Below are 115,024 nucleotides of genomic sequence, written 5' to 3'. Positions count from 1 at the left end.
CCTTGTTTATCAGGGCCGCACGCGCGGCGGGCGTTCTGGTTGAAACCGCGCACTGGCGCGCCTGAGGGAGCGATGCGGTCATCGCCTTATGACAATGCAGGGCAACCGCGCGCAAGCGTAATGCCGCGGGAAGCGCATCAAGGACGGATAGCGGCCGCAAAAGCCCTCACCAGCGCCGGCAGCGCAGGCTTTTGACTTTTGAACAAAGGAAAAATTCCATGATTCAGAACAAGCCCGTGCAGAGCACGGCCATAGCAGCCATTGTGGCAGCCGTGCTGGTTGCAGCCATAATCGTCACGGCTATGTTTCTTCTGCTCAGCAATACCCCGTACTGACCGCCGCACAACGGCACGGTCAAGTCAGATCGCTGCCATCGAGCCGCGCGATGCGCGGACCGTTTTTCATTGGCAGCGGTCGCCGCAATCAAGCCCCGTGCCTGCATCTTCCGCGGCTGATCCGCGCCGCGCAGCCCAATCGTCGTCCTCACCCATCACGGCTTGTCCCCTTCGCTAGAAATCTGAACCCGCCCGGCAACAATGCAAGGCCACGTTTGTGCCAGGGCACCCCGTGTTTTTCCCCGCCGGTTCGGCTCCTCGCGCGCGCTGCGCTCCAAAAACCCGTTCAAACGAACCTTGCATCGCTGCCTGTGAGCGGGTTCGGCCGATCTCTCACGAAGGGAATTCGCCCTTTGGTTGAGGAGAATGCAAATGCCTGCAATCGGAACAATCAGCGCCGCCCCCAACGGCTGCTATCAGGGCTATCTGCGGACACTGATGCTTGATGCGCCGATCCGATTGGAGCCGATATCCAAATCATGCGAGACGGCCGCGGATTTCCGGATCCTGTCACAGGGCACACAAATCGGAACAGCCTTTATCCATGTCAATCCCGCAACCGCCAGCCAGGAGATCCTCCTGCGGATTGAAGCACCTGAACTGTCCCGGCCCATTCATGCTTTTATCTGTCTCACCCAGCAAACTGCGCAGTCGGTCCCGTTTGATATCATCTGGCAGCCGCACGGTCCACGGCGCTAGAGCCCAACACTGTTTGGGAACGTTATACGAAGATCTTCGTTGATGAACCACCAGCAGGGAAGGTCACAGATGGATCAGTTTTATGCGGCGCTGCATGAAGCGCTTAATTCCGATAATTTCAATGTCTGGCCACATATCATCACGCTGGCCGCCGCCTATGTTCTGGCGCTGCCGATCGGCTTTCATCGCGAGCGTGAGGAACGCAGCGCAGGCTTACGCACCTTTCCACTTGTCGCCGTCGCCAGTTGCGGCTTTGTGCAGGCGACCGAAGGGGTGACCACCGACAATCCGGAGGCACTCGCCCGGATTATCGAAGGGGTGATTACTGGCATGGGTTTTATCGGCGGTGGCGCCATTCTGCGCCTGAGCACTTCTGTCAAGGGAACCGCAACCGCCGCAAGCCTCTGGTCAACCGGTGCAATCGGTATCGCCTGTGCGGTCAATGCATTTGATGTCGCCATCATCATCATGATCTTCGCCTTGATCACGCTTGTCCTGTTCTCCAATGGCAAGGTGATCAAATCCGAGCCGTCAGACCAGCAACCGCCGCCTGATCCGGACAAGATTCTCTGAGATCGCATCAGCGACCAATGCCGCAAGAAGGATCGCAGTCGATCCAGCCATCGCGGCCCGCCTCGGATCTGGCGCTGCCTCATCCTCAACGCGAACTGCTCGCTGGCCCGGCAGGCCCAGCTGATATGGTCATCGGTGGATTTGACAGCTTCGCCGACAGCTACCGCGCCCGCATCAGTATGCGCGGTTGTGCACGGCCATCAATCGTCTCCGAAGACAAATTCTCCGCTGTGATCTGGTCTCCCGCAGCATATAGCATACAGGTCGGCGCCTTTGTGCTCTTTGCATCTTCACAGGACGTGATCGCCTGTGTTGCGGCCTCAGCCTGTGTCCTTGCCCATTTTGCGGTTCCCCACGCTCCTTCGCCGTTGGTAGCAAAGGCCTTCTCATAGGTTCTTTCGTGCTGGTATTCGACAAACGCGCTTTTTCCCTGATCCGTCAGGCCCCGCGGGAACGGCAGCCTTACGTCGTTCAAGGCCATGATTGCAACGCTGGGCAACGCATGCTTGTGCAAGAACTCTGCGACGCGCGGCCACCAGAATTCCTCGGGAGCTGACGCGAAAAATGCATGGCCGTCTTCATTGAACGGCGGTCCTTGGAAGAATTCAGCATGCCCGTCTTCATCCCGATAGCGATCAAACATCTCTCTGGCAAATTTAAGAGGGAACGACCTGTCGTTTTGTGCATAAATCCACAATGTGGGCGTCCGGGCTGAATGACCATAAGATTGCAAGGCAGCAAGCAATTCAGCTTTCCCGCAAATCGATCCATCCGCTTCGCCGGTTGCTCCCCTCCCGCCATCAAAGCTGATGACCGCCTGAACGCCAACTGGATTCGTCGCGCCGGCGGCAAGCACCGCGAAGCCACCAGCCGACAAACCCACAAGCACCGCTTTATCCGCAGACGCCCAGGGCTGGCCTGTGATTGCTTTGAGAGCAATGAGGACATCATCACGCGCCACTTTGCCGGCTCGCTGATGGCGTGGGATTGCACAGGAATTGCCCTCATAATCGGTGATGCCGCTTGAGCGGCCATATCCCTGTCGTAATACCACAACCGCCGCATAGCCATGCCTCGCAAATGTGATCGCCGCTGCCGAGAGGCGGTTCGGGTTCAATTCAAGCTTGTCTTGTTGAACCGACCCGTCGGCGCCGGGGGTGAGAAGTGCGACCGGCCATCTGCCCCGAGCGGAAGGACGCGTCACAAATGCATCAAGTGTCACGGGTCGACCGTCCGCGCCGTCGACCTGCAGTTGCATGGGTTCGCGGATGAGTCCCTCAAGCTGCAGATTGGTGGCAAGCGACAAGGTCGGCTTTGCGATGGCGACCGCGGGGACGCTCAGAACAACAGCCAGACGAATGATGATGTAAATGACGTTCATGGTCGTTCGTTCTACCATTTTCGAAATGCTCCCACCGGCGCGAAAGTTTGTTGGCATTCCGCTGCTTTGCGCTAGCCTAGCCAGTTACCTATGGGGCATCTATCCCAGTTTATTGGAGACCATCGGATCTGCAATTGCCTTCTGATCGCTGTGGTTCAACGCCTGATCTTTGTCCCGCAAAACTCTTCGTCTCAAATGCTGCGCGCCGGATATCCCCGTCCAACACGATAAGAACCGACCAACATGTGACCCAGTTAATTCGGTGATCTCTTGCTATGCGCGCCCGACATGGATCACAACCCGATCCGAGCGAGAGGCGTCATAGAGATCGAAATCGGCACGGTAAGCGCGGTCAATTGCCGACTGCCAAATCTGCTGCCATTGGGCAATCAACGCCTGCGGCTGTTCTCCGATCACTTCGAACTGCGCAACGGTCTGCGCCGGAATCGTGACCACCGAAAAATCGCTCTCCTCGGAAAAATCAGCAGGCACCTTGTATCCGATGGTCATGCAGAACGGCGCAAGATGATCGCCTTCGTAGGAGTGATAAACGCAATAAATGTCATTTCCCGCTTTTGAGGAGATAAAATTCCCGATATCTGCTTTGAAGAATTGTTCCCACAACGCTTCAATGCGCTCAGGCTGAGCATTGCTGAGCCGCGCCGATAGACCGGCAATCTTGAATTGTGTTAGTTTCGCGCGCTGCATTCCCTTGGCCTTAAATCAGATTATTGGATTACCATAAATTATTGCGGGAATATTGATCGCCGCCAGGTGCCGTTAATATCAGGCTTTCTTCACCTCCAGCATCTGTTCGACACCCTTCAACCATGCTCGCACTCTCCATGCTCCCACTTTGTCAAAGCAGCCCTTGGCCAAGCGCTTTGCTGCTGGCTTCGCGCGTCCTTGTTTGCAGCCATGCGTTTGACGATGCGCGGTGCAAAGCCTGCCGGGCGACATCCGTCTTCGCAGCAAAGGAACAGGGCAGGGCCATGCTCTTTGTCTGTTCAGTGGCAATCCCGCGGGATATTTCACCTTGGCGAGCGATGCTGGTTCTCACACTCAATGCTTTGCAAATTCGCGTTGGCAGCGAACCGGGCGAGTTTCTCTCACCCGCTTATGTTGCCGCACCAATCGAACAGATCACAATGCGCAGCCGACAACGATCAGTCGAATGGCTTGTTGATAATGAGTTCGACATTGAGATCTTCCGGTGTCCCCAGTCTGAACGCACGATCCAGTGCCGGATCATTCATCGCCAGTTCAAGGCTCAAGGCAGCGAGCGATGCCTGGGTTTGAGGGCCGTCGCGAATGATTGCGTCTGGCGACGAATGGTCGATCACAATCGCAAAGATCGAAAGGGTGCCATCCGCATTGTCGACAATTTCTACTGTCCGTGATTGCTGCGGATAATCAATATGCGCTGCGGTATTGATTTCCCAAATGCCGTGTCCTTCATTGCGCGGATCAAAATGTCCCCAGATCCGGTTGCAATGGGTATGCCCGTTCACCCACAATATGACATTGGGGTATCGTGCCAGAAGCGCCAGAAAGGCATCGGACCCCAAACGCGTCACGCCGTGTTCTGCGGGAGGTATTCCCTTGAAATTATCAAAGGTGATGGAATTATGATGAGAGAAGATTGTGACCAGCTCATCTTTGTTTCGGGTGGAAACCTGTGTGCCATCCGCTGTGCGATAACGCGAGGAGACGGAGCGCAACTGCGCCTCCAGCCATTGCGCTTGCCTGATATCCAGCGAGCCATCTGGTCCTCCCTGCGGATTGGTGGTATCAAGCATGATACCCGTCATCCCTTCCGCCATCCTGAAGCGATAATAGGCGTTTTGAGTGGTCAGATTGTCGTCTGAGAAGCCATGCCCGTGTGGGCCTTGGGGGCCGGCACTGTCGATATGTAGTTTGATGAACTCGGATTTTGTGAACGGTCGGCGTGCCGGGGCGGCTTTCACGATTCTGGCCGGGAGCGACGCAATCATCTGCTCGACAATGTCGCCATCGCCCTGAACCAATTCACCAATGAAGTCGCTTGCGCTCATCCCGCGTGGCAATGAAACCGGGGCTCGGCTCCCAACGCCTATTGCCGCAGTGAATGCATTGACATTGCCACTGGAAAACACCCCGAAATCCAGCTCGTCGTGGTTGCCGAACCCGGTATACCAGGGCATGTTCAGCCCCTGTGTCACAACCGGCCTGTTTATTGCGCTCAGGAAACCCTCAACAACGGGGTAGCCATAGGCTCTTTTCCAGAGATCATCAGCTTGGCCGCCCGGGCTTGGTTCAGGATGCCAGTAAGCATCATAGGTTTCTTGCGAAACCACGGCATTGTCTTGAATCCCCACATAGGGGGCATCTGCGGCTGACATCGCTGTTATGCCGCCGTTTAAGGTCGTTATCACGGCCTGCAATTCATGGGTGGCTCTGGTATCGGCATTGTCTCCGGTGGATATTGCAAAGTCAAATGTCCTGCCCGAAACCGGCCCCTTCTGCACAATGTTGATGCGCCGCACCATGGCGTCCAGCACTTGCAAGGTGAGTGTGTCATGGGGCCGCCAGGCATTCGACAAGGGCGCGCCATCGATAACCCCGTTGAGGCCGCCAAACTGCCGCATGAAGGCGGCATGACTTGGCGAGGCGGCATCGATGATGTGCAAATCGGTCAGGTGCACAAAGGCCGCCAGCGCCGTTCGGCGTGTGTCGCGCTGCGGCTTTGCTCCAGCCAGATCCTCCCTGACAATAATCGGAAGCGGATTGTCGGTGGTCAGTTTGCGATAACGCTTGCCCTTGGTTAAATATTCGCCTGGAACAACAGCGTGATCAAGGGTTGTCACCGGCGTAGAGATATAGCCTTGCGCATGGGCACGTCCAAGACCGCAGTTGCAGAACCCCGACAGCAGCGGAGACACAGTGGAGGCCGCCAGGCCAGCTTTCAGCAAAGAACGCCTTGAAACAATTGGCTCATCTGTCATGTCCACACCTCAAACCTAACTTCCCGCAGGCAAATCTCTGCTTGGTTAAATTGTAATATAGTGGAGAATAGAGATAAAAGTTATCTGCATTAAATAGTGTAGTATTATGAAGATGAGTAAAATATAGAATGCCCTGTCAGAAGAATGTGATCAAATAGTTCATTGCTTTGCGCAGGACATAGCAGTCAGGCCATGGGGGCAGTCAGGCCATGGGGGCAGTCAGGCCATGGGGGCATGGGGGCATGCGGGCATGGGGCCGGCGTGTCCCCCGGCATTGGTGCGCTTCTAACCCATTGTCTTGATGGTGCTGGCGGAGAGCCCTTGCTTGTCTGCCGATGCGCCAAAGCTGAATGGAGGCCTTTGCTCTGTCTTCGCGTCCCTTAACCGATATGACCTGCAAACAAGGAGGCTGGTTGATCGGGGGGGATGACACCGAATTCCACGCGGGACGCGATCGCGACCAAGCCGCGCCAGCGCTGCAATTCCGATCGGCTCTGCCATTTTTGTCGATTGATAAAACGGCGAGAGCCCAAGGCAAGCAAAATCCTCTGCCACGGGCATTCTGGGGCTGATCTCGTCGGGTTGCGCGGTGGCCTTAACAGGATTGTGTCGGCCGGTCACATTCGGGCGCTCGATCAAGGCCTTGCAGCCAGCCCATCGGCACGGCGCGATATCTGCGCTTGTGAAGGGGCATGGCTGTCGTCGATCGAAGCTGTAGCGAAGACGAATAGTGCACACCGGCCGCAGCGTCCGCTGTGCAATCTTGTCAATCAATTTCCGACATAGATATCGATCGCACTATTGCCGCGCTGTGCAACAGGCGTATCCAAACAGCCAACACCATCGCATTTTGCCGCGAACATAACCGGGCGGGGCGATTGACTGGGATTGGGCGCACTCTCGTCGACCGGACCGCCGTAATATTCCTTGATCATGGTGGTCCATCCAAGGACAGGATCATCCTGGTGGCTGAACTGCGCGTTTACAAACCGCGAATGGTTGTTTGCATTACTGATGCGCCAGCTGTTGTATTTAACGGCATCGCCGCAGGAGCCGGTGTTTTTATCGGTGACATTTTTGACCGTGTAATCGGATCCAGCGGCGATTGTCACGGGTGCGCTGGGCGGCGGGGTCAGCCAATTATCACCCATGCAATGGGAATAGGTGTCTGGATCCCCCGCCTTGGTGAGCTGATTGATTGCCTCCACCGTCACCGGGTCTCCCCCATCGTTGTGGAATGTAAATGTGTATTCTGCGCCAGCAAGACTTGGGCAGCTTGAAAGAAGCAAAAGGCAAAAGGCCGTAAAGTACAGTTTATTTTTCATGATGAATCCTGAGGCAAGCTGGTGCTCGACTTCACATTGAACGGGGCGCTGGCACGACCGCCTCACGGACCTCGCAGAGGCCGGGCTCGTGGGGCCGCTCTGAGCGCAGCGCAGCGCATGAGACGGGTTGAGGAAAATCAGGCGCCGCTGCACTGAAACATGTTGGCTCATATTGTCCAATCGCAACAGGGTGGGAGACATATCAGCAGTCGCTGCCACTTCCAAAAGCAGACGCAATATGCAAGGCCAGATAAAGGCGTCTCTCAATGCAAGCATCGCAGCATGGCAACAGGGCAGTTTGGAGAGGGGCACTCTGAACGGAGCGAGGGGGAACTCTATCAATTCAGAGTGCTACGCTTGTGCAGGTGTGGGCAACACAATGCGCGGTTACACTAGATCAGTCTGGCTGAAAAATGCCAACGCCAAGTCGGTGGGAGCAACATCATCAGGTGCGATCGCCCACGGCATCCTGTCGCAATGCCTCCGCAACAATCCACCGGCAGAACCGTGCCGTCTCGGTTCGGACGAGCGGCGTTTTCCTGCGCCTTTCAGATCACATGCGATGGGCTTGCAAGGCCGCGCAAAAACTCTGCTTTTTGAGACCCCTGCCGGGTCGCGGAATTTGAACGAAAATCGCGACATGATTTTCAGAAGGATTGCCATCACAATGATGGCGGAACACAAAGCGCATTGCATCAGGAGGAGATCAGATGAATAGTCTTCATTAGACTGCGCTAATCTTTATTTGAACTATATATAAATTAAAGCAACTATTATTATTCTGTTTAACTTTGCTCGAATTTATTGTTAATAACACGCGTTGCAGACGAAGCAAATGCCCTTGATGAGGTAAATGAAGGTACGCGCATCCTGACCGGCACCCATTGTTATATCGACAAAACCAACAGCGCGGGTGGCGCCTTTCGGCGGCAGGGGCGGGTTCTGGCTGTCCATGTCTGGCAGGAACGTAACGGCAATTGCATCCAGGCTGATACGGATGACAGTCGAAAGCGTCGGGTGGGCATAAAAGAGGGTTGCCGAAATGGCTTGAGCGGCGGGCAGGCTGCCCGGATCGCGCTCGACGCTCTGGCAAATCTGATCCAACCATCCCAGCGTGAGCCTTCGCGCCGGCTGCAGCGCGATCAAGGCCACCAGCAAGAACTGGGCGTGTTGCCACACCAGCAACGCATCCCGGATCATGTGGCGAACAGCGAAACCTTGAGACGCCAGCTGCTTTCAAAACGAACCGATAATTTTATTTTAGGAGTAATGTCATGAGTGATGTCGAGCATTTACATCAGCTCATCCTCAATCTCGCCGCTCGCCTTCAGGCCACTGAGGCTGTTGCAAATGCGGCGATAGCACTGGCTGTCACCCGCACCGCCAGCACGACAGAAACTGTCGAGCCGTCGCTTGAAACAATCTTTGCGCGGTTGCTGGAGAGTGCAGCCGCAGCGCCAGATCAGGCAACAAAGAAAGAGCTGGATATCTGGATGCGTTCACGCGAGCAGGATTTCCTCAATGCCAGTCTGCAAAAGATCAAGCTGCAGCGTGACGCGCTTTCCCCGACCCAAGAACAGATCGTCAATTGAACTTCAAAGGCACGATTATATCATGAAGACTACGCTTTTTATCGCCGCCCTCAGTCTGGCCTTGCCTGCCGCCACTGCCGTTCTCGCCGCGCCATTGCCCAATGGTGCAAGCACGCTCACGGAAACCTATCAGGACTGGTCGGTCTCCTGTCAGTCCGTTAAAGACCGGACAAACTGCGTGATGAGCCAGATGCAGAGCAGCCCTGAAACACGCCAGCGCGTGCTGACTGTCGAACTGCGCAATGTGCAGGGTAAAGCCGACGGTGTCGTTGTGATGCCATTCGGGCTTGACCTGCCGAAGGGGGCCACGGCCAAGATTGCAGGAACCCCGCTATCCCCCCTTAAGTTCTCAACATGCCTCCCACAGGGCTGCCTCGCGCCGGTGACATGGGACAGCAAAATGTTCAAGTCAGCTGAGGCTCTCGACTTGACTGCGACGGCGCTCAGCCCGTCCCAGCCGGTGGCCTTCAAAATATCGCTGAAAGGCTTTTCGGCCGCGTTTGATCGCATTGTCGCGCTCGGCAAAGAGTGACGGCTGGCAAGGCGGTTCAGTTCCTGAGCCGCCTCTCGCTCAGCAAGCACCAATACACGCAGGTCCACGGCATTTCGGGACGCTGTTGACGCTCATCAGCCCAGGCGGGACAAAGCGTCATGCGTCCCGAAAAAACACAGCAATATCGCCCGCACCACTTCGCGTGACCGGATAGCCGTTATCAGTAAACTTGATGCGCTCGGCCTTGATTGCCATAGCCTCGCTGGGGTGGGTTTTGTTGTCAAACAAAGCCAGTCCGGACCAAAATGATCAACCCGCCGGATGGAAGCGGAAGTTTTCCGGCCCGCCATGTCCCGCTGTTTAGAAGGACGACCCTGTGCTCCAACAACATCATCTCGATGCCGCGCTCCGGGCGGCAAAAAAATGCTTTACCGATCGGTTCAAAGGCGCGTCACACCTGTTTGTGGCGGGATCGATCATGCGCGGTGAGGGCAATCCACTGTCGGACATCGATCTGGTCGTGGTCTACCCGAAGCTTGAAAGAGCGCGGCGGGAGTCTTTCATCACAGACGGATTGCCTGTCGAAGCTTTCGTGCATGATCGAGAGACTTTGGCCTATTTTGTGAAAAGTGATGTCGACAGTGGCGTGCCAAGCATCCTTCATATGATCGGCGATGGCGTGATCATAAGCGAAGCGCCAGATGAGGCCGAAAGCCTGCAGCAACAGATGCGCACAATATTGGCGCGCGGCCCCAATCCGCTTTCTGGTGAACGCTACGATGCCATGCGCTACTTCTTGAGTGATCTGGTTGACGACCTTGCCGCAGAACGGCCTTTGGATGAAACTGCAGCCGTGTCGGCCATGATTTACCCTCGGCTTATTGATCTTGTCCTCCTGGGCCGCAGCCAATGGACCGGAAAGGGAAAGTGGGGACCCCGCCTTTTGCGCCGGACTGATCCCGCGCTCGCGGACCGAATGACCAAGGCCTTTCAAAAGGCAGTGCAAGGTGATGCTGCAGAACTGCTCGCGCTCGCCAGGCAAGTTCTGGATCAACACGGGGGGAGATATTTTGACGGCTATCATGTCGAAGCGCCCACGCAGGCGAGGCTTGCCGCAGCCAGCAGCCGTCGCCCGTCGAAAAGCAAGGCGCAGATTGATTGACCACCGCGCGCGGTTCTGCGCTTGAAAACGGGTTGGATGAGCAGCGCATCCATAAACATCTGCAAAAAATGCGCCGGAGGCCAGTATGCGCTAGCCGCCTCTCTCTTCGGAACTCCGTGACCTCCCGCCTACTCGTCGTTCAACACACGCTTCGCGGTTGGGTTGCCTCAGCTCCCGTCGTCATCTCGCCATTCCGGATTGCTTGCGGCGTCTTCCGACGTATCAAATGACCAGCAGACCACCATCGCACCCGACGCGGTCCCCAGCAGCAAGGAGCCCCAATCCACATCGGTGATGTAGCAATAGATACACCATGTGAAAAAAACCGCTGTCCCGCCGATCCACCATGGTAGGTCGGGAAGAAACTGGCGTGATCTGTCATTTTTGGGCGGCGGGGGATGCATCACCAATTTTATGCAGGATAAGATAAAATTAGCTAGTGTTTTTTTAGCGCTTTACGTTGACAACTTCGCGATTTTTTAGCGATCGGCAGCCCAATTGCCTCACGAAGCGGGATTGCGAAGATCTTGGCACGGCTGAAAAATCCCCAATCTGCCCTGAACAAAGCGTCCTTGCGGGCGTGAAACCTGCAAATGGCTAAGCTGGCAGATCCTTGCGTAGGGTCTTTCGCGTGCAACTACGGCGTTTCCGCTCGTTTGAGAACCCATGAGTTTCAAACAGTTGCTTGCCTTTCTCTCCCCGTACCCTATCCTAACGATGCATGTCACAGACTGAAACAATTCCAACGTCGACGGCGCCTTTTTTGCCCTCCCTCTTTTCATCTCCCGCCTTTCATCGTGTTCGACCACTCGAAGCGCACCGCTGGGCAAGCGTGTCCAGCCTCGAAGAACTGGCCTTCTTCCTCGATCTTGACGGAACTTTGCTGGATCTCGCGGCAACGCCTGATGGTGTGAGCGCGGAGCCGGACTTGCAGCAAAATCTGCAGCGCCTCTCTGAGCGAAACCATGGCGCGCTGGCGATCGTCACAGGGCGCTCGCTGGCCTTTGTGGAGGCATTGTTCCCTCACCACGAATTTGCCGTTGCCGGCCTCCATGGCGCAGAACTGAAACTACATGGACAGGCTGAGGCACTCAACGGTGCGGACATGTCTTGCGACAGCGGAAATCAGGCGAGTTATCTGGCGGCGCGAGCGGACGCGAAGGCTGCTGCATTGCGCCTTTCGGGGGTGATTTTCGAAGACAAGGGCCGGGCATTCGCGCTGCATTACCGTCGTGCACTGCAGCATGCGGGTCTCGTCCTTCAAATTATGAAACAGGCCGTCATGACGGCCGGCGCCGCCTATAGTTTGCAGGCCGGAAAGTTCGTATATGAAGTCAAGCCGGGTGGAAGTAGCAAGGCTACAGCGGTTAACTTCTTCATGCAAACACCTGCCTTCAAGGGTCGATTGGCCATTGCTGCGGGCGATGATCTGACCGACGAAGCGATGTTTGCGGAAATCAACGCCCGGGGAGGGGCCACAATACGCGTCGGTCATCTGACGAACGGAAACAAAACCTGTGCCGCAATGGTTATCGGATCCCCAGCATTATTCAGGAATTGGATCAGGAGCATTGGTTGTGAAGCAGATGAATGAGCGTTTGCGTGGGTTTTCGCGAATGGCGTTGAAAGTGCGGGAGACATTGTGGTGAGCAGGCTGGTTGTTGTTTCCAATCGGGTCCCCGACCCGGACCGTCCGCCGCAGGGAGGACTGGCCGTAGCGGTCCAGGCTGCCTTAAACGAACGCGGTGGCATCTGGATGGGATGGTCGGGGCGCAGCAGCGGCGCAAAGGAACCCGGCCCCCTGACGATCCGCGAGGAAGGCGCTATCACTTACGCCCTTTCTGATTTGTCCGACCAGGATCTTGCCGAATATTATGCAGGTCTTGCCAATAGTGTGCTCTGGCCACTCTGTCATTATCGCCTAGATCTGACCGATTATGCACGTCGCGATATGGCGGGCTATCTGAGGGTAAACCGGCTGTTTGCCGAACGTTTGCGGCCGTTGATCCGTCCCGATGATGTCATATGGATCCATGACTATCATCTTTTACCATTGGCGGCAGAGCTTCGACAGATGGGCGTCCTCAACCGGATCGGCTTTTTCATGCACATCCCATGGCCGTCACCGGATGTGTTCTTCACTTTGCCAGTCCAGGCTGCTCTTTTGACGGCGATGACCGCCTTTGATCTTATCGGTTTCCAGACCGAGGATGATGCCGAGAATTTTGCGCTGTGTTTGCGTCGAAGCGGGATCGCAAATCCGGTCGACGGAAAGCCCGGTTTGTTCGATAATCCGATGCGGCGCTTTCGCGTCGGGGCCTTTCCGATTGGTATCGACGTCAGTTCTTTTTCCGGTTCTCTGCCCTCAAACGGCACCACCTCGACGATAAAGCGGTTTCAGCAGTCCTTGGAGGGGCGCGATCTGATTGTAGGCGTGGATCGGCTTGACTACACCAAGGGAATACCGGAACGGCTGCGCGGCTTTCGCCGTTTCCTGGAGGTCAATCCGGCCTGGCATGGCCGCATAACCATGCTGCAAATCACTCCGAAAAGTCGCTCTGATGTCGCCGAATATGACGCGCTGCAACACGAAGTCGCCGAGATTGCCGGACATATCAACGGTGCAATGGGCCGGCTCGATTGGACGCCGGTGCGCTATGTCAATCGGGCCTTCGGTCAACAATTGCTCTCTGCAATCTATCGCATGGCGAAAGTTGGGCTGGTGACCCCGCTCCGCGACGGTATGAATCTGGTTGCAAAGGAATATGTCGCAGCGCAGGATCCTGAAAATCCGGGGGTTCTGGTTCTTTCGCGCTTTGCTGGAGCCGCCCACGAACTGGGCGAGGGCGCGCTTCTGGTCAATCCATATGATGTTGAGACGATTGCCGATGCGCTGGCGCGCGCAGCTTCCATGCCGCTTGAACAGCGGCTACAGCGCTATCAATCCATGATGAAGGCTGTGACAACCAATGATGTATTTCATTGGTGCCGCAATTATCTTGATCAGCTTTCCGGATCGCAGCAGGACCGGTAGCCGTCACGCAAAAGCCGACCATGCGAGACGGTCGGCTTTTCGATTTCTCAACGCAGATGATCAGGCAGCGAGCGCCTCATCGGTTGCGGTTGGCACTTCCGATATGGTCTTAAGCACCTGCGAAGCGATCTGATATGGGCAACCCTGTGAATTGGGTCGACGATCTTCAAGATAGCCCTTGTAGTTGTTCTGGATGAAGGAATGCGGAACGCGGATCGATGCGCCACGGTCAGCCACACCATAGGAGAACTTGTTCCATGGCGCCGTCTCGTGCTTGCCGGTCAGTCGCATGTGATTATCGGGGCCATAAACGTCGATATGGGCCTGGAGGTTCTTGTCAAACTGCGCCATCAATGCTTCAAAATAGGCTTTGCCACCGACTTCGCGCATGAATTTTGTCGAGAAATTGCAATGCATGCCCGAACCGTTCCAGTCGGTGTCACCGAGTGGCTTGCAATGGAACTCAATATCGATGCCGTACTGTTCGCACAGGCGCAGCAGTAGATAGCGGGCGATCCAGATCTGGTCAGCGGCGTTGCGCGAGCCTTTACCGAAGACCTGGAACTCCCACTGGCCCTTGGCGACTTCCGCATTGATGCCTTCATGATTGATGCCGGCTTCAAGGCAAAGATCGAGGTGTTCCTCGACGATCTTGCGGGCAATCGAACCAATATTCTTATAGCCAACGCCGGTGTAATAAGGACCCTGCGGTGCCGGAAAACCCTGTTCTGGAAAGCCGAGTGGCCGACCGTTTTCGTAGAAGAAATATTCCTGCTCGAAGCCGAACCATGCGTCTTCATCGTCAAGGACAGTCGCGCGACTGTTGGAAGGATGCGGGGTGACGCCATCTGGCATCATGACTTCGCACATGACAAGCGCGCCATTGCGGCGGGCCGGATCCGGATAGATCGCGACAGGCTTCAACACGCAATCCGAGCTGCGGCCCTCTGCCTGCATGGTCGAGGATCCATCGAAACCCCAGAACGGAAGCTGATCAAGGCTTGGGAACGCATCATATTCCTTGATCTGGGTTTTACCGCGCAGGTTCGGTGTCGGGGTGTATCCATCCAACCAGATATATTCGAGCTTAAATTTTGTCATCGCCTAGTCTCTTTTGTTCTGCGTCTGAAACCAAATCCTTGCGGTGCCGCCGGCCTGTTGCCGACCGCATCGCGCTTGTTCACTAACAAGCAAGTGTCGTGCCAGTTTGAAGCCGAGCTGATTTTGGGCGGTTTTGCTCGTCGATTGCCCGATGACAGTGTCCGGTGATGGTGTTGATGCCCCCTGACGCGAATTGCCTGCACGCATAACGGCTCAATGCTGAATAAAAAATAGGCATTTGGCAAAAAAAACGTCATTGCTGCTTCCGCGCCGCGTTTCTTAGCGCGCCGCGGCCGCAGCCTTGGATGGCGGCCGATCGGCAGTATCATCGGGCGCCCGACGGGGATCTGAGACGAACGCAGTGTGAAGATTGAAAACCGCGCGGTCGCTATCGTCACGCGCTACGGCATGTGGCGGTTGTTCGATCTGCAGCTCCCACGCTGCTCGCTTAATGATCGGGCTTGAAGCAGGACCTCTCTTGTGCCAGCATCGGCTGGAGGAGGAGGATTATGGTGTCGGCACTGTCGCACATCAAGGAGATTGAGCGCGTCGCCATGGGTGGCGCCTCGGATCGTGATCGTCCGGTGATCCAATCCTGGCTTCGTTGCCTCAACGATTATCAGCTTAACCCCGCTCAGACGCAGGAAGCCTACATCGTACCCGATACATTGCTGCGGGAGCATCGCGAGCAGTCGGAGCAACTCATCCGCATCGGGCGCAGTGGTCTGGAAGCGCTGTTCAGGCAAGTCGCCGATCAAAACTACGTGTTGCTGCTTTCGGATGCGCGCGGCGTCACCGTGGAATTCATGGGTGATCCCACATTCGACAATCAGCTTCGCAAGGCTGGTCTCTATCTTGGATCGGAATGGTCGGAAGATCGTGCAGGGACATGTGCAGTCGGTGCCTGCATGGTTTCAGGCAAACCCGTCATCATTCATCAGGATGATCATTTTGATGCTTGCCACATCGGCTTGAGCTGCACGGCAGCGCCTATTTTCGATACGGTCGGTGATCTGTCGGCGGTACTCGATATTTCGCAGCTGCGCTCCCCAACTGCAAAAGCCAGCCAGCAACTGGCGTTGCATCTGGTTGCTTCGACGGCGCGGCGGATCGAGCTCGCCCATCTGATGAGCCGAGCGGGCGAGGATTGGCTTCTGCGGCTGGCAAAGTTGCCGCATTTTCTTGATGTTGATCCGGATGCTGCACTCACCGTTAACGGCAATGGCCTGATCACGGGAATGACGCATGGCGGCTTTGGTGCAGTCGCCAGAGCAATGGGTCATACGGATGTCGTGACCAAACAATTCATCGGCAAGCCGATTTCCGAGGTCTTCGATATCCAGATTGATCAGCTTCCGGCGTTGATGGCCGGACGACCCAATGGCGAGCGTCTGCTTGAGGCGCGCAACGGTCTGACTTTGTTTGCAAGCGCAATTGCTCCCGTCAGCAGTTTTCGCACGCCTGCGCCCAGCCCGTCACCCCGTTTGCCTGCGGCCCTTCGCCAGTTGAGTTTCGGTGACCCGGTCATGGAAACGGTGCAGGCCCGCGCCGCGCGGTTGGCGGACCGTCATATCCCCATTCTCATCAAGGGGGAAACCGGCAGCGGCAAAGAATATCTGGCGCGCGCCATTCACGACAGCAGCACCAAACCCGGTCCGTTCATTGCAGTCAATTGCGCGGCAATACCTGAACAGCTGATTGAATCCGAACTGTTCGGCTACGTGGCAGGGGCTTTCACTGGCGCGATGCAGAAGGGAAAGATCGGGCTTATTGAGGCAGCCAATGGCGGCACCTTGTTTCTCGATGAGATTGGCGACATGCCACTTGCCTTGCAGAGCCGACTGCTACGGGTTCTTTCTGAAAGCGAAATCCAGCCGGTGGGTGCGCTGAAACCGAAGCCGGTCAAGTTCCGGCTTTTGTCGGCGTCCCATCATGATCTGACAGCGCTTGCCAGCCAAGGTCGTTTTCGCGAAGATCTGCTTTATCGTCTCAATGCGGCGACACTGACCCTGCCTTCACTGCGCAACCGGCAAGACTTCGATAGTCTCGTTGATCATCTTCTGCGCCGCATTGGCGAAGAAGAGGGCGAAATGATCACGATCGAGCCCACTGCGAAGGCGAAACTCGCCACCTATCTCTGGCCGGGAAATCTGCGGGAACTGGACAATACGTTACGGGTGGCGGCGGCAATCGCAACCGATGAAAAAATCACCACCGACTGTCTGCCCGATCATTTCCAGCCGGCTATCCTGGAGGGAAATGATCCGCTCGACCTGCGCAGTCAGCTTGACGCCTGCGGCAACAATATCTCGGCGCTCGCACGCAAACTGGGCGTCAATCGCTCGACGATCCATCGTCGCCTGAAACAGGCGCACTGATGATGCAACGCCTGCAACAGCTGTTGCATCAAACCTGTTGCATTGGTTCAAGCCATGCCTCTTCCCTTTAATAAAATACATAGGAAACAATAACTTATTTCGTTGTCTGCAATTGGCATGCCGCTTGCTATTTCTTCTCATGACGCCAATGGAGGAGAAATTCATGCGTGCATTGCGCTTTTATGCCGCCAAGGATCTGCGCGTTGAAGACGTGCCAGCACCGGGTGATCCTGGCCCGGATCAGGTCCTGATCGAAAATCGCTTCTGCGGTATCTGCGGGACCGATCTGCACGAATATGCCTCTGGTCCGATTTTCATTCCGACCAAACCGCATCCCTATACAAAAGCAAGCGCTCCTCAGATTCTGGGCCATGAGTTTGGCGGCGTCGTCAAAGCCGTCGGCGCCAATGTCAATCACGTGAAGCTTGGCGACCGGGTGTCCGTACAACCCTTGATCATGCCGCGGGCCGGCGACTATTTTGCCGAACGCGGTCTTTACCATTTGAGCAGCAGTCTGGCACTTGCCGGGCTGTCCTGGCATTCGGGGGGCATGGCTGAACAGGCTTTGCTCAACAGTTACAATGTCCTGCCTATTCCCGATGACCTTAGTGTTGAAGAGGCGGCTTTGATCGAACCTGCGGCGGTAGCGGTGTATGCCTGCGACCGTGGCGGTGTCACGGCGGGCAACAGTGTGCTTGTGACGGGGGCTGGCCCCATCGGTATTCTGGCTGCAATGGCAGCACGCGCCGCAGGCGCTTCCCAGATTTTCCTGTCTGATCTCAATGAGACACGATTGCAGCTCGCCCGGGAGAAACTCGGTGACGTGCGCACCATCAATCCGAGAGTGGAAGACGTCGGCGAGGTGGTCCGTGCGGAAACTGAAGGCAATGTCGGCTGCGATGTGGCAATCGAATGCGTCGGCAATGAACACGCTTTGAAAAACTGTACCGATGCCGTGCGCAAGCAGGGCGTGGTGGTGCAAACCGGTCTTCACCCGCACGAAAACCCGCTCAACTGGTTCGATGTTACTTTCAAGGATATCGATATTCGCGGTTCCTGGGCCTATCCCACCCATGACTGGCCACGTGTCGCCCGGCTGATTGCGAGCGGGCAAATCCCGGCTTTGAGCATCGTTACCAAGACAATCGCGCTGCAGGACGCGGTTAGAGAAGGCTTCGAGCCCCTGCTCGACCCGGCGGGCACCCAGCTCAAGATACTGATCGATCTGAAACGCTGACATATGCCATGCCGCGCTTGGGAGAGCTCGGCACCAACATCCATGGGAGGAAATTTAATGCTTGAGAAAACACCAACAGTCCGCGTACAGGCCTTTCTCGATAGGTTTGGCGCAGCCCTTGAAGCGGGTCGGATCGACGAAGCGGTTTCGATGTTTGCAGATGATTGCTATTGGCGCGATCTCATTGCCTTCACCTGGAACATCAAAACGGTGGAAGGACACGATCAACTGCGTGACATGCTGCAATCGCAATTGCAGCTGATAAAGCCGAGACAATGGCGGGTTGCGCCGGGCGAGGCTGCAACGGATGCTGACGGTATAACTGAAAGCTGGATCTGTTTTGAAACCGAAGTCGCTCGCGGCTACGGACTTATTCGTCTGAAGGCTGGAAAAATTTGGACGCTTCTCACCGTCATGTCAGAATTGAAAGGACACGAGGAAAAATCCGGATTTACCCGTCCGCTTGGGGCAAAACACGGTCAGGACCTTGGCGCGAAGACGTGGAAGGAAGAGCGCGAAGAGGAAGAACGGTCCCTTGGTTATCAGACACAGCCCTATGTGCTGGTGATCGGTGGCGGGCAGGGCGGCATAGCGCTGGGGGCACGCCTGCGTCAGCTGGGCGTGCCAACGATCATTGTTGAGCGTAATGAGCGTCCTGGCGATTCATGGCGTAAGCGCTACAAGTCGCTCTGTCTGCATGATCCTGTCTGGTACGATCATCTCCCCTATATCGACTTCCCGAAAAACTGGCCGGTTTTTGCGCCCAAAGACAAGATTGGCGACTGGCTGGAGTTCTATACCAAGGTGATGGAGCTCAATTATTGGAGGCATTCCACGGTCAGGTCGGCAAAATGGAACGAGGCCAACGCGGAATGGTCGGTCGTCATCGACCGCGATGGCGAAGAAGTCACGCTGCGCCCCAAGCAACTGGTTTTTGCAACCGGGATGTCGGGCAAGGCGAATATTCCAAGCATCAAAGGTCAGGACCGCTTCAAGGGCGAGCAGCAGCATTCCTCCCGTCATGAGGGACCGGACGGATATCAGGGCAAGAAGGTCGTGGTCATCGGGTCGAACAACTCAGCGCATGATATCTGTGCGGCCCTTTGCGAAGCTGGCGTCGATGTGACCATGGTGCAGCGCTCATCGACGCATATTGTCCGCTCGGAGTCATTGATGAAACATGGATTGGGCGCACTCTACTCAGAGGAGGCCCTGCAAAACGGCATCACCACCGCCAAGGCCGACCTGATCTTCGCCTCGCTGCCCTATCGTATCATGCATGAGTTCCAGAAGCCGGTCTATGATAAGATCCGCGAGATCGATGCGGATTTCTATGCGGCACTTGAAAAAGCTGGTTTCCAACTCGATTTTGGTTCCGATGGATCGGGGCTGTTTCTCAAATATCTGCGGCGCGGCTCTGGCTATTATATCGATATTGGTGCTTCACAGCTCATCATTGACGGCAAGATCAAACTCGCTTCGGGGCAGATTGACGAGATCACAGAGAGCGGTGTCAGGCTTGTCGACGGCACGGAATTACCCGCTGATCTGATCGTTTATGCGACCGGCTACGGTTCGATGAACGGTTGGGTTGAGGACATTATCGACAAGCAAACGGCAGACAAGGTCGGCAAGGTCTGGGGCCTGGGTTCGAATACGCCCAAGGATCCGGGACCGTGGGAAGGAGAGCAGCGCAATATGTGGAAGCCGACGCAGCAGCAAGCTCTGTGGTTTCATGGTGGCAATCTGCACCAATCGCGCCATTACTCGCAATATTTGTCGCTTCAGCTGAAGGCGCGGATGGAAGGAATAGCCACCCCGGTCTACGCATTGCAGTCCGTCCATCATAAAAGCTAGGCCAAAATGGCGCGCTTAACGCGCGCCACCTTTACCCTGCATCCTGCTGTTGCGAACTGACCAGCAATTTGTCAATGCGTCGGCCATCCAGGTCGACGATCTCGAATGTCCATCCGTTCCGGCTAAAGGTTTCGCCGACGTCTGGCAGATGTTTGAGTTCCTCCAGCACGTAGCCGGCAATCGTATTGTATTCGACATCGTCCTCCATCGGAAAGCGCATGAACTCGGAAAATTCGTCAATCGGCATCCAGCCGGAAACAAGATAGGAGCCATCGGCGCGACGCACGATTGCCTGTTCTGCGACATGGTCTTCCTGCATCACACCAATAATGGCTTCCATCACGTCACCCGCAGTGACTACCCCTTCAAAATGACCGTACTCGTCATAGACAAGCACCATATGGGTCGGGGTGCCGCGGATCGCCTCGACGACATCAAGCGCATCGGAAAAGTCGGAGACAACCGGAACATCCTTGACGATGTCGCGAATGCGCACATCGCCGTTCGCTGAAAGCTGATGAAAGAAGTCGCGTGCCTGCAGCACACCGATAATTTCCTCCGAATCCTCACCGCGAACCGGAAGCCGGGAACGACTGCTGTTTTTGAGCTGGTCACGAATAGTCTCGATATCGTCGGAAATATCCACCATCTCCACGTCAAGCCGTGGCGTCATTAATCCACGCGCAGTGCGGTCAGCCAACCGCATCACCCCGGCGATCATCCGCGACTCTTCTGTCTCAATCACCCCGGCGTGGTGTGCTTCGGCAAGCACCGACTTGATTTCTTCATCTGTGACACTGTCTCCAGATTGCCCGGATTGCCCGAGCAGTTTCAACACAACCCGACCGGATGTGTCGAGCAACCATACCAATGGTGCCGCAAGTTTTGACAGAAGAACCATGGCGGGAGCAACCCGGCTCGCAACGGCCTCCGGTTCACGCAAGGCGATCTGCTTGGGGACGAGCTCACCGACAATCAGCGAGAGATAGGTGATACAGACCACCACCGACCCCACGCCCAATGCGTCAGCAATCGAAGCAGACAAGCCCTGACCAACCAACCAGCCAGTGAGTCGCGCACCCAGCGTGGCGCCTGAAAATGCGCCGGACAAAATGCCGACCAGGGTAATGCCGATTTGCACGGTCGAGAGAAAACGTCCCGGCGTTTCCGCCAAGGAAATGGCAATCTGGGCGCCCCGGCTTCCTTTGTCCGCCATCACGCGCAGGCGCGCCGGCCGTGACGACACAACGGCAAGTTCCGACATGGCCAGAACACCGTTGAGAAGCGTAAGAAGAATAACGATGATGATTTCAAGATACAAAACGGGGTCCCCGAACTTGATTTGGCGGCGCGTATGAAAGGGAAATTATCAGGGAATGTTGCAAAAAGCGACATTGCCAAAACAGTGTTGTAAGGCAAGCTGATAATTTTCGCAGCATTTCTGGCATGACAGAGCAATCCATAGCGACCATCCGATGGTCGGCCTTTCACCAGCGTGACATGCGTGTTCTTTGGTCTCGTTGTCCATGCCCGGTTTTCCGCCGTTTTTTAGCGGTCCCCTCAATAAATAATTGGGATTTTTTTGGGTAGCCGAAAGGAATAGAATAACCGCACGCGGATTTCCGGCGCAGTTCTAGCCTTCCTGAAGGCGCCATCCTTTCGAGCCACAAATAAGGTTCAGGGATGGAGCAATCAAAGTTGGCCGGACACAGGGATCGGATGGTCTGGTGGGCGTACTCCTCCCGATGAATGGCAGAGGCCATCGTCTGGGTTCGGAAAGTGGAGGCGTCCGGGAATGCTTACGCAACGCATCCATTGTCGGCTCTATCCACGCCGGTCTCAATCCTTGTTGCATCTGTAGCATCAGCGTTGGTGAGCCGGGCCGACAGGATAGCGTTTATGTGCAACCATTTCTGGCCCCGTCGATCTGGTCGATGAACGAAGATCCTTGTGGGCTGAATTCAGTTATAACGGGTTATCGATGGAACGTTTTCCTCAGTCAGAAAAACTCGAGCAGAAGTTTGATGCTGCAGCCGCATTTTTTCGTGTCATTGGATATCGCAAGCGTTTGCTGGTGTTGTATTTTCTTCTGGAGGAAGAGAAGTCAGTCGGCGAAATCGCACGCGCCATGCGGACCGGACATTCCGCCATTTCGCAGCATTTGGCAGCACTGCGGCGGCTCAACCTTCTGGAACGTCGCAGGGTGCAGCAGACCGTGTATTACAGGGTTGCGTCGGCCCATGTTTACTGGATCGTAGAATTCTGCCGCACAAATGATCTTGCACCCCAGCCAACGATGGCAGCAACGCTGCTGTCCGATGCGCCTTGTGAGTGAAGCACAAAGGTCCAGAATGCTGTAAGTCGCGCAATTCATCGGCAATATGGCAGTACTGGCTTGGTGCAGGAGCGACCTGCCGCACATGCGCCAGGCGGCAGGGTCCGTCTGATGATCTGAGGGTTTGCTTCTGCATCTTGCGCAAAATTAAATGCCGGTATTGCCAGGCGGGGAAGGTGCAAGATGCGCCAGGCGCCACCCACCCTGCGTCGCTGAATTGTCCTTGTTCAAAAGATGAGGGTGCTTCAGTAAATCGCTGATTTGCTATTCATAAGGCGGTTCAAAAGGAGGGATCTGAACACGCAGCGAGGCATAGCCTGTTTGGGATCCACAAAAAATGGGCGTTGAGCGGTTTTTAAAAGATTTAACCATTCATTATTCCAATGATTGAGCTTCCGGATACGGGCTTCAACAATGCCCATCGGAACCCTGTCCGATCCGATGCGTTCTAACACACAGCGGCCGAAGCGACGCGCGCGACGGCTAGCCTCTCAAACAGAACCGGAGATGGACCCACACGGCCCCATACAAGAATAGGCGCTTCCGGCCAATCAACAAAGATGCCACCGGGTAGGGGGAGACATGAGGAAAGACGATATGATAGAGAACGGCTATAAGCTCCGAAAAGATGATGACGGAACATGGTCGGTCATTGAGGCCTATAAAAACGAGCCGGCTGAATTTGAGGGAAAACTCCAGACCGGTTTGACCGAGGAGAAAGCCCATGAATGTCTCGTGCAACTGACCCGCAAGTTCATGGAGCGTCAGCACGAAGGCGGCAGCGGTCGTCTCCCCTAGCCAGCGGCAGGCCCGGCCGGTAGTGATCCTTAAAACTCACCGCGACGTCCAACAGCAGCGCTGTTACGCTTCGTTGCTGCTGCGCGTTGTTCTGACTGTCCTTTGCATTATCAACAGGACGCAGCCTTGCGGGACAGGTTTCAAGGTCAATTCAAGCTGTTGATCAAGGCTCGACGTGAAATGCCCGGATGGGCCTTAAAATCGATAATCAGCCCTGTGCTTGAACGGACTTGCCTCTCGCTCACGTTTTCCAAGAGCAAATTCAACATCAATGATTTTGCAGGTTTTGACGTAACAGCGAGAACCTTTCGACACCGCGCGCCTCCTCCCGGGCATGGTCACGAACTGTTGCCTCACGCATCACCGGATCATTCCAGCGAGCGATCTTAGCTGCGCGCGGACGGCAGAGACATTCCGCTCGGCCGCCACCCTTGCATTGCCTGTCCACAGGCATCCCTATATCTGGGGAATTGCACTCACGGAAATGCTACGGCAATTCATTCAGCGACCAGAGCAGACTCTATGGGTATTGATTGACCAACTTGCTGATGATTTTTTATGCCTTGCTGACCTTTCCCTCGCCCGTCGATCCAACAATGTTGTGGTGATTGGAAAACGCGGCGTGCCTTTCAAAGCCCGCACAAAGGGCTTTTTTGCGATGCGCTCCTTGCTGAAACCAGGATTGATCTGTGCGGAAGACGCACATCATCTTTTTCTACAACAAAAAACCTTAGCTCTCTGAAGAACAACATCTTTTGCCTTCAGCAGCGGCCCGTCGAACAGAGGGTGTGAAGTGTCTGCAGCAGGCAAGCTGGGTGATCAACCCGCGGGAAGCCTTCAGGACATTGAGGAGGAAAAATGGTTCATCGTGAGTTGACAGATCATCCAGCGAAGAAAGCCGACTGGCGTGCGGCTTTCTGGTCGCTGCAAAGCATCCGGATCGGGGTTGTGCCGCTTCCAATTTATTTGCTTTTAACGCTGCTGATCATTGGCTTCGTATCAATCGACAAAGTTCCTTCTGATCTGACGATGGCGATTGGGATTCTGTCGGTTGGCGGGTTCTTCTTCATGGAGTTGGGCAGGCGGATTCCTATTCTTGGCTTGATGGGCGGTGCCGCCATCATGACTTTTGTCGTTCCTTCCGCCGCAGTATTTTATGGCCTTATTCCACCGTCCGTTGCGGGCGCTGTCACAACATTCTGCAAGCAGTCAAATTTTCTCTATCTTTATATTTCGGCTATTATTGTCGGCAGTATCATCAGCATGGACCGCCAGGTTCTGGTGGAAGGTTTTCTGAAGATCTTTGTGCCGCTTTCAGCCGGTTCGATTGTGGCTTCAATCGTCGGTACCCTTGTGGGAATGGTGATGGGATTGACCGCCTCGCACAGTTTGTTTTTCATCGTTGCCCCCATCATGGCAGGCGGTCTGGGTGAGGGGGCGATACCGCTTTCGGTCGGATATTCTCTCATTCTGCACCAACCGCAGGACACATTGTTCGCACAGATCATCCCGGTGGTGATGCTCGCGAGTTTTACGGCTGTACTTCTGTGCGGCTTGCTCAATCTGTTGGGGAAGTACCGTCCGCAACTGACCGGCGAGGGGCAATTGCAGCCCGGTGCAGCAAACGTGAATTCAGAAGTGAAGACACCGTCGAAACCCCTTGAAATTAAGGATATTGCTGCCGCGGGCGTGACCATTGTCAGCCTTTATCTTTTCGGTGTATATATCCAGAAATTGACTGCTTTTCCGGCGCCGATCACCATGCTGTTTCTCGTCGTTGCGGCAAAAATTGGTCGGCTGTTTGATCCAGCTATCGAAAATGGAAGCCGGCAAGTTTACCGGTTCTTTTCCACAATCGTGACCTGGCCTCTTCTGTTTGCGATGGGCGTTGCACTGACACCTTGGGATACTTTCATAGCCGTCTTTACGCTTCCAACAGTGGTGACGGTATTCGCCACGGTGTCCTCCCTCATTGCCACAGGCTTCATCGCGGCGCGATTGGTTCGGCTCTATCCGATCGATACCGCTATCGTAGCAGGCTGCCACAGCGGACAGGGGGGGACGGGTGATATCGCGATCTTGACGGCCGCCAACAGGATGGAACTCATGCCGTTTGCACAGATCGCCACACGCATAGGGGGAGCAATCACCGTCTCACTTGCGATCATGATGTTGCGATATCTGATGTGAACCTGGCAGCCGCGAGTTGGCTTCTCAGCAAGGCCTGATCATTGCGCAGTCGACGACGCCAATGCCGGGACAGGACAGTCTGAATTGAAACCGGGTTGCAGTTGAGCTGAAGCCGTTTGCGGTTCCGGAGAATGCCGACCCGGCACTCCCGAAACCTGTATCAACGCTAAAAGTGATGGACTCTGATGCCGGTCTCGGCGATCCCGAGGCGGTGTGACCCCATCCCTCCACTCTACATCCCGGTTTCGCGGTTGTCGCCCATGTCTGGCTTGCTGCCAGTGACAGACGCATAGAGCATTTTTGCTGTCGCTGAGATACGGCCTGGTCCGTCCCAGAACTCTGCATGGTTTGGGGAAACCACGATCAGGCGGATGTCCGGATCATCCTCAGAATCCCAGAACGCCTTCGCAAAAGGGGTCCATAACGCCTTGATCTTCGCCCGGTCATTTGACACCTGAGCTTCCGCGGTAATGAACAGATAGTCATTGGCGGATTCGTTGGAGAATGTGAGCTGTACGGGTGACTTTCCCTGAATATCAGTCACTTTTTCACTCCCGGCATTCGCAAGAAAATAGATCGTTCCTTCGTCTTTACGAACAATCGGCGACATGGGGACTTGCTTCCCATTCCACCCGTAGAAGCACACACGGTTATCTGCCGCAATCTTCCATGCACGTTGTGGGTCTGTTTCAGTCATACTGTCTCTCCAGGGTACGAAATTCAATAAGGCCCAGCATGTTAAACCCTAACAATTTGGGGGGGTGACTAGGCTTGTGTCGCAATGCGTTGACGCCAGTATCTGTTTCGCAAACGCGGTGCGATCCACCAGGCGATAGGCGGAGCAATGATGAGGCTGGTCGCCACGCACAGGGGAAGAAGCATCTTCGCCTCGACCGCGAGAGATGGCACCGAAAGAACCGTTATCGCGCCGACGCCAAAAATAACCGCATTAACGACGATACTGAGCAGTGCTGCTATTTGAAATCGTATCGACATGTTCATTCCTCCTGATAGGAGCAACGCAGTCGAACGCAGTGAGTTCCATTCGGTATTTCATAAGCAGGAGGGAGACGCGTCGATCGAGCAGGGCAACGCTGCGGACGCATCCTCTCATGATCGGCAGAACACCTGTTACCATGGGAGGGCGATAACATGTGAGCAGGCTGGCAAACCTTGCGCGGATTGATATGCTTTGCACGAGCCTGCAAGGAAAGTCTCGACGTCTGCTTTGTTATCCGCGCAGAAACGACACCTTAGCCGTTATTCCTGGAAGCAAAGGCTGAGATGTAGTAATCAAACATCACTCCCCTTGCTCGTGCCTCGGACTGCAATTCTTTGATGGATGAACGCGCGTGAATTCCGGTACCCACAAGACAGGTCTTGTAGCCCGCAGTAAAGCCGCCTGCAATGTCGTGTTCTATGCTGTCTCCGATGCAAAGCACGCGGGGATCTCTCAGGTCTAATCTTCGCGCCGCTTCCTGGTAGATTGCGGGGTATGGCTTGCCAATGAGTGTAACGGCTCCCCCCATTGCGGCATATTCCTGTGCTATCCGCCCAGCGCCTGGCTTTGGTCCCTGAGGCGTCAGCATGACGATATCGGGGTTGGTGCACCAGCATGGAATGTTGCGGTCAGCCGCGGATTGCAACAATTGCGCATATTCTCCAAGCTCGATCCTATCTGAATTGCTGGCTGAAAGAAGAAGCAGATCAGCACGCTCTGGCGTTTCAACCAAGTCGACCGGAAGCTCTTCAACTGCGGAAACGTCGCCGTCGCGTGAATGAAGCCAGATTTTTGGCTTTGCGGGTAGATGGGTGCCGATCGCCGCTTTCAGTCGTGCATGAGCGACTTCGCCGGAACTGAGAACTTCCTGAAATGAGCTCCGAGCAAACCCAAGTTGAACCAGGCGACCGGCATTGGCTTCGCCTCGCTTTCCGGAGTTGGACAGAAGCAGGATCGGTTTTCTCAGATTGCTGAGCGCCGTTAATGCTTCCGGCGCACCTGGATAAGGCTTTGCACCATCCAGCAGAACCCCAAACTGGTCGATGAAAAAGGCGTCGAATTGTGGCGCTATTGCCAAGAGGCTCACTATTTCAGGCATGTTTTGCTCCAATAAGAGCCAATCGAGCGGCTCCATAAGCGGCTTCATCGGACGCAGCAGGGATCAGTGGCACGCCAAGGCTTTTGGCACGAATAGCCGTCCATGGCATATTCCGGGCGCCGCCCCCCATGGAACGAACGGATTTCAAAGTGGGTGCACCCAATTTTTCAAGCAGAGCGTAACCCTGCGTCTCGATACGGGCTATTCCCTCAAACATTCCCTGAAGCCAAGTGACAGCTTCGTCGGGACGCGGCGTCAATCTCGGTTGCAATTGCGGATCATTGACTGGAAATCGTTCGCCCTTCTTGGGCAATGGATAATAGTTGAGACCCGTTGGTTTGCCTGGATCGACCTGTGCGCTCAGCGCGGTTATTTCAGCAGCCGTGAAGTGCGCCAGCAGGGCTCCGCCGCCGGTGTTCGAGGCACCCCCGGCCAACCAGTTCCCCAGTATCCGGTGGCTGTAGATGCCGAATTCCGGCGCATGGATAGGCTTGTCGGAAAGCAGTTTCAAAGTCAGTGTCGTACCCAGAACGGAAACTGCCTCGCCGGGTTCGCGTGCACCGGAGGCGATGAATGATGCGCAGCCATCTGTCGTGCCTGCAACCACCAGGGTTTCAGCTGACAGCCCGAAGCGTTGAGCCGCGATCTGGGTCATCGTACCCAGGATGGTACCGGGTTCAACGACCTCCGGGAGCACCGCATACAATGTGTGCTCGGCCATCCATTCGGGCCAGCTTCGTGTGAGAGAGCAATATCCTGTTTTAAGCGCGTTGTTGTCATCCGAAACAAAGCGCCCAGAAAATTGGAAGGCAAGCCAATCGGCTTGATGCAGGATATGTGCTGGACCAAGCGGGAGGAATGACTGCGCGCGAAGCAGCGCTGGAAAGCCTGCAACGCTTGCAGGCTCCGATGCAGCTTGCAAGGCGGCCGCCGCCTGCATGTCGGACGGCGGATCGTTATACATCAGCGCATCGGCAAGCGGCGTGCCGGCGTTGTCGACAGGCACGACGGTACCGGATGTGCCGTCGACAGCCACCGCATGAATTTTCTTTCGCTCCACGCTCGAAAGGGCTTCATCAAGTGCGACTTCCATTGCCCGACGCCACTCAAAAGGGCTGCGATAATTGCCTTCAATCGCTGCTTTGCCTGATGATACCTGCCTTTCCTGATCGTCGACCACCACAGCACGCGCCCCTGATGTGCCGAGATCGATTCCGAGATAAAGTCTTTCAGACATTCAAACGCTGCCTGTATTTTTCTGCGTCCCAGTTCAGCAGGGAAGCAACATCCTCGATGGTGAGATAACTGACCTCCGCATCGTCCGGAAGCCGCAAAAGAACATTGCCAAGACAACCGGCGAGTGCCTCGGCACCCGCATTCGCGTCGGTTTTGATAAATACCCGCCCTTCGGGATCGACGAGCAGAGTTTCGCCCGAAGGCTTCTCGGCTTTGCCGATGGTTGGTCCGCAAAAGATGATGTGATCGGGATACATGTTGCCGCGAAACGCAATTTCGCGAAGGCGTGGCACCGTCATCGCCTTGGCCAGAACGTGATCCGGCGCCAGCGCTTGATACCCCTCCGGTGCGGGACCGGGGGGCATTCCCGCACCGGAGGCTGCTACAAGCCTGAGCTTGTAGCAAACCTCTTCAAGCAAGCTTTCGGCAGCGGCCACACTGTCGGCCGCCACCAGCAGGCCGTGATTGCCAAGGATCGCGACATTCTCGCCCCGCCTTTGTTCAAGGAGCATCCGCCCCAGTTCCGCGCCCGGCCTGCGATAGGGTACCCAGGTCCATTCAATGTCTTGCAGACCCTCTTTGATGCGCTGTTCCCCATCACGCAACACGGCCAATGCGATGGTCGAAACACAGTGCACGTGGACGACAACCGCGGCGTCGAAAATCGCATGAAGACAGGTTTCGATTGAAGGCCGCAAAATTCCGTCACCAAGCAGAAAGGCCGCCGGTTGATCGGCCTCGGGTAATCCGTGTCTGAGCGAACGAGCAATGTCGCGCCAAGCGGTGGGTACAAAAATATCTCGTTCAAGCGCGTCGCCCAGATTGGTGCCGGACGCCTTGATCCACATCACTTCACCAATTTTCAATGAGGTGTTCCCGCCAGCTGCCTGCACCAGCAATGGATCCTGCCCCACCTTTGCCGAAAGCCGGACAAGCGCCTCGAATTCCGACAGCAGTTGAGGGGGTATTTCTGGGTTGGAACGGTTAGCTTTATCCACCACTAGTGGCTCCTCTCGATCAGGCAGCGTCGGGCTTGCGATCCTGAACGCCGTAGCTTGCAAAGCCCCGTGCGGTGCGCTCGATCTCTTCATCCGAAAGGATGTGGGCTCCGCCAATGAGTTCTGCGTGGTAATATTGGTCAGCCAGCGCTTCGAGTTCATGGGCGAGCCATAAGGCGCGCGTCAGCGTATCGGCGCAGACGACCATGCCATGATTGGCCATCAGACAACCTTGACGCTCGTCGAGCGCTGTAAGGATGTTGCGCGACAATTCCGCAGTGCCATAGGTGGCGTAGTCCGCAAGGCGAATGGTTGGACCACCAAAGGCGGCGATCATGTAATGCACAGCCGGAATCTGCTTGCGTGCCACCGAAAGGATCGTGGAAAAGCGGGCATGGGTGTGAACCACCGCATTCATTTCCGGGCGCGCACGCAGGATATCCCTGTGAAATGGCCATTCGACCGATGGCTTCCTCAGGCCTTCAAAAGCGCCGCTATCATCATCGATCCGCATTTTTGCGATCATGTCCGGCGCCATCTGCTCATAGGGGATCGCCGATGGCGTGATCAGCATGTGATCGCCGGCTCGTAGCGAAATATTGCCTGATGAGCCGCGATTAAGCCCCGAACGGGACATGGCAAGGCAGCCATCGATAATGGATTGGCGCAGTCGGTTCTCGTTCATAGCATTCTCCTCAGCACAGGTGCCAGGCGGGTTCACCTGCAATATACCGGCGCACTTCCTCAGCCGCCTGTTCAGCCGCAAAAGTAACGGTGCGCAGCGACGCACCCGCGATATGCGGTGTCAGCGTCACATTATCAAGTTTAAGCAAAGGCCAGTCCGTTGGTACTGGCTCAATACCAAATGTTTCAAGCATTGCTCCTCCAAGATGGCCAGAAAGCAGCGCATCGGTCAGAGCATCGTAATCGCAGAGGGGACCGCGTGCGGTATTGACGAAAATCGCTCCGGGTCTCATCTTGGCAAATGATTTTGCGTTCATCATGCCGGTGGTTTCTTCCGTGACACGCGGATGCATCGTAACCAGATCGGCATCAGAGAGCAGGCGATCAAAACTGACCAGTTCCACACCGTCTGCGGCATCTGCCGGGTTGAGTTGAACATAGGGGTCATGCACGATCACCTTTGCTCCGAATGCGCGCAACAAGCGCACCACGCGACTGCCGATCTGGCCGTATCCCACAACGCCGACAGTCATTTCCGAGAGCTCACGCCCCGTTGTATCGGCCCGATAGAGATCACCGCGCCACACACCTTGTCGCAGAGCTTCATGACCGACCCGGATTTTGCGGGTTTCAGCCAGGATGGCGCCCAGCGTGAATTCAGCCACTGCCGACGCATTGCGTCCTGGGGCATTCACCACCCGCAAGCCATTGTCGCGCGCGGCCTTCATGTCGATATTAACCGGGCCACCGCGCGTGACGGCAATCATTTTAAGCCCTGGCAAGCGGGTGAGCATTGTCCGTGACATTGGAGCGAGTTGGGTGACAAGAATTTCTGCGTCGCCGATCATCTCTACGATTTCATCAGCCGAACCCATATATTCTTTCAGGCCATCCATGCCGGAAACGGCATAACCATGCTCCATCGGGCGATCTGGCCAATCCTGTTTGAAACTGCGGATTTCCAGCACGTCGCCGCAGGCTTCTCGGAGCTTATCCTCAAATATTTCGGGTAGCATGAAATGGTCCCCGATGACCACGAGTTTGCGGCTCATGCACGCATCTCCTTCATTTACAATTGCTTCCAAATCGGGGCCAGGGCGGCAACCGATGCGGTATAGCTGGGGAAAATCTGGTTATATTTTTGAACAAGTGCGGCGTCTGGCGCTTCCGCTTTGGAAAGGGTAGGGCTGACCCATTCCTTGATAATTGCTCTCATGTCCGGCGCAAGGCCGACGCCGACCGCGGCGATCATCGCAGCACCGGTAGCACCCGCTTCTTCGCGGGTCGCACGCCGCAGGTCCGCCCCGAGACAGGCTCCGAGAACACGGCGCAGCTCGTCGGCGCGCGCTGCGCCGCCTGTGACGACAATTTCGCGCGGAATTTCCCCCATCGCAGAATAACAATGGCGGGCGGAAAGGCCGAGGCCTTCCACCACCGACCTGACAATATCCGGGAAGCGATGGGTGGAATTGAGACCGATCAGGCTTGCCCGCGCGCTCACATCAATGAACGGGCCGCGTTCACCGGCCTCTGAGATATAGGGGTGATAAAGCAGCTGCCCAGGTCGTGCCTGGGTGAGCCATCCGTTCAGGCGGGCGATCAGCTCGGCCCGGTCGGCCTGGTGTCCGAAATCGCGTGCCATTTCACCGGCCAGCGCAAAGACCCAGTCAAGATTGAGCGTGGCCGCCATATTGCTCTGAATTTGCGCGACCCAGCCGGGTATAGGCAAAGGCATGACATAACCTGAGCGCGCATCGACGGGCACAAAATCTTCTGCCGGTTTTGCCACCATATGCATTCCGGTCGAACCGATGACGGTGCAGGCATGGATATCGTCCTGTGCGAAAAGACCGCCGCCGATTGCTGTGCAGGTGACGTCAACATAAGCGAGAGCGACCGGAGTACCGGCACGCAAGCCTGTCTGCCTTGCCGCAGCCTCCGTAAGCCGATGCGTCTGCTGCGTGCCGTCGATGACCGGCGGCAGAAGATATTTGAGGTCGTTGAGTTCAAGAGCGTCAATGACATCGGGAGAGTAATTTCGGGTGCGGAAATCGCCAAAAGTAAAACTTGCTTCCGATGGATCGACAACCCTTTCACCTGTCATACGGAAATAGAGCCAGTCCTTGCAGTGAAGTGCTGTTGTGGCCTTGTTGAAGACCGCAGGCATGATCTGTCGCATCAGCCCAAGTTGCGTTCCCATCTGGCAGGAATTCAGCCCCGCACCTGTGGATATATAGCGTGCCTGGTCACCCGGCTTCTGCTTGAGCTTTTCTGCACGATCGGCTGCACGGGCATCCAGCCAAAGCCATGCCTCGGTTATCGGTTCACCATTCTTGTCGATCAACCATGTACCGTCACCCTGGCCGGTGACGCCGATCGCTGCCACACGCTCGGCAATCCCCGGCACCACATCGACAAGCTGCCGCAACGCGCGAGCGGTGTCTTGCCAGGTTTCGTTCATATCCTGAACTGCGGCGCCGTCCGGGCGCGTCACATATCGATTGGGAACTGCTGCGACCGCTATCTGCTGGCCAGACAGATCGAACGCCACTGTTTTGATGACAGAGGTTCCCGCATCGATGCCAATGACTATATCCGGTTGGGCCATCATGCGATCTCCTGACCATGGGTGATCGCCTGCCCGCTATTGGCATCAAATACATGCAGATCATTGGCAGGAAAATGCACACCTATGTTCTCGCCGACCTGCACTGCACTGCGCTCATGCTCGACCAGAACCAGCGGCCTGTTGCTCAGTGTTGCGCCAATATGGCTTTGGTCGCCGAGCCATTGATTGACATTGACCCTTGCGGCCACACCTTGAGCTGTACGCTGAACAGCATAGGGCCTGATCCCAACCACGACATTGCCGAGCGACGCCACCAGATCGCGTGTCTCTGCTTTGAAAGAGTTGCTCTTATAGACGAGTGTCTGGCCGTGTCCAAGGTCGAAGCTCAAGCCGCCATCGCTGTCTGCCAGGGCCTTTGCAGGAAAGGTATTCATCGGTGGTTCGCCGACGAAAGTACCGGTGAACAGATTGGCTGGTTTGAACTTGATTTCCTGCGGGCTTGCAAATTGTTGCAGTACACCCCCTTCCATCACGGCGATCCGGTCAGCCAAAGCGTTGGCTTCCGTCTGATCGTGGGTCACGAGAATGGCGGTCAGTCCGTGCTCTTTGATGTAATGCTTGATACGGCCACGCAGCAATGTGCGCAGTTGTGGTTCAAGCTGGCCCATTGGCTCATCAAGCAGATAGAGATCGGCCTCGCGTACCAGTGCGCGTGCGAGCGATGCACGCTGCTGCTGTCCCCCGGAAATCGTGCCGGGCATACGATGCAGAATGTCCGTAATTTCCAACATCCCCGCCACTTCATTGACGCGACGCGTGACTTCGGTTTCGGCAAGCTTTGCGGCCTTGAGCGCGAAGGCGATATTGTCGCGAACATTGACCGTCGGATAAAGAGAATATCCCTCGAAGGCCATGGCAACGTGTCTGCGGACTGGTGGCAACTGATGCACTTCGCGTCCAGCCATGATGATTGTGCCGCGAGAGACAGGCTCAAACCCTGCGATCATGCGCAAAGTCGATGTCTTGCCACAGCCCGATGAGCCGAGCAGTGCTATGATTTCGCCCGCATTGATTTCCATGTTGAGGTTCTTGACCGCGTGAAAACCTTTGCCAACCGGGCCATAGAACTTGTCGATGTTGGTCAGTTTGAGCATTGTCTTGGTCATTGTCCGCCCTCCAGTTCAACACGGCGTCCGGTTTGAGGATCAAACAGCAAAATGGCATTTGCATCGACAGCGACATGCGCCGGACCGCGATCCGGTGCATCTGTTCCGGCCGGTCTGGAAAGCATGATTTCGCGACCGCGTTCGGTGATAGCAAGCGACACGGTCTTTTCATTCAGCGGCGTTTCGGCCTCGATGGTGATGGGGATTGCGCCTTGTGTATCGGACGCGACGAACCGTATGGATTCAGGACGCAGACCCAGAAGCAATGACTGGCCCACATGCGCTGCAAGGCTTTGCGGCAGCACGAGACGGCCGCCCGACAGCCGTGTTTCGATAGCGCCTGTCGGCATTTTCTCGGGCGTTATTTCGAGAAGATTGATAACCGGATCGCCGAACAGCCGCGCAATTTCAACGGTTGCCGGGCGACAATAAATATCCTCCGGTGTTCCAATCTGGGTGATGCCATTGGTATTCAGAACGGCAATTCTGTCGCCCAGAGCCATTGCTTCCTTATAGTCCTGCGTCACGTAAATGACGGTTGCATTGCGCTCACGCAGCAGGCGCGGCAGTTCAAGCCGCATTTCAAAACGCAGCTTTGCATCGACATTGCGCAGCGGATCGTCGAGCAACAGGATGGATGGGTCGCCCGCCAGCGCACGGGCCAGGGCGGTACGCTGCTTCTGGCCGTTTGACAGCTCTTTCGGCTTGTGGCTTGTGACGTGATCAATCTTGAGGAGCCGTGCAAGACTGCCGACGGCCTCCCGGATCTTGTCTTTGCCATGCCGCTGTGCAGTCAGTGGGGCGGCTATGTTTGCAGCTGCGTCCATATGCGGAAACAGTGCAAAATTCTGAAATGCCATTCCAAGGCCGCGGTCTTCCGGCTCGACACCTGTCATGTCTGCGCCATTGAGAAAAATGCTGCCTTCGTCTGGGTCGACCACGCCAGCAATCAGGCGGAGAAGAACGGTCTTGCCAGCACCGGATGGGCCAAAAAGAACCACGGTTTCGCCGGTTGCGACGTCAAAGGAGACATTCTCGAGGACTTTGTGGGTCTTAAAGGATTTATGGATGTTTTTCAGTGCTATGGACATGTCTTACCCTTTCACCGCGCCGAGCGACAAGCCCTCGACGAGATAACGTTGGGCATAAAGCGCGATGGCGAACGTAGGGGCGATCGAGAGCACGATGGCTGCTGCGACCTGTCCGTACTGGATGCCCGAGGCGGTGACGAAGGCAAGCGCACCCACCGTCACCGGCTGTTTGTCAGCCGATGCAAGCACCAATGCAAAGACGAAGTTATTCCAGGCGAAGATGAAAGCCAGTAGTGCTGCCGCTGCAATGCCGGGACCCGCAAGCGGCAGAGCGATCTTGCGGAAGGTGGCACCCCAGCTATGGCCTGCGATGCGATAGGCATATTCGATATCGGCGGGCATATCCTCGAAATATCCACGCACAATCCAGAGGATCAACGGCAAAACGATAAGCTGATAGACCCAGATAAGGCCGACATAAGTATCGCTCAGACCGATCTGCTGAAAATAGATTGTAAGCGGCAACAGCACCAGCAGGGGCGGGGCGAAGCGGAAAGAAAGCAGCGTGAAAGCGATGTCTTCGGAGCCACGGAATTTCAGCCGTGCAAAGGCATAGGCTGCAGGAACACCAAGCAGAAGACCGATTGCTACCGATGTCACCGAGAGAAAGAACGAGTTGAACAGGTTCTTCATGAAGCTGATTTCCAGAATGCCTGCAGATGTTTGCAGCTTGCCGGAGATAAGTGCCGTGTAGTTTTCAAGTGTGGGCGAGAACACCACGGATGGCGGCACGCGCAGAATGGTTTCGTTGGTCTGGAAACTCATCAAGAATATCCAGACAATCGGGAACATGAAGAACAGCACCACAAGGGTCAGCGCACTGACACGCAGGATGCGTTCGAGAGGGTGAACATGTTGCATCGTCATATCCTCTTACGCTTCTGCATGGGCTTTTTCGCGCAGGCGGAGCCATTGCTTGATGAAGATGTTCGACAGCGTGTAGGTGATTGCCCATAGGATAATCATCAGTGCTGCGGAACGCCCGACATTGGTGGACTGGAAGAAATTGAGATAGGCCTCGACCTGGAACACGGTCAGCCGGTTGCCAGGCCCGCCTTGGGTCATGGCGTAAATTATATCAAACTGCTGGATGCTTTCGATGACACGGAAAAGCGTTGCGGTCAGCAAAAACGGTGTCAGCATCGGCAGCGTAATGCGCCAGAAAACGAACAGGCGAGGCACGCCATCGAGTGTGGCGGCTTCGAAGGGCTGCTGTGGCAATGAGCGCAAGCCTGCCAGCAAAAGGATCATGATGAAGGGTGTGTAGACCCAGATGTCAACGATCACCACGGTCAGCATCGCCGTTGCGGGATCGGACGCCCAACGGAAGTTTTCAAGTCCGACCTGTGTAGCCAGCCATGACATAATACCGAAACCCGGATTGGTCATCAGTTTCCACATCAATGCGGCGAGGGCGGGGGCAGTCATCAGCGGCATCAGAAGCATGATCGAAATTGCATTGTTGATCATGGTCCGGCGCTGCAGCAAAAGCGCAATACCTAGACCCAGCAACAGTTCACAGACCACGGTCGAAAACGCATAGGTGGCCGAGACTTTCAGCGTGTTCCAGAAAGCCGCGTCGGTCATGAAGTTAAGGTAATTTTCACCCCAGTTCCATTTGCGGGCCCATGGCTGTGAAAGCCGGTATCGCTGAAGCGAATATGCAACCGCCGTCAGGAAGGGGATGAGAATGCCAATGCATGTGAGCAGCGCTGGCAGGCTCAGCAGATAGGGTAGCATTCGGCGGCTGACACGACGGCGACGAACCACGGGCGCTCTGGTCATATCGTTCATGAGGCGGTGTCCTCGGCAAAGCTCCGCCATCGGGACAGATAAGTCCCGATACCTGTCAGGCAGGCGGAATACTGAATGGGAATGATGAGGGCAGCGCCATACACCGCCGCCCTCGTTGCATCATTGTCAGCCCAGACCGGCTTCTTTCAGCTGGCGGTTCACGCTTTCAGCCAGCTGGTCGAGACCTTCATCGACCGGCACTTCCTTTGCCACCATCTTTTGCAGCATCGCAGCCCATTCGGTGGTCAGATCAAAGAACAGCGGCTGTGCTGTGAACTTGATTGATGCACCATCGGCCGAAGCATCGAACATTTCGACATAGCCCGGATATTTAGCGGCGATCTTGTCGCGATAGGTCTGATCTGCCCAGACGGATTTGCGGACCGGATTGGTCAGATCCATTTCGCGTGCGCCAAACAGGTCGTGTTCAGGGCCGGTTGCCCATTGCAGGAAGAACCACGCTGCATCCTTCTGCTTGGAGAAGCTCGACATGCAAAGCGACCAGATCCAGACATTTGGCGTTGGGCCGGAAGCCTCCGGGTTCGGCTTAAACGCTGCATAGGCAAGGTTGCCCATTTCGGCGTTGCCCGGGCCGTTCATGAAATAGCCGAGGCAGTCTGCATCGTAAATAAGTGCCGATTTTCCGGCACCAAGATCCGTGCCAACCTGATACCAGGTATGTGTCGACCAGTCAGGCGCCCCGGCTTCCTGGATCATCTGCACCCACTTCTTGTGGTAATCCTTCGAAACATCGGTGTTCATCGCTGCCGATAACATGCCATCATCGGCAACCGTCAGGTCCTTCTGGCCGAAATTGGCATAGCCCGACAGAAAGCCTGCGTGGATCGTGGCCCAGCTGCGCGAACCGCGAACGCCAACACCATATCCTCCAGAAAGCGCCCCCTTGGCCTTTTTGCCGGTTTCAATCAGCGCGTCGAGGGTGGTCGGAACAGTCAGTTTGTTGGCGTCGAAAATGCGCTTGTTGTAGGTAAGGTTGTTCATTTCATATGCCATCGGGACGCACCACTGCTTGGCGTCCTCCGATCCGAGCTGGCCGCCTGGCTTTCCATTCCATGCGCAACTGTCAACAACAGGCTTCAGGAAATCGTCCCAGTTGTAGTTGGGGTTGGTCTGGCTTGCGTCGGTGATGTAGGGCTTAAGATCTTCGATCCAACCAGCAGGACCGTAGGTCCATGTCATGTAAGCGCCCGACATGAAGGCATCATATTCCGATGAGCCTGACGAGAGGGCGGCGGTCACTTTGTCAAAATATACATCTTCCGGGAAGACGTCATATTTGACATCCATACCGGTGAGTTCCTTGAACGCCTTGAGATTGGCGATCATCGCATCGGTGTAGGGGTGCTTATTCAGCAAAAGCTTGACGGTCTTTCCTTCGTGCTTTTTCCAATCGAAATCAGCGGCGAGGGCGCGTGTGGCGCTCAGGTTCAGCAGAACCGATGCGGATGAAACACTCATCCCAAGAATTCCGAGCCCTTTGATCAGGCTACGGCGGCTCATCTGTCCGCGCTGAAACGCTGCGATCAGGTCTTTCTCTTTATCGTACAATTTCGTTCCTCCCAGAAAGCCCCCTCCTCAAGGGGCGTATGACAAAAGATTCCTTGCAGTTACTTCGTCAACGATCAGGCCTGAAAGCAGACCGGATTTTAAAACGGCGCGGATCGCGCCGACCTTATCCCGCCCTCCTGCAATTGCGATCAGGCGGCTCTTCTTCAGCACGTCAAGGTCGAGCGTAATCGAACGCGCAGTCAGCGGCGTTTCAACGTGCTTGCCTTCCGTGTCGAAGAAGTATCCCAGAACCTCGGCCCTTGCTCCCATTGCCTTGATGCTGGAGATTTCTTCGCGGTCGATCATGTCGGCTGCGACGAGTTGAGCATCGGCTTCCACATTGCCGATACCAACGATTTTGACTTCGGATGCTGCCGAAAGCTCAAACACTCCGGCAACTCCGCGTTGCGTAAGCAGAACCTCGCGATCCTCTGGTGTATTGGCCGCAAAGGGTACAGGCAGCATGTAGGCCGGTGCCGATGTCTTCTCGGCAAGTTTGTGAATAACGTCGTGCGGATTGGCTGCATAATTGCGTGCAAGCCCGCCAATCAGCGAAACAAACCGGATGCCGGTGGCCTCAATGCGCCGTAAGTGAGATGCGGCAGCAGCCAGCGTACGGCCATGGCCGATACCAAGGAGCTGGTATTGCTGTGATCCGATCAAACGATAAAGGAAATCCGCTCCGCGGATACCGAGCGCCTTTAACGGCATATTCTCTTCGTTGAGATCAGGCGCAACCTCGCAGACCTCAAGTCCGAATTCATCCTTGAGGCTGTTTTCAAGACGTAGGCATTCGCCGATCTCGCCCTCTATGGAAATGTTGACAGCGCCAGCCTGAACGGCGCGGGCGATGAGGCGATGGGTTTTGACACGGGGGAGGTTAAGCCGGTCAGCAACTTCTGACTGGGTCATGCCGCCGGCATAGTGCAGCCATGCCGCCCGGATCGCCAGATCGTCTTCACTGTCAAACACCGCTGCCAAAGTCGCCCCGTGTAAAAAAGTTCATCGAGTGAACAATTGTTATTCCTCAGCAAGGCGTGTGTCAACGGTCAGTTGATCAAACAATTCCTCTCGTCAGCGCTATCCTGACCTCCTCGGCTTTGTTTGGTCGCAATATTGGAACTGGTGCAAAGATCGGGGCCGGCTACAGTGATGGCTTTTGCGCAGATCGCCCCACGTCCAAGCGTAGCAATTTAAGCCTCGCTTGCCATAGTGGTATTGCGATAGGTGGTTTGAAGACAGCAACCGCGTCGCGGACAAGCGTGCAATTTGATGACCGGCGGATCGACGGCGCCCCAGTTACTTTTCTCAAATCTGAAATAGATAGGAGAGTGATTGCGTAGAACTGCTTCGCCGTCAAAGATGCTGTGCTGCTGGCGTTTACCCCTTCGTCGCGTCTCTTCCCAATCGGACGAATTCATCCTGACATTGGGCCGCGCACTGGCTTCGGACCCATCGCAGTTGGAGACAATCTGCGCTCTCTTGAATTGCTGTTGAACACGGAAGCCGTGGCGTTGCAGCGGTCTACCCGAAGGCTCATAATGAACAATCATCTCGACATAAGTCATTGCCGCTTGCGGACCGTCGAGACCGGAAACAGCTTCAACGAGACCACGATGCTTTACTACTTTCCTGATGGAACCTACGCCATCGCCAGAACTGACTATGAAAAGCCCTATGACAATCCCGTTTCTGTTAAAAGCGGCGATGTGGTTCGGCCCGCCGCCGATGGTACGATGGAAACTGACTATCTGGGTTGGACATGGTGCACGGGACCCGATGGCCGGGTCGGATGGGTACCCGACAGTTGGTGTGAGGTCATGGAAGCGGGATGGCAATTGCGCAGAGACTTTTCTGCTTTGGAATTTACCATACGCAAGGGCGATCGCCTACGTTTGATCTTGAGCGAGAGCGGGTTCCTTTTTGCAGAGAATGAAAGCGGCGACCGGGCATGGATACCTGATGCTGTCATGGAGTCGGAGGATAGGGGAGCGCTTTAATATGTTACCACTCCGCCGCAAGTCGTTCCGGTACGCCACCACGTGCGGCTCGTATCACGGCGTTCGCCCTGTATCGACTTTTCTTGATGCTTTTCCAAGCTGTTGAGGTGAGGAGCTGAATCCAGCGTTAAAGCCCTTTGTCAGCATATGCCACCATCACTCCCTTACGATTTCCATCACCTGTGGACCTCCTGGTTATCAAGTGTCCGAGTCGCCTGAAGAAGTCGTTGGAAATACGACCGTTGTCGTATTTATCCGCGTGATGGCTTTGCTATTTTTCAAGCAGGGGGATTGGAAAATGAACCAATTGAATATCGAGAGATTGCTTGACGAGGGTAAGATCAAAGAGCCGTTCAGCGCACGGTCTCTTCAAGGTTCGATGCCGGAATTTACCAGAGAAGAGATCGGCGCCTTCCTACGCAGGAACTCAAGTGACCAACGCCGCCGCTTTATAAAAGTACTCCGGGGCTGGTATCGTTGTAACCGGTAGTCCCGTTCTAACGCTCAGTCTAATTATCTCGGTGACGACGGGCTTGCAATATGAACATATTGTCAGGAGACCGCAGAAAGAAGAAGCGTACGTTCCGGCAAGACGGACGATCGATTTCGAAACTCCGCAGAATTATGACGGGCAACGCCAAGCGCTTTTTATTTCTCTACAACCTCATTTAATAACGGGGGAATTCGATTTAGCCACCAGCGAAGGCAGTTCGCACAAATGCGGCAATCAATGGAAGGGCGCGAGGGACAGTGCGGTGATGGGACCAATGATCTGAAAATAGGAAAGTACAAGAGTTAAGAGTTCGCTCGTTTTAGGGATGGCATCATCGTCTGTCACTCCCAGATAGAACGCGCAGATTACGGCAAAAAGCCCAGGCCATCGCAATACGTCCAGTTTGATTTGTTTCCAGAAATAAAGGTTGCCATGACTTGAAACGCGACGCTGATTATAATCCAGTTGCTTTTCCAGCATCCCGACCCTGAAGTCTTGCGCTGAAAAACAGCGAATAAGCTCTTTCAGTTCGTGCGCACGCCCAATATCAGCTGTCACAGTTGCCGAACCTGAATACAGCCGACGTCCGGATCGCCGCTCTTGTTTTGCTGTGCTGCGATTTAAGACAAAGAAGGCACAAGCAATGCAGCCCATGGCAAGTCACTGCAATCACCATCTACTGGACATCCTGCATCTCGGTCATGCGGTCGCAGAGTGGGCTTGCCCAGAAAAATGAAAAGAATGGATCAGGACATCAAGCGCGTTTTTTGCCCGTAACGCGCCAGCAATTCGACTGCTTTTTTATCAAATGAGACGAACGTTTCGCCGCCGAGCCAATTACCTTCATAGGCAATGATGCCGTCCGCGAAGTCGCCGCCAGCTTCGAGAATTTCTAGTCCGGCCTCGACGGCGGGGCGATTCATCACGACATTACCAGCATCCAGCAAATCCCGGACCGTCTGCGCTACGTCTTCCTTTGGCAGCTTCGCACCCCGGCGTAATATCCAAACCAGCTCACACAAACATGGCAGCGGCACCGCGATCAGTGAGGCCTCTTTGAGTAACTTGCTGGCCGCCTTGCCTTGCTTCGGATCATCCTGTAGAACTGCTCGGACCAGTACGTTGGTATCAACAGCTATTTTCATTTATCACTCGCCCAACCAGAGGCGGCAATCTCTGCCATTTCTTCCAGCGTCAGCGGCCTTTTGATTTTGCCCGCATGCCGACCTATGAAATTCTCAATCGTACCGGTCGGCCGCGCCGCCTTTACGCGAAGCTCACCGCCCGGCATTTTATCGAACTCGATACGTTCGCCCGGCTTGACGCCGAGATGTTGCAGCAGATCCCGCTTTAGCGTGACCTGCCCTTTTTCTGAGACAGAAAGTGAAGTCATAGGAACCGCCTTTTGTTGAACAAACTATATAGTAAAGGAAATTTCACTTACTGTATAGGTCTGTCGGGCGACTTGGGCAAAGTCATAATTTTGGATGGCAATTAAATGGATTAGAGCAGATTTTTAGGAGAGCTTGATTTCATATCTGATCAATTTGCGACGTCGGCTCAGGAATTCGCAATTCTGCGTGAGCTATGAACTTACTGGACGGCCTACAAGAATGTTATCCAAAGGGCGTTGGTCTTGGAGGGCCAGCGATTAGGTTCTTCAACGAGACCAAGAAACTAAGCATTAATCGCATTGTTGGGGTAGTCTGGGCTCTTTCAGAGAGAACTCATTCTTCACGCATACATACCAGCTCGTTGTCGAGGATGAGGTCAAGAAGCCCCCACTGACACGGGCCACATCTAAACTGAATGGCCACTATAAGATTTAAGTGAAGAACTTTTTGCAAAGCTACGAAATCGAGCTGGTCAAGGCGTTGAGGGAGTGACACGCCTACATTATTAACCAGTCCAGTCACGTCGTTTTCAGCTATTAATTCGTCCAGCAATTCATTGGTCGCAGCAGACTAGCAGTACCCATAATCATAGCTGTGCCAACTCTGAGCGGGCAAGAAAATAGTGACACTCAGCTCATATATCGCGAGAATGTTTCAGGAGTATGCTGCGCTGGCATTGCTTAGCAATGAGCAACAATCGGGTCGCATATTGGTCTCCGGAACAGATCTAAGGCTGTCTGATTAGTCATATTAGAGAGGCTGTTCCATAATACGGATTATGCAATCGATGTGTATAACAGGGGTGGGTTCTAGTTTGAAGTGCGACTTGCAAATGATAACAATGAGTTATGCAATGCAAGGAACCCGTCATGAACCGCACCTATTCGCATATTGATCTGGATGAACGTCGCAGAATAGCACGCTGGCGCACTGCAAAGCTTTCCGTTGACGTTATTGCTGAGAAGCTTGGAAGGCATCGCTCGACGATTTTTCGTGAACTGAAACGCAATCAGTTTAACGATGATGAGATTAAGGATTTAAACGGCTATTACTGTACGATTGCTGACCAGAAATGCCGCGAGCGGCGTTCGAAGCAACGCAAGCTCATCCGGTGGGTTCTAGTTTGAAGTGCGACTTGCAAATGATAACAATGAGTTATCCAATGCAAGGAACTCGTCATGAACCGTACCTATTCGCATATTGATCTGGATGAACGTCGAAGAATAGCGCGCTGGCGCACTGCAAAGCTTTGCGTTGATGTTATTGCTGAGAAGCTTGGAAGGCACCGCTCGACCATTTTTCGTGAACTGAAACGCGATCAGTTCAACGATGATGAGATCAAGGATTTAAACGGCTATTATTGTACGATTGCTGATCAGAAATGCCGTGAGCGTTGCTCGAAGCAACGAAAACTTATTCGTTATGATCAGCTCCGGCAGTCCGTGATCCAGCACATCAGCGATGGGTGGTCACCGCAACAGATTGCCGGGAGAATGCGGTTGGAGCGGCATCCCGTTTCTGTCAGTCATGAAACGATCTATCAGTTTGTGTATTCCACCGACGGTCGCCAAGAAGGGCTTTGGAAATATCTGCCGGAACGTCGCGCCAAACGACGCCCACGTCATGTCCGGCGTCATCATGGGCGCCGCTTTCCCCCAGAACTGAGCATCCTTTATCGTCCGGACATGGTTGCCAGGCGCAAGCAGTTCGGACACTGGGAATGCGACCTCATCCAGTTTCGCAAGAGGTTCGGCAAGGCCAATGTGACGTCTCTGGTCGAACGGGTGAGCCGCTTTACTGTGTTGCTACGTAACAATGATCGTCAGTCACGGCCGGTGATGGATGGCGTGATTAGGGTACTCCAACCCCTGCCCCAAATGGCCCGCCGATCAATCACGTTTGATCGTGGCACTGAGTTTACAGAGTGGTCCTATCTGCAGAATGGGATAGGGTCTCAAACATGGTTCTGTGATCCGCAGTCACCCTGGCAGAAAGGCACTGTTGAGAACACCAACAGACGCACAAGACGCTGGCTTCCCCGAGACCTTGATCCGCTCACCCTCAGTGATCAAGACCTCGCATTCATCTGTCATCGCCTCAACAATAAACCGAGCAAATGTTTAGGGTACAAAACACCTGCAGAAGTCTTTCGGCAGAAACTCTTCGCAAACAGACATCGTTTTGCGTAAACTCAAACGGCAAAAGTCGCGCTTCAGCCTGACCTCACAACCCTTCTCCCCTCAAGAGCCCTTGCAACATCCGGCTTCCGGCAAACGGGTATTCGAGATGCAACTCGTCGATCCGGCGCATCAGAGCCAGATCGCCGTCAGACACCGGACGCGGCGAATAATAGACACTGCCACGGCTGAAGCCGAGAAGCTTCGCCTGACGCACGACGGACAGCTTGTGCTCGCGGTCGATCATTTCTTTCCGCTCAGCAATCCCGCCTTGCCGAGCGCTCCGGCTAAAAAATCATTCTCCAGCGTCAGCTCCCCGATCTTGGCGTGCAGCGTCGTGACATCGACGGTTGGCCCCGTCGGTTCCGCCTTCGCTTCATCGCCGAAAACGCCTGTCGCCCCCTCAAGGAGCTGGTCTTTCCATTGCTTGATCTGGTTGGCGTGCACGTCAAACTGTTTGGACAGTTCCACCAGCGTCTGCTCGTCTCGAATGGCGGCGAGCGCCACTTTTGCCTTGAAAGCCGGGCTATGGTTCCGGCGCGGTCGTCTCGTCAGGGTATCTCCTGTTCCCGGCATCTAGGCCGAAGTCAGGCAGAAATTCCACTTATCCCCCTGTTCAAATTTCCCGAGCCAGCTCTCTAATGAGAGAACATACGATTTTGAACTAATCTTGTTGCACCCCCTAACCGGACGGATTCGTTGTAACTGGTTACATTTAGCTATTCCCAACTAAAGTGGGATTGCCTTAAAACGACATCGGTGATTATCGTCGCGTGTTTTCATATAAGAATCGGAGATTTTATATGCGCGTTTTAACAGTAGACGAAATGATGATGGTATCGGGTGGGCATTACACCGACAAAGATGGGAGCACTCATCTGGATACGATAAGCATCAGCCGCGATGGCGGCGGCAATTCCGATAGTTCTGGTGGTGGTCGAGATTTGGGTAAAAAAACCGGTATCGGCACATGGCAAAACGGTACCGTTGAAACCAGACGCATCATGGACGCGAAGACAGGGAAAATCCATTGGGAAGTGTTTGACTCTGGAAAACATATCTTCAACGCTACCGACGAGCGGACCCTAATGGAGAAGCTGACTAACGAGTTCGGTCCGAAATTCGGAGGTTTCAAATCTCGTTGGGGCGAAAGATAAAGTAGACCTGCAGATGGCAAACATTAGCGAACATTTCTCTCTCTGGGGCTGGAAGGGCTCATCGCTCCGACATTTCAAAGCTCCTCAGAGGATCGCCTACAAAATATATTGGGTAACTTTTGTTCTTGGCCTGCTCTTGTTCGCTAATGTTTTGCTGGGTTGGCCTTCACAGCTTTACACCGAGTTCGCGTTTGCTTTCGTCGCATGGTCGGTTTGGGTGGTGATAGCACTGTGGCTTATAACCCGATTAGACGTTTTTGACAGTGTGCCAACAAGTGTCCGGTTCGCAATTTTATTTTGGTCGGCAGTCATGGCAAATGGCGGTGCGAGCTTCCTAAATACGATTGATTTGGGTTTAGGCGAAACCAGCATTTATACTGTCCTTCGTAATGTGTTTACGGAGGAGGCCCTCAAGTTTTCCGGCCTATTGATAATATACAATATATCTCCAGCCGTATTTCGTAGGCCAGCCGGCGCGATTGTTTGCGGCTTTATCGCGGGCATAGGTTTCGCTTTTAATGAAAGCTTTAAGCTGTCATTTTCTATTATAGAAACAGTTGTTAGTGATGGAGATGGGATTTCGCCTCTATTTGACTGGATATTTCGTCGGGGCGTTCTCTATTCGCCTTGGACTCACAGCGCAGCAACGGGTGCTGCGGCACTTTGCTTGTGGGCATTTGCAACGAGAGATAACCGAACTACTGCAAGGACCGTTGTTCTTTGTAGCTGCTTCTTGGCTATATCTTTCTTAATTCACTTCTTAGTAAACTACCTTACTCTCGGCAACGCTACTTATTGGGGTGTCCTTTTCTGGATGGCGCCTGAATTAATATCGTTCGTCTCCTTCTGCTGTCTCATCCTTTGGGCTCTGAGAACCGAGCAGTTTTGGTTCTGCGAGAGCACTAAGCGTTTATCACCATACCTGGAGCCATCAGAAGTTCCAGAACTACTGACGCGCATGTGCAGGGCGGGTAAGCGCGCTTATGTGAAGAGTGTTTACGGTCGACGACGAAAGAAGTTGCTATATAATTTACAGCGTATGCAGATTGCCTATGTGAATGTTCTAACTGATCCTAAGGGAAAGGACACGGAACAAGAATTGGCTGCAATACGTAAAGCTATTATTATGGCTAGGACTTGTGGTCAGGCTTCCGAATAAAGCAGCGAAATCAGGTTAATCGTGAATATGGCACGCAAGGTATCAAAATTCGGTAGAAAGCGTGAGACTGTCGCCTCGATAGTCTCTTCTGCTATTTTGGTAATATTGATATTAGTCACAGTTTTTATTTTCTATACGGATATCTCTTTGCAATCTTTGGTCTTTGATTCGATTAGGCCATCTAAAAGCACAATGAACAGGATTGAGGATGATCCTTTTCTATCTATTCTTGGAACGGCAAGCACATTTTTTATTATATCAATATTTATGATAGGGATACTCATTCTAGTTAATTCGATTTTGACTAAGATTTTGTTGCTTGTATACGATTTTTGCTTCGTTGGGGAAGATGAGTAAGGATAGTCTATTTCGTAATGAATCCGTTACTGCGCAACGTACTTCTTGGCTGGGGAGTCCGAGGTTAATTCAGCCAATTTCAGTGAAGTTGGCTACTTCAGTAGGGCTTGGAGTTATGGGACTTATTCTCGTAATTCTTGTTTTTGGAGAGTATACGCGACGTGTTCGTGTTTACGGTGCTATCGTACCAAGCGCAGGCGTTTTACATGTCTTCACTCCGCAAACGGGACGGCTAGTGCAAGTTCATACCGCTGAGGGCGACACTGTTAAAGCAGGTGATGCGCTATTTTTGATCGCAACGGATACGAAGACTGGATTGGGCGATACCGAGAGCGTGGTCAAAGAGCAGCTGCAGAATCGGCTTGATGAGCTTGCTGAGGCTATTCGGCAACGAGTTTTGCTAGATGAGGTTGAAAAGCGAGCGTTGAGTGAGCGCATCGTGTCGATTACGAACGAGATCGAGCGTGTCGATGCGCAGATCGAACAAACCCAAATTTATATCGATGTTTTGCAACCACGTGCTGCTAAGTATCGCGATCTGGTTGACAAGGGGATTACTCTGGAGCGTAGCTTCGAGGTCGCTGAACAAAGCTACATGCAAAACAGACAAGAACTTGAATCATTACGCAGACAACGAGTTCAGCTTGAAGGTGGGGCTTCAGATATTCGAGCTAAGCTAGATGGGTTTGATGCGGCGGCGGCGATCGCGATGGGTGAAATGCGCCAAAGAATCGCAACTTTGAAAGAGCAACTGGCTCAGGCAGAAGCGCGCAGAGCAATTGTGATCCCAGCCCCTGCAGATGGCGTAGTAGCGGCGGTGATGGCCCATTCAGGCCAGCTTGTTGCAGCGGGCACTCCGCTTGTGTCGATTCTGCCCAGCGGAAAGAAAATGGAAGTTCAACTTCTTGCTGATAGTAAAGCAATTGGATTCATCAGAGAGGGGGCGCCCGTACTGCTGCGCTACACTGCATTTCCTTATCAAAAATTCGGTCAATATAGCGGTAGTGTGACAAAAGTTTCCCGAGTAACGCTGCGACAGGGCGAAGCTAACGCCGATGCGATGGCGGCTCAGATAAAGCAGTCGCAGGCACAGTACCGGATTACAGTGCAGCCGGCTAGTTCAAATGTCATTGCATACGGAAAACCCGAACAGTTGAGGGCCGGCATGAGCGTGGAAGCGGATTTGCTGCTCGATACGCGCCCGCTTTATCAGTGGTTGCTTGAGCCACTTTATAGTCTGCGCGGACGCTCAACCGATCAGACTGCTGATAAACATTTATGACGCACGGGCTGAACTTCTCACTTTCTCTCAAGCGTCAGTTGCCCGTCATTCTGCAAACCGAAGTGGCAGAATGCGGTCTGGCATGCCTGGCAATGGTTGCCAGCTTTCACGGACATGAAACTGACCTTGGCTCTTTGCGTCGTCGGTTCTCGGTTTCGCTGAAAGGATTGTCGCTTTTCGATCTTTCGCGTATTGCAAGCGGCCTTTCGTTTGCGAGCCGCCCTGTGCGCATTGAACTGACTGACCTTTCCAAGCTTCAGACACCGTGCATTCTGCACTGGGAACTGCGCCATTATGTTGTGCTGGAAAAGGTGACGGCCAAAGGCGCGTACATTCATGACCCCGCCCGCGGCCGTCGTACGGTTTCTCATAAGGAATTGTCGGACTGTTTCACGGGCGTTGCGCTTGAGCTTTGGCCAACAGAAGGTTTTGAGCGTAAGGTTGAGAAAGAGCGCATCAGCCTTACCGATATGTTCCGCCGTATCAGCGGACTAAAGCGTGCGTTGTTTCAGATATTCGCTCTTTCGCTCTGTCTGGAGGCAATTGCTCTTCTTGCGCCAATCGGATCGCAGATCATCTTTGATGAGGTGATCGTAGCATCAGATCGAAATCTCCTTACACTCGTCGCTGTCGGACTAGGTGTCCTTGCCTTGCTTCAGCTCGTCTTCGGCCTAGCGCGGACATGGGCCGTCCTCATCATGGGTACCAATCTGAGCTTGCAATGGTCGACGGCCTTGTTCGATCACCTGCTGCGCCTGCCGCTGTCCTATTTTGAGAAACGTCATGTGGGTGATGTGGTCTCGCGCTTCGGATCATTGGGACGCATTCAATCCGCTTTGACGACGGATCTTATCAGCGCTGTGCTTGATGGCATCATGACGATTGGAGCACTCATCATGATGGTGCTGTATGGCGGTTGGCTGACTGCAGTTGCGCTTCTTACCCTTCTGTTGCATCTCGGCATCCGCATTGCCGCCTATCATCCTTATCGTTCTGCCAATGAGGCGGCGATCATTCAGGGTGCAAAAGAGAATTCGCACTTCATCGAGTCCATTCGTGGTTCTGCCAGCATCAAGACGATGGATTTGCATGAACGCCGCCGAGGCACCTGGTTGACTCTGTTGGTCAATTCCATGAATGCGGGTTTGCGCATCAAGAAGCTTGATATGCTCTTTGGTATTATGGGTACTTTCCTTGCGACAAGTGATGGCATCATCATGCTGATCCTCGGCACCCGCTCGGTGATGGACGGTGCCATGACGGTCGGCATGCTGATTGCCTTTCTTGCCTATAAGGATCAGCTTGTGGGGCGCGTTGGCGCATTGATAGATCTGGCGATCAGCCTGAAGATGCTCACACTTCATACGGAGCGTATAGCAGATATAGCGCTACATCCGCCAGAAGCTCCTGCATCATTTATTGCCGCTCCTGTTCATTCGCCGGTCGGTCAATCTCTGCCCTTACGGGCCGAGAACGTTCATTATAGCTACGGCGAAGGTTTGCCAAAGGTGCTGAATGGCATCCATATCACAATTGAGCCGGGAGAATGTGTCGCGATAACCGGTGCATCTGGATGTGGCAAAACCACGTTGCTCAAAATCATGGCCGGACTGATCGAGCCGAGCGAAGGCCGGGTTTTGCTTGGCGATAGTGACGTTCAGCAAATGGGATTGGTCAGCTACCGTCGGCAGATTGCCACTGTCCTACAGGATGATCAGCTATTTGCCGGCACAATCGCTGAAAACATCTCCTGCTTTGATCCACATGCTGATCAGGCCTGGATTGCAGAATGCGCGCAGATGGTCGCGTTGCGAGATGAAATCATGGCGATGCCAATGCGTTATGATTCACTCATCGGTGACATGGGAAGTTCACTCTCAGGCGGGCAGAAGCAGAGGCTTTTTCTTGCACGTGCCCTTTACCGGCGACCGAGCATTCTCTTCCTTGACGAAGCAACCAGTGCGCTTGATGAAGCCAATGAAAGCCGCATCAATGCAGCAGTTTCGAGTTTGGAAATCAGCCGCGTTTTGGTTGCTCATCGTCCTTCGACAATCGCGCAGGCGTCACGAAGGATAGAGTTGAAATAGATCCGCATCTCGCATGAGCTCCTAATTCTGGTAGATGGCCAGCAATCTACGAACATTTATCGCCGGCTATATATTCTCCTCCCTACCATTTATTTGAGACGTTTCAGTATAGACGAGACGAAAAAACAAATCCCTTGTTGGGGAGGATATATCGCCTAACCATCGTCGCCTTAGCTAGATATGATTAATTTCGACCGAGGCCACCATTATGAGTTGCATATGGGGATATAAGGTACGATTTATGAATTTAGGACAGGTTTTCAAACCGAGAGCAGTTTTCTGCAGTTTTGATGTTAGGGAATAGTGCGTCATCAAAGCATTAGCTGACCGGATATTACCCGGCTTTGATAGCGAAACAACGAAGCATAATACCCTGTGGCTGGATTCCCTTGATGGAAATCTGGCTGAAGGCACAGCGATATCTACTGTTATTTATCAGAACGGAATTACTACAGTCCTGAAAAACGGCGACAGTTGTTATTCAGCCTGTGCGATCATGTTTATCATGGGAAGAGTACAGGTTGCCGAAATGGGCTGATCTAGTCGTAGATGCATAAAAATTCAAGACTTGGCGTCCATCGCCCGTTCCTTCATTACCAGTCAAGAATTTGGGCGCTGTATCTTGAAAGGATACGAACCTTTGGCCTTGTAGTTTATGCGGAAGTCAAAGCGTTTAGAAACAGTCACTTAGCTAGTCGTTGTAGCACCGGTAATATTTCCGCTCGGGCAGCGTTTCAAAATCCACAGCCGGGCGCTGTTTGCCGCCCAACTTCACCCAACTACGTTGCCGGTTCCGCACTGAAGTCAATTGCAATCCCATGAGATGCGCGACCGCCATGGGAGAAAGCCCCTGGTCGAACAGGCGGTAGCAAATCTCTTCGCCCCTTAGGGTCAGCCGGCCATCATCATATTGGTTCGAAGGATGACGCGGGTCGGTCTCTCCACTCCCGATAATCGCAGCCTGCATCTGCTTGTTTAGGTCACCAATCTGCTGCTGTCTCGCCTTCCACTGCTTCGCGATCTTCCGGCGCAGTAGCTTGATCTCGTTTAAATAGACCCGTTCGGCGCTACGGAACTGAAGCCGGTCGAAGCTGATCGTGCCGATATAATGGTGTGTCCTCTGTCTCTCGCCCAACAGCTTCAGGAAATGCTGTAGACGCTCTACTGCTTCGTAATCATAACGGGCGAAATTCTCAGGCAGGTATCTCCACGATCGGCGAACGGACCGTTCGGACGTGATGTCGGCAACAAGCTCATGGACATCATGCCCGACTCTATTGCGGTAGTCGATCAGCCGCCGGATCTCCGTTTTTTCATCGGCCGACAATGCGCCGTCGGCTTCAAGTGCATCGAGGCACTTACCTACCGGATTCTTTGTCCCCTGCGGCACGCGTTCTGCACGACCTGTATGTGCCATAAAGCCATCGGTACGCTGTATCAGTGACAGCACCCTGACCTTGAGTTGCTCGGCATAGAATAGCACCAGCACCATCTGGGCCGAGCGCAGCTTGAGGATATTCTGTTCCAGCGCGGGCAGGCGAGAACCTAGAGGATCGAGATAGCTGGGCTCGTGCATAGCTCAGCTCATGTGACGGCGCAGACGCATGAGAATACGGGTCGTCTCCGCCCTAAGATATAGATCATCCTCCAGTGTGATGAATCTCGCGTGCATAGTGGCAATGCGAACCGGGAACAGTCGTTGAAGGGATTCCCGAATGTCTTCTTTCCGGCCGAATACCGTTTTGAAGACCGCTTCCCAGTTGTCATTACGCTCGATGATGCCTTTGTAATCGGTAAAATCGGCGTAGTCGATCAGCGGGAAGTCGTCCCCGCCTTGCTGCATGTCCTTCTGTTTTTTGTCCCTCCACTTATCGAGAAGATCTGCAGGCAGTTGGCGTTTCATCCAGTCAGCGCCGAAATGCTTCGTCATTACCGCGACGATGAAAGCACGGATCTCGCGCTCGAACCGTAGCAAGGTTTCATAGGCTCGCGAGTTGAGTTTGACGCCGGCATGGTCTTCAGTGACACTATCCGCTTCGGTATCGTCCTTGACGGCGAGGCCTGCGATCTGGACCGTCTCCTGATAGGCTTCGACGCTGAAATGGGTAAGGTTCGTGTCGAAGCCCTGAGCATTATAAAGCTTAAAGCGGGCGACCGGATCAATCAGCGCCGGCACATCGAACGTGATGGTATCCCGCCAATCACCCAGTTCGATCCGCAGCGCTGCGGAAATACGCGCACTGAACGAATTCATGGAATTGGCGAGCCCGCCGATAGCCTGCAGATCGACAAAAGCGCGCGCCGAAAGCGCGTATTGCTGCATATCCAGCCACGGCGTCTTCATGGCCTCCATGCGTGCTGTCAGCGACTCGATGCCGCCCGCCGCTTCGCGGAAGGCCTTCGAGTATCCGGACGGATAGTCCTTAAGCAGTTTCGATATGGCAGTGATTTCCGGAAAGATCAGCCTTTCGTTCAGCGCGCGGATCGATTCTCCCAGTTCAGCTAAACCGCTCAAACGCCCCGCTGCCAGTTCGCCCAACGCATTCTGTTTGCCTATTGCGGCGAGCGCCAACGCGCTTGTGTTGGGAGTTGTCGCCATCTCTGATATCCGGGTCTGAAGATCGTTCAAACCGTGCAGCCGAGCCGCATCGCTTATCGTTTTACCAAGAGAGCCGATACCCGCTAGGTCCTGAAGAGCACGTTGTTGTTCAAGCAGCTTTTTGATTTCGTTCGACATGCAGGATTTCCCGGATTCAAAGGTAGAAAGCCAACTGATCGAGCGTCAGGATCGCTTGGAGCGCCCGGATCTGCGTATAGCTGTCCGCGCCCGCCGCACCATGACCGACCGCGTGGCGCGATGCGGTATCGCCGACAGCATCCGGATCGAAATGATCGAAGGTATGGGCCTTCAGAAAATCGACGAAGCTCGCCGGAAACAGCATTGAATCTCCCGTGCCCGCGCGTTCTTCCGCAGATGCGGTCGCAAAGACAAAAAGCGCTTTGAGCTTCGCTGCGCTCTTTCCGTGTTTGCGCCGATGCGCCGATTGCAGCACTCCTTCTATCTCGGTCAGCAGCGTCTTGAGCACGATGACGGGTTCGCTGCGCTTGAATGCGTCGATCGCCGGCCGCAGGATTTTTTCCTTATCCTGAAATGCGGGCTTCATCATCCAGCGGCTGAAGATCTTCTCGATACGTGCACCATCGAAGGCGGCGAGGATTTTTCCCTCCAGCTCGGTCAGGTCAAATTCCGCATTGGAATAGTTTGCGATCTCCGCGAATTCGCGGCTAATGATTTCTGCGAACGGGAACCAGCCGCTTCTGGCCAGCCGCTGCATGTTCAGCTCGTTCTCGACCATCTCGTAGAGGTGTCGATAATATAGCCGACGGTGCAGCGTGCCCAAGTCGCGTTGTGCGGCTTCGATATTGAGCGGCTGATCCCGATCGAAATCGAAGAACAACCCAAAGCTCCACTTCGTTCGAAACAGGCAGAGTATCCGGTCTTCTTCGGTGATGTCGACTTTCGGGAACCACATCCCTACGACATCCGATATATCACGCTCGAATATCACTGCACCGCCCTGCACTGAACGATTCAGTATGGTTTGCATCGTGATGGCGGCGGTATCCGCCCAAAGCTCTGCTGAGTTATCCGGCTTGATGACCAACAGCAGCGTATCTACCCGGTCCGCCCTGATATTACCCCCATTCTGCTGGACCGCGTGGATCAACACTCTGCTGATGTTATCTGCGATCATATGGAACATGAACTCATCGGACGTGAGCGACATCCTGGTCCAGATTTTCGCGGTGTCTCCCCCTTTGGCGGGCGCAGCAGAAACCCCAGCCAGATTGAGTTCCTTCAACCTGATCGGTTCGCCGACATTGCCGACCAGCATTCCGGCATAGGGTTTTTCATTCACAGCATCCACGCACACATACTCCTTACGGAACGGGCTCTCGCGTCTAACGTGCGAAAAATTATCAGAGGCCCGCAAGTAAAACCAGGACTCTGTCTCCTATTGCACAAGGAACGCCGTTGTTCCTTGCCCCTTTTTCCACCTGTCTCTATCGGCTTTGCCGACGGGCTGGTTCTTTCGTTCTTGCCTTCTCACCGTTAGGTCTCCGCGGTTTCGCCGATCCCTCTTCTATCAATCGCATTTGAGGTCGCGGATCGCCCTAAAGTACGATGCCGGTCCGCTCTTCAATTTGCTTCTTGATAAATCCCTTAGCGAGATCCTGCAATAGGTCGAGCGTGAAGCCTCTTGCAGATAGCGCGCCCTCCTTCGTCTTTTTCCATATTTGCGGATCTCTGACGGTCTCCAAGAAGTCATGCCCTGACCAAGTCAGCCGCGTCGGCAGTATATGATCAAACGCATATTCATCGTCGGGTACGGCATCACCCTCTATCAGCCTAGCTTCGAGAAGCAATCGAAGGTGCTCAGCAACGACTTGCGGCTCATGATCCCCAGCTTCGATTTCGATATCGCCGCCATAGCCCTGGTCGTATTTCTCGATCTGCAAAAGGAGATCTCGCACCAAATCCATGTCGCGCTTCATAGCAATCGTCCGAATGTTGTTGAGAAATGTGACGACTCAATTGATCGACAGCTGCAAGAAATACTACCTTAGATACATGATCAAAATACCTTTAGACAGGCGCGTTTCTGTTGTGCTTGAGCGCGAAGCCGTCGAACTTCGCCTCAGCGAATTGCGTGGGATGCCCTGTCTCGTGCTTCTGGGTGAGCCTGGGATCGGAAAATCGACGGCACTTGAGTACGAGGCAAATCAGGAAGGTGGAGAGCTTCTGACCTGCCGCGAAGCAATGAACGGAATTCCGATCGCTTCTGCCTCAACAGCCTATCTTGACGCACTCGACGAATTTCGCGCCGGAGAAAGCGGTAAGGACAAGCTTATACAACTTGCGAATACGATCACACAGAGCGGCGTTAGGAGGTGGCGGCTTACCTGCCGTGCAGAGGACTGGCGGGAAGCGGCAGATATGCGCGCCATGCGCAGAGCCTCAAACGAGCACCCAATTACGGTCGCGTATCTCCTTCCTTTGGACGACACCGAGGCAGAGATTGTCCTATCAGGCTTGGGAGAGGCTGACCCGGAGCGATTTCTCGCAGATGCACGTGCTTGGGGAGCCGGCGCCTTCCTTGAAAACCCGTTGAGCTTGCAGCTGCTCCACTCGGTTGTGTTATCCGGCGGCGTATGGCCCAGCACGAGATTTGAACTATTCAACCGAGCAATCTACGCACTTGCGCACGAGCATGATCCGGAACGCGTGAACGATCGGCGGGCGCCAGTCGATGATATCGTCGATGCCGCGGGGCGATTATCGTTTTACCTTCTTGCGAGCGGCGCGCGGGCGCTTTGGCGTTCAAATGCGCTAGCTGTTGGATCGCGTGCGAAGGACTTCGTTGTCGTCAAATCGCTTGCGATTGACTCCGAATTGGCGGACTTTGCGCTAGACACAGCAATATTCAGGGGAGAGGGCCAAACTTTTGAACCATCGCACAGAACGATTGCAGAGTTTTTAGCAGGCCGATTTCTCGCTGGACTCGTCACCGGGAAGCCGACGGGCCCTTTATTTCCATTGGCCCGCGCCGTCGCTGTCATCACTGGTAATGATCATAAAGCACCGAGTGAACTTCGAGGCCTTTACGCTTGGTTTACGGCCCACCTGTCGCAAAAGGGCGATGAGAAGGGTGCCTTGAGGCTGATCGAACGGGATGCCGCCACGGTCCTTGCTTATGGCGACACCGCCGCTTTTACCACGAATGGCCGCCGGACGATCCTAGTCAACCTTGACCGCGACGACCCGTTTTTCCTTTCTTCACGAGATGCGATCACGGTTTTCGGAGGCCTCGCCGGCGATGACCTCGTTCCAGATTTCCTTTCCATCCTCGACAGCGAAGTCACAAGCCATCTCCAGCTGACCGTCCTCCAAGCTCTAGCGGATGGGCCGCCATTGGCTGGGATGCAAAATAAACTGTACAAAATCGCCGTGAACCCGGCGCGTCCGCTTTGGCAACGTCAGAGAGCTGCTGAAGCATGGGTCAAGGGAAGTCCGGATCACGCTGCAGCAAGGCGCAGGTTGCTTGCGGAACTGTCGCGAGTGACCAAAAGCTATGATCAGATTTCGCTGAGAGCAGACGTATTGTCGGACATTCCCACGCATGAGTTAACTCACCAGGAGATTTCCGACCTGCTTTCGGACCTCAACGTACTACCGCCGGCTGCCGACGGCGAGAGCGAGGAAAGCGGCAACCTATTTCCTCTTCTCTTAAAGCTAAAGAAGGCACCACGCCCGGATCTGTTTGACCAGCCAATGATCCGGAAAACGAGTGAAGATCGAGGTCTCAAGCTCGAAGTTCGACATTTCATGCAGGCGTCTCTGGCCGACGCGATAAACAATAACCTAGATATCGAAGCAACGCGGCTATGGTCTTGGATCAAAAACACCCGCGACTATGAGTGGGATCGGCTAGAGGAGCCGCTCGCCAAAGCGATAGGCGCCTGGATCGATAACGACAAAGAAAATCGGGAACTCGAGCTTTTTACCGTCCTCTTAGAAAGCAGCCCCATTGAAGAGGGGCCATGGATGGCGACCAATCACTATATCACGATTGCTCGAAGGCTTCCCGACGACACCCTTATAGAGAACCTGCTCGATCTCGCCGGCAGGACGCCACGTGTCCCACGCCGCCGACGATTGTTCGAGGTAGCAGCCTATGCGGTTCGCAGTGAATCTCAATGGCCCAAGTGGGAGGGGCGCATTGTTGCGGCGCTCGAAAAGGAAGGGCACTTTTCGGAGTTCATAGCGGATCTGCGCAAAGATCCGAACGAAAGCTGGAAGGAGAAGGAAGAGCATCGAAAAGCAAAAGAACTCGCTGAAACCGACGCGGCCCGCGCCTACAATATCGCGTCGCTCGAACCCAAGATCAATGCGATCGCATCGGGACGGGAGAGCGAGTTTGGTGCGCTCAAATGGGGGGCAGAACTCTATCGCAACGCGATGATTTCCAAAAAGGAGCCTCCACTTTCCCGGATTGAGCATTTCACCAACGCGCGGATCACTTCCGCAATCGCCGAAGGATTTGTTCAGTTCGCAATCCACACCGATATCAAAGTCGACGCGGTCGATCTCGGCAAAGCTGAAGCGACCAATGGTTCCTACGTCCAAGAGTACGTCGTGGCGGCCGGTATCCACCAGGCGCTCATGGCCGGGCGAGAAGAAGAGATCGGCAATTGTCCTCCGGTAATCGCGATCGTTGCGCTTCGCCAAAACTACTTCAGCGGCGACGAGCAGCCGTCGCTCGCAAGTTGGGGAGTTAAACATCTTACGCATGACATCGCTGTGGGTTCAGACGAGATGCTTCGATATTGGCACGCAGCGCTTGATGCCGGGGACGAGGATCTCGATGGCATCCATCATCTGGCTTCGTCGCACGAACCAGATCTTCTTTCGAACATTCTGAGGCGCCTCTTGTCGGAGCGCCCAAACCTGCCACCTAGAGCATTGATGCAAGCGCTGACGGCCTCGGCGCGAATTTTGTCTCGAGCAGAGATGGCCAATCTCACCGAGGAAGCACTCGCGAAGGAGCTAGACACTCAAAGCATGCGGCTATGGCAGTCAGTGGCCCTGATACTCGACCCAGAAGAATTCGAGAGAACCCACACATCTGAAGAGATCCATGCAGCGTTGCTGGCTCCGGATGGGGATCTTGTGGCCCGATTGCATGAAATCTGCCCGAGGCCTGATCAGCTCGACCGGCTTCGAATCTCAACCATGGCAGCAATCCATCCTTCGGAGGACCGGGATTGGGCACGCCCCGAGGGCCCGAGCGGTATTATCCGAGCGGCGATCAATCGTCTCAGTGCCTCAAGCGATCCCGTGGCGGGAAGTATCTTGAAGTCTCTGATCACCCCATCCGATCCGAGCTGGCGTCCGTTGTTGACGCACGCCGCGGCAGAACACGCACATCTCTTGCGCGACAATCTCTTCATTGCGCCATCTGTGACCGAGCTAAAGGTAGCCCTTGCAGGTGGAGCGCCAGCAAGCCCGACGGACCTTGTGGCGGTTGTGCTCGAAGAAATCGAGAGATACAGGAGCACCTTGAGGACCGGAACCGAAATGCCTTGGAAACGTTACTGGAACACGGATCAAAATGGCGCGCCCGAAAAACCTCAAATCGAGAATGAGGACCGAGACCGCCTCCTCGAACTGTTAAAGTCACGGTTGGAACGATACGGTGTGGCGGCTGCCATGCCCGAAGCCCGCCGCGGAGAGAACACCCGAGCAGACATCTTGCTCCTCTCCCATGCCGGACGGAATTTGCCGATCGAGGCAAAGCGCCATTTCAATTCAGAACTTTGGACTGCGCCGGAAGAACAGCTCGCTGGCTACGCCGCCGATGAAGGGGCCTTCGGCTATGGCATCTATCTCGTGTTTTGGTTTGGAACCGAGTATCGTGTGCCCACACGGCGCGACGGCAGCTCTCCCCCTGCCAGCGCGGTAGAATTGGAGGCGATGCTGCGGGCCGACCTCCCCTCGTCGTTGGCAGAGAAGATATTGGTCATTGTCTTGGACGTTTCGCGTCCGGAGACGGTGAGCAAGCCAAAATCCTCCAGGAAAAAATCGATCAAGTCGAAACCTTTACTCTCCGGCACAAAGAAATCAGATCAACGGTAAGTTCATCAATTGGGAAAAAGCCAATGGGTAATCCGCTTCATTTCAGCCTTGAGGTGCCGAGAAGGGCGCATCAGCTTCTTCAGGATCTCTACGAGCAGTTGGGCGATTCAGATGGGACGCGCCTTCCACTGAAGGCGACCTTTCTGTTATCAGTCTCCATGCCGATCGTCATCCTTCCGATCGAGCGAATTCTAAAATATCGGCGTGGTGCGAACTCCGGTCATATGAATGATGCTGTTCTCAACCCGAAACTGGCTGATGCAGTAGACCATGCCATAGATCTCCAAGCTGCTATCCATCTGGCAGACTTTTTCACCGGTCCGTGGCAGTTTGCCTCGTTGGACAAGGGAGGAGGATTCCCAAATCTCGCGGTCGACGGCTTGCCTGAGGCCATCGCTGCTCAACTTGACGCGCCGACGGCAATCGAAGACGCTAGAAACCTATCGGCAAACCGTTTCTGCAAGATTCTTCGCAACGCTTTGGCGCATGGCGGGATATTGTATTTGGACGAATATGGAAGATCGTCGTCTGCGGCGCCTGTGCGGCGCTTCGCTTTTGTCAGCACCGACAATCCCAGTATTCCGACCAAGTTATTCTTCCTCAGGATTGGGATGGCCGACTATCGAGCATTCCTGCAAAAGTGGGTGGAATGGCTGAAGACCGAAGCGATCAATGAGATCCTCGCAGAGGATGTTGGTGTCGATGCGACCGAGACATCCGTCGCGATCATCCCAGAGGAGGATCTACCAATTGAAAAGCGGGCCAAAGGCTGACAAGGTCAGCCCTTGTCATTGTTGTGGGAGTGCAGGACCTCATGACGACATGAAAGGGGTGACGAAGCGCTACCATATGCTACGCTGGCGGTCGAAAAGGGTTCAGAGCTGAACCGAGATCGGGTTTCGCGACACGATATCACTTTTGAAGACGACGTCGCGACCGCCGATGCAGCAGCAGAGAACTAGGGTTTCCAGCTCCTGACGGCTTGCTCTCCGCTGACGATGGCACCGAGTACATCGAGATTGCTAATCCGGTATGTGTTGTTCTCAGCGTGACGCCGTACCTCTTCAATGTATCCGCCTAAGCGTTCCGCGATCTCTTCGGCATCCCGCTGCGCCCACCATCGACTTAAAACCGCTGCGGTCTGCCAGACTTCACCTTGCGCCGTGTCAACAATGATCTTCGCCATAAGACGCACTCCATCGTCCAGCGATGCGAGCAGCACACGCTGAGATGAGTTCGGCTTTTCGGTCAAACGGCGGACGAAATCGCTGATGTGGGTAACGTCCCATGCGGCGTTCATCACGCCTCGAATCGCTTTATCCCGATCGGAGCTATGGATGTTTTTCAAAAAGCCTTTTTTGGGCGGAGAATTTGGTGCGAAGTATACGGCAGCGAAGATTGCCGCTGGACCGCCGACGATGAAGTCCTTGTACATCCAATCCAAAAGGCTCATCATCTTGTCGCGGCTCTTCGACTTCGACAGCTCCAATTCGGCGACCTTGAGAAGAATTGTGTAGTTGCGCCGCCAACGGTTTAGCGGGGCGGCAAGATTTTGCGCCTCCAACTGCTTAGGTTCCGGCACATTCTTGAGGCGGGAAGATACACCAAGCGCTAAATCAAGCCACTCGCGCGCCGATGTGTTGTCAGCGGCACGGAACCAAGCCAGTTCATCGATTGCAGCACTGTTGCCTTTGTTCGGAGCAAGTTCATGGAAGGAGATTGACGGCTCAAACTGAATATCGAGGTAGAGAGCGAAAGCCATTAGCGAAGCCACCGTTGTGACGTGGGGGTCAATCGAGCCGTCTTTGGCTAACCGCGCTACTCTGGATACGATGTTCCGATCCGGAAGAATGAGATATTTAGCACCAAGCGCGTTGTCTTGGAGAAACGTAACCGGGTCGTACAGTTCGTCTCGGTCAGGGTGGTATGCTGAAACGATCAGATCCTGTTGTTTGAGGAACTGAGAGACCTGTATGAGCTCGTCCAATGGATACGAGTGTTCGAGAATGATGGCGGAAAAATTCTCATAGCTCATTTTACAGCCCCTTGGATTTGACCGAAGACGATCAAGGTTCCAGTCATTTCGAAGATCAGGCTCCTATTCTGCTGGGTTATCATCGCGACCATCCTGTTCCTCGAACTCGATTTCATAATGTAACGTCAAGGGATATGCGTAATTGGCCCAACCGCAGATAATCTGACATTTGGCGTTGGAACTATGAAAAGGACTTCATAGCGACCGTCCACTATTTTATTCGGCCCATACATATCATCGGCAAACGGCAGGACTCTCAATAGGTGCCGAAGAACGTCAACGCTCGTTGATCTGGCTACGAGGTAGATACCGCTGTCGTCATCATTACTCATTGTTGCCCCGCTATTTACACGACTTGGGGAATAAGCTGATTCAACTCTTCGGCGCGCGCGGCAAATTCATCGGATAGCGCGTTTGTCTCGGCAATCGTCCACTCGTCACCATGGCGGAATAGCCGTTGGTCGCCATTCGGTGCTGTGCCGGGATTCGCATGCATGAGCGCGTTACGTCGTTCGGTCAGCTTATCAAAGCGCGAGGCGACTGGCTCCACCTGTTGCCTTATCGAGATGTCTTTAATACCGGCTGCAAACCTGTTGAGGTCTTTCGCGATTGTGCAGGCGGTCTTTTTTCGAGGACCGTCAGGTAATTTGGAGATGCGCTTGAGTTGTGACCGTTCTCGCCAATCCTATGCGCGACATACACCGCATTCCATTCGAGGCGGGCGAAAGCCATACACGGCCATGCCGAGCGCCGAGAGATATTCATGATCTACCTGTACCCGTAGACGATCATCTTTTGCCATACGCGAATCTTTTTTCGCCCAAATCAAACGTTTGCCAGCGTCTTGTTATCACGCGTATACTTCGGTCCAACAGTCAGCCCGCTGGCCTCCAGTTTTGGATCAAGCATGGAAGTCGTGAAAATGATTTGATGCGGAAATTTTGCCTTGTCGGACTCTTGGATGAGCAAATTTTGGTAGTTGTGACTGCGATCCTGCTCCATCCCCTTATCCTCGATGTTGTCCATCAGCAGGAATTTTGGATGCCAGAATTCAGCGTCGAAACAAGCCGCCAAAAGTAATGAAACGATCGATGTATTCTTGAGGACAACGTTGCTGCTTTCGGCAAAATTCATCTTTCCATCGACCAACATAGCATCATCGCCAAAATTCACGCTGAAGGTCGTGGGGTTGTCAAACGTGTCTTCACGCTTGAGATCCTTCTGGAGAATACGCTTCCCAATCACGCTTACGAGATTCATGGCTTTTGCAATTCTTGCCGTCGAGGACGCGGTCAGGCGCTTAATCTTCGCTTCCAAAACCACAATATCATCGTTCAGTTTCGCGCGAGTAGCTGACAGCTCATCGATCCGCTGGAGGGTTGCACGCAACTGCTCCATGTAGGCCGCCTCACGCTCCAAACTCCCGAGCTGCTTATACCTCTCCGCCAGAAAGCTTTCGCGAGGTGAATTGCTGACTTCGTAACGGGACGCAAACTCCGCAACGCCCGTCGAGTATTCTCTTCGCAGAGAACGGGTTTCGTTTTTGAGCGTCTCGACTGTCGCCGCCTTTGAAGCCAAAAGTTGCCGCGACTCTCTTATTTGCAGCTCGTTGTCGACGCGAAGCTCAAAATACCGCGACTTTGTTTTCTCCTCGTCAACGACCTCATGGCAGACTATGCAATGCTGGACGTCAGAACCTTCTAGCGGCTTTAAGCATGCTGGGCAGTATTGGAATTCGATACTTCCTAACCTGCTAGACAAATCTTCCGCAGCGCTCAGCGCCGATAGCTGCTGCTCCAGGTGGCCGACAAATTGCCGAAGCTCGTTTTGCTCATCATCAAGATCGACAATCTGCCGCTCTCGCTCCTCAAGGTCCGCCGTCAGCTTTTGCAATCGACGCCGCATTTGCTGGCGCTGAACTACAAACTGCTTGGATTGATCCTCACCAACCAGTGCGTCGACATTCTGGATTTCGGAAGCGAGGCGCGCACGATTGGCCAGAAGTTCTTCCAGACGCCTTTCAAGAACCGCAATGGAGGTCAGTCCATCAGCGTTCGGAAGTGAAATCACCGCGGCTTTGTAAAGACGGTCTTTCTCGGCATAATCGCTCTTCAGCGATCTCAGATTTATCAAGCCCTCATATAGTTCGTACCCGTTGACCCCTATAAGAAGCTGCCCAACTGTTTCGCGAATCTCGCGAGTGTCGAAGCTTTCGAAGCGGAATAATTTTCCAGGCGGCGTCTGCTGGTCCGCATACAGGATACGGAGAAGCTGGTGCATGGTTATGTTGGAGTTGCCAACATTGGGGGCTTCTGGAATTCCAGCCGCCCTGAAAAGCACTTGAGTAAATGAAAGCTCGGTACTGCCCTGTGTTCGCCTTATCGGTACTCTCTGCCACTCGTCGATACCCTTGCTGAGAGAATCTTCCAGGGAACCATAATAGACAAGAATGGGCTCCTGCTTTGTACCAACCGATCGTTGAACGGTGATGATTGACTGTTCGGTCTCGATTTCCATGCGCACGGCAGAGCAATTGCGCGCTGCGTCCTTCCACCGATCAAACTCCCCGCCAAGACCGTAGAAGATGAAGTCTGAGATTGTCGATTTCCCAGAGCTATTCTCGCCCCGAATAATGTTAACGCCGCGATGGAATAGCTCATCGTAGGCCACGGCAGCACCGCGCGTTATCCGAACCCTCTTCAATGCAAAAAAAGCAACCACTTTAAGTTCCGATCCTTCTCAGACCTGTCATCTCTCGCAAACCGCCCTTTCCTCTCCCAATCGTCGAAAACTCAGTTGTAAGGAACCTCAAAACTTCCGATTCACCTGGGAGGATCAGGTGCGCTCCCAATTGGTTAGCCAGCTCCCGCCCTTCTTCGCTCAAACGGTATTGATCATTGTTGACCAGCTCCACGTCCACCAGACCTTTACCAACAATGTTGTGCAATGCCTGTGCCTGAATGCCGCCCATCTTATTGTACAGAATCGGTGGGGAGGGATGCTGAACAAAGGTCTCATCTGGTTTAGGGATGCGTAATGTACTGAACGTTTTCCTGACATCGATTGTCATGTGCGTGAGATGAAGAAGACTTGGGTTCACGAAATAAAAGTCAGAAACAAACAGCCGATCTCGGCTAGGCGCCTCCTCGCCCCAACGAGAAAGAATTGCGAGGTACCGCCGGGCGGTGTCGAAGAGATCGAGTTGTGCATACCACAGGCGATAGCTCATGCCTTATCCCATCTGATATGGCAGCGTTCCGTCAAATAGTACAACGCATTCATTACTGTCTTAGCGGTTGCATTTTCTCCCGCGTATTTCAGGCTGAGGGGGTCTATAATTTCGGCCTGAACAGCCTTTGATATTGTGGCGTGGTCCACATCCATGCAGATCAACGGGTGATAGATCAGCGTCTGAAAGCGCTGCTCAATGTCAGCGAGTAAATTTTTGTAGGTGGTAGATATCGGCTTCAAGCCGGTGCGCGCGAACGGCCTCGCGAATTTACTTTGGGAGTCGTTGGCAAACGGATATTCGTGATCGCGGCCGGCCGCAATCATCTTAGTCATCAGATCCCGACGATCGTTCGTGCTAGCGATGTCCAAGTCGTCGTCGGCAAATAGACGACCTTCCGAGATTCCGGTAGCCGCCGGTGGTGGAGCAAGCTTGCGTATACGATGTCTAACGCTCGTGTAGATTAAGCTGTTTCGACTCTCAGGTTTACATATATTGATATGGTCGGCATCTATCGGAACTGGCGTTATGCCGTTCACGCCTGGATCTGAGCTTCTAGCATCGACAACGAGCAGCACGTTCTTGGTCAGGAACTTCTCGTGATATACAAAAACTGAAGTGCCCTTTTGGTGGCATTGAGATCTGAAGCTCTCGTTGAGCTCCTGCAATTCCGCATTGTCTTCAAGGAGCTTATTCACGTGAACGGAGGTGAAGCCCTGTACGAAGAACTTTAATAAATTTGCCACGCTTGACCCACTATGTGGGGTGGCAATGAAAAGGACGCCTAAGCAGCTCTCGCCGACCCTGCGCCAATCTTCGTCAATCGATTCTTTCGCCGTTCTAAGAATTTGCTTTACCAGCAGACCGCCGAGGCTATGGCAGACAAAAATAATTGGACGGGCGCCGAACTCATAGCTTGCCAGCATCTCCAGAAAATTCTTGGCACGATCGTATAGGTTCATCTCTTTCTTAGCCCACTGAGCAAAAACGCTCGCTGGAAACCCCAAGGTGTAGAGATTCAAATGCGGTATGTCGGTGGCCAACCAATGAGGCCAGTACCCCCCCTCTGGCTCGGTCGCGCCGGCGCTTGTCCACGTGTCGACGGGGTCGCCTGAGAGGCCATGGACGAATATTACATCAGCAGTACCGCCGTTGGCGGAGATGGTCGCAAAGGTATTTGAGGACACGGGTTCACTCTAGAAACAAATCAGTCATACAACTTTAGATACTGCCGATGAGAATACAAGATATTCGAGCGCCAACTATACAGAAAGATTTGATTTTTTGTGCGGTTACCGCTGAATGTCGCTCTAACGGTTGAGCCCCTTACTCAAACGATTCCCCAGGCTCGAAACCGCTCCCTGCCGGTCATTTCGCGCAGGTTGAGTTCTTCAACGAGGCGCAAGGCTGCGCGTTGGGTTATGTCGAGTTCTTTGGCTATGAGGCCGGTCGAAACCAATGGCCGGGTCAGCACCAGCTCGATCAGACCCGGCAGATTTGAGGAAGCGCGGCGTCCCGTCAGGCGCCGCTCAAGCATCTGCCGCGCCAGTAGCAGCCGGTCATGCTCTTTGAAACCCAGCTCAATCCCGGCCATCAATCCCTCGAGACTGGCCAACAGTCGGGTTTCGAAATTACGATGCCGCCGCCGATCGACGCGGATGGTTTTGAGGCCGATATTAAAGGCAAAAAGATGTGCCTGGGTGGTCAGACCTTCGCGCCGCAACAGGGATGCCGCCAGCAAACGACCCAACCACGGCGCCCGCTGCAACACCGCGAGCTCGTTCCAGGCATCGAGCGCCAGAATGGCTTGCAACACCGGCGGCAGATCTCGGATCGAACGCACCACCGTTCGCCATTCCTCGAGCCGCTCCTCCTCATCCCAATCGGGATCACGGATCAGCGGATCGGCCTCGGGCTTCAGCAACCGCTGTGGCTGCTTCACCCTTGCCAGCACGTCGTCGGATCGCTCGAGCACCGCGTCAATGGCATCGAGATCGATCCCGTCATCCAACCAATTTTTCCTTCCCTCCCCGTCGCGGTCGCGCTGATCGTCCGTAAGGTCGTGCTCCGCAGCACTTTCGCTCCCTGCGGCAATGCCGCCATCACCAAATGGGGCTACAGGCCACGCCTGTCGCAGGCTGCGCGAACCGTTTGGGCTCAACGCCCATTCAGGTTCATGCGCTACAATGCGTCGGCGCGTCTGCAGCACGTCACGGGCAATGGTAAGGGCGTGGCTGGGTGAGCGGATATCGCGCGCTGCGTCATGCAGAATGAGATCCTCCATTTCAACCAGTTCGCCATCGAGCCACAATGACGCGCAGGCATCAGTAAAATGGAAACGTTCGATCACCCCTTCGCCAACCGGTGAATGGGCAAGCCGCTCGTCGAGGCGTGCCAAAGCTTCGCTGGCCCGGGCCAGCGGCTGCAACAGGGTCTTCAGAGGCAAATTGTCTAAATCGTAACGCATTGAAAACATGGTAAACAAATTCTTATACGGACACCAGGGATTATTTAATGTCCGGCACTGGTGATAGCTTAGATGTGATCCTATAACCTCCGATAAGTATAGGTTATCAGAGGTTAATTGGCCAACACTTGACCAAGTAGCTTCACACTGCTAATTTTCACCTGAAAGGCGGCTTCGAAAGCCGTCCCGAAGCACTCTATGCGGAGCACTCCTCATGACCGTTTCAGTCAAGGTTGCAGAAGCCAAAACGCATCTCTCGGAACTGCTTGCGAAAGTTGAAGCGGGGGAAGAGGTTATTATCTCCCGCGGCAATACGCCCATCGCAAAGCTTTCACGCATTCGCCGTGAAAACAATGTCGAGGCGTTGATCGCCGAGATCAAAGCTCAGCGTCTAACGCGACAGTCGACATCACAGGACGAGATTCGCGAGTGGATCGAGGAAGGTCGCCGCTACTGATGTCTTTTGTTCTTGATGCTTCCATTGCTGCAGCCTGGTTTCTGCCTGAGGAGCAACACGACGCGTCCGATAAATTGATGGCCGGCCTGCGCACATCAGTTGCTTTCGTGCCCTCCTTGTTCTGGTTCGAGACCCGCAATTTGTTTTTCGTAGCCGAACGCCGCAAACGGCTGAAACCGGGTGAAGCCCTTCTGTTAATGGCGCAGTTGCGTGGCTTCCCTCTGGAGGATTTTGGCTCTGGTGGCGACGGGGCTGTTCTTGGCTTATGCGAGCGTTATGGTTTAAGCGGCTATGATGCATCATATCTTGCCCTGTCTCTTGCAGAAAAAGTTCCCTTGGCAACCGGTGATCGAAAGCTTGCAGCCGCCGCCCGTTCGGAAGGAGTCATCATTCTCGGACCGTTAGAGAATGAGCACTAGTTTTTCCAGGCTGGACGAAGAGTTCTGCCTTCGAGCAGACGCCCTCGACACGATTGCGGCCGTTTTGCCGATGAACTGTCGCGACATGCTGGCGGATATTCTTGGGGATGAAGATGTCGAGACGCTCCGCCATCTGGTCAATGAGGGCATGGGTGAAAACACCCTGCGTGCCTTGACCTCGGATCTGGCCTATCTCGAAGCCTGGTCGATGGCTGCGGCCGGCAATCCCTCCCCTTCCCGGCGCCAGAAGCGCTGCTCCTGAAATTCATCGCGCATTATTTATGGCGGCCACAGCAACGCGAGATTGAACCCGATCACAGCATGCCGACCGGCGTGGAAGTGGAATTGCGACAACAAGGCTTTCTGCGTGTGTCCGGCCCGCATGCACCGGCAACGGTGCGCCGGCGTCTGGCCAACTGGTCGACGCTCACCCGCTGGCGCGCAAACAGACATCGTTATGCGTAAGCACAAACGGCAAAAGTCGCGCTTCAGCATGACCTCACAACTTAGCTACCACAGTCATTGAAATAAATACGGAAAGTATGTTGAATTATTTCCGCCGTTAGATTTGCGGAGCCGCTACTGCAATTCTATTCTTCTATTAGCCCGCGTAATAGTTGTTGCCCTGTGTGCGACGAAGATTCGACTGACATTCAGCTTGGATACTGCCTCAGTGATACGATGTTCATTCGCCTCGTCAAGTGAACTTGTGGCTTCATCCAGGAAGAGAATGGTGGGTTGGCGGAAAAGGGGGCGCGCGAGATACAGGCGCTGCTTTTGTCCTCCGGAGAGTGAACTTCCCATATCGCCAATCAGTGTGTCGTATTGCATTGGCATACCAGCGGAGTGCCCGCTGCAACAAGCTGGCCTGAATGGGCCATCACAGCCGCTACCATGCCATCTGCAGGGGCTGGGATCACAATTGCTCTGCGCGCTTCTGCCTGAGCCAGTTGCTCTTTCAAAGTTGCGGTTCTTTGGCGCATTTCACCCATCGCGATCGCAGCTGCCGCATCAAACCCATCTAGCTTAGCTCGAATATCTGAAGCCCCGCCTTCAAGCTGAACTCGTTGCCTGCGTAATGACTCAAGTTCTTGTCTGTTTTGCATGTAGCTTTGTTCAGCGGCCTCGAAGCTACGCTCCAGAGTAATCCCCTTGTCAACCAGATCACGATACTTAGCAGCACGAGGTTGCAAAACATCGATATAAATTTGGGTTTGTTCGATCTGCGCATCAACACGCTCGATCTCGTTTGCAATCGACACTATGCGCTCACTCAACGCTCGCTTTTCAACCTCATCTAGCAAAACCCGTTGCCGGATAGCCTCAGCAAGCTCATCAACACGATTCTGCAGCTGCTCTTTGACCACGCTCTCGGTATCGCCCAATCCAGTCTTTGTATCCGTTGCGATCAGAAATAGCGCATCACCTGCTTTAACAGTGTCCCCCTCAGAAGTATGAACTTGCACAAGCCGTCCAGTTTGCGGAGTAAAGACATGTAAAACGCCATCGCTTGGTACGATAGCACCGTAAACGCGAACACGTCGCGTGTACTCTCCCAACACAAGAAATGCGAGAATGAGCGCTGTCACCCCAAGCCCAACTGACGTAGCCAACTTCACTGAAATTGGCTGAATCAGCCGTGGGCTGCCAAGCCAAGAGCACCTTTGAGCTTCTATGGACTGACTTCGAAAGAGAGATAATCTTTTGTTCACGATTAAAAATATGATCCCAAACTATCTCATGCCAAGGAAATTTTGGAAATTCTGTCGGCAGCTCTTTATACTTCGGGTGTTCTGCTTGCTTGATAACTCAGGGACGGCGGCTCAATAAGAAAATTATATTGGCCCACACGAACTCTAAGCATAGTAAAATCAGTAATAAAACCAGAGAGCCTGTGATCAAATCGAGTTTTAGAATAAAATCTACTACAATTATAGCAATTATAAAACCTATCGAGAAGCGAAAATATTCCTTCCAGCTATTACGATAGCTGCGATGATAGTCCAGCATGAAATCAATGTATGATCTAACAGATGAGGGCATGCAGACTTTCCTTTTATTGGTGGGGACAAGAGGTTGTAACTCACTGGTCTAGCCATTCTCAACGAGCAAATCTCTTTGGCACTAAACCACCATTTAGGGTGTAATATGTTTCGCCACCTGTCAGAAGAACGGTACTCATTGGCGGCGAAACATCAATTCATCTATCTATTTCTCCAACGCGAACTGCCTGCTGCAGCGCGGCCTGATGCATTCTGTGCGTCATGAAGCGCTTTATCAATGGCGGCATTTGCTCCAGAAACGAAGCCATTCTCGACAGTGTTGCCAATCGCACCGCCTGTAAGCTTTCCCCAGGCGCCTCCCAAAGCTTTTGCAACACTTACGCCAGGTGCAATAGCACCAGCACCGCCCGAACCCGCCAGTCCCCCGATTACGCTACCAGCTCTCTCGCCCCAACCGGAATTCGATGGACGCCCATTATTCTTTCCTGCTCCATGCGAGCTGCTTGCGCTAGCACGGCTTCCGCCATAATTGGCGTCGCTTTTCCAGGGGAATCGAGTCCACAGCCACCAGAGACAAGTGTCATTTCTTCATTCAACAGACTGCGCATATACTGTCCTCCTATTATGCATTGATGACAAGCATCAAAGTCGCATCTAAATGATTGAATCACTCGGGAAAGTCACAATGCCGCGAATATTGGTTAGATCAATATAACGATGTATACTCCAATATAGTGGTATGCCAAAATAGTGAGGAGACCCGGCTCACACGCACACTGAATTTCCAATTCTTAAATCGGGAGTCAGTTACGATGTTCGCTTCTGAGATGTTTTGCGGTCACCGAAAGCGGGCGTGCCGTCCACTCTGGTATTGATGCTGGTCTTGCACTTTGGAAATCCGCTACAGCTATAAAAATCGCATGGACGGGGTTGCTGCCCTTTTTGCTTGGGCTTGCCCATGCCGCGCATGCGGGTCAGTGGCTTTCCACACGCCGTACAGCTAAAGCCGCTCAAGGGACGCGGTGGCTTACCCTCTCCCGGCTTGCCTTTGACATCGGGCAACGTGGTCTTGCACTCGCGATCCGAACAGCCCCCAAAAAAAGACATTGCTTCCCCTGACAAGGCGCAAGGCCTTGCTGCACGTCGGACAGGGATGAGCGGGTGCAGTATTAACATCCGCCATTGGGCCGTTTTTGAAACTCGACTTGCATTTGATACCTATGAGTCAAGCAATGAGAAATCAGAAGAATTAAGCGTCTCTAAAACCTTCAGGTGACTTATACTGTGCAACAAGTATTTCTTCTAAACGAGCGTTAATTTCACCCATCAGTACCGGATCTCTCATAACATCCGGGTCAGCTTTCTGGATATTTAGCGCCTTGCTCTCCAACTGATAAGAAAAATCTTTTTTTTCAATCTTCGAAAGCAATTCTAAAGCGCCCTTCCAATCTTCAGGGGTAGCTTTTCCAACCGCGTGTACCACGTCATACAGGCTATGCAAGACGCGCGCCGTTACTTGACCGGCAAACGTAGAGGGATGAGGCTCGGCCAGGTCAACTTAAGCGTTTCAAGCTTGCGGATTGATATCACTTTGTATATTATGATATCAAAGATATCATAATGCAGGAGTGTCATCAAATGGCGAATGTGACCGTTAGAAATCTGCCCGACGCTGTGCATCGGGCGCTTCGTGTACGCGCCGCCCACCACGGCCGTAGCACCGAGGCGGAAATCCGCGAAATTCTCGAAACCGCCGCTCGACCGCCCAAGCGCGTCAAGCTGGGTTCCTTGCTGGCGTCCATCGCCCGCGAGGCCGGCGGCCTGACGGATGAAGAGCACGCCGTATTTGACAGTGTGCGCGACAAGACGCCGGCCGAACCGATGAGGTTTGAATGATTGTCATCGACACCAACGTGATTTCCGAGATGTGGAAAGTCGAGCCACACCCCGACGCGCTGACGTGGTTCGATGCACAGGCCATTGAAACGCTTTACCTATCTGCCCTCACTGTTGCCGAGCTGCGCTATAGCCTTGCGGCGATGCCAAAGGGGAAGCGCCGCACGATTTATCAGCAAAGACTGGAGCACGAGGTTTTGCCAGCCTTCGCTGGCCGCGTCCTGGCCTTCGACCTGGCCACGTCCAAGCACTACGCCGATCTGATGGCACAAGCGCGGACGTCTGGTAAGGCTATCGCCAACGCTGACGGCTACATCGCGGCTACTGCTGCAGCCCATGGCTTTATTGTGGCGACCCGCGATACTAGCCCGTTTCGAGCCGCAGGACTGGAGGTCATCGATCCCTGGGCGGCTTCTGTATAATGTCGGCGCTTCGCCTGGTCGCCCCCCCCCGGCCCTGTGTGGGTAAACCCGTGATTTCAGCGACTTATCCACGCTGAAATTGACTTGCGCGTAGATAGTGGATTTCTTAACGGAAAACGAACTTTTCCACAGTATCGGACGCTGAAACTGTCTTGACTGGGTCGGAACAAGAGCAGTGCAAAACAGTACGCTAAGGTCGAACGGACCGTGAACCCCCAAAATGGCGGTCGGCCCCGCCGAGTGCGAGTCAATAGACCTTCACGTCCATTTCCGCGAGTGCTTTGACGGTACTGCTTACATCGATAGCATCACAACCAGGGCGGTCGAGCTTGATGACGATGAGGATGTCTCCGGACTCCAGCGTATCCAACAACCGGGAAAAGCCGCGACGTTGCGCGATGGCTGTGCTGCCGGAAATCTTTCAGTGACGATCCGGCGCGGCTCGACTTGAAAGCCGGCGGCTTCGATTTCCTGGATCTGTTTTTCCGTGATTTGGCCGGTTGTTGAGACGCGGACGTAGCCAGAGGTGCACGGTATAGGCTCACTTAGTCCGAATAGGCTGTCCGAAAAAACAGCCCCTCTGTTCGAAATCATGTCAAGATAATGTGTGGACAGGCGGTTTAAACCAACCCTAGTAATCTCTTCCATGGACGCATCCTCCACAATGGTGCTCAACGCATCCATTCTGCCACATTAAGGCCGTCGGAGCGGCGTCGATCCCATCACAACCTTCTGCGGCGCATGGCCCGTGAACAGGGCTGTTCATCGTCAAATGCCAAGCGGATTCATCGCGTGATGAAGGATTATAATCTGCATGATTGCCCGTCCAGATTTTTGACGATTGCCCCTCCTCAACGGCAGTATCGCCCATTGATCTTGGAGAGAAGCGAATTGGCGCGCCGTTGATCCCAGAAACAAAGTTGGAAGCTTAGCTGGTCGGGATCATGTCAGGCCATTCCCGTGCGCCATGAAGTCGGCGGAGGATACGAACGGCCGATTGTGTTATAGCATAAGCCACGACGTATGGGGTACCGTTATAACCAGTTCCCGCGTCCCGGCAATTCTGCCAACCCAACCACTCGCCGGAAAATCAATTGGGCGACGAGCAGCCGCGACGATCCGATCGTCGACCATGATTGCAGATGAGGGATTCTCCGCCTCAATGAAAGTGAAGATGGCGTCTCGATCTGACAACGCAAACGCGGACCAGGTGAGCTTCACGACTTGAGCGGCGCTGATTTAAGGCACGCTGCCGCCCGTCGTCTTTCGAAATGAGCCGTCGCTTTTCTACTAAATCTCGTTCCTGTCGTAGAAGCTCGTTTTCTTTACGAAGCCGGGCAAGCTCCAGGCTCATGCCTTCATGCGGAGCGGAGAGTAAATCTTACTCAGCAAAATTACGACGCCAGCGGTCAAGTGTTAATTTGCCAATGCCAAGGTCCTCGGCAACCGATGAAATGCCTCGACCACTCGTCGTTAAAATCCGAACGGCTTCGCGTTTGAATTCTCCTGTAAATTCTCGCTGCTTCAATTCTAAGGCTCCTGTCAGTCTTGTCTGACAGAAGCCCTCCATTCTTGAAGGGGAAGTCCAATCGCCAAAGCACTCCGAAAGTGGAGAACCGCGAAATAGAAACCATCAGGCAGGCAAACGCTGGCGTACCAGTGTCGTCCAGTAAGAAGAGCCCCAAGCTATAACGTCATCATTAAAGTCATACTTGGGATGATGCAGATTGGCGCTGGGGCCATTACCAATGTTGATCATCGCGCCCGGCACTTCATTGAGCATGAATGCAAAGTCTTCACCACCAAGAGTTGCCGGCATGTCACGCGTCACGCGTTCTGCACCTGCTACGGCTTCAGCTGCAAGAGCTGCCAGCTCAGTTTCATGCTCGTGGTTGACCGTCACAGGATAATTACGCTGATAATCGAGTGTGGCCTTTGCCCCAAAAGCATCCGCTATACCCTGCACAGCACGAGTTAGACGCTCTTCGACATGATCCCGTACTTCTTCACGCAAGGTGCGCACTGTTCCGGTTAGCTTGATCGACTGCGGAATAACGTTGAAAGCATCACCGCCATGTATGGTGGTGATCGAAATAACAGCAGAATCCAACGGATCGATTGTTCGGGCAGTCAGCGTTTGAATGGCCTGAATAAGCGCAGCCGTCACTGGAATTGGATCAATCGTATGATGCGGCGATGCGGCGTGACCGCCCACACCGTCGATTACGATGTCGATCACATCCACCGAACCCATGATTGGGCCGGAGCTAATCGTGAAGTTGCCAACTTCAAGATTGGGACGGTTGTGCATGCCGTAAACTTCATTAACGGGCCAGCGTTTGAAAAGACCGTCATCGATCATGGCTTTTGCACCCGCGCCACCTTCTTCGGCAGGCTGGAAAATGACAATGACGGTGCCATCAAAGGCGCGGCTTTGAGCCAGTTCGCGTGCTGCGCCCAGAAGCATGGTGGTGTGACCATCATGGCCGCAGGCGTGCATTTTCCCCGGAACCTTCGATGACCATTCCGCACCGGTCTCTTCAAAAATCGGCAGCGCATCCATATCAGCACGCAGAGCGACAGCGCGACCAGAATTGTTGGTCTGTCCACGAATGACACCGACGACACCTGTGCGGCCAATCCCGGTTACCACTTCATCAAGGCCAGCCGCACGCAATGCTTCTGCCACTTTTTCCGCAGTACGATTCACATCATAAAGCAGTTCCGGATTTTCATGTAGATCACGGCGGAAGGCAATCAGATCGTCAAGCTGGTTCGAGGTCCAGTTTTCAACCGGCATATCAGGCTCCCTGTTGGTTGGTATCAAGGCTATAACGGAAATCGCAATGGCTTGCGCCCTTCATGATGGTCTGTGTGCGCTCCAGCTTCATTTCTGGATTATAGCCGATGCAGAAATCGCCATCACGATTGCAGGACAGCAGATGGCCAATCTCACCCAATCCCATATCGCGATACATTTCCGAATAGCGGCAACGTTTCACATTGAAATCGAAATGACCCTTCCCCTGAGACAACACTTCAATTTCCAGCGCATTATCCTTGGTCCAGAGTGGGAGAATATCGGCAAAGTCCTGAAGATCAGGCGTCCGGCCAAGTTCTTCCGCGAAGTTTTTCCCTTGTTCGATTGCTGAACGGGTCACAGCTTCGCCGATTGCAGCCTGAGCCTCTTCTTCGCCCGACCGCTCGCGAAGAACCTCATAGACATTTTTCAGAACGAGTGCCTCAATCCGGCGACGTTCAAGAATTGGCATTTGATTCATGGATCTACCTTTCACATGAATGTTGAATAGTCAGCTCAGAGATTAGGCTCTTTGAGATCTTTGCGGCGCAACCATGCGAGATAGAACGGTGCGATCTTCCTTGCAATTCTATGGAAAGGTAGCGGTTCCGCCTCTGAAACTGGCAATGCAAGTTCCTCAACCGGCTCGCCGTCCAGTGCTCGTGCTATCTCGCGTCCAAGTGCTGTACCGAGTGCCACACCCCGGCCATTGCAGCCGATCCAAGCCCAGCCATCCTTGCCGAGTTGGTGAACACGCGGAAAGCGGTCCCACGTCATACCGATATAGCCGCTCCAGACGTGGGTCATTTCTGGCTCGCCAAGCGCCGGGAAAGCCTCTGCAAGATTGCGTGCAGCCTTATGCTTCACACGTTCTGCAACATTGTAATCGCCCATCACCACACCGCCGGTAATCAGACGATTGCGTGCGTCATAACGGAAAAAGCGCAGATCCCCACGCGTGTCGGAGACCGCCTGGCGACCGGGAAGGATCGTCGCGCGGAGGCTGTCGCTGACCGGCGTTGTCGCCATCTGCCATGAGAGAACAGGCACGATAGTGCGCGCCAGACGTGGCGCAAGCTTTTCGCGCAACTCACCCGTATAGGTGTTGGTCGCAAGCAGAAAACCTTTTGCACGAACCGTTGCATTGTCAGTACGCACTTCCCAATGATCGCCCTTGCGCTCATAGGAAGTAACAGGGCTTTGTTCATGAATAACTGCGCCATGGCGTTCAGCGGCGGCTGCCAATCCACGGGCAAGAGCCAGCGGATTGATATGGCCACCAGTCGGATTGAACATGCCGCCATACCAGAAATCGCTGCCTAGAAGCTTGGAGGTCGCCGCGCTATCGAGATATTCAGCCGGAAAACCAAAACGTTTCCACGCTTCAACACGCGCTTTTGAAAGCTGGACCCGTCCTGGTGAGTGCGCAGGCTGGAACCAGCCGGTTTGCTCTGCTTCTGTCTCGATGTTTTCCTCACGCACGATGGAAAACAGAATATCCGCACTGCTACCGATCAGCTTTGCAAAACGTTCACCCGACATTCCGTAGCGTTTGGCAATTGCATCAGGTTCAGCAGCGGTCATGGTCGGAATGACCTGACCATTGTTGCGCCCGGACGCTCCCCAGCCCACTGCTTTGCCTTCAAGCAAAAGCACACGCTTGCCACGCCTGGCAAGGTGTAACGCTGCCGAAAGGCCGGTGAAACCACCGCCCACGATAACGACATCTGCCTCAGTATCGCTGCTTAGGGGCAATGCGGGCTTACGGGCCGGGGCTGTTGCAGCCCAGATAGATGGTGGGAACTGGATATTTTCCATAATGTCTGGCGCTTTCATTCTGCGCTGTTGGAGCGAGGAGGCGTCCAGTTCTTGCCAGGAATAGAGGCAAGCAGGCGCTGAGTATATTCATGCTGCGGATTGGCGAAGACTTCAGCAGTTGGCCCTTCTTCAGCGATTTCGCCCTTCGACATAACGATGATGCGGTCGCAGAGCTGGGCGGCAACACGCAGATCATGCGTTACAAACAACAATGAAAGGTTCAGCCTTTCACGCAGATCAGCCAGCAAGCGCAGAACCTGTGCCTGAACCGAGACATCAAGTGCGGAAACCGGTTCATCTGCCACGATAATGCGCGGCTCAAGTGCCAGCGCACGGGCGATGCCGATGCGTTGACGCTGACCACCGGAGAATTCATGCGGAAAGCGATCCGCAGCAGCATGTGAAAGCTCGACCAGTTCGAGCAGTTCACGCGCCTTCGCATGCGCCTGCTTTTTTGGCATACCATGGACAATTGGTCCCTGTGCAATCAGGTCAACGACGCGGCGACGGGGGTTGAGTGATGCCATCGGATCCTGAAAGACCATTTGAATATCTTTGCGCATGGCGCGAACTTCACGTGCGTTTACGCTCAGAAAATCACGGCCATTCACATCGACTTTGCCGCTGTCAGCTGCAAGAAGTCGTGTCACAATCCGCGAAACTGTGGTTTTCCCCGATCCGCTTTCACCAACCACGCCCAGCGTCTCACCCTGCCTCAGTTCAAACGACAAGTCTTTGACGGCAGGCACAGCGCTGCGCTTGCCGCTGAACAAACCACCTTGCGCCTTGAAAGTCTTACGCAGGTCGCTGGCTTTCAGAATGACAGGCTGGCTATGGACTGATTGCTTCACCTCTGGTGGCGTCAGCGCTGGAACCGATGCGATTAGCGCCTGAGTGTAGGGATGCTGCGGGTTGTTGAGGACTTCCTGGGCAGGTCCCTCTTCGACCAGTTGACCAAGACGAAGCACTGCAACACGATCCGCTATTTCCGCCACCACGCCAAAGTCGTGGGTGATGAATAAAATGCCGGTATTGTGTTCGCGTTGAAGATCCCGGATCAGCTTCAGAATTTGCGCTTGTGTGGTGACATCGAGTGCAGTTGTCGGTTCATCGGCAATGATAAGGCGCGGTTTCAGGATAAGCGCCATGGCGATCATGACACGCTGGCGCTGACCACCGGAAATCTGATGCGGATAGGCATTATATGCTGACATCGGATCAGGAATTTTGACTTCACCCAACATGTCGAGCACAGCCACACGACGCTCCTTGCGGCTGAGCTTCCTATGTAGACGTAGCACCTCATCGATCTGCCATCCCACGGTCTTTTGTGGGTTGAGTGCAGTCATTGGCTCTTGAAAAATCATACCAATGCGGTCGCCGCGCAGCTTTTTCATGTCGCCTTCGGTCAGCGAATAAAGCTCAGTTCCTTCGAGCCTGATTGAGCCACGGGTGACCCGCACATGTGGTTCTGGCAAAAGCCGCATGATCGCGCCTGCCGACAGGGATTTACCCGAGCCGCTTTCCCCAACAAGGCAGAGGATTTCGCCCGGACTGATGGTCAACGTCAGATCCTGCAATGCGAAGGGACGATCCGCGCCCTCAGGCAAAGCGATTTGCAGGTTCTGAATTTCTAGAACAGGAGCCGCAGTCATTTCTTCTTCTGCCTTGGGTTGAGCGCGTCATTAAGCCCTTCGCCAAGCAGGCTGAAAGAAAGCACGGTGAGCAGGATGGCAATGCCAGGAACAACCGAGCAGAACCAGTCGGTTCGCAGCACTGCGCGACCCTGACCGATCATATTGCCCCAGCTCGCATAATTGGGATCGCCGAGGCTGAGAAATGCCAGTGCGCTTTCCATGAGAATGGAAGTTGCCATGACCACCGATGCAAAGACGACGACCGGCGGCAAGGCATTGGGAAGGATTTCGCGGAAGATGATCGACAGATTACCGACACCGAGATTGCGAGCTGCATCGACAAACTCACGATTACGCAGAGCCATGAATTCCGCGCGAACCATTCGCGCAGGTGCGGTCCACGAAACAATGCCGATGCAAATGATGATATTTTCGATCGATGATCCGAAAATTGCCACCAGTGTCAGCAGAAGCACAAAGCTAGGCACGGTCTGGAAAGCTTCCGTCACCCGCATGAGTGCGTCATCAACCCAGCCGCCATAATAACCGGCAACTGCGCCAATAATGACGCCGATGACAATCGAAATCATGGTAGCAACAACGCCAATCAGCAACGAAATGCGTGCGCCGTGAAATATGCCCGCCATAATATCGCGCCCAAGCTGATCGGTTCCCAGCGGCGTTGCGGCATTAGCGAATGGCCATGTAAGCGGATCGCCCACGCGACGCAGAGGATCGCCGGGCGTGATGACCCCGGCTAAAATTGCGATCATCACCACTGCAATAAACAGAACAAGCCCCAACACAGCAGCACGGTTACGACTAAAACGCTGCCACAAAATGCGGGCACGCGAGGCTTGGGGGCGAGGAAGAGTAAGGTCTTGAGACGTCATGACAGTTCGATCCTGGAATCAAGCCGCGCATAGATAAGATCGGTGATGAAATTCACGATCACCACGAGCACTGAGCATAGGAAGATAATCCCCATCAACGTGTTGAGATCGCGCTTTATCACAGAAGTGTAAGCCAACTGGCCAAGGCCGGGCAGCGAGAAAATCGTTTCGATCACCACTGAACCACCAAGCACAGTCGAGAATTGAAGTCCGAGCAGCGTTACGACCGGCAGAAAGGCGTTGCGCATGATGTGATGAAACATCACTCGTGCGTTGCTCGCACCTTTGGCGCGAGCGGTACGAACATAATCGAGGCTTTCGACTTCGAGGACACTGGTGCGCATCAGCCGCATATAGAAAGCAACGTAAATCAGCGACAGTGCCGTTGTCGGCATGACGAGATGCACGGTTATATCCCAGACATTCTTCCAGCCCGTGTAAAAACCTGCGATGGTTTTGTAACCACCAACCGGGAGCCAGCCAAGCTTTACCGAGAATACAAACATCAGAATAAGGCTGAGGAAAAAGCTCGGCATTGCGTAGCAGATCAGGCCGAGCGTCGAGATGGCATTATCTGTCAACGAATACGCCCGTCTTGCCGCGAAGGCGCCGAGTGCTATGCCAAAAATGAAGGCTATCGAAAGCGACGAAACCATCAGCAGCAGTGTCGGCACCAGACGGGATATTAAAACATCTCGTACCGGCAGTTCATAAACATAGGACCAGCCGAAGTCGAACTGGGCCAGCTTTGTCATGTAAATCCAAAGTTGAACCCATACAGACTGGTCAAGACCATAGTCGGCACGCAGACTTGCAACAAATTGCGGGTCAGCCCCTCCCATATCGCCCACCAATGCGTCAACCGTGTCACCGGGGGCAAGTTTGATAAGGAGAAACGAGCCAATCATGATGAGGAGAATGACCGGTATCGCCTGCAAGATACGCCGGAGCGCAAAGGTCAGGATTGGAGGCAGGGGCATTGAGAAATATCCTGCAGATATTCAGACGCAGTTTCTGCTGTCGGGAAGAAAAAAGCTGTTGCCGGAAACCGGCAACAGCCTGATTGAGACTATTGATCGATCCAGAGATCGTACCAGCTTGAAGAATCCCAGCGCGGTGTATTGTGATGGTTCTTCAACACCTTGTTGGTCACACCAACAAACGGATGTTCGATTGCGAAGATAACAGGAAGGTCCTTCATCTCCAGCTTCTGAATCTGATGATAAAGGTCAGCACGCTTGGCCGGATCCAGCTCGGAAGCGGCCTGATCGATCAGCTGATCCATTTCATCCGATTTGTAATCGAACTGGTTTGACCATGCCGTACCGACAGGCGCGCCTGAGCGCAGCCAGACGGTGGTGGAAACGGCCGGATCCGAACGGAACTGGTGCCAGCCACTTGCTGTATCGAAATCATGGTCACGATAAACACCATTGAGGAAGCCCGGCGCATCATTCGTCAGGATTTCCACGTCGATGCCAACTTCCTTCATGGCTTGCGCATAATATTCAGCCCAGAGCTGCGTATATTCGCCCCATGGCGCAGGACGGTGACGGAGCTTGAAGCGGATGCCATCAGGACCTGCCGGATAGCCAGCTTCATCAAGCAGCTGTTTTGCCTTTTCGACGTCGTACGCATAGGTCTGAACATCGTCAGTGTAATTTGCGCCACCTGAGCTTGGAATTGGGCCTCGACCTGGCTTGGCATAGCCGCGCATGATGTTCCTGATCGCAAAATCAATATCGAGCGCGTGATAAATGGCCTGACGCACTTTCAGATTGGCGAGGATCGGATTGCGCAGATTGAATTCAACGGTCGAATGGGCAACGTTGTTTTCAAAGCCCTTCGTTCCCGTGTCGAAACGGCCATCTTTCTGAAGACGCTCAGTATCTGACATGGAAATGCCGTTAAAGCCAGTTTCCATCATCTCGCCTGCTTCAAGCGCTGCCGCAGCGGCTGCCTTATCAGGCATGAAACGCCATACAACACGATCGAGATAAGGGTATTCCTTGCCGCGCCAGTAATCATCATTGCGTTCTGCAATGATATGCTGGCCGCGCTCATATTCTACGAACTTGAATGGGCCCGTTCCGACAGGTGCGGAATTATATTTATTCTTGAGAATATCCGTGCCTTCATAAAGATGCTTGGGCACCGGATGGCCGAGATCTGGCATTGCTGCAACCAGCAGGTCCAGCGGCATCGGCTTTGAATAGTTGAAAACTGCCGTGTGAGGATCGGTGCAATCGACGGATTCCAGATTGGCCTGAAGCGTCGTTGAATAGTTAAGCAGTTTTTTCCAAAGATTCATCGCGCTGAACGAAACGTCCTCGCAGGTGAACGGCTGACCATCATGCCAACGCACATTCTCGCGCAGCTTGAACGTGATGGCCTTACCATCTTCTGAAGAAGACCAGCTCGTGGCCAATACGGGCACGTAACCCTCATAGGTCCGATCAATCAACGGCTCCATAATACGACCCGTGATCTGATAAACCCCCGTAGAGGCACGAAGCGCTGGATTGAGAACACCCTGTTCAGTGTTCATATGGACAATGACCGTGCCGCCACGCTTCACATCTTCCGCATGGGAGGATGCCGTTGCAAGCGAAAAGGCAACGAGAAACAGGCCAAGGCCGGCTTTTCTGATATGCATTCTGTGTTCCCCTGAAGAACTTTGAGGAGGGCTTTTCCAGCCTCTTTTCCCCCACGTCCCATTATTGTTCAAGCCCCTGAAATCATTCAGCAAAGCTCTTTTCTTGCTATAATATTGGCTGCAAGCATTCTTATGCTAGAATCTCTATTATAATTGTCAATATAAACTAATATTCTTTTTCAATTTGGTAAAATATACCGCAATTTCTGCGTTAATAAGTGTCGATTTTCTGCAATCGAGCTTGTCTGTGATCCGTTTTCCCGCAACTGTGACGAGGCCACGTCCCTTACGCCACTATTCTCGCCTGTCACCAGCACACTCTAGTCCGAGCAAGACCAGCCTTGGGTTTCCCGATAAGGTCTTCATCCAAGCATAACAAAGGAATATCGCATGTCGCATCCCGTCAACGGAGTTGACCACGTCTTTCTTCTTGTCAACGATCTGGAGAAAAGTGCCGAGCAATATCGCCGTTTTGGCTTTACTCTTAGTCCACGCGGCCTGCACAGCAAAGAAAAGGGTACCGGGAATTATACGATCATGTTCCCGGATGATTATTTTGAGCTTCTTGGCATCGTTTCTGAAACCGACGGAAATCTACATCAGCGCGAAAAACTTGCGGCACAAGGCGAAGGTCTGCACGCGATTGCCTGTCGTATAGCCAGTGCGAGTGACGCAAAGAAGGAACTGACTGAACTGGGCCTGAAGACAGGAGACGTAGGAGCGTTTTCACGCCCTGTCGAACTGCCAGGCGGCGGTGAGGGTGTCGCCGCGTTCGAAACGGTTTCTTTCGCTGATAGCGAAGTGCCGCAGGGCATGGTCTTCATGTGCCAGCACAAAACGCACGAAACGGTCTGGCTGCCGGAATTGATCGAACATGCGAATGGCGCGAATGGGCTTGCAGCAATCATTGCAATCTCGGACCAGCCTGAAGCAACAGCCGAGGGCTTCGCTCGCCTATTTTCCGTTGGCACTGCAAACCAGGAGGATGGGCACTGGCAGGTTTATACCGGCCCGCGCTCTGCTGCGATCATCGTTTATGACCGCGAAGCGGCCGAGAGCATTTACGGAAAAGCTGTTGTGAATGCAACGCCACAAGGAGCATTTGCATCACTACGCGTTCAGGTCACAGCACTTTCCAAAACGCGTGCAGCGCTCGATGGGAACAACATTACCTATACGACAACAAGCAACGGAATAATCATCGCACCTGTCGACGCAAGCGGGACAATTCTCGAGTTCTCCGAAGCCTAAAGGCTAAACCGCCCTACCCTTTTACAACAAGAGTTCGACAAGAAAACTTGTCGAACTCATTCACATGATGCGCAAACAACAAGGCATCATTTCAGCTGCAAAGCCACTCTCTATCAAACAACAGTTCGAAGCACTCGCATCATAAGTATGTCCAGAGTTAAGCCATGCTCCGTTCAAATGAAATTTTTGCAACAGAGCCGCGAGATGTCGACACGCAACAGTTCTGTGTATCAAAACGCACCTTCCGGCAGCGCTGGAAGCTTAAGCCTTTCTACGTGCCGACTGCCAATTTCGTGCATAAGAACCCGGCTATGCGTCTCCTGCCAGACGTCAGCGCCCATTCGTCACTCTGACTTTTCGTCCAGGAAAGCATTCGAACTCGATTTTTCAGGTCTTGATACACTCAGCAAATTACAGATCTTCGCTACCTTGGTTTCATCCTTGTTAATTTGCCGCAGAATAATCTCGGATTAGAACATCGAAACATCCCGCAACTTCCAATATTGCAGCTAGAACTTTGCAGTCATATTCAACCTGAAGGTACGCCCAGGCCCGGGCATGAGAGCTGCATTGAGCGCATCCATATAGTAGCGGTCCGTCAGATTATCGATCGCAAAATCGAGCTGCTTCGTTTCATCGAACTTATAGCTGCCAAATACATCGACAAGCGTATAGGGCTCCCAATTGCCGGGCTGAATTTCACTCGTGGAATCTGCTTTGCTTTTAACAAAGCGGTCAGAGTAATAGCTGACACGTGTACCCAGGGTGAGACGCTCCTCAAACATTCTGTAACTCAGCTGCATTGAGACTGTGTCTTTCGGCGGAACATGCTGCAATGCGTAACTGTTTGCAAAGCCTCCCTCGGAGCACAGGTTGTCAATGCGATGGAGAGTGCCAGGTTTTGCGCAGAACCGCGACTTGATTGCATGGTTCCACGACAATCGTGCCGACAATGGTCCACGTTCATAGTCAGCGCTGACCTCGATGCCTGACATGCGTGCGTTTTCCAGGTTGACCATGCCCAGCGAGCCGATAACGCTGGTGCCGCCAGGGATATTATAGGGAACATTTGAACGCGTCAGATAATTATCAATATCACTATCATAATATGCAATGTGCGTTCGAAGCATGTCATTTTCGGATATGACATTTTCGAACGACTTGTTTGCACCTACTTCAAACGTCTTTGCGCGTTCTGGCATCAGTTCATCGGGCATCAGGCCAGTCGAAAAGCCTTTTATTGATTCAAATATAGTCGGCAGTCTTATTGCATCAGAATAACGCCCATAGAGCTGAATGGTATCGGTTGGCGTCCAGCTTAGTGAAACGTTTTTAGACCAGCCATGTCCCGACCGATATGTTTGCTTTCCGGGAACCAGTTCATAAGTCGCATTCGGCCAAAAGGTAAGTGCCTTGAGAGTGTAGTTGTGGTCAGTGGTTTTGTAATCCGAGTATCGAACGCCAGCCTTGAACTGCCACTGAGAGTTGATCTCCCAATTTGAGTTCAGGAACGCACTCTTTTGGGTTCTCGAACCCGTTCGAGGCGGGAACTCGATGTGATTGATGGTCCATTTATCATCTTCATAGCCATCAGGCAGGCCAACTTTTTCATGCTGCCAGGCGCCACCATATTCAAGCTTGAAATTTCCAGGGCCGACGTCGATTTTACTTTCGTTTGAAACCGTCACACCGTCACGAACGGTCTGAGACCAGCTGTAGCTTTCTGTGGTGATCCCACTCACAGTCAGTAAGTTGGTCGCACGGTGGTCCATATCTGTGCGGAATAGATCAACCTTGAGATTAATCAAATCACTTTCCGGGTCCCAACGATAGCGCGCTGTCCAGGTTTTCAGATTCAATGTATCGAGTTCCGACTGATATCCGCCAACAGCGCTGGTGTGAGTACCAAGGCGCGTCGGCATAATTTCACCATAAGTGCTGTCAAAATCCATGTAACCCAGCTCAAGGGCGTGATCATCTCCAAAACGGAAATTTCCTTTAAACAACAATGATTTGTTGTCAGTGGACGTATTCAGGATTTCTTCGCCACCCTTCCACGGAGATAGTCCTTCATATCCAATTGTTTGGTAGCCATACTCTGTGCCTAGATCAACAAAGTGTGGTTGACCCTTGCCATGCTCTCCCGAAAAATAGTTGCCATTTTTACGCCGTGCATAAGCCGCAACCAAGTCCACATTCTCGGAGGTAAAGGCACCTGCAATACTGCCGTTACCACCTGTAGGATCAAGCAAACCCGGCCTGTCCATGTTGCCACCATCGCGCACCACCGGTGTCGTCCGCTCTGGGAAACGGCCGCCTAACATGCCACCTTCCGTGAATACTGACGGTACGGAGGTACTGTTGCTATTATAGCCGCCGCGCAAGCGCACGCCGAATTGTCTTCCCGGAAGCAAAATGTCATCGACTGAAATAGTCTGCATCCGAACGATGCCACCAATTGCCCCTGTAGCGTCAGCGCCCGAGCTTGCCCCTTTCTCGATTGCGACTTCGCCAATCAGGTCCGGATCAACATAGCTGCCTGATCGCGCGCCATTGTAACCGCGATATACCGTCTGCTCCTGCGATGCGCCGTCAATCACCACAGGCACACGGCCTTGACCCTGCATCCCACGAATATTGACATCAAGCGCGCCCGAATTCCGACTATCCCCATTGAGAACGCCGGGAATCCCGCCGAGGAAATCCCCGACAGAGGTGCCTCTTCTTTGCTCTATTTCGTCGCTTGAGATGTAAGCGACAGACCCCGCAGATGTGTAGGCGTCATCATGACTTCCTAATACCCCATGTCCGCCGCTCACCGTAATTGTTTCGAGCAGGGTTGTGCCTGACGAGTCAGGACTGTTTTCTGAGAATGCACCGGTGGTCAACGCTGCTGTTGAGGGGCCTGTCATCCGGATATTGAGTTTGGTGCCTGAGAGCAGTGTTCTCAGTGCTGCGGCGGCAGTCATCGAACCATTGACAGCCGATGATGTCTTGCCCTCAATGACCTGCGCTGAAAAGCCGACCTGCCAGCCTGTCGTTCTGAGAAAGGCTTTGAGTGCTTCGTTTAATGGCTGCGCGGGAATTGAGAAATTTGTTGCACCGTTTTCCTGCTGTTGTGCAAGGGCATTGACCGGAATGACCGAAACACCAGCAGTTAATACGGTCGTTGATATGAGACACAACATCACGCCGCCCCTGATACTGCAACGCCCTGTTCCTCTCATGGCAGTGCCAGGGCATGAATGGTTGCTCAACTGCATTTCTGTTAGTCCCTCTTGCGTCAAATATCGGTGCTGCAAACTCAGGCACACCATCTCCTGCAACATCTGACGAACGGGAGACGCGAGATTCACAAAAATAGTTGATTTTTTAATTCATAATTAAAATACCACCGGGAAGCCGGTAGACGTCACTGTCAGTAGCCGCTGCAAGTGAACGTAGAATTCCTTCAGGGTTATCAATGCGGTAATCGCCGCTCACCAATGCTGATCTGAGGCTCTGGCGCGTTATAAGAATCGAATGAGGATAATAGCGTGCGACTTGCGCAACGACTGTTTCGAGCCGTTGAGAGGAAAATGTCATCCTGCCATTAAGCCAGGCCAATGAGGTTTCGATATTGGCCTGCTTAACCGGAGAAAGCGTATCCGGTCCCGCCGTCACTTCCTGGCCAGGGGTTAACTCAACAAATCGGGCAGAATTGTCTGTAAGGGCTACCTGAACCTTACCGCGCTTCAGCGTGACAATATCGCGGTCATCATTCGCCAGCACGGTAAAGGCAGTGCCTTTGACTTCTGTGATTGAGAACTGAGCGGTCACGATGAATGGGTGATCATCATCTTTGAGTACGTCAAAATAAGCTTCTCCCTGCAAAAGGCTGACAACACGCTTTCCATCCCTAAAATCAAGGGCCACGGCGGAGGCGGTATTGAGAAGCATCTGTGAACCATCCGGAAGCGTGACCGTTTTTTGCTGTCCCGCATAGGTCAGATAATCCGAGCGCCATTCCAGCATCAGAGCCGGATACTGATAAATGCCCACTGCGATGAATAGGACCGCAGCAATGCCCGTTGCAGCCTGCATGAAGCTGCGCAGCTTTTTGTGATGAGGTGGCTGCAAATGAACGATGTTTGTATCGGCCGTTTCCGTGCTGTGAAGCGATTTAAGTTTCGCTGTGGCCTGATCGAGTTCCGGCAGATCCCACATGTCGGCTATCTTTGCAAAAGCCTCTGCATGTTCCGGATTAGCTGACAGCCACTTTTGAAACGTCAATTCCAGATCAGCATCGTCTGGCTGCGCTTCCAGTTTAATAAACCAGTCCATCGCCGCATCCAGAACAGGATCGGCATGCTGATATAATTCGGGCTCACCATCTGTGTGTCCAGCTTTATTGTTGTTCACCGCAGACCACCCGTGCAAAACTGTTTTGGCAACGTCCATAATAAGGAAGACGTTTCAAAAATTGAAAATTCACAATCTCCCTTTCCATAAGCATGGCATATTTACTCCCGGTCTATGCGGGCAAGCGCATCATGACAATGTCCCATAGCCATCTTGAGATCATTAAAAACCGTATTTGCTGAGACACCAAGATGATCGGCAATATCTTTGTGGGACCACTTATTTAAACGACTGAGAAGCCATATTTTCTGCGCACGTTCCGGCAATCCATATAATGCCTTATCTAGTAATTGCAGTCTTTCACGCTGCAGCGCGTAAGTTTCAGGCGAAGGCGTATCAGAAGCGACGTTGTTTTTCTCAATCTCTGTCGCATTCGAGTTTTCGAACCGCTTCCGCATATCACGATGGCGGATGTGATCAATTGCGAGATTGCGTGCGGTACGGTGGAGAAAGGCTTCTAAATGTTCTACTGATCCTGCATCAACAGCCTTACGTGCTCGAATATAGATCTCTTGTGTGAGGTCTTCCGCTGCGTTCTTATCGCGAACAATCCTCATAACCTTCGCTAGAAGTGACCGACGTTGACTGAGAAAAATTTGATTGAAAAGTGCTGTCATTACTTCTCATATGGCTCGATAGATTGCGGCATGATTAGATCGAGCTTTATGACTTATCAACTGAATGCCCCTAAGTCGTGATTTCGGCTTCAATCGCCGATATAGGCACGGGTTAATATATTCCTGATTATAAATGTCAAGTTTTTGAAACGACGGTTACTCATTTTTGTCTTTGCTTCGAGCATGCGTTCCTACAACTGCTCCACAGGCGATATCGAAACCCGATCGTAGAAGGCTTCCTGTTCCCTGTGGTCCGCACAAGCGGCGGCTCGATTCTATCTGGCCCCTGCCCGATTATGAACGACAACGGCGCTCTGATACGCTGTGGCCAGTGCGGTTGGAAGTGGAGCATATCAGGTCGTGTTCATCGGTCGACATTAGCGCCGAGATGCCGCTCTCAGCAGCGATCAAGAGATGTTGATCGAAAGGATGTACACCGATCCGCAGTCCGCAGAATTAATGTAGACGACCCTTTCGGAAACTGAATAGCACTTTTCGAAAAAGTCTATTTCGAATTATTGCCGCAACGCAGAGCATGTAGTCACTGACTCAGATCGTATGAGATAAACCTACGTGTGAGTGAAATACCGCTCACGGGCAGATTGTTTGGCGACTATCTGACTTAGAGTGAGAGTGAAGAGCATCCGGCGCGTCTCGGGCGGTTGTAACCAGGTGAGTACTGTTCTTCGAAATCGTGACTACCGGTCGTTAGAGTGAGCAACCAGAAACATGTTGATAATGGCATCATTTGGTGCTATTTATGACGCCTCAGCAGGGAGTCGGATTATGCGCTCAACCATCAACCTTGATGATAATCTTTTAGAAAAAGCCAGATTGTTGACCGGCACGAAAGAGACAGCTGCTTTAGTCCGGCAAGCGCTGGAGACACTTGTGCGTCTGGAGAGCGGTAAACGCCTTATCGCCCTTGGAGGCACAATGCCGGACGTTGAGGCAGCCCCTCGCCGCCGGAGCTCAGTGACGAAGTGATATTGGCAGACTCTTCAATCTGGATTGACCATTTCCGCGGCGGCGATAATGAGCTCATGAAGATTATCGGTGATGATCTTTTGCTTTGCCATCCAGCGATTATTGGGGAACTTGCGTTGGGCAGCCTCCGGGACAGGACGAGTGTCTTGGCTTTTTTGAATGTGCAGCGTGAAGCTCCAGTCGCAACACATCATGAAGTCATGACAATGATTGAAAAGCACTGCATTTTTAGTATGGGCATTGGCTATACTGATGCCCAACTGCTGGCATCCGTTCTTCTCGACCGGCGAACTTCACTGTGGACCCGAGACAAGCGCTTAAAGGTTGCGGCTGAAAGAGCCGGCGCACGGCTTTACGAGCCGCTTCACGATTAACTATGAAACGACATTATCCATTTCACGGTTGGTTTTGAGGAAAAAATTGCGATCAAAATTTAAAATGATCAATCCAATCATCTGATTGCCAGTCAGAATCTTTGGGTCTCGATCAGCGCCTTTCCACGCAAACAAACGTTCCACATTGCTGCCCGGCAGGGCCGCGATATAGGCTTTGACCGGCGCATTACCTTCGCCTTTTTGGATGTTAATGTGAGCGCCGGATGGGTGTTTTATTTCGTCTCGTACCACTCAGGAGGAATGTTAGAGCATTTTGCGCAACAATGTGAAATGGATTTGCGTCATAGGCCGCTCTGGGCCAATCCGGACAGCGCTCAGGCGCGCTGCCCAACATATCGTCCGACAGCAGCCGGAACGGTCATGCCCTTTTGGGAAAGCGTGAGGTCTTCCAGTATTTGCAGAATGACAGGATCAGCAGCAACCGCTTTTCCTGCTTTCGTATCGACATGGAGCAACATCTGTTCCGCGCTTGCCAGTTCTGTCTCACCGCGTTTCAGCGAATGGATCAGGTGAATGCGCTTTGCATCGAAGGAAAGAAGCTGTGTGTCGACATGCAACGCGTCACCAGCTTTGGCTTCATCGCGATGCATGATGTGGGTTTCGACGGTATAGTAACTGTGGCCACCGTCCAGATAGGCGGCATCGACACCGGTGTGCGCGAGAAACTGGTCGGTGGTCTGCCCGAAAAGATCGAGATACCGGTGCTCGGTCATGTGGCCATTATAGTCGATCCATTCGGGGATCACACGGACGTCGAGCAGCCGCAGCGCACCAGAATGGGGCCTAGCCTCGCCATCGGTTGCGTCGAGCTGCGCTGTATATTCGTTCAGAAGCGCGCCTGCACCCCAGCCTTTGCCTTGCTGTTGCTGGGAGAGGGCGCGGATAATGGCCACCAGATTGGCGTCGCGAATGGATTCAAGATCGCGGATCGACAGGTTTTCGTTCTGCGCGTCGGACTGGCTGGCAATACGGCCTATCAGCGCGTCATCCAGCTCAGGAACATCTGTCAGTTTCGTCCACGGCCATTGCAGCGCGGGGCCAAACTGCGCCAGAAAGTGCTTCATCCCGGCCGGACCGCCGGCGATGCGATAGGTCTGGAACAAGCCCATCTGCGCCCAGCGCAAACCAAACGAATAGCGGATGATATTGTCGATCTGCTCGACCGTGGCGATGCCGTCTTTGACGAGCCAAAGCGCTTCGCGCCACAAGGCTTCCAGCAAGCGGTCCCCGACAAAGGCATCTATTTCCTTTTCGAGAATGACGGCTTCCATACCCGTGTGGCGGTACACAGCAGCGGCCTTTTCTATGGCCTGCCGGGCGGTCTTTTCCCCCGGTACGAGTTCCACCAGAGGCAGTAGATAGACCGGATTATAGGGGTGCGCGATGATCAGCCGTTCCGGGTGCTGCAAGGGGGCTTGCAGCTTGCTTGGCAGGAAGCCGGAGGTGGATGATGCGATCAGTGCATCGCTCGAACAGGATGCCTCGATCTCCTTTAGAACGGAGAGCTTCAGGTCGAGTCTTTCGGGCACGCTTTCCTGAATCAGTATCGCATCGCGTACAGCATCGGCCAGCGAAGGCGCAAAGGAAAGCCTGCCTTCATCCGGCAGGTGCTTTGGGGTAAGGGCGGACAGGGAGCGCCGGGCATTGTCGAGAATGTACTCGGTTGTGGCCTGTGCGTCCGGCGACGGGTCATAGACGGCAACATCATAGCCGTTGAGAAGAAAGCGCGCGGCCCAGCCGCTGCCGATGACGCCGCTGCCGATGCAGGCGATCTTGGGAGGACGATTGTTCATGGGTCTCACCAACGCATCTTGAGGTTGAGCTTTTCGCGAACTTCAGCGGGCGTGAGTATCTTGGACCCCATATTGACCGCAATGTTTCTGGCGCGTTCCACCAGATCGCCATTGGAGGCGAGGACGCCCTTTTCGAGCCAGATATTGTCTTCGAGACCGACGCGGATATTGCCGCCAGCGAGCACCGCAAGCGCGGCATAAGGCAATTGGTTACGGCCAATGGAAAATGCCGAGAATATCCAGTTATCCGGCAGATTGTGGAGGATGGACACCAGCGTCGCGAGATCATCCGGTGCGCCCCATGGAATGCCCATGCACAATTGCACCATCACCGGGTCGTCAAGCAGGCCTTGCTGTTGCAGCCATTGGGCCAATGGCAGGTGACCCGTGTCGAAAATCTCGATTTCCGGGCGCACGCCCAAGCGCTGGATCTGCCCTGCCATCTCTTTCAGCATGGCAGGGGTGTTGGTCATCACATAGTCGCCTTCGCCGAAATTCATGGTGCCGCAATCAAGCGTGCAGATTTCCGGCAGAAGTGCTGCAATATGCGCAAGGCGCTCTGTCGCGCCCACCATATCGGTCTTCGAGGCATCCGGCGGCAGAGGCGCTTCGGCAGAACCGAAGACAAGATCGCCGCCAACGCCTGCGGTCAGGTTAAGCACGATATCCACGCCGGACGCCCGGATGTGGTCGACCACTTCGCGGAACAGTTCCACCTTGCGCGATGGTTCGCCCGTTTCGGGATCGCGCACATGGATATGCGCGATTGCGGCACCTGCTTCAGCGCTTTCAATCGCAGCATCGGCAATCTGCCTTGGCGTGATCGGCACCTTGGTGGAGCGATGTGTGGTGGCACCAGCGCCGGTAACGGCGGCTGTGATGAAGGTTTCGCGAGCGGGCTGCAAAGGCATGGTGATTTCCCTCGATTTTTGTCGAGCTTGACAGGTCGCAGATTGCTGAGATTATCATTTTACGAAATTAGTTTGGCGAAGAGCGAAGCGCGTGATCTTTGAACCATCCGATGAACAACTGTCTGTCACCTTGCTGGTTTTGCCGGATTGTTCGCTTATGTCATTGGCCGCGACGCTCGACCCGATGCGCGGCGCCAACCGCGTGACGGGTCGTTCGCTCTATTCGTGGCGGGTGGTGTCTCCGGATGGCAGCGACCCCATCACATCAAGCGGCTTGAGGGTCGGCGTCAATGGAACATTCGAGGCAACATCGCAGGATATCCTGATTATCGTCAGCGCATTTCATGCGCTGGAACACGCGACCCCAAAGCTTCTTGCGCAGTTGCGTCAGTCAGCCAAGCAGTCCCAATTGGTGATCGGTGTCGAGGCGGGTTCATGGGTGCTGGCAAAGGCCGGGCTGCTGAATGGCAGAAAAGCCACCACCCATTGGGAGGATCTGGAAGCCTTCTCGCAGCGGTTCCCGGATGTGGAAATGCAGTCGGACCGCTGGGTGCGCGACGGCACTTTTCTGACAACAGGGGGTGCGGCTCCTGCGCTCGACATGATGCTGGCGTTGATCCGTACCCGGCACGGCTATTCCATCGCGCTCGATGTTGCGAGCCTTTATGTCTATGACGAGGTGCGACAGGCTTCGGATGCGCAGCCGCTGGTGTCGCTGGGGCGGCTTTTGAAGCGCGAGCCGCGGTTGGCCGACGCCATCAAGATTATGGAAAGCCATATCGACCGACCGATCCCGGTGACGCGGATTGCAAGACGGCTCGGGCTTTCGACACGCAGCCTTGAAATGCTGTTTGCCAATGTGATCGGGCAATCGCCGGGCAATTATTATTTGTCACTTCGGCTCAAGGCTGCTCGACGCCTCATCCTCGATACGCATCTTTCTATGGCGGATACGGCGGAACAGACCGGCTTTTCGTCGATCAGTTCTCTTTCCCGCGCTTTCAAGCGGCATTTCGGACAGGCGCCGAGCAAGTTGCGGCAAAATTAGTTTTGGGGCTTAATAAGTATTACAGGCCGAGGCCGGATTTTACTTCAGCGAGCGCTGGCTTGCCGTCAAAAGTATTGAAGCCGTCGAGCCACGCGTCGAGCTGTGCCGGGTTCTCCTTGATCCATTTCGTGACTGCATCTTTGGCTTCCATCCCGTCATTGAGGATCATGTTCATCATGGTGCTTTCCATCTCGGTCGTGAACTTCAACTTTGACAGAAAATGCGACACATTCGGGCAGTCGATTGCATAGCCCTTGCGGGTCAACGTCTCGACCGTGGCGGCACCGTCATTGGGACCAAAGAGATTATCGCCGTTTTCCAGATAGGTCAGCTTGTAGCGAATGTTCATCGGATGTGGGGTCCATGCGAAGAATACCACCGGCTCATCCTTGCGCACGGCGTTTTGCACCTGTGACAGCATGGCCTGTTCGCTCGATTCCGCCAGCTGGAAATCCTTGAGATCGAAATTATTCTTCTCAATCATCGACTGGATCGTCGCATTGGCACTGCTGCCTGCTTCAATGCCGTAGATTTTTCCGCCGAGCTGGTCCTTGAATTTTGCTATGTCGGCATAAGTCTTGATGCCGAGATCCTTGCCCGTTGCGGCAAGACCGATCTTTGCATTTTCGAGATTGATACCGGCCTGCTCGATCTTCTTTCCTTCGAGATAGGGTTTGCGCGCTTCCTCCTGAAGCGGCATCCAGTTTCCAAGGAAGATATCGATCTGGCTATTTTCCAGTGACTGGAAGGTCACCGGTACTGAGAGGATTGTCGTCTGCGGTTGATATCCAGCCTTTTCAAGCAAAAGCGATGCGAGCGCAGTGGTTGCGGTGATATCGGTCCAGCCGACATCCGAGAATTTTGGTGCTTTACAGGATGCTGCTTCGGCTGCGACAGCCGGAGCAGCGGACAGGATTGCGATACAGGCCACCACCAAGTGATTGAGCTTCTTCATCATCTCTCCCCTTTGTTATTGTTGGGAACAATATGATAGGGAAAACTGACAAAGTCACTTTACGATTCACGCATCATTATTGGCAATTTAAGAAGCCTGTGCCGGATGAAAGCTGGATACGTCGAGTGGGAGAGCGCGTTTGCACTGACACACTTACGTTTCATTTGATGATCAAAGATAACTTCGTAAGCCCTCCTGTCGATGCAGACTGGACCACCCGTATTGAAAAGATAGGAACCACCTAGCCCTGTTGTTGAGCGAGGTGATGATTGCCTGTCAGGAGTGAATTCTGCGGAGCTTCAACGACCGCAATGGGGCCGGACGCTGACCGTCCGCTTATGCGTTATGAGCGGAGTTAGCTTTCATTCGGCAGCAGATCATGCCTGCGGCTAGCCGATCAGATTGTGGCCCTACATGAGCCTTTCCGCTCGCGCTCGCATTGCTGGCTCAAGTTCGAGTGAATGGCGCGCGATCTTGTCGAAACAGACGGACGTTGTCTCATTGATGGCGCGCAGGTCCCCATCAAGCGAACCAGCCATTATCTGGCGAAACGTGATTGATGAACGCCCCACCTTCAGCACCTGAGAGCGGATCGTCAGCAAATCCCCGGCGGGTACTTCCTTTTTGTAGTCCATAGTCGAGCACACATCCGCCCAACCGAAACCCTCATCCGGGATTTTCCCGGCTATGTGTCCCAGTAGCTGAAAGCTCGCATCGTCGAACATCCCCGCGTAGTGACGGACATTCATATGTCCCATGACGTCGCACATCCACGGATGTACAACGCCGATAAAAGACACAAGGCCGCTCATCGCGCCACCGACTGATAGCCGCCCAGGAAAGCGGTGAGATTGTCACCCAGCGCATCGCAAAGATAACCACCTTCCTGAACGATGACGGTTGGCAGCCGAAGCTTTGCAATCGCTTCGGCAATACGTCCGAAACCGCCAGTGGTAACCGACAATCCGCCGAATGGATCACCCTCAAACGGGTCAAGACCAAGTGCTACCACCAGCGCATCTGGCGCGAAGGCTTCGATGCGACGAAAAGCCGTATCGAGCGACGCGAGGAACTCGTCATCGCCAGATTTGCGCGGCAGAGGCAGATTGAGGTTGTAGCCAAGACCAGCCCCTTCACCGCGTTCATCGGCATGGCCCCAGAAGAATGGATAGAAGCGTAGAGGATCGGCGTGGATCGAGACAGTCAGCACATCGGGACGCGCATAGAAAATGCCTTGCGTCCCGTTGCCGTGGTGCAGATCGACATCGAGGATTGCGACGCGTTCAGCCTTCGAGCGTAGATGCTGGGCCGCGACTGCCGAATTATTGACGAAACAAAAGCCGCCAGCAACATCGGCAAAGGCATGATGCCCCGGTGGACGGCAGAGCGCATAGGCCGCCACCTCGCCCACAAGCACCGCATCGGCGGCGTCAACCGCGCTCCAGGCACTCCAGCACACGCTTTCCCATGTGTGTTCGGCTATCGGGCAAGCCGTATCGGCCATGTGATAGCCAACCTGCCCGACGGCGGATGCGGGATAGCGGCCGTCGCGCGCCAACGGATGAATGTTCGGAATGACCTCTTCCGAAGCCTCCTCGATGCGCCGCCAACGCGGATAGATATGCTGTAAGAACTCCAGATATTCCGGCGTATGAACGGCAGCTATCGGGCCAAGACCGTGATTGTGCGGACGGATAATCTCGCAGCCCGCAGCCCTCGCGCCGGAGAGCAAGCGCTCGACGCGCTCCGGTTGCTCGGGGTTCGGCTTCGGCGCGCCGCTGGAAAGAAAGGCTTTCGGGTCGTGACGCTTTTGCTCGACAGCGTAGAAGGCTTTCATGACTGCTCCCTAATTTGCATTGATACGCGCCAGACGGGCAAAATCCTCGCCATAAGCGCCATGATCGAGGTCGGCTTCCATCCAGCCAATACCCAGCCGTTGGTAAAATCGTTGCGCGGCAACATTGTCCCGATCCACCGCCAGCCGCAGATAGACGCCGCCGCGTGTTGTCGACCATGATGCAACATGGCGAAGCAAAATCTCGCCTACCCGCCGACCGCGAAACCCTTCATCGACATAGAGGTCCTGCACAAAGACACCGGGCTTTCCAAGCCATGTCGAGAAAATCGGAAAGAACAGCGCCAGTCCTGCAAATACCTCGTCCACCTCGGCGATCAGGCTGGTAAAAGCTGCGTTGGGACCAAAGCCGTGGCGGCGAAAGTCTTCTACCGTACTGGAGACTTTGTCTGCGGCACCCAGCCCCGCAGCCATCGCGCGGATCGCCTCGTGAATCTGTTCCGCATCGGCAGGTTCGGCTAGCCGGATCACAACGCCCGCTTTGCTATCCAACACAATCTTTGGCATCAGAACGCCACCCTGTCTCCACCCTTCAGGCCCAGATAGTCGCGCGCCTCGTCGGGTGTGGCAACTTCCAGCGACAAGCCGTCAAGGATGCTACGGATGCGCCGCACCTGATCGGCATTGCTCTTGGCCAGTTTTCCCCGTCCGTCATAGAGGCTGTCTTCCAGACCGACACGCACATTTCCGCCCATGGCCGCCGCCATTGTAATCATCGGAATCTGGTGTCGCCCTGCCGCCAGAACCGAGAAGGAATAGTCGTCGCCGAACAGCTTGTCTGCAATGCGCTTCATGTGCACGAGATTGTCCGGGTCTGCACCGATACCGCCCAGAATACCGAAGACAAACTGGATGAACAGATGACCAGTCACCAGTCCACGGTCACGGAAATGGGCCAGTGAGTAGAGATGCCCGACATCATAGCATTCAAACTCGAAGCGCGTGCCGCAGCCTTGACCGAGACTGGTCAGAATGCCTTCCATATCCGCAAAGGTGTTCTTGAAGATCGAATGGCGCGTTGCCTCCAACAATTCCGGTTCCCATGCGTGCTTCCACTCGCGTGGCTTGTCGAGGGCTGGAAACAGCGCGAAATTCATCGAGCCCATATTGAGCGAGCACATTTCCGGTTGCGCCTTGAGCGGCGCGGCCAGCCGGTCATCCAGCGTCATCAATGACGACCCGCCAGTGGAAATATTCACCACGGCCGCAGTCGATTGTTTGATGCGGGGCAGGAACTGCATGAACAGGTCCGGATTGGCGGACGGTCTGCCATCATGCGGATCGCGGGCATGGAGATGCAGGATGGATGCGCCCGCTTCCGCCGCCGCGATAGCTTCGCTGGCGATCTCCTCCGGCGTAACCGGCAAGTGCGGCGACATGGTTGGAGTGTGCACGGAGCCCGTCACTGCGCAGGTGATGATCACCTTGCGCTGTGTTTTCTTCTTCTCGGTCATGATCCGGTTTCCTTATGCGTTCACGGGCAGCTTGAGTTCACGCGCCAGAACCTCCAGCGTATCGCCGAGGATCGCGGTGATCTCGCCGACCTGTTCTTGACTTATGATCATCGGAGGACAGACGAGGAAGTGATCGCCTTCAACACCACCCCGCGTGCGGCGCGAATAGATGATCAGACCGCGCTCATAGGCAAGATCGACCATGCGCTGATGGGCGTTCAGTTCCTTCGGCAACGGCTTCATGGTCTCGGGATCGGACATGAATTCGGCGGCCAGCAACAACCCCTTACCGCGCACATCACCGATGAACGGGAAGCGCTTCGCCAGTCCTTCCAGCTCGCCCTTCAGCGCATCGCCCATATGGGCGGCATTGCCGACCAGATCGAGACGATCAATCTCCTGAAGCACCGCCTTGCCTGCCGCGCAAGCCAGCGGATTGCCCGCATAAGTGAAGCCGTGCAGGAAGCCGCCAGCATCCAGAACCGGCTGCACAATGCGTCCGGGCGCCGCCATTGCGCCAAGCGGGCAATAACCGGAGGCGAAACCCTTCGAAAGCGCGATGAGATCGGGCTTGCAGTTCCAGTGGTCGCCGCCCAGAAACTTGCCGGTACGTCCCGCTCCGCTCATCACCTCGTCGTGGATGAGCAGGATGCCATAACGGTTGCAGATTTCGCGGATACGCGGATAGTAACTGTCGGGCGCAACCAGCGCGCCGGTCGATGCTCCACCGATCGGCTCCATGATAAAGGCGAGTACGCTTTCGGGCCCCTCTTCCTGAATCTTCTCCTCCAGCATGTCGGCATATTTCTGGCCGCGTTGTTCCATCGTGAGATTGTCGCGGTCGAGATAGGCAGTCGGTGCAGGGACTTTCGGCATTTCGCGCATGATGGGTGCGAAAGGCTCGCTCAAAGCCGCATAACCGGTGACCGCCAGCGCCCCAAGCGTACCGCCGTGGTAAGACGGAAACCGCGAAATCACTTTCCAGCGTGTGCACTGCCCGGTCGCAACCGCCCATTGGCGGGCAAGCTTGATGCAGGATTCCACCGCTTCCGAACCACCGGACACAAAGAAGATCTTATCCAGACCTTCCGGCATACGTTCGGCAGCCATCCGCGCCAGATCTTCCGCCGGCTCGTTTTCGAAATGGAGCCGATAAGCGAAGGTGACGCGATCCATCTGCTCTTTCATGGCGTCGAGCACGTTGCGATTGCCGTGGCCGATATTGACCACCATCGCGCCGCTAGACCCGTCGATGACCCGGCGTCCGTTCTTATCCCAGATGTAGATACCTTCGGCCCGATCCACCAGCGGCCTGCGCAGGCGCGACTGGTAGAAAAGATGCGATGCCGGGCGTTCGTTCTGTGCTTTTGTGTTGAGCATGGCGTTACTCTGTCAGCGCTTGAGATATTGGTTGAGAACATTGGCGGTCACACGTTCGACCATGCGGTCGCCACGTTTGAGAGCCGCGACCCACTCGCAGCTTCCGGCGTGGAAAACCTCGCCCTTGCCGCGTGGGAAATTGACGATCATGCCGCAGCCGCGCTTGATGCGTTCGACGGCTGCATCGCCATTGTCGCCGAGCAGCGTATCGGCCACGAATTTGGCATCGGCATCCGAGAGGAACTGGTCGTCGGCTGGAATATCCGTGCTCTCTTCCTTGAGAGACGACATGCCAAGCGCCAGAATCTGCAATCCATCGGGTGCGCCGCTGCCTTCCTCCGGTTCGGGCAGACCGCCCCGGATCACATAGTCGAGCCCGTCGACCTCGTAGCCGAAGGCATGACCGTCAGCACCCAGGAGATCACCGTAATAGATGCCGGTTCCCGCAAAGGCCCAATGTTCCGGGCGATAGACCGGAAAACCGCGCACGCCACGCGGGGCGCAACCACCCCAGCCGACATAAAGCCCGCGCAGCGCATTGAGGCCGAAGGTTTCGGCAGCAGGCCGTCCGGCTTCCGTCGCTTCCCAGCAACCGCTGGTGCGCCGTGGATCGGCAGAGCGATAGACCGGGTCTTCGGCGCGGGCGCGATATTTATAGCAAGTCTGGCGCTTGCCATCATCTTCAAGCCGCGTCTGCCACATGAAGTTGCCCGCAAAACGGGCCGCACGACCGCCGCCATCGACATAATGATCGACGGCATCGCGCATTTCCCATGTCCAATATTCGTCGTGACCGACAAAGGCCACGCAATCATAACCGTCGAGGATTTCCGGCGAGAAATGCAACTCATGCTGGCTGGCGAGATCAATCGCAAAGCCTTCCCGTTCAGCCCAGCGGAAGAACAGGCTGTCATAGCTGGCCCAGCCGGATGAGGCATATTTCTTGGAATAGCCATTGGCAAAGGCCCATTCCATATGCGGATAGCGTGGAGGGGCGGCAGGCCGCGTCACAAACTCCAGCGGCACGCGGGGCGCATCGGACGGTAACAGCGCGAAGCCACGGCAGAACGGACGCTCGATACTTACCGTCGTCGCATATTGATCGCCATTCAGCCCGGTAATGCCCTGATAGTGGTTGGAACCGCCCCAGGTATTATAGGCCGTCCACGTGCCGGTCGCTGCAACCTGCAGGATACGACCGGGCTTACGGCCTGCCACAGGACGCAGGATGAACAGATGGTGGCAATGGATCAGCTGACCGTCATTGCCTTCGGCTTGCAGCGTAATGCGATAGGCGCCGGAAGGCCAAGTCTCATCCGTCTTGAACGAAAATGTCGTCTCCCAGCCGCAGCCCACAACGGAACATTGGGCTGGCGTTTCCTGCCATTTGCAGTCTATCCCACGCTTTGAGAAGACAGGCGTTTCAACCGCACCATCGCGCACGATTTCGATATCGAAGCGCGAGGCGGTCGCACTCACCTGCAAATGAACCGTTGTGCCCGGCAGATAAGAATAGGCATCGGTGTAGCACCAGATTTCGCCACGCGGCCCGTCCATGCCGGGATATTCATAATAATGGCCAAGCACGGCTTCGCGTCGCTGCGCCGGGCTCAGCCCGAAATCGGGAAATTCCCCAAGATCGGCAAACTCGTTGGCGTTTCTCTCGTTCATGCCATCACCTCACGCGGCCAGATATTTCTTGAGGAAGGAGCGGGTACGCTCCTGCGCCGGATTGCTCAAAATCTGATCCGGCGGCCCCTCTTCCACCACCACACCGCCATCCATGAACAGGATGCGATCTGCCACTTCGCCCGCAAATCGCATCTCATGCGTGACGATCAGCATCGTCATATGGTCAGCGGCGAGCTGCTTCATGACGGCATTGACCTCGTCCACCAGCTCGGGATCGAGTGCCGAAGTCGCTTCGTCGAACAGCATCACTTTCGGCTGCATGGCGAGCGCACGGGCAATCGCCACACGCTGCTTCTGACCGCCGGACAGCCGCGAGGGGTAGACGTCGATCTTGTCGGCAAGCCCGACCTTTTTCAAAAGCTCCAGCGCCAGCGTACGAGCAGCGTCCTTCGTCATGCCCTTGAGCTTGATGGGGCCGAGCGTGATGTTTTCCAGCACTGTCAGATGTGGAAACAGGTTGAAGTGCTGAAACACCATGCCCATCTGCTGACGCACGGCATTGATGTGTTTCTCGAAAGCCTGCCCGGTGAGAGGTTGATTGACCTGCATGCCATCAAGCCAGACTTCACCGCCATTCAGCGTTTCAAGATGATTGATCGAGCGCAGAAGCGTGCTCTTGCCGGAGCCGCTGGGGCCGATGATGGCGACGATCTGGCCACGCGCCACGGAAAGGTCGATACCTTTCAACACTTCCAGCTCGCCGTAGGCTTTGCGGGCGCCCTTCACTTCGACCATCGGTTTTGCGGTTTTGGGGCTGCTCATCGGGTGACCTCCACTTTTCTTTCAATGCGCCGCAGGCTGGCTTCCAGAACCAGATTGACCACGTAGTAGATGGCGGCGATGGTGATGTAGAATTCGAACGGGCTGAAGGTTTCGCTGATGGCAAGCTGCGCGCTATGTACCAGTTCGGCAATGCCGATGATCGAAACCAGCGACGTATCCTTCAAAAGAACGATCATATTGTTGCCGATGGGGGGGATCGTATTGCGCACCGCCTGCGGAATGACGATGTAGCGCAAAGCCTGACCATGGCTGAAGCCGATGGAACGCGCGCCTTCCATTTGACCCGGATCGACCGCCACGATACCCGCGCGGATGATATCGGCATTATAGACGGCAAAGTGGAGGCTAAGGCCGATGATGCCCGCGCCAAGTGCCGGAATATCGATACCGACCTGAACCAGCCCGAAATAGATCAGGAACAGCTGCAACAGAAGCGGCGTTCCCATGAACAGCCACATGAAGAACCGCACCGGCCATGCGAGAATCTTAGGCGCGTACAGCACCACGAGCGCAAATGCGATGCCGAGTACGAAGCTGAGGAAAGCCGACGCCACGGTCAGAACCAGCGTCCACCAAAGTCCTGTCAAAAGCAGATCCGTATAGGGAGCAACGATGCTGAAATCGAGAACTTGCATCCAGTCCTCCCTCACTGCGCCGCGAAGCGCTTGTCGAGAAGATCGACCCCGCGCGCCACGATGTAGATGATGATCATGTAGAGAACGGCTGCAACGCCGAAAATCTCGAACGGTTTGTAGGTTGAACCGATGAAACGCTGCGCCGTATAGGTCAGTTCAACCACTGAAATGGTGGAAACCAGCGCAGAGCCCTTCAGGAGCGCAATCGTATTGATACCGAGAGGGCGGATCATCAGCCGGGCTGCCTGCGGCAGCACGACGAACCGCATCGTCTGCCCTCGCCCAAAGCCGATGGAACGGGCAGCTTCCATCTGGCCGCGATCAACGCTCTGAATTGCGCCGCGGATCGATTCCGACATGTATGCGCCGATATTCAGCCCCAGACCGATGACACCGGCGGCAAACGGTTCCAGATTAATGCCAATCTGTGGCCCGCCGAAATAGAGAATGAAGAGCTGCACAAGGCAAGGTGTGCCGCGAAAGACGCTCACATAGGCTGCCGCAAGCCATCGCAGGATGACCGAGCGGGACAGACGCCCGTTAACGAGGACCGCCGCGACGGCCAGACCCAACACCAGGGCCAGAGCAGAAATTTGGACAGTCACCCATGCCGCCTCCAGAAAAAACGGGAGGACGCGCTGCATCAACGCAAAATCCATCGGAAAACTCCGGTCAATCGGTTCTCAACCGGCCCGGACATATGCCAGGCCGGGATGACGCATCAGCGAATATCGCTGCCGACCCATTGCATCGAGATCTTCTCATAGGTGCCATCGGCCATGATCTCGTCGAGAGCCTTCTGCATTGCAGCCTTCAGCTCTGGATTGTTCTTGCGGATGGCGATACCGATCGCAACGCTGCCGCCTTCGATATCAGGCGTATCGAGCCTGCGGACCTTCTGGCCGGTTTCCTTGATCGCCACCATGACCGGGATGTTGTCGACGACGATGGCGTCGACACGACCGGCATTCAGTTCGAGCATCAGCTCCGGCAGACCCTTATAGGTGCGAATCGTCCAGCCCCCCTGTTCGCGCGCCCATTTTTCATGGGTTTCACCAAGCGTTACGCCCAGTGTCTTGCCCTTGAGATCGTCGAGCTTTTGAACTGCGGAGTCTTCCTTCAAGAAAACCGCGCGGCCCGCATGATAGTAAGGTCCCACGAAATCCACGACCTTCTCGCGTTCCGGCGTAATCGTCATGGAGCCAACCACCGTATCGAACTTGCCTGCCCGAAGGCCGGCGACAATACCATCCCATGCGGTGGTGATAAGCTGTGGCTTGAGCTGCATGCGCTCGGCAATCGCCGCCCCGATGGAAGCGTCGAAACCCACGACTTCGTTCTTCTCATTGACGAAATTGAACGGCGGGTACTGGCCGCTCATGGCGATCTTCAACTCGCCCGCTGCCTTGATCTTTGCAAGATCATCCGCCTGCGCAGGCGCAACCGCAAAAACTGCGGTGGCGGCAATCGCGGCCGCGGCAATGAAACCCGTGAATTTGTTAAACATGCTGTTCCCGACTTCCCTTTGTTTGTTTTTCTTGAGGCTTTTTGATGCCTTCCAATATTCATGATTGCTTTTATGGATGCATTTCGCAAATAGATAATGGGAATAGATTGCATAGATTTCATGAATGGATGACCTCATGTCGCTGCATCGCCCTGAACGCCTTGTCTGGGATCTAGACTGGAACCTTCTGCGCAGTTTTGTGGTAATTGCGGAGGTGAAAAGCATCACGCGCGCGGCAGAGCGTCTCAACCTCAAACAACCAAGCGTAAGCAATGCGTTGCGCCGATTGGAAGACCGCATCGGCCAGCGGCTGGTGGAGCGTGACGCAACCCATTTTGAGCTGACGGACGTTGGCAAACTGCTTTACGAACAGAGCATTGAGGTCTTCGGCGCCATTTCACAGCTGCCGCAACTGGTGCGCGGTGTCGGTGACAATGTGACTGGCCATGTCACCATCTCTGTCGCCAGCCACATCATATCGCCGATCTTCGATCAGGCGCTCGCGCTGTTTCATGAACAGCATCCCAATGCGACACTGACGATCAACGTGTCCGCCAGTACAGAAGTCGCGCGGCTTGTGCGCGAGAAGCGCGCTTCTTTCGGCCTTGGTCTGGTGAGTAATCGCGACCCCGCGCTCGACTACACCATGGCCTATCGTGAGTTCTTCGGGTTTTTCTGCGGGCCCCGGCACCGGATGTTCGGCCAGTCCGGACTGACCCTTGCCGATCTGAAGGGAGAACCATCGGTTTCGTTCCAGACAGATCATATTGCAGACGCGCTGCGACCCGTAGCCCTGTTGCGCAGTGAGGCACGACTTTCACCGGATGTGGTCGGCACCTCGTCGAGCCTCGAAGAAGTGCGCAGGATGATCATCACCGGGCTTGGCATCGGTCCACTTCCATTGCATGTCGCGCGACGCGAGATCGATGACGGCCTTCTCTGGCGTCTGCCGCCTTACGACGACCCACCAGCCATCGATGTTTTCCTGATCCACAATCCTGAAGCCAACCTCAACAAGGCCGAAAAGGCCATGCTGGCCGGACTGAAATCTATCATTGGATCAACGCCCCTTGAGGAGCGCATCTACCAGGATTGAGCCCCCCAAGCCCCTATCTTCACGGCTGCGCAAGCAGCGTTTCATGATAGGCCCAGAACTCGTCTATGAACCGTTGAGCCAGACTGTTATCAGGACCGTTACTGCGCCGGATGACCAGAAATCCTGCGTCGACAAAGCTTGTGAAAGGCCGGATCGCCACACCGCGCCCGCGAAAATCCGTTGCCGACGACGGGTCGATGATCGTTATGCCGACACCTTCGGCCACAAGCGTCAGCGCTGTGTGCGACAGGCGTGTCTCAATGGTGGCCGACCGTGGAATGCGCGCAAGCGCAACTTCCACACGCATGGCAAACAGCGACCCCGGCTCCAGAGTGATCATACGTTCATCAGCGAGATCATCCGGTGAAACCTCCGGATAGTCTGCAAGACGATGCCTCAGCGGGACAGCGACAACCGCCGGTATCGCCCGGGTTTCAATATTGAAACCGGGTCTGTCAAGCGGACCATCGGCAAAGCCTAAATCGACCTGACCTGATGCGACGGCTTCGACCACCATTGCAGAGGGAATGCCATTGAGAGAGGCATGGATATTGGGCCTTTCCTTGAGAAAGCGGGCAAGGAAGCGCGGCATGATCCCGTTTGCAAGCGCGGGCATGGCCGCAATCCGCAACATGCCCGCATTCTGACGGCTAATCTCGTCGGCGAAACTACGGATGCGATTGAGCCCGACATAGGCCCGCTCGACCTCCTGCAACAGCGTCATGGCCGCCTGCGTAGGGATCAACTGGTTTCCGCGACGGTTGAAGAGCTTGAGTTTCGTGTCGATCTCAAAGTCGCGGATCAGGCGGCTCACAGCGGGCTGAGTGATCGACATCAGTTCCGCTGCAGCCGTCATTTTTCCAGTCAGCATGACGGTTCGGAACGCTTCGACCTGACGCAGGTTCATGTTTCACCATAATATTGGGTTATGCTCTGGGCTTCATTTCGAATTTGACTGTATTGAGCCCCGCTGTCAAACCACTCCCATAAACGTATCGGCGCGACGAAAGCACCGGACATAAAAAGGGAACAATGCAGTTGGGTGCGGTCAGCGCATATCTCGATTTGATGGGTTTTGCCGAAGACGGCTGGGGCTATGATATGCTCCGGGCCACCGGCATGACACTCGCGGTAGCCTTTTGCGGTTTCGCGGCAGGCGCAATATTCGGCATGATTGCCGCTGCCGCTTCATTCTCATCGCAGCGCATTCTCAGAATTGCGGCTGACGGCTATTCGACAGTGCTTCGCGGCATCCCCGATCTTCTGGTCATTTATCTGTTCTATTTCGGCAGCAGCGCCGTGTTGAGCCAGATTGGCGCGTTGTTCGGCGGGCAAGGTTTTGTCAGTGCGCCAATCTTCATCACCGGTGCACTGGCCATCGGTGTGGTATCGGGTGCTTATCAGGCCGAAGTTTATCGCGGCGCGGTGCTTGCACTCCCCAAAGGCGAAATCGAGGCTGCCAAAGCCTATGGCATGCCGCCGCGTCTGCTGTTTCGCCGCATCATGGTTCCGCAGGCGGCGCGCTTCGCCATTCCGGGCATCGGCAATGTGTGGCAGCTCGTCTTGAAAGAATCCGCGCTGATCTCGGTCGTTGGACTGGTTGAACTGATGCGTCAGGCGCAAATCGGCGCTGGATCAACCCGCAAGCCATTCACCTTCTTCCTGACCGCCGGGCTGCTTTATCTCGTCATCACATTCGCATCGGGCTTGCTGTTCAAGAATGCCGAAAGACGCGCGATGCGCGGCATCCGGAGGGTGGTATGAGCTTTCTCGACCTCCCATTCATGTTCGACAGTTTCGTTCAGCTTTGTCGCGGTATCCCGCTGACGCTTCAACTGATGGCACTATCAGTTATCAGCGGTGCCGTGCTGGCCACCATACTGGCCACGATGCGTCTGTCGGGCAATCGGGTACTGGACCTCATTGCGCGAGGTTATATCTTCGTGCTGCGCGGCACCCCGCTGCTGGTCCAGCTCTACATCATCTATTACGGTCTCAGCCAGTTTCCCGAACTGCGCCGGAGCTTTCTCTGGCCGTTTCTACGCGAACCCTATTGGTGCGCGGTGCTGGCTCTGGCACTCAATACAGCTGCCTATAGCGCCGAAATTATACGTGGCGGCGTTCTGTCGGTTGCGACCGGACAGATCGAAGCGGCGCGCGCTTATGGCATGAGCGGCTTTACACTCGTCCGTCGCATTCTGGCCCCGCAGGCTCTGCGGCAGATGCTGCCCGCCTATTCGAACGAAGTCATCTTGATGGTGAAGTCCACGGCGCTGGCATCAACCATCACAATGATGGAAGTGACAGGGCTGGCAGCCAAGCTGATTTCTACCACCTATCGCCCTGTCGAAGTCTTCATCTGTGCAGGCGCGATCTATCTCCTCCTGAACTTCGTCGTCACCAGAATCTTCAAACTGCTGGAATACCGCCTTTCGGCAGCCCAGCGTCAGCCTGTCATCGTGCAGGCCGCCGGAGGAAACTCATAATGCAACGTTTCGAAACGCCTGCGGTCGAGATCAAGAACCTCGAAAAATGCTACGGCGCGCACAAGGTTCTGCATTCAGTTTCCTTGCAGGCACATCAGGGTGAAGTCATCTCCATTCTCGGAGCATCAGGATCCGGCAAATCCACACTGCTGCGCTGCATCAATATGCTGGAAGTGCCGGATGCGGGCAGCGTGGCTATTCATGGAGAGGCGTATAAGCTCGACCAACAGCCGGGACGTGCGCCTCGTCCTGCTGATGCACAACAGGTTCAGCGGCTGCGCGGTCAGGCGACCATGGTGTTCCAGTCGTTTAATCTGTGGTCGCACCTGACCATCCTTGAAAATCTGATCGAGGCGCCTGTGTATGTGCAGAAGCGAAACCGGTCGGAGTGCATTACCGAAGCCGAAGCACTGCTGGAGCGGGTCGGCATAGCCGATAAGCGCAATTTCTATCCCGCGCATCTTTCCGGCGGCCAGCAGCAACGCGCCGCAATTGCCCGCGCGTTAGCGATGCGTCCGAAGATCATGCTGTTCGATGAACCAACCTCCGCCCTCGATCCCGAGCTGGTGGCCGAGGTGCTGAAGGTCATGCGCGATCTGGCGGCAGAGGGGCGCACCATGCTGGTCGTGACCCACGAGATGGGCTTCGCCCGCGATGTTTCCAGCCGTGTCGTGTTTCTGCGTCAGGGCGTGATTGAAGAAGAAGGCACGCCCGACGAGGTTTTTTACAACCCCAAAAGCGAACGGTTCCGGCAATTCATTTCCAAACAAAACACATGAACCGATCAATCGGCTTTCTAACAGAGGTGAACACATGAAACTGAAAATCGTCCTTTCTGTCCTCGGCGTTCTCGCCGTTGCTCCGACCGCGCATGCCGAAGATGTCGTGCGCATCGCTACCGAAGGTGCTTATGCGCCGTGGAATTTTTCCGGCCCGAATGGTGTGCTGGAAGGCTTCGAGATCGATCTCGCCAAAGACCTTTGCGAGCGCCTGAAAGCGAAATGCGAAATCACCGCGCAGAACTGGGACGGCATCATTCCGTCGCTGACCGCCGGCAAGTATGACGCCATCATGGCGGGCATGAGCATCACGCCGAAGCGTGAGGAGGTGATCGCGTTTTCGTCGCCTTATGCGGCAGCCATCAATTCCTTTGCAGTCATGGATGACAGCGACCTCGCCGATCTGCCGGAAGGCGGCAAGCCGCTGAATGTCGATTCCGATGCGGCCAAGCCGGTGCTCGAAGAAATTGTCAAAAAAATCAACGGCAAGACTGTCGGCGTTCAGGGTTCCACAACCGCTTCCGCCTTCATGGAACAGTATTTCAAGGATGGTGCGGACGTGCGCGAGTATAAAACCGCCGAGGAACACAATTTCGACCTGACCAGCGGTCGTGTGGATGCGGTTGTCGCCAATGCCACGGTTCTTGCTGCGGCTCTCGAAAAGGACGACATGAAGGGCGCGAAGCTGGCCGGGCCGCTGTTTTCCGGTAAGGTCTTCGGCATGATCGGCGTCGGTCTGCGCAAGGAAGATACCGCCCTGAAGGGTCGCTTCGATACAGCCATTCAGGCAGCGATTGCCGACGGCACGGTGAAAAAGCTTTCCGAGAAGTGGTTCAAAGTGGACGTCAGCCCACAAAACTGAGCCGACGCAATCGGGCCTGACCGCCGTCGGGCCCACCCCCTGACGACACTGTGACAACAGATTGAATTTACGAATGCGCAGATTGCCGGATCAGAACATAGTTATTATCGGAGCGGGACTGGTTGGCTCTGCCATCGCCTGGGGTCTCGCCCGATCCGGTCTGCGTCCAATGCTTCTTGATGGAGAAGACCTGTCCCTGCGCGCATCCCGTGCCAATTTCGCACTCATCTGGGTACAGGGCAAAGGCGTAGGCGCACCACACTATGCCCGTTGGACAATGCAATCTGCGCGCCTGTGGCCCGCTTTCGCAGACGAGTTGCGGGATGTGACCGGTCTTGATGTCGCACTCAGACAGACCGGCGCTTTCACCTTTTGCCTCGACGAGCGTGAGCTTGCAATGTTTGCGGAAGACGTCGCGACAGTGGCGCGGGAACTTGGCAATGACGCTTCGGAACATGTCGTGCTCGACCATCAGGAAACGGCCAGAATGGTGCCCTCCATCGGGCGGGATGTGATCGGCTCGATCTATTCGCCGATGGACGGCGATGTAAATTCGTTGCGCCTGTTTCGCGCTTTGCATACGGGCATGATCAAACTCGGCGCTTCCTATGAACCGCATTGTGAAGTCTCGTCCATCACCCCGCAAAACGGCGGTTTTCTGTTAAGCGGTGCATGGGGTGAGGTCTTTGCCGAACGCGTCATTCTGGCTGCGGGCAACGGCAATGCAGAGCTTGCCAGGAGTGTCGGTCTTGAAGCGCCGGTCGTGCGCAGCAAAGGCCAAATTCTTGTAACGGAGAAATGCGCGCCCTTCTTCCCCTATACAGCGGCCACGCTGCGGCAGGCGGATGAAGGCGGCGTCATGATCGGCGACAGTCAGGAAACCCACACGGAGCGGATCGCCACCAATCAGGATATCAGCGCGGTTCTGGCCAACAGGGCAGTGCGGACATTCCCGCATCTGGCCGATGTCAATGTCATTCGCAGTTGGGCAGGGTTTCGGGTCAAGACACCGGACGGTCTGCCGATTTACGAACAATCCGAAAGCCACCCGGGCGCTTACGCCGTCATGTGCCATTCCGGCGTCACGCTTGCGGCCAACCACGCCTTGATCGTGGCGAAGGAAATAGCAGCCGATGCCAAACAACTTGCTGGTGATGCGTTCTCCGGCCGGAGGTTTCATGTCTCCTAAAATGTTCCTGAAAACTGAGACGCCAGAGGAAACCGTGACGATCACATTCGATGCGCGCACCTTGACGGTACCTGCCAATGTAACTGTCGCCGCAGCGCTGCTTGGAGAGGGTATCAACCGGCTTAGAAACAGCGTTGTTGGTGATCAGCCGCGAGCCCCCTATTGTCTGATGGGCATCTGTTTTGAATGTCTGGTCACCATTGATGGTGTGCAGAACCGCCAGGCGTGCATGACGCCTGTGGCCAATGGAATGGTCATTTCTTCCCAGTCCGGCGCGCGTCGGGTGGAACCATGACAACGATGCTCAAAAGAGTTTCCGATATTCATGCGCTCGACGCGTTTTATGACCTTGCCATTATCGGCGCGGGACCAGCAGGCATGTCGGCCGCCGCAGAGGCATGCGCCGCTGGCGCTAACGTGGTTCTGTTCGACGAAAACCCAGCCGCAGGCGGACAGATTTACCGTGGCATTGAACACAATACGACTGCTCGCAGGCCGTTTCTAGGCACCGACTACTGGCGGGGCAAAGAAGTCCTGAGAGCATTCATCGCCAGCAATGCCACCTATGTGCCGCAGGCCCTCGTCTGGAGTGTGGAGCCACATGATGGCGACAACAACGGCGTTGATCTGCGCGTATCGGTAAGCGGCAAGAGCGGGATTGTTTCAGCGCGCCGCGTGATCTTCGCGACCGGCGCCATGGAGCGTCCGATGCCTGTCAGGGGCTGGACATTGCCGGGTGTTATGACCGTCGGCGCAGCACAGATTGCGTTGAAGGCTTCCGGCCTCTTGCCCAAAGGAAGTGTGGTTTTGGCAGGAACAGGCCCGCTACTCTACATGTTCGCCGCGCAGTTGTTGCAGGCGGGTGGCAACGTTGCCGCATTGCTCGATACGACGCCCCGCGCAAATTACGTGAAAGCTGCACCGAACCTGCCTTCATTCCTTTTCTCGCCCTATGCCTTTAAGGGGCTTTCCCTGCTTTTGAAGGTGCGTAAGTCGGTGCCGGTCTATTCCGGTGTGACAGACATCGCCATTGAAGGAAAAAACGAAGCAGAAGCGATCTGTTTTTCGGCCAAAGGCAAGACTCACAGGCTTGCTGTCGACAGCGTCTTCCTGCATCAGGGTGTGATCCCCAACAACAATCTCGCCAATGCATCCGGCTGCGCTCTTGTTTGGAACGACGGTCAGAAATGTTTTCAACCGCAACTCTACGGCAACGGGCGTTCGTCCATGCCGGCCATCTACATTGCTGGTGACGGCAGCGGCATTGGTGGTGCATTGGTTGCCGAACAGAGCGGGCGTATCGCTGCGCTCGCGGCCTGTCAGGATATCTTTCCGGCACTGGCAGCATCGTTGGCGTCAAAAATCGTAAAGCTGCAGGCACAGGCGCGACGCTTCGAGCGCGGGCGATCCTTTATCGACGCGCTTTATCTGCCTGCACAGGCATTTCGCGCACCGGCGGACAGAGACACGATTGTCTGCCGTTGTGAGGAAGTGACCGCTGGCGCAATCCGCGACGCGGCGGCCTGTAATATTGCCGGCCCCAACCAGCTGAAAACCATGTTTCGCTGCGGCATGGGCCCCTGTCAGGGCCGCATGTGCAGTTCCACCGTCACGGAAATTCTGGCCGAGGTGCAAAAACGTGCGCCTCAAACAGTCGGTTTCTATCGTCTGCGCGCGCCGGTGAAACCGGTGCCGCTCAGCGAAATCGCAGCACTACCCCAAACCCCCGATGCTGTCTTCGCCGTTACCGGCGAGCAACCGGATAACTCCCCAACCATCTGAAAGGATTAAACTATGGCTGAGCGTTTCATTCAGACGCCGATCATGCATCGCGTCGTCGAACACAACGGCATTGTCTATGTCGGTGGAACCACCTGTGATGACGAAAGTCTGGATATGGCTGGTCAGACCCGCGAAATCCTCGCCAAGCTCGACAGCTATCTGGCACAGGCAGGCACGGACAAGACCAAGCTTCTGGCAGCCACCATCTTCGTAACAGACCTCAACAAGAAGCCTGAAATGGATAAGGTCTGGAAGGAATGGATTGACCCTTCGCTGCTGCCAACCCGTGCAACCGTTGGCGTTGCTGATCTGGGTGGCGATACGCTGATTGAAATCGTGGTTTCCGCTTACAAATAATCGACTTAAAAAAACTCGTTGAGTTTTTGAAAAAGGAAGCCGTCAACTGGATGACAGTCGGCGGTTTTTCTCCATCCAAGAGCTATAGCCTTTGGCAGCTATTGTTATAGACGGGCATTAGTACGTTAACTATCATAGTTTATATTCTTATTATTCGTTGTATGTTTAAATAGTTATTTATCTATTCGTTCCTTTGAAATCCTATAATCCGGATTAATATCTTTAAGTAAAATTTTATATTAATTTTTCCGGAAATATATCTATATTTTTATTTAACAAACTACACCTAAGATTCTGTGTGATTTTTCCGATATTCGCAGATCTCGCATTCTCAGCGATGCGATGACTAAGTTTTCGAAGGGTATTTGAACATCCAAACCCTTTTTAGCCGAAAAGGACATGGCAATCACCTTGACAACCCGCGATGTTAACGGGGCCAAAGAACCCGTTCGTTCCAATTTCTGTTTCCGTTCACGGATGAGCACTTCTGCTTCGCATTCCAACTCACTTCGGATGAATGGCCAATCAAAACAGAAGGTCTGCATGTGGTATTAATCTGATCCGCTTAATCGACGAGCTTTTCGCCCGCTACAGTCCGGCAACTATGGGGTACAAAGCTGTCAGCCGGAATGTGATTTGTGGCGGACCCGCAACCGATTGAAGCAATGCCTTAAACTACGGCGACCGCGAAGCGACGTGCGCTTCTTGAATAGGCTGCTAAAGAGCAAACTATCCGCTTTACACCCCTTCGCAGTCTCTAGTAATATTAAATGAGAAACGACCGCTTTCAGCAAACTTTTCGACAGCTCGAACGTCCGACATTGCGCGCGAAGCGGAAGACCGCAGTCGGCCCAAACCGGTCGATCAAGTGATCAAGTGTTTGCTTAAACATCGGCAGCTATACGAGCAAAAGCCTCTGCCGCACGATTCTGAGCGTTCACCATAAGGCAAAGATCGAACGCCGCTTCTGCTCCTTTGATCTCGCGGTAGGCAATCCGATCAGGTCGGAAGCTCGCCATGCTTTGCGGGACGATAGAAACGCCAGCTCCGACCGCAACCAGTGACAACACGGCATGCATGCCATGAGCTTCCTGTGCGATCTGGGGCGCGAACCCAGCAGCGGAGCAAAGCCGGATGACCTGGAGGTGGAAACCGCGCCCCTCGATCATCGGCCAGAGGATGAACGGTTCCACTGCGAGATCGGCCACCGTCAACCCAACTTTGTCAGCAAGAACATGGTCGGCGGGCAGCGCCATGCAGAGGCGATCCCGGTCGAAGCTGTGCAACACAATGCTTCCCGCATCCGCCAGTGGCGGGATCACCACTGCCGCGTCGAGTGTTCCATTGCGAAGGCCGGTGATCTGGCTGGCCGTTGTGGCCTCGCGCAGTTCCAGCCGCACTTTTGGGCGCGCCAGGCGGAACAACCGGATTGCGTCCGGCAGTCGCCCGTAAAGTGCACTCCCGACATAGCCGAGCCGCACGAGACCAGTGCGACCCGCTGCCGTCTCACGCGCCATGAGGATCGAATAGTGCGCCTGCCGCAGCGTCTCGCGCGCTTCGCGAAGAAATGCGCGACCGGCATCCGTCAGGCCAGTAATCCGGTTACCGCCCCGCTCGATCAAGGCCACACCCAGATCGGCTTCCAGCCGCTGTATCGCCACCGTCAAGGGTGGCTGCGACATGCCAAGGCGATGCGCGGCGCGGTGGAAATTTTCTTCTTCGGCAACGGCAACGAACTGCTCCATCTTCCGCAAGTCGATCATCCCGCGCGCGACTTCTGATACATCTGCCATATCATGTCCCCATCCATTCAGTATTGGACGTATCATAGGAGCGTCGCTATCTTCCGCACAATAGAGGATGCCATAATGAACCAACAAGATTTCACCGGACGCACGGTGCTGATCACCGGCGCGGGCCGAGGCCTTGGACTGGCTTACGCACGCGCGGTCGGCCAGCTTGGCGCAACGGTCCTGCTGCACGATGTCGGTGCCAACACAGACGGAACCGGAACAGACGCAACCATCGCCAAAGTCGCGGTCGCGGCCCTGCGTCACGATGGGATCGACGCGCATTCATTCCACGCCTCAATCCACACCCGCGATGCCTGCCGTGATCTGGTGCAAGACTGCCTTGCGGTGAACGGATGCCTGGATGCCGTGATCCACAATGCCGGGTGGGTCGGCTACGAACACGTCGAGGATGTGCGGGAGTCATCTTTCGATCACATGATCACGGTCATGGCGAAGGCACCGCTGTGGATCGCCCAAGCCGCATGGCCCGCGATGCGCGAGGTCGGATACGGCCGGATCGTGCTGACGACCTCCTGCCGCGCCCTTTATCCGCAATATGTCCAGAAGGGTCTTGCCTCCTACGCCGCTGCCAAGATGGCCGCCGTGGGTATCGTGAATGTGCTGGCAAGTGAAGGGGCCGAACACGGCATCGTCGTCAACGCGGTATCCCCCGTGGACTTGCCCTTATTTAGTGGAGAGGTTCTGTCACTAATTTGCGGTTTATCATCTCGAACTGGATCGGTGATTTATACCCGAGTGCAGAATGTCTGCGCACAGGATTATAGAAGCCGTCAATGTAT

105 protein-coding genes and 7 pseudogenes (1 of these 112 cut by a window edge) are annotated in these 115,024 nt (G+C 54.4%); 45 read left to right on the top strand and 67 right to left on the bottom strand.

Annotation, left to right across the window (positions count from 1 at the left end; all coding sequences use genetic code 11):
* From ABWV94_RS20460 to ABWV94_RS20450, 3 genes are all read left to right on the top strand, one after another.
* Window positions 1-65, top strand: partial view of a DUF982 domain-containing protein gene (locus ABWV94_RS20460; RefSeq protein ID WP_113496228.1) — the final stretch only. It extends 187 nt beyond the left edge of the window; only the last 65 of its 252 coding nucleotides appear in the window; the start codon falls outside the window, past its left edge; its stop codon occupies window positions 63-65.
* Window positions 66-707: 642 nt separating this feature from the next.
* Complete coding sequence (locus ABWV94_RS20455) at window positions 708-1,034, top strand: DUF736 family protein (RefSeq protein WP_353415179.1); 327 nt, start codon at window positions 708-710, stop codon at window positions 1,032-1,034.
* Window positions 1,035-1,103: 69 nt separating this feature from the next.
* The gene (locus tag ABWV94_RS20450) at window positions 1,104-1,607 is read left to right on the top strand and encodes an MgtC/SapB family protein (protein ID WP_113496226.1); all 504 of its coding nucleotides are present in this window, start codon (window positions 1,104-1,106) and stop codon (window positions 1,605-1,607) included.
* A gap of 160 nt (window positions 1,608-1,767) precedes the next feature.
* Here the strand turns inward: ABWV94_RS20450 and ABWV94_RS20445 are convergent, their stop codons facing one another.
* From ABWV94_RS20445 to ABWV94_RS20425, 5 genes are all read right to left on the bottom strand, one after another.
* Window positions 1,768-3,006: an alpha/beta hydrolase family protein gene (locus ABWV94_RS20445; RefSeq protein ID WP_353415178.1), complete on the bottom strand. Its 1,239-nt coding sequence runs from the start codon at window positions 3,004-3,006 to the stop codon at window positions 1,768-1,770.
* 255 nt (window positions 3,007-3,261) lie between these two features.
* Complete coding sequence (locus ABWV94_RS20440) at window positions 3,262-3,696, bottom strand: GyrI-like domain-containing protein (protein WP_353415177.1); 435 nt, start codon at window positions 3,694-3,696, stop codon at window positions 3,262-3,264.
* A gap of 458 nt (window positions 3,697-4,154) precedes the next feature.
* On the bottom strand, window positions 4,155-5,972 hold the full coding sequence (locus ABWV94_RS20435) for a TIGR03767 family metallophosphoesterase (RefSeq protein WP_353415176.1): 1,818 nt from the start codon (window positions 5,970-5,972) through the stop codon (window positions 4,155-4,157).
* 770 nt (window positions 5,973-6,742) lie between these two features.
* Window positions 6,743-7,297 carry a hypothetical protein gene (locus ABWV94_RS20430; protein ID WP_162761789.1) on the bottom strand — a complete coding sequence of 185 codons (555 nt, stop codon included), beginning with the start codon at window positions 7,295-7,297 and terminating at the stop codon, window positions 6,743-6,745.
* Window positions 7,298-8,104: 807 nt separating this feature from the next.
* Window positions 8,105-8,476 carry a hypothetical protein gene (locus ABWV94_RS20425; RefSeq protein WP_162761790.1) on the bottom strand — a complete coding sequence of 124 codons (372 nt, stop codon included), beginning with the start codon at window positions 8,474-8,476 and terminating at the stop codon, window positions 8,105-8,107.
* Window positions 8,477-8,571: 95 nt separating this feature from the next.
* Between ABWV94_RS20425 and ABWV94_RS20420 the strand changes: the two genes are divergently transcribed.
* The 5 genes from ABWV94_RS20420 (at window position 8,572) to otsA (ending at window position 13,578) form a co-directional block, all read left to right on the top strand.
* Window positions 8,572-8,889: a hypothetical protein gene (locus ABWV94_RS20420; RefSeq protein WP_113500029.1), complete on the top strand. Its 318-nt coding sequence runs from the start codon at window positions 8,572-8,574 to the stop codon at window positions 8,887-8,889.
* A gap of 22 nt (window positions 8,890-8,911) precedes the next feature.
* Window positions 8,912-9,421 carry an invasion associated locus B family protein gene (locus ABWV94_RS20415; protein ID WP_353415175.1) on the top strand — a complete coding sequence of 170 codons (510 nt, stop codon included), beginning with the start codon at window positions 8,912-8,914 and terminating at the stop codon, window positions 9,419-9,421.
* A gap of 337 nt (window positions 9,422-9,758) precedes the next feature.
* Window positions 9,759-10,544 (top strand): nucleotidyltransferase domain-containing protein, encoded by a 786-nt coding sequence (locus tag ABWV94_RS20410; protein ID WP_353415174.1) that lies wholly within the window; start codon window positions 9,759-9,761, stop codon window positions 10,542-10,544.
* A gap of 832 nt (window positions 10,545-11,376) precedes the next feature.
* Window positions 11,377-12,138: a trehalose-phosphatase gene (otsB, locus tag ABWV94_RS20405; RefSeq protein ID WP_353415173.1), complete on the top strand. Its 762-nt coding sequence runs from the start codon at window positions 11,377-11,379 to the stop codon at window positions 12,136-12,138.
* A 51-nt stretch (window positions 12,139-12,189) separates the two neighbouring features.
* Entirely contained in the window at window positions 12,190-13,578 is a 1,389-nt protein-coding gene (otsA, locus tag ABWV94_RS20400) for an alpha,alpha-trehalose-phosphate synthase (UDP-forming) (RefSeq protein ID WP_353415172.1), read from the top strand.
* Window positions 13,579-13,638: 60 nt separating this feature from the next.
* Here otsA and ABWV94_RS20395 read toward each other — a convergent pair whose 3' ends face one another.
* On the bottom strand, window positions 13,639-14,679 hold the full coding sequence (locus ABWV94_RS20395; protein WP_113500040.1) for a glutamine synthetase beta-grasp domain-containing protein: 1,041 nt from the start codon (window positions 14,677-14,679) through the stop codon (window positions 13,639-13,641).
* Between the two features lie 509 nt (window positions 14,680-15,188).
* Between ABWV94_RS20395 and ABWV94_RS20390 the strand changes: the two genes are divergently transcribed.
* From ABWV94_RS20390 to ABWV94_RS20380, 3 genes are all read left to right on the top strand, one after another.
* Window positions 15,189-17,057: a sigma-54-dependent Fis family transcriptional regulator gene (locus ABWV94_RS20390; RefSeq protein ID WP_353415171.1), complete on the top strand. Its 1,869-nt coding sequence runs from the start codon at window positions 15,189-15,191 to the stop codon at window positions 17,055-17,057.
* A gap of 163 nt (window positions 17,058-17,220) precedes the next feature.
* On the top strand, window positions 17,221-18,294 hold the full coding sequence (locus ABWV94_RS20385) for a 2,3-butanediol dehydrogenase (protein WP_353415170.1): 1,074 nt from the start codon (window positions 17,221-17,223) through the stop codon (window positions 18,292-18,294).
* A 57-nt stretch (window positions 18,295-18,351) separates the two neighbouring features.
* Window positions 18,352-20,151, top strand: a complete 1,800-nt coding sequence (locus tag ABWV94_RS20380) for an NAD(P)/FAD-dependent oxidoreductase (protein ID WP_113500049.1) — start codon at window positions 18,352-18,354, stop codon at window positions 20,149-20,151.
* A 31-nt stretch (window positions 20,152-20,182) separates the two neighbouring features.
* Here ABWV94_RS20380 and ABWV94_RS20375 read toward each other — a convergent pair whose 3' ends face one another.
* Entirely contained in the window at window positions 20,183-21,472 is a 1,290-nt protein-coding gene (locus ABWV94_RS20375; protein ID WP_113500051.1) for a hemolysin family protein, read from the bottom strand.
* Between the two features lie 660 nt (window positions 21,473-22,132).
* Here ABWV94_RS20375 and ABWV94_RS20370 point away from each other — a divergent pair.
* The 4 genes from ABWV94_RS20370 (at window position 22,133) to ABWV94_RS20355 (ending at window position 25,474) form a co-directional block, all read left to right on the top strand.
* Window positions 22,133-22,486 carry a metalloregulator ArsR/SmtB family transcription factor gene (locus ABWV94_RS20370; protein ID WP_113500053.1) on the top strand — a complete coding sequence of 118 codons (354 nt, stop codon included), beginning with the start codon at window positions 22,133-22,135 and terminating at the stop codon, window positions 22,484-22,486.
* A gap of 582 nt (window positions 22,487-23,068) precedes the next feature.
* Window positions 23,069-23,284, top strand: a complete 216-nt coding sequence (locus ABWV94_RS20365; RefSeq protein WP_113500055.1) for a hypothetical protein — start codon at window positions 23,069-23,071, stop codon at window positions 23,282-23,284.
* A 529-nt stretch (window positions 23,285-23,813) separates the two neighbouring features.
* A complete protein-coding gene (locus ABWV94_RS20360; protein ID WP_353415169.1) occupies window positions 23,814-24,026 on the top strand; it encodes a hypothetical protein in 213 nt (70 codons plus the stop codon).
* A 116-nt stretch (window positions 24,027-24,142) separates the two neighbouring features.
* Window positions 24,143-25,474 (top strand): 2-hydroxycarboxylate transporter family protein, encoded by a 1,332-nt coding sequence (locus ABWV94_RS20355; protein ID WP_353415168.1) that lies wholly within the window; start codon window positions 24,143-24,145, stop codon window positions 25,472-25,474.
* A gap of 232 nt (window positions 25,475-25,706) precedes the next feature.
* On the opposite strand, the gene ABWV94_RS20350 is transcribed toward ABWV94_RS20355, so the two are convergent.
* From ABWV94_RS20350 to ABWV94_RS20285, 14 genes are all read right to left on the bottom strand, one after another.
* Complete coding sequence (locus ABWV94_RS20350; RefSeq protein WP_353415167.1) at window positions 25,707-26,171, bottom strand: pyridoxamine 5'-phosphate oxidase family protein; 465 nt, start codon at window positions 26,169-26,171, stop codon at window positions 25,707-25,709.
* Window positions 26,172-26,239: 68 nt separating this feature from the next.
* The gene (locus ABWV94_RS20345; protein WP_113500065.1) at window positions 26,240-26,470 is read right to left on the bottom strand and encodes a hypothetical protein; all 231 of its coding nucleotides are present in this window, start codon (window positions 26,468-26,470) and stop codon (window positions 26,240-26,242) included.
* Window positions 26,471-26,727: 257 nt separating this feature from the next.
* Complete coding sequence (locus ABWV94_RS20340) at window positions 26,728-27,573, bottom strand: TIGR01459 family HAD-type hydrolase (protein WP_353415166.1); 846 nt, start codon at window positions 27,571-27,573, stop codon at window positions 26,728-26,730.
* Complete coding sequence (locus ABWV94_RS20335; RefSeq protein ID WP_353415165.1) at window positions 27,566-28,810, bottom strand: FGGY-family carbohydrate kinase; 1,245 nt, start codon at window positions 28,808-28,810, stop codon at window positions 27,566-27,568. Before ABWV94_RS20335 ends, ABWV94_RS20340 begins: the two co-directional genes overlap by 8 nt.
* Window positions 28,803-29,810: a class II aldolase/adducin family protein gene (locus ABWV94_RS20330; RefSeq protein ID WP_353415164.1), complete on the bottom strand. Its 1,008-nt coding sequence runs from the start codon at window positions 29,808-29,810 to the stop codon at window positions 28,803-28,805. The genes ABWV94_RS20335 and ABWV94_RS20330 overlap by 8 nt, the downstream gene beginning before the upstream one ends.
* Before the next feature lie 16 nt (window positions 29,811-29,826).
* Window positions 29,827-30,492 (bottom strand): class II aldolase/adducin family protein, encoded by a 666-nt coding sequence (locus ABWV94_RS20325; protein ID WP_113500076.1) that lies wholly within the window; start codon window positions 30,490-30,492, stop codon window positions 29,827-29,829.
* Between the two features lie 10 nt (window positions 30,493-30,502).
* Window positions 30,503-31,543, bottom strand: a complete 1,041-nt coding sequence (locus ABWV94_RS20320) for a 2-hydroxyacid dehydrogenase (RefSeq protein WP_353415163.1) — start codon at window positions 31,541-31,543, stop codon at window positions 30,503-30,505.
* A 17-nt stretch (window positions 31,544-31,560) separates the two neighbouring features.
* A complete protein-coding gene (locus ABWV94_RS20315; protein ID WP_353415162.1) occupies window positions 31,561-33,102 on the bottom strand; it encodes an FGGY-family carbohydrate kinase in 1,542 nt (513 codons plus the stop codon).
* Window positions 33,099-34,226 (bottom strand): ABC transporter ATP-binding protein, encoded by a 1,128-nt coding sequence (locus tag ABWV94_RS20310; RefSeq protein WP_113500080.1) that lies wholly within the window; start codon window positions 34,224-34,226, stop codon window positions 33,099-33,101. Before ABWV94_RS20310 ends, ABWV94_RS20315 begins: the two co-directional genes overlap by 4 nt.
* Window positions 34,223-35,317, bottom strand: coding sequence for an ABC transporter ATP-binding protein (locus ABWV94_RS20305; RefSeq protein WP_353415161.1), 1,095 nt, complete (start codon window positions 35,315-35,317; stop codon window positions 34,223-34,225). Before ABWV94_RS20305 ends, ABWV94_RS20310 begins: the two co-directional genes overlap by 4 nt.
* Before the next feature lie 3 nt (window positions 35,318-35,320).
* On the bottom strand, window positions 35,321-36,178 hold the full coding sequence (locus tag ABWV94_RS20300) for a carbohydrate ABC transporter permease (protein WP_113500103.1): 858 nt from the start codon (window positions 36,176-36,178) through the stop codon (window positions 35,321-35,323).
* A 12-nt stretch (window positions 36,179-36,190) separates the two neighbouring features.
* Entirely contained in the window at window positions 36,191-37,111 is a 921-nt protein-coding gene (locus tag ABWV94_RS20295; RefSeq protein WP_113500084.1) for a carbohydrate ABC transporter permease, read from the bottom strand.
* A 126-nt stretch (window positions 37,112-37,237) separates the two neighbouring features.
* On the bottom strand, window positions 37,238-38,680 hold the full coding sequence (locus ABWV94_RS20290; RefSeq protein ID WP_353415160.1) for an extracellular solute-binding protein: 1,443 nt from the start codon (window positions 38,678-38,680) through the stop codon (window positions 37,238-37,240).
* Between the two features lie 27 nt (window positions 38,681-38,707).
* Window positions 38,708-39,592, bottom strand: coding sequence for a sugar-binding transcriptional regulator (locus ABWV94_RS20285; RefSeq protein WP_502905203.1), 885 nt, complete (start codon window positions 39,590-39,592; stop codon window positions 38,708-38,710).
* Between the two features lie 629 nt (window positions 39,593-40,221).
* Between ABWV94_RS20285 and ABWV94_RS20280 the strand changes: the two genes are divergently transcribed.
* Together ABWV94_RS20280 and ABWV94_RS20275 are read left to right on the top strand one after the other, a co-directional pair.
* Window positions 40,222-40,680 carry an SH3 domain-containing protein gene (locus ABWV94_RS20280; RefSeq protein WP_162761796.1) on the top strand — a complete coding sequence of 153 codons (459 nt, stop codon included), beginning with the start codon at window positions 40,222-40,224 and terminating at the stop codon, window positions 40,678-40,680.
* A 202-nt stretch (window positions 40,681-40,882) separates the two neighbouring features.
* Window positions 40,883-41,170, top strand: coding sequence for a hypothetical protein (locus ABWV94_RS20275; protein WP_353415159.1), 288 nt, complete (start codon window positions 40,883-40,885; stop codon window positions 41,168-41,170).
* 237 nt (window positions 41,171-41,407) lie between these two features.
* On the opposite strand, the gene ABWV94_RS20270 is transcribed toward ABWV94_RS20275, so the two are convergent.
* The 3 genes from ABWV94_RS20270 to ABWV94_RS20260 form a co-directional block, all read right to left on the bottom strand.
* A complete protein-coding gene (locus tag ABWV94_RS20270; RefSeq protein ID WP_113500092.1) occupies window positions 41,408-41,827 on the bottom strand; it encodes a hypothetical protein in 420 nt (139 codons plus the stop codon).
* A 92-nt stretch (window positions 41,828-41,919) separates the two neighbouring features.
* Window positions 41,920-42,318, bottom strand: a complete 399-nt coding sequence (locus ABWV94_RS20265; protein WP_113500094.1) for a type II toxin-antitoxin system VapC family toxin — start codon at window positions 42,316-42,318, stop codon at window positions 41,920-41,922.
* Window positions 42,315-42,566 carry an AbrB/MazE/SpoVT family DNA-binding domain-containing protein gene (locus ABWV94_RS20260; protein ID WP_113500096.1) on the bottom strand — a complete coding sequence of 84 codons (252 nt, stop codon included), beginning with the start codon at window positions 42,564-42,566 and terminating at the stop codon, window positions 42,315-42,317. Before ABWV94_RS20260 ends, ABWV94_RS20265 begins: the two co-directional genes overlap by 4 nt.
* A gap of 870 nt (window positions 42,567-43,436) precedes the next feature.
* Here ABWV94_RS20260 and ABWV94_RS20255 point away from each other — a divergent pair.
* Together ABWV94_RS20255 and ABWV94_RS20250 are read left to right on the top strand one after the other, a co-directional pair.
* Window positions 43,437-43,682: pseudogene (locus ABWV94_RS20255) on the top strand (helix-turn-helix domain-containing protein); the annotation flags it as partial.
* A gap of 63 nt (window positions 43,683-43,745) precedes the next feature.
* Entirely contained in the window at window positions 43,746-44,756 is a 1,011-nt protein-coding gene (locus tag ABWV94_RS20250) for an IS30 family transposase (protein ID WP_353415158.1), read from the top strand.
* Window positions 44,757-44,796: 40 nt separating this feature from the next.
* Here ABWV94_RS20250 and ABWV94_RS20245 read toward each other — a convergent pair.
* Window positions 44,797-45,320, bottom strand: a pseudogene (locus ABWV94_RS20245) (transposase family protein); the annotation flags it as partial.
* A gap of 227 nt (window positions 45,321-45,547) precedes the next feature.
* On the opposite strand from ABWV94_RS20245, the gene ABWV94_RS20240 reads away from it, so the two are divergent.
* The 4 genes from ABWV94_RS20240 (at window position 45,548) to ABWV94_RS20225 (ending at window position 50,786) form a co-directional block, all read left to right on the top strand.
* A complete protein-coding gene (locus ABWV94_RS20240; RefSeq protein ID WP_353415157.1) occupies window positions 45,548-45,901 on the top strand; it encodes a hypothetical protein in 354 nt (117 codons plus the stop codon).
* A 13-nt stretch (window positions 45,902-45,914) separates the two neighbouring features.
* Window positions 45,915-47,060, top strand: a complete 1,146-nt coding sequence (locus ABWV94_RS20235; protein WP_353415156.1) for a PrsW family glutamic-type intramembrane protease — start codon at window positions 45,915-45,917, stop codon at window positions 47,058-47,060.
* A gap of 472 nt (window positions 47,061-47,532) precedes the next feature.
* On the top strand, window positions 47,533-48,699 hold the full coding sequence (locus ABWV94_RS20230; protein ID WP_353415155.1) for an HlyD family secretion protein: 1,167 nt from the start codon (window positions 47,533-47,535) through the stop codon (window positions 48,697-48,699).
* Window positions 48,696-50,786 (top strand): peptidase domain-containing ABC transporter, encoded by a 2,091-nt coding sequence (locus ABWV94_RS20225; RefSeq protein WP_353415154.1) that lies wholly within the window; start codon window positions 48,696-48,698, stop codon window positions 50,784-50,786. Before ABWV94_RS20230 ends, ABWV94_RS20225 begins: the two co-directional genes overlap by 4 nt.
* Window positions 50,787-51,477: 691 nt before the next feature.
* Here ABWV94_RS20225 and ABWV94_RS20220 read toward each other — a convergent pair.
* The 4 genes from ABWV94_RS20220 to ABWV94_RS20205 all read right to left on the bottom strand — a co-directional run bounded on the left by ABWV94_RS20220 (window position 51,478) and on the right by ABWV94_RS20205 (window position 55,343).
* Window positions 51,478-52,362: a hypothetical protein gene (locus ABWV94_RS20220; RefSeq protein ID WP_353415153.1), complete on the bottom strand. Its 885-nt coding sequence runs from the start codon at window positions 52,360-52,362 to the stop codon at window positions 51,478-51,480.
* Window positions 52,363-52,365: 3 nt separating this feature from the next.
* The gene (locus ABWV94_RS20215) at window positions 52,366-53,523 is read right to left on the bottom strand and encodes a hypothetical protein (protein WP_353415152.1); all 1,158 of its coding nucleotides are present in this window, start codon (window positions 53,521-53,523) and stop codon (window positions 52,366-52,368) included.
* A gap of 16 nt (window positions 53,524-53,539) precedes the next feature.
* A complete protein-coding gene (locus ABWV94_RS20210; protein WP_353415151.1) occupies window positions 53,540-54,715 on the bottom strand; it encodes a hypothetical protein in 1,176 nt (391 codons plus the stop codon).
* Window positions 54,716-54,962: 247 nt separating this feature from the next.
* A complete protein-coding gene (locus tag ABWV94_RS20205) occupies window positions 54,963-55,343 on the bottom strand; it encodes a DUF2513 domain-containing protein (protein ID WP_353415150.1) in 381 nt (126 codons plus the stop codon).
* Window positions 55,344-55,356: 13 nt separating this feature from the next.
* Here ABWV94_RS20205 and ABWV94_RS20200 point away from each other — a divergent pair, with 13 nt between their 5' ends.
* Both ABWV94_RS20200 and ABWV94_RS20195 read left to right on the top strand, forming a co-directional pair.
* Window positions 55,357-59,484 (top strand): NACHT domain-containing protein, encoded by a 4,128-nt coding sequence (locus ABWV94_RS20200; RefSeq protein ID WP_353415149.1) that lies wholly within the window; start codon window positions 55,357-55,359, stop codon window positions 59,482-59,484.
* A 23-nt stretch (window positions 59,485-59,507) separates the two neighbouring features.
* Window positions 59,508-60,257 (top strand): HEPN family nuclease, encoded by a 750-nt coding sequence (locus tag ABWV94_RS20195; RefSeq protein WP_353415148.1) that lies wholly within the window; start codon window positions 59,508-59,510, stop codon window positions 60,255-60,257.
* Window positions 60,258-60,442: 185 nt separating this feature from the next.
* On the opposite strand, the gene ABWV94_RS20190 is transcribed toward ABWV94_RS20195, so the two are convergent.
* The 6 genes from ABWV94_RS20190 to ABWV94_RS20165 form a co-directional block, all read right to left on the bottom strand.
* Window positions 60,443-61,519 (bottom strand): hypothetical protein, encoded by a 1,077-nt coding sequence (locus ABWV94_RS20190; RefSeq protein WP_353415147.1) that lies wholly within the window; start codon window positions 61,517-61,519, stop codon window positions 60,443-60,445.
* Between the two features lie 346 nt (window positions 61,520-61,865).
* Complete coding sequence (locus ABWV94_RS20185) at window positions 61,866-62,069, bottom strand: hypothetical protein (RefSeq protein WP_353415146.1); 204 nt, start codon at window positions 62,067-62,069, stop codon at window positions 61,866-61,868.
* A 275-nt stretch (window positions 62,070-62,344) separates the two neighbouring features.
* Window positions 62,345-64,240 (bottom strand): AAA family ATPase, encoded by a 1,896-nt coding sequence (locus ABWV94_RS20180; RefSeq protein ID WP_353415145.1) that lies wholly within the window; start codon window positions 64,238-64,240, stop codon window positions 62,345-62,347.
* 1 nt (window position 64,241) lies between these two features.
* On the bottom strand, window positions 64,242-64,748 hold the full coding sequence (locus ABWV94_RS20175) for an ABC-three component system middle component 5 (RefSeq protein WP_353415144.1): 507 nt from the start codon (window positions 64,746-64,748) through the stop codon (window positions 64,242-64,244).
* Window positions 64,745-65,935: an ABC-three component system protein gene (locus tag ABWV94_RS20170; RefSeq protein ID WP_353415143.1), complete on the bottom strand. Its 1,191-nt coding sequence runs from the start codon at window positions 65,933-65,935 to the stop codon at window positions 64,745-64,747. Before ABWV94_RS20170 ends, ABWV94_RS20175 begins: the two co-directional genes overlap by 4 nt.
* Window positions 65,936-66,078: 143 nt before the next feature.
* Entirely contained in the window at window positions 66,079-67,224 is a 1,146-nt protein-coding gene (locus tag ABWV94_RS20165) for an RHE_PE00001 family protein (RefSeq protein ID WP_353415142.1), read from the bottom strand.
* Between the two features lie 205 nt (window positions 67,225-67,429).
* On the opposite strand from ABWV94_RS20165, the gene ABWV94_RS20160 reads away from it, so the two are divergent.
* From ABWV94_RS20160 to ABWV94_RS20150, 3 genes and pseudogenes are all read left to right on the top strand, one after another.
* Entirely contained in the window at window positions 67,430-67,672 is a 243-nt protein-coding gene (locus ABWV94_RS20160) for a type II toxin-antitoxin system Phd/YefM family antitoxin (protein ID WP_353415141.1), read from the top strand.
* Window positions 67,672-68,091 (top strand): type II toxin-antitoxin system VapC family toxin, encoded by a 420-nt coding sequence (locus ABWV94_RS20155; RefSeq protein WP_353415140.1) that lies wholly within the window; start codon window positions 67,672-67,674, stop codon window positions 68,089-68,091. Before ABWV94_RS20160 ends, ABWV94_RS20155 begins: the two co-directional genes overlap by 1 nt.
* A pseudogene (locus tag ABWV94_RS20150) lies at window positions 68,081-68,532 on the top strand (integrase); the annotation flags it as partial. The gene ABWV94_RS20155 and the pseudogene ABWV94_RS20150, both read left to right, overlap by 11 nt.
* A 138-nt stretch (window positions 68,533-68,670) precedes the next feature.
* On the opposite strand, the gene ABWV94_RS20145 reads toward ABWV94_RS20150, so the two are convergent.
* The 3 genes from ABWV94_RS20145 to ABWV94_RS20135 form a co-directional block, all read right to left on the bottom strand.
* The gene (locus tag ABWV94_RS20145; RefSeq protein WP_502905202.1) at window positions 68,671-68,895 is read right to left on the bottom strand and encodes an ATP-binding cassette domain-containing protein; all 225 of its coding nucleotides are present in this window, start codon (window positions 68,893-68,895) and stop codon (window positions 68,671-68,673) included.
* Between the two features lie 8 nt (window positions 68,896-68,903).
* Window positions 68,904-69,680 carry an HlyD family secretion protein gene (locus ABWV94_RS20140; RefSeq protein WP_353415139.1) on the bottom strand — a complete coding sequence of 259 codons (777 nt, stop codon included), beginning with the start codon at window positions 69,678-69,680 and terminating at the stop codon, window positions 68,904-68,906.
* Between the two features lie 1,663 nt (window positions 69,681-71,343).
* Window positions 71,344-71,577, bottom strand: a complete 234-nt coding sequence (locus tag ABWV94_RS20135; RefSeq protein ID WP_353415138.1) for a hypothetical protein — start codon at window positions 71,575-71,577, stop codon at window positions 71,344-71,346.
* Window positions 71,578-71,732: 155 nt separating this feature from the next.
* Here ABWV94_RS20135 and ABWV94_RS20130 point away from each other — a divergent pair, with 155 nt between their 5' ends.
* Window positions 71,733-71,990, top strand: coding sequence for a FitA-like ribbon-helix-helix domain-containing protein (locus tag ABWV94_RS20130; RefSeq protein ID WP_353415137.1), 258 nt, complete (start codon window positions 71,733-71,735; stop codon window positions 71,988-71,990).
* Window positions 71,987-72,412, top strand: a complete 426-nt coding sequence (locus ABWV94_RS20125) for a type II toxin-antitoxin system VapC family toxin (protein WP_353415136.1) — start codon at window positions 71,987-71,989, stop codon at window positions 72,410-72,412. The genes ABWV94_RS20130 and ABWV94_RS20125 overlap by 4 nt, the downstream gene beginning before the upstream one ends.
* Window positions 72,413-72,662: 250 nt before the next feature.
* Here the strand turns inward: ABWV94_RS20125 and ABWV94_RS20120 are convergent.
* The 10 genes and pseudogenes from ABWV94_RS20120 to ABWV94_RS20075 form a co-directional block, all read right to left on the bottom strand.
* A pseudogene (locus ABWV94_RS20120) lies at window positions 72,663-72,949 on the bottom strand (recombinase family protein); the annotation flags it as partial.
* A 391-nt stretch (window positions 72,950-73,340) separates the two neighbouring features.
* Window positions 73,341-73,633: pseudogene (locus ABWV94_RS20115) on the bottom strand (type II toxin-antitoxin system RelE/ParE family toxin).
* A gap of 61 nt (window positions 73,634-73,694) precedes the next feature.
* Window positions 73,695-73,958 (bottom strand): annotated as a pseudogene (locus ABWV94_RS20110) (transposase); the annotation flags it as partial.
* Window positions 73,959-74,045: 87 nt separating this feature from the next.
* Window positions 74,046-75,212: a M20 aminoacylase family protein gene (locus ABWV94_RS20105; protein WP_353415135.1), complete on the bottom strand. Its 1,167-nt coding sequence runs from the start codon at window positions 75,210-75,212 to the stop codon at window positions 74,046-74,048.
* Between the two features lies 1 nt (window position 75,213).
* Window positions 75,214-75,693: an L-2-amino-thiazoline-4-carboxylic acid hydrolase gene (locus ABWV94_RS20100; RefSeq protein WP_353415134.1), complete on the bottom strand. Its 480-nt coding sequence runs from the start codon at window positions 75,691-75,693 to the stop codon at window positions 75,214-75,216.
* Between the two features lie 35 nt (window positions 75,694-75,728).
* Window positions 75,729-77,030 carry an NAD(P)/FAD-dependent oxidoreductase gene (locus ABWV94_RS20095; protein ID WP_502905201.1) on the bottom strand — a complete coding sequence of 434 codons (1,302 nt, stop codon included), beginning with the start codon at window positions 77,028-77,030 and terminating at the stop codon, window positions 75,729-75,731.
* 14 nt (window positions 77,031-77,044) lie between these two features.
* A complete protein-coding gene (locus ABWV94_RS20090) occupies window positions 77,045-78,685 on the bottom strand; it encodes an ABC transporter ATP-binding protein (RefSeq protein WP_353415132.1) in 1,641 nt (546 codons plus the stop codon).
* Complete coding sequence (locus ABWV94_RS20085) at window positions 78,682-79,560, bottom strand: ABC transporter permease (protein WP_353415131.1); 879 nt, start codon at window positions 79,558-79,560, stop codon at window positions 78,682-78,684. Before ABWV94_RS20085 ends, ABWV94_RS20090 begins: the two co-directional genes overlap by 4 nt.
* On the bottom strand, window positions 79,557-80,540 hold the full coding sequence (locus ABWV94_RS20080; protein ID WP_353415130.1) for an ABC transporter permease: 984 nt from the start codon (window positions 80,538-80,540) through the stop codon (window positions 79,557-79,559). Before ABWV94_RS20080 ends, ABWV94_RS20085 begins: the two co-directional genes overlap by 4 nt.
* 89 nt (window positions 80,541-80,629) lie before the next feature.
* A complete protein-coding gene (locus tag ABWV94_RS20075) occupies window positions 80,630-82,216 on the bottom strand; it encodes an ABC transporter substrate-binding protein (RefSeq protein WP_353415129.1) in 1,587 nt (528 codons plus the stop codon).
* Between the two features lie 390 nt (window positions 82,217-82,606).
* Here ABWV94_RS20075 and ABWV94_RS20070 point away from each other — a divergent pair, with 390 nt between their 5' ends.
* Both ABWV94_RS20070 and ABWV94_RS20065 read left to right on the top strand, forming a co-directional pair.
* Window positions 82,607-83,467 (top strand): VOC family protein, encoded by an 861-nt coding sequence (locus tag ABWV94_RS20070; RefSeq protein WP_353415128.1) that lies wholly within the window; start codon window positions 82,607-82,609, stop codon window positions 83,465-83,467.
* A 164-nt stretch (window positions 83,468-83,631) separates the two neighbouring features.
* Window positions 83,632-83,820 (top strand): hypothetical protein, encoded by a 189-nt coding sequence (locus tag ABWV94_RS20065; RefSeq protein ID WP_353415127.1) that lies wholly within the window; start codon window positions 83,632-83,634, stop codon window positions 83,818-83,820.
* A 156-nt stretch (window positions 83,821-83,976) separates the two neighbouring features.
* On the opposite strand, the gene ABWV94_RS20060 is transcribed toward ABWV94_RS20065, so the two are convergent.
* The 3 genes from ABWV94_RS20060 to ABWV94_RS20050 all read right to left on the bottom strand — a co-directional run bounded on the left by ABWV94_RS20060 (window position 83,977) and on the right by ABWV94_RS20050 (window position 88,485).
* The gene (locus ABWV94_RS20060) at window positions 83,977-86,730 is read right to left on the bottom strand and encodes a TonB-dependent receptor (protein ID WP_353415126.1); all 2,754 of its coding nucleotides are present in this window, start codon (window positions 86,728-86,730) and stop codon (window positions 83,977-83,979) included.
* A 109-nt stretch (window positions 86,731-86,839) separates the two neighbouring features.
* Window positions 86,840-87,907, bottom strand: a complete 1,068-nt coding sequence (locus tag ABWV94_RS20055; protein WP_353415125.1) for a FecR family protein — start codon at window positions 87,905-87,907, stop codon at window positions 86,840-86,842.
* Between the two features lie 62 nt (window positions 87,908-87,969).
* On the bottom strand, window positions 87,970-88,485 hold the full coding sequence (locus ABWV94_RS20050; RefSeq protein ID WP_353415124.1) for an RNA polymerase sigma factor: 516 nt from the start codon (window positions 88,483-88,485) through the stop codon (window positions 87,970-87,972).
* A gap of 786 nt (window positions 88,486-89,271) precedes the next feature.
* Here ABWV94_RS20050 and ABWV94_RS20045 point away from each other — a divergent pair.
* Both ABWV94_RS20045 and ABWV94_RS20040 read left to right on the top strand, forming a co-directional pair.
* Entirely contained in the window at window positions 89,272-89,472 is a 201-nt protein-coding gene (locus tag ABWV94_RS20045; RefSeq protein ID WP_353415123.1) for a type II toxin-antitoxin system VapB family antitoxin, read from the top strand.
* Window positions 89,469-89,846 carry a type II toxin-antitoxin system VapC family toxin gene (locus ABWV94_RS20040; protein ID WP_353415122.1) on the top strand — a complete coding sequence of 126 codons (378 nt, stop codon included), beginning with the start codon at window positions 89,469-89,471 and terminating at the stop codon, window positions 89,844-89,846. Before ABWV94_RS20045 ends, ABWV94_RS20040 begins: the two co-directional genes overlap by 4 nt.
* Here ABWV94_RS20040 and ABWV94_RS20035 read toward each other — a convergent pair whose 3' ends face one another.
* The 3 genes from ABWV94_RS20035 to ABWV94_RS20025 all read right to left on the bottom strand — a co-directional run bounded on the left by ABWV94_RS20035 (window position 89,847) and on the right by ABWV94_RS20025 (window position 92,571).
* Window positions 89,847-90,098, bottom strand: a complete 252-nt coding sequence (locus ABWV94_RS20035; protein ID WP_353415121.1) for a hypothetical protein — start codon at window positions 90,096-90,098, stop codon at window positions 89,847-89,849.
* Window positions 90,099-90,181: 83 nt separating this feature from the next.
* Window positions 90,182-91,660 (bottom strand): carnitine 3-dehydrogenase, encoded by a 1,479-nt coding sequence (locus ABWV94_RS20030; protein WP_353415120.1) that lies wholly within the window; start codon window positions 91,658-91,660, stop codon window positions 90,182-90,184.
* Between the two features lie 5 nt (window positions 91,661-91,665).
* The gene (locus tag ABWV94_RS20025) at window positions 91,666-92,571 is read right to left on the bottom strand and encodes a beta-keto acid cleavage family enzyme (protein ID WP_353415119.1); all 906 of its coding nucleotides are present in this window, start codon (window positions 92,569-92,571) and stop codon (window positions 91,666-91,668) included.
* A gap of 91 nt (window positions 92,572-92,662) precedes the next feature.
* Between ABWV94_RS20025 and ABWV94_RS20020 the strand changes: the two genes are divergently transcribed.
* Window positions 92,663-93,619, top strand: a complete 957-nt coding sequence (locus ABWV94_RS20020) for a GlxA family transcriptional regulator (protein ID WP_353415118.1) — start codon at window positions 92,663-92,665, stop codon at window positions 93,617-93,619.
* Window positions 93,620-93,638: 19 nt separating this feature from the next.
* On the opposite strand, the gene choX is transcribed toward ABWV94_RS20020, so the two are convergent.
* The 11 genes from choX to ABWV94_RS19965 all read right to left on the bottom strand — a co-directional run bounded on the left by choX (window position 93,639) and on the right by ABWV94_RS19965 (window position 103,880).
* On the bottom strand, window positions 93,639-94,574 hold the full coding sequence (gene choX / locus ABWV94_RS20015; protein WP_353415117.1) for a choline ABC transporter substrate-binding protein: 936 nt from the start codon (window positions 94,572-94,574) through the stop codon (window positions 93,639-93,641).
* Window positions 94,575-94,984: 410 nt separating this feature from the next.
* A complete protein-coding gene (locus tag ABWV94_RS20010) occupies window positions 94,985-95,386 on the bottom strand; it encodes an acyl-CoA thioesterase (protein WP_094542743.1) in 402 nt (133 codons plus the stop codon).
* Entirely contained in the window at window positions 95,383-96,411 is a 1,029-nt protein-coding gene (locus ABWV94_RS20005) for a histone deacetylase family protein (protein WP_111787858.1), read from the bottom strand. The genes ABWV94_RS20010 and ABWV94_RS20005 overlap by 4 nt, the downstream gene beginning before the upstream one ends.
* A gap of 9 nt (window positions 96,412-96,420) precedes the next feature.
* A complete protein-coding gene (locus ABWV94_RS20000) occupies window positions 96,421-96,936 on the bottom strand; it encodes a GNAT family N-acetyltransferase (protein ID WP_353415116.1) in 516 nt (171 codons plus the stop codon).
* Window positions 96,936-97,883, bottom strand: coding sequence for a 3,5-dioxohexanoate:acetyl-CoA acetone transferase (gene kce, locus ABWV94_RS19995; protein WP_353415115.1), 948 nt, complete (start codon window positions 97,881-97,883; stop codon window positions 96,936-96,938). Before kce ends, ABWV94_RS20000 begins: the two co-directional genes overlap by 1 nt.
* A 12-nt stretch (window positions 97,884-97,895) precedes the next feature.
* Window positions 97,896-99,263, bottom strand: a complete 1,368-nt coding sequence (locus ABWV94_RS19990; protein WP_353415114.1) for an aminotransferase family protein — start codon at window positions 99,261-99,263, stop codon at window positions 97,896-97,898.
* A 12-nt stretch (window positions 99,264-99,275) separates the two neighbouring features.
* A complete protein-coding gene (locus ABWV94_RS19985; RefSeq protein WP_353415113.1) occupies window positions 99,276-100,934 on the bottom strand; it encodes a N,N-dimethylformamidase beta subunit family domain-containing protein in 1,659 nt (552 codons plus the stop codon).
* Between the two features lie 9 nt (window positions 100,935-100,943).
* Window positions 100,944-101,690, bottom strand: a complete 747-nt coding sequence (locus ABWV94_RS19980) for an amino acid ABC transporter ATP-binding protein (protein WP_353415212.1) — start codon at window positions 101,688-101,690, stop codon at window positions 100,944-100,946.
* Window positions 101,691-101,713: 23 nt separating this feature from the next.
* A complete protein-coding gene (locus ABWV94_RS19975) occupies window positions 101,714-102,373 on the bottom strand; it encodes an amino acid ABC transporter permease (RefSeq protein WP_353415112.1) in 660 nt (219 codons plus the stop codon).
* 11 nt (window positions 102,374-102,384) lie between these two features.
* The gene (locus tag ABWV94_RS19970; RefSeq protein ID WP_353415111.1) at window positions 102,385-103,032 is read right to left on the bottom strand and encodes an amino acid ABC transporter permease; all 648 of its coding nucleotides are present in this window, start codon (window positions 103,030-103,032) and stop codon (window positions 102,385-102,387) included.
* A gap of 62 nt (window positions 103,033-103,094) precedes the next feature.
* Window positions 103,095-103,880 carry an ABC transporter substrate-binding protein gene (locus ABWV94_RS19965; protein WP_353415110.1) on the bottom strand — a complete coding sequence of 262 codons (786 nt, stop codon included), beginning with the start codon at window positions 103,878-103,880 and terminating at the stop codon, window positions 103,095-103,097.
* Between the two features lie 136 nt (window positions 103,881-104,016).
* Here ABWV94_RS19965 and ABWV94_RS19960 point away from each other — a divergent pair, with 136 nt between their 5' ends.
* Window positions 104,017-104,976 (top strand): LysR family transcriptional regulator, encoded by a 960-nt coding sequence (locus ABWV94_RS19960; protein WP_353415109.1) that lies wholly within the window; start codon window positions 104,017-104,019, stop codon window positions 104,974-104,976.
* A 19-nt stretch (window positions 104,977-104,995) separates the two neighbouring features.
* Here the strand turns inward: ABWV94_RS19960 and ABWV94_RS19955 are convergent, their stop codons facing one another.
* Window positions 104,996-105,883, bottom strand: coding sequence for a LysR substrate-binding domain-containing protein (locus ABWV94_RS19955; protein WP_353415108.1), 888 nt, complete (start codon window positions 105,881-105,883; stop codon window positions 104,996-104,998).
* A 161-nt stretch (window positions 105,884-106,044) separates the two neighbouring features.
* Between ABWV94_RS19955 and ABWV94_RS19950 the strand changes: the two genes are divergently transcribed.
* From ABWV94_RS19950 to ABWV94_RS19915, 8 genes are all read left to right on the top strand, one after another.
* Window positions 106,045-106,740, top strand: a complete 696-nt coding sequence (locus ABWV94_RS19950; RefSeq protein ID WP_353415211.1) for an ABC transporter permease — start codon at window positions 106,045-106,047, stop codon at window positions 106,738-106,740.
* On the top strand, window positions 106,737-107,462 hold the full coding sequence (locus tag ABWV94_RS19945) for an ABC transporter permease (protein ID WP_353415107.1): 726 nt from the start codon (window positions 106,737-106,739) through the stop codon (window positions 107,460-107,462). Before ABWV94_RS19950 ends, ABWV94_RS19945 begins: the two co-directional genes overlap by 4 nt.
* Window positions 107,462-108,241: an ABC transporter ATP-binding protein gene (locus ABWV94_RS19940; protein WP_353415106.1), complete on the top strand. Its 780-nt coding sequence runs from the start codon at window positions 107,462-107,464 to the stop codon at window positions 108,239-108,241. The genes ABWV94_RS19945 and ABWV94_RS19940 overlap by 1 nt, the downstream gene beginning before the upstream one ends.
* A 34-nt stretch (window positions 108,242-108,275) precedes the next feature.
* A complete protein-coding gene (locus ABWV94_RS19935; RefSeq protein WP_353415105.1) occupies window positions 108,276-109,103 on the top strand; it encodes a lysine/arginine/ornithine ABC transporter substrate-binding protein in 828 nt (275 codons plus the stop codon).
* A 73-nt stretch (window positions 109,104-109,176) separates the two neighbouring features.
* Window positions 109,177-110,292, top strand: coding sequence for an NAD(P)/FAD-dependent oxidoreductase (locus ABWV94_RS19930; protein ID WP_353415104.1), 1,116 nt, complete (start codon window positions 109,177-109,179; stop codon window positions 110,290-110,292).
* A 1-nt stretch (window position 110,293) separates the two neighbouring features.
* The gene (locus ABWV94_RS19925; RefSeq protein ID WP_100557335.1) at window positions 110,294-110,587 is read left to right on the top strand and encodes a (2Fe-2S)-binding protein; all 294 of its coding nucleotides are present in this window, start codon (window positions 110,294-110,296) and stop codon (window positions 110,585-110,587) included.
* Window positions 110,584-112,074 carry an FAD/NAD(P)-dependent oxidoreductase gene (locus tag ABWV94_RS19920; protein WP_353415103.1) on the top strand — a complete coding sequence of 497 codons (1,491 nt, stop codon included), beginning with the start codon at window positions 110,584-110,586 and terminating at the stop codon, window positions 112,072-112,074. Before ABWV94_RS19925 ends, ABWV94_RS19920 begins: the two co-directional genes overlap by 4 nt.
* Window positions 112,075-112,086: 12 nt before the next feature.
* Window positions 112,087-112,431, top strand: coding sequence for a RidA family protein (locus ABWV94_RS19915; RefSeq protein WP_061345658.1), 345 nt, complete (start codon window positions 112,087-112,089; stop codon window positions 112,429-112,431).
* 884 nt (window positions 112,432-113,315) lie between these two features.
* On the opposite strand, the gene ABWV94_RS19910 is transcribed toward ABWV94_RS19915, so the two are convergent.
* Complete coding sequence (locus ABWV94_RS19910; protein WP_353415102.1) at window positions 113,316-114,224, bottom strand: LysR family transcriptional regulator; 909 nt, start codon at window positions 114,222-114,224, stop codon at window positions 113,316-113,318.
* A gap of 3 nt (window positions 114,225-114,227) precedes the next feature.
* On the opposite strand from ABWV94_RS19910, the pseudogene ABWV94_RS19905 reads away from it, so the two are divergent.
* Window positions 114,228-114,836, top strand: a pseudogene (locus ABWV94_RS19905) (SDR family NAD(P)-dependent oxidoreductase); the annotation flags it as partial.
* Window positions 114,837-115,024: the final 188 nt, after the last annotated feature.

The sequence above is a fragment of the Brucella sp. NBRC 12953 genome (assembly GCF_040369775.1).
Lineage (GTDB): Bacteria > Pseudomonadota > Alphaproteobacteria > Rhizobiales > Rhizobiaceae > Brucella > Brucella pseudogrignonensis.
The sequence above is the reverse complement of the archived record's forward strand: the minus strand, read 5'-3'. Positions and strand labels throughout refer to the sequence as shown.

Bases quoted from the DNA above. Each gene is read 5' to 3' on its own strand.
- ABWV94_RS20340 (WP_353415166.1), bottom strand. From the start codon at position 27,573: ATGCCTGAAATAGTGAGCCTCTTGGCAATAGCGCCACAATTCGACGCC.
- ABWV94_RS20435 (WP_353415176.1), bottom strand. From the start codon at position 5,972: ATGACAGATGAGCCAATTGTTTCAAGGCGTTCTTTGCTGAAAGCTGGC.
- ABWV94_RS20430 (WP_162761789.1), bottom strand. From the start codon at position 7,297: ATGAAAAATAAACTGTACTTTACGGCCTTTTGCCTTTTGCTTCTTTCA.
- ABWV94_RS19945 (WP_353415107.1), top strand. From the start codon at position 106,737: ATGAGCTTTCTCGACCTCCCATTCATGTTCGACAGTTTCGTTCAGCTT.
- ABWV94_RS19965 (WP_353415110.1), bottom strand. From the start codon at position 103,880: ATGTTTAACAAATTCACGGGTTTCATTGCCGCGGCCGCGATTGCCGCC.
- ABWV94_RS20345 (WP_113500065.1), bottom strand. From the start codon at position 26,470: ATGTCGATACGATTTCAAATAGCAGCACTGCTCAGTATCGTCGTTAAT.
- ABWV94_RS20335 (WP_353415165.1), bottom strand. From the start codon at position 28,810: ATGTCTGAAAGACTTTATCTCGGAATCGATCTCGGCACATCAGGGGCG.
- ABWV94_RS19970 (WP_353415111.1), bottom strand. From the start codon at position 103,032: ATGGATTTTGCGTTGATGCAGCGCGTCCTCCCGTTTTTTCTGGAGGCG.
- ABWV94_RS20195 (WP_353415148.1), top strand. From the start codon at position 59,508: ATGGGTAATCCGCTTCATTTCAGCCTTGAGGTGCCGAGAAGGGCGCAT.
- ABWV94_RS20145 (WP_502905202.1), bottom strand. From the start codon at position 68,895: ATGGGAAGTTCACTCTCCGGAGGACAAAAGCAGCGCCTGTATCTCGCG.
- ABWV94_RS20050 (WP_353415124.1), bottom strand. From the start codon at position 88,485: ATGACAGCACTTTTCAATCAAATTTTTCTCAGTCAACGTCGGTCACTT.
- ABWV94_RS20095 (WP_502905201.1), bottom strand. From the start codon at position 77,030: ATGGAAAATATCCAGTTCCCACCATCTATCTGGGCTGCAACAGCCCCG.
- ABWV94_RS20200 (WP_353415149.1), top strand. From the start codon at position 55,357: ATGTTGTTGAGAAATGTGACGACTCAATTGATCGACAGCTGCAAGAAA.
- ABWV94_RS20005 (WP_111787858.1), bottom strand. From the start codon at position 96,411: ATGAAAGCCTTCTACGCTGTCGAGCAAAAGCGTCACGACCCGAAAGCC.
- ABWV94_RS20380 (WP_113500049.1), top strand. From the start codon at position 18,352: ATGCTTGAGAAAACACCAACAGTCCGCGTACAGGCCTTTCTCGATAGG.
- ABWV94_RS20085 (WP_353415131.1), bottom strand. From the start codon at position 79,560: ATGACGTCTCAAGACCTTACTCTTCCTCGCCCCCAAGCCTCGCGTGCC.
- ABWV94_RS20045 (WP_353415123.1), top strand. From the start codon at position 89,272: ATGCGCTCAACCATCAACCTTGATGATAATCTTTTAGAAAAAGCCAGA.
- ABWV94_RS20280 (WP_162761796.1), top strand. From the start codon at position 40,222: ATGAACAATCATCTCGACATAAGTCATTGCCGCTTGCGGACCGTCGAG.
- ABWV94_RS20220 (WP_353415153.1), bottom strand. From the start codon at position 52,362: ATGCACGAGCCCAGCTATCTCGATCCTCTAGGTTCTCGCCTGCCCGCG.
- ABWV94_RS20455 (WP_353415179.1), top strand. From the start codon at position 708: ATGCCTGCAATCGGAACAATCAGCGCCGCCCCCAACGGCTGCTATCAG.
- ABWV94_RS20100 (WP_353415134.1), bottom strand. From the start codon at position 75,693: ATGAATCAAATGCCAATTCTTGAACGTCGCCGGATTGAGGCACTCGTT.
- ABWV94_RS19920 (WP_353415103.1), top strand. From the start codon at position 110,584: ATGACAACGATGCTCAAAAGAGTTTCCGATATTCATGCGCTCGACGCG.
- ABWV94_RS19975 (WP_353415112.1), bottom strand. From the start codon at position 102,373: ATGCAAGTTCTCGATTTCAGCATCGTTGCTCCCTATACGGATCTGCTT.
- ABWV94_RS19925 (WP_100557335.1), top strand. From the start codon at position 110,294: ATGTTCCTGAAAACTGAGACGCCAGAGGAAACCGTGACGATCACATTC.
- ABWV94_RS20285 (WP_502905203.1), bottom strand. From the start codon at position 39,592: ATGACCCAGTCAGAAGTTGCTGACCGGCTTAACCTCCCCCGTGTCAAA.
- ABWV94_RS20160 (WP_353415141.1), top strand. From the start codon at position 67,430: ATGACCGTTTCAGTCAAGGTTGCAGAAGCCAAAACGCATCTCTCGGAA.
- ABWV94_RS20155 (WP_353415140.1), top strand. From the start codon at position 67,672: ATGTCTTTTGTTCTTGATGCTTCCATTGCTGCAGCCTGGTTTCTGCCT.
- ABWV94_RS20105 (WP_353415135.1), bottom strand. From the start codon at position 75,212: ATGCCGGTTGAAAACTGGACCTCGAACCAGCTTGACGATCTGATTGCC.
- ABWV94_RS20270 (WP_113500092.1), bottom strand. From the start codon at position 41,827: ATGGGCTGCATTGCTTGTGCCTTCTTTGTCTTAAATCGCAGCACAGCA.
- ABWV94_RS20055 (WP_353415125.1), bottom strand. From the start codon at position 87,907: ATGGACGTTGCCAAAACAGTTTTGCACGGGTGGTCTGCGGTGAACAAC.
- ABWV94_RS20445 (WP_353415178.1), bottom strand. From the start codon at position 3,006: ATGGTAGAACGAACGACCATGAACGTCATTTACATCATCATTCGTCTG.
- ABWV94_RS20075 (WP_353415129.1), bottom strand. From the start codon at position 82,216: ATGCATATCAGAAAAGCCGGCCTTGGCCTGTTTCTCGTTGCCTTTTCG.
- ABWV94_RS20060 (WP_353415126.1), bottom strand. From the start codon at position 86,730: ATGCAGTTGAGCAACCATTCATGCCCTGGCACTGCCATGAGAGGAACA.
- ABWV94_RS19935 (WP_353415105.1), top strand. From the start codon at position 108,276: ATGAAACTGAAAATCGTCCTTTCTGTCCTCGGCGTTCTCGCCGTTGCT.
- ABWV94_RS20310 (WP_113500080.1), bottom strand. From the start codon at position 34,226: ATGACCAAGACAATGCTCAAACTGACCAACATCGACAAGTTCTATGGC.
- ABWV94_RS20250 (WP_353415158.1), top strand. From the start codon at position 43,746: ATGAACCGTACCTATTCGCATATTGATCTGGATGAACGTCGAAGAATA.
- ABWV94_RS20355 (WP_353415168.1), top strand. From the start codon at position 24,143: ATGGTTCATCGTGAGTTGACAGATCATCCAGCGAAGAAAGCCGACTGG.
- ABWV94_RS20080 (WP_353415130.1), bottom strand. From the start codon at position 80,540: ATGCCCCTGCCTCCAATCCTGACCTTTGCGCTCCGGCGTATCTTGCAG.
- ABWV94_RS20365 (WP_113500055.1), top strand. From the start codon at position 23,069: ATGAGGAAAGACGATATGATAGAGAACGGCTATAAGCTCCGAAAAGAT.
- ABWV94_RS20165 (WP_353415142.1), bottom strand. From the start codon at position 67,224: ATGTTTTCAATGCGTTACGATTTAGACAATTTGCCTCTGAAGACCCTG.
- ABWV94_RS20025 (WP_353415119.1), bottom strand. From the start codon at position 92,571: ATGCCTTTGCAGCCCGCTCGCGAAACCTTCATCACAGCCGCCGTTACC.
- ABWV94_RS20450 (WP_113496226.1), top strand. From the start codon at position 1,104: ATGGATCAGTTTTATGCGGCGCTGCATGAAGCGCTTAATTCCGATAAT.
- ABWV94_RS20300 (WP_113500103.1), bottom strand. From the start codon at position 36,178: ATGCAACATGTTCACCCTCTCGAACGCATCCTGCGTGTCAGTGCGCTG.
- ABWV94_RS20305 (WP_353415161.1), bottom strand. From the start codon at position 35,317: ATGTCCATAGCACTGAAAAACATCCATAAATCCTTTAAGACCCACAAA.
- ABWV94_RS20000 (WP_353415116.1), bottom strand. From the start codon at position 96,936: ATGCCAAAGATTGTGTTGGATAGCAAAGCGGGCGTTGTGATCCGGCTA.
- ABWV94_RS20190 (WP_353415147.1), bottom strand. From the start codon at position 61,519: ATGAGCTATGAGAATTTTTCCGCCATCATTCTCGAACACTCGTATCCA.
- ABWV94_RS20070 (WP_353415128.1), top strand. From the start codon at position 82,607: ATGTCGCATCCCGTCAACGGAGTTGACCACGTCTTTCTTCTTGTCAAC.
- ABWV94_RS20390 (WP_353415171.1), top strand. From the start codon at position 15,189: ATGGTGTCGGCACTGTCGCACATCAAGGAGATTGAGCGCGTCGCCATG.
- ABWV94_RS20420 (WP_113500029.1), top strand. From the start codon at position 8,572: ATGAGTGATGTCGAGCATTTACATCAGCTCATCCTCAATCTCGCCGCT.
- ABWV94_RS20260 (WP_113500096.1), bottom strand. From the start codon at position 42,566: ATGACTTCACTTTCTGTCTCAGAAAAAGGGCAGGTCACGCTAAAGCGG.
- ABWV94_RS19950 (WP_353415211.1), top strand. From the start codon at position 106,045: ATGGGTTTTGCCGAAGACGGCTGGGGCTATGATATGCTCCGGGCCACC.
- ABWV94_RS20385 (WP_353415170.1), top strand. From the start codon at position 17,221: ATGCGTGCATTGCGCTTTTATGCCGCCAAGGATCTGCGCGTTGAAGAC.
- ABWV94_RS20370 (WP_113500053.1), top strand. From the start codon at position 22,133: ATGGAACGTTTTCCTCAGTCAGAAAAACTCGAGCAGAAGTTTGATGCT.
- ABWV94_RS20415 (WP_353415175.1), top strand. From the start codon at position 8,912: ATGAAGACTACGCTTTTTATCGCCGCCCTCAGTCTGGCCTTGCCTGCC.
- ABWV94_RS19940 (WP_353415106.1), top strand. From the start codon at position 107,462: ATGCAACGTTTCGAAACGCCTGCGGTCGAGATCAAGAACCTCGAAAAA.
- ABWV94_RS20030 (WP_353415120.1), bottom strand. From the start codon at position 91,660: ATGAACAATCGTCCTCCCAAGATCGCCTGCATCGGCAGCGGCGTCATC.
- ABWV94_RS19960 (WP_353415109.1), top strand. From the start codon at position 104,017: ATGTCGCTGCATCGCCCTGAACGCCTTGTCTGGGATCTAGACTGGAAC.
- ABWV94_RS20325 (WP_113500076.1), bottom strand. From the start codon at position 30,492: ATGAACGAGAACCGACTGCGCCAATCCATTATCGATGGCTGCCTTGCC.
- ABWV94_RS20225 (WP_353415154.1), top strand. From the start codon at position 48,696: ATGACGCACGGGCTGAACTTCTCACTTTCTCTCAAGCGTCAGTTGCCC.
- ABWV94_RS20440 (WP_353415177.1), bottom strand. From the start codon at position 3,696: ATGCAGCGCGCGAAACTAACACAATTCAAGATTGCCGGTCTATCGGCG.
- kce (WP_353415115.1), bottom strand. From the start codon at position 97,883: ATGACCGAGAAGAAGAAAACACAGCGCAAGGTGATCATCACCTGCGCA.
- ABWV94_RS20320 (WP_353415163.1), bottom strand. From the start codon at position 31,543: ATGAGCCGCAAACTCGTGGTCATCGGGGACCATTTCATGCTACCCGAA.
- choX (WP_353415117.1), bottom strand. From the start codon at position 94,574: ATGAAGAAGCTCAATCACTTGGTGGTGGCCTGTATCGCAATCCTGTCC.
- ABWV94_RS20215 (WP_353415152.1), bottom strand. From the start codon at position 53,523: ATGTCGAACGAAATCAAAAAGCTGCTTGAACAACAACGTGCTCTTCAG.
- ABWV94_RS20235 (WP_353415156.1), top strand. From the start codon at position 45,915: ATGGCAAACATTAGCGAACATTTCTCTCTCTGGGGCTGGAAGGGCTCA.
- ABWV94_RS20065 (WP_353415127.1), top strand. From the start codon at position 83,632: ATGCTCCGTTCAAATGAAATTTTTGCAACAGAGCCGCGAGATGTCGAC.
- ABWV94_RS20130 (WP_353415137.1), top strand. From the start codon at position 71,733: ATGGCGAATGTGACCGTTAGAAATCTGCCCGACGCTGTGCATCGGGCG.
- ABWV94_RS19910 (WP_353415102.1), bottom strand. From the start codon at position 114,224: ATGGCAGATGTATCAGAAGTCGCGCGCGGGATGATCGACTTGCGGAAG.
- ABWV94_RS20240 (WP_353415157.1), top strand. From the start codon at position 45,548: ATGCGCGTTTTAACAGTAGACGAAATGATGATGGTATCGGGTGGGCAT.
- ABWV94_RS19990 (WP_353415114.1), bottom strand. From the start codon at position 99,263: ATGCTCAACACAAAAGCACAGAACGAACGCCCGGCATCGCATCTTTTC.
- ABWV94_RS19980 (WP_353415212.1), bottom strand. From the start codon at position 101,690: ATGGTCGAAGTGAAGGGCGCCCGCAAAGCCTACGGCGAGCTGGAAGTG.
- ABWV94_RS20230 (WP_353415155.1), top strand. From the start codon at position 47,533: ATGGGACTTATTCTCGTAATTCTTGTTTTTGGAGAGTATACGCGACGT.
- ABWV94_RS20295 (WP_113500084.1), bottom strand. From the start codon at position 37,111: ATGAACGATATGACCAGAGCGCCCGTGGTTCGTCGCCGTCGTGTCAGC.
- ABWV94_RS19915 (WP_061345658.1), top strand. From the start codon at position 112,087: ATGGCTGAGCGTTTCATTCAGACGCCGATCATGCATCGCGTCGTCGAA.
- ABWV94_RS20010 (WP_094542743.1), bottom strand. From the start codon at position 95,386: ATGAGCGGCCTTGTGTCTTTTATCGGCGTTGTACATCCGTGGATGTGC.
- ABWV94_RS20265 (WP_113500094.1), bottom strand. From the start codon at position 42,318: ATGAAAATAGCTGTTGATACCAACGTACTGGTCCGAGCAGTTCTACAG.
- ABWV94_RS20205 (WP_353415150.1), bottom strand. From the start codon at position 55,343: ATGAAGCGCGACATGGATTTGGTGCGAGATCTCCTTTTGCAGATCGAG.
- ABWV94_RS19985 (WP_353415113.1), bottom strand. From the start codon at position 100,934: ATGAACGAGAGAAACGCCAACGAGTTTGCCGATCTTGGGGAATTTCCC.
- ABWV94_RS20315 (WP_353415162.1), bottom strand. From the start codon at position 33,102: ATGATGGCCCAACCGGATATAGTCATTGGCATCGATGCGGGAACCTCT.
- ABWV94_RS20090 (WP_353415132.1), bottom strand. From the start codon at position 78,685: ATGACTGCGGCTCCTGTTCTAGAAATTCAGAACCTGCAAATCGCTTTG.
- ABWV94_RS19930 (WP_353415104.1), top strand. From the start codon at position 109,177: ATGCGCAGATTGCCGGATCAGAACATAGTTATTATCGGAGCGGGACTG.
- ABWV94_RS19955 (WP_353415108.1), bottom strand. From the start codon at position 105,883: ATGAACCTGCGTCAGGTCGAAGCGTTCCGAACCGTCATGCTGACTGGA.
- ABWV94_RS20175 (WP_353415144.1), bottom strand. From the start codon at position 64,748: ATGAGCTATCGCCTGTGGTATGCACAACTCGATCTCTTCGACACCGCC.
- ABWV94_RS20395 (WP_113500040.1), bottom strand. From the start codon at position 14,679: ATGACAAAATTTAAGCTCGAATATATCTGGTTGGATGGATACACCCCG.
- ABWV94_RS20350 (WP_353415167.1), bottom strand. From the start codon at position 26,171: ATGACTGAAACAGACCCACAACGTGCATGGAAGATTGCGGCAGATAAC.
- ABWV94_RS20125 (WP_353415136.1), top strand. From the start codon at position 71,987: ATGATTGTCATCGACACCAACGTGATTTCCGAGATGTGGAAAGTCGAG.